Origin of the sequence: Zoogloea sp., assembly GCF_041914405.1 — a bacterium.
Lineage (GTDB): Bacteria > Pseudomonadota > Gammaproteobacteria > Burkholderiales > Rhodocyclaceae > Zoogloea.
The window spans coordinates 1-90,883 of record NZ_JAYSDK010000023.1 but is presented as its reverse complement, the minus strand read 5'-3'; the positions used below and the strand labels follow the sequence as shown (position 1 = coordinate 90,883).

The window sequence follows — 90,883 nt, the reverse complement described above, 5'->3', positions numbered from 1 at the left end:
GGCGGCTGGTGGTTCTGGGACCCGGTGGAAAACGCCTCCTTCATGCCCTGGCTGGTCGGCACCGCGCTGATCCACTCGCTGGCGGTCACCGAGAAGCGCGGCAGCTTCAAGAACTGGACCGTGCTGCTGGCCATCGGCGCCTTCTCCCTGTCCCTGCTCGGCACCTTCCTGGTCCGCTCCGGCGTGCTGAGTTCGGTGCATGCCTTCGCGTCCGACCCCAAGCGCGGCATCTTCATCCTGCTGTTCCTGGCCGTCGTCGTCGGCTCGTCGCTGACCCTGTTCGCCTGGCGCGCACCGAAGGTCAGCCTCGGCGGCGCCTTCGCGCTGGTGTCGCGGGAGACCTTCCTGCTGGTCAACAACGTGCTGCTGCTATCCGCCGCCGGTGCGGTGCTGCTGGGCACCCTGTACCCGCTGGTGATCGACGCCCTCAACCTGGGCAAGCTGTCGGTCGGCCCCCCGTACTTCAACGCAGTGTTCGCGCCGCTGATGGTTCCGGTACTGTTCCTGATGGCGGTCGGCCCTGTGGCGCGCTGGAAGCAGGCCGACCTGGCCGACATCGCGCGGCCGCTGCGCTGGGCCTTCACCGTCGCCGTAGTGGCGGGCGTCGGCGTGCCCTTCCTGGCCGGCGCCTGGTCGGCCGGCGTGGCGCTGGGCATCGGCCTGGCGATCTGGATCATCGGCGCGTCGGTGGTGCAGATCCTCGCCCGCCGCAAGTCCGGCACCCCGCCGCGGGCCTTCTGGGGCATGCACCTGGCCCATGTGGGCATCGCCGTGACGGTGATCGGCATCGTGATGGTGAAGCACTACGAGACTGAGCGCGACGTGCGCATGGCGCCCGGCGACACCGTGAAGATCGGCGGCTACGAGATCCGCTTCCAGGGCGTCAATAACGTACCCGGTCCCAACTACATGGCCGCCCGCGGCGACCTGGAGCTGCTGAAGGACGGCCAGGTGGTGATGCCACTGCACCCCGAGAAGCGTAAATACTTCTCCTCCACCATGCCGATGACCGAGGCCTTCATCGATCCGGGCCTGACCCGTGACGTCTACGTCTCCCTCGGCGATCCGCTGGAAGGCGGCGACGGCGCCTGGAGCGTCCGCGTCTATCACAAGCCCTTCGTCGACTGGATCTGGGCCGGCGCCGTGTGCATGGCCCTCGGCGGCCTGCTCGCCGCCAGCGACCGTCGTTACCGCATCACTTCCAAGGCGGCCAAGGCCGCTCGCCTGGCCGCCGAAGGAGCCGCATCTTGAAACGTTTCCTGATTCCCCTTGGACTGTTCCTGGTCCTCGTCGTCTTCCTGGCCATTGGCCTCAACCGGGATCCGCACGAAGTCCCGTCGCCGCTGGTCGGCAAGCTGGCCCCCGACTTCAAGCTGGCGCAACTCGCCGAGCCGGGCAAGACCTTCTCACCGGCCGACATGCGCGGCCAGGTCTGGCTGCTCAACGTGTGGGCGTCCTGGTGCGTGTCCTGCCGCGCCGAGCACCCACTGCTGGTGGCCTTCGCCCGTCAGGGCGGCCTGCCCATCGTCGGCCTCAACTACAAGGAAGTGCGCGGCGACGGCGAGACCGACGTGAAGAAGCTGGCCGCCGACGAAGAAAGCACGCTGACCCGCCAACGCGCGTCGGCCTGGCTGTCCCAGCACGGCAACCCCTACGTGCTGTCGGCCCTCGACATGGACGGCCGGGTCGGCATCGACTACGGCGTGTACGGCGTGCCGGAGACCTACCTGATCGACAAGAAGGGCGTCATCCGCTACAAGCAGATCGGCCCGATCACCCCCGAAGCGCTGGAGAAGAAGATCCTGCCGCTGGCCAAGCAACTGGCCGGGGAGTCCTGAGATGAAACTTCGTCTAGCCACCCTGGCCACCGCCGTGCTGCTCGGCCTGGCTCCCGTCGCCCATGCCGGCGAAGCCGCGCCGCTGGCCGCCGACCCGGCGGTCGAGGCGCGCATGATTTCCATCTCAGAGGAACTGCGCTGCCTGGTGTGCCAGAACGAGAGCCTGGCCGCCTCCCACGCCGAACTGGCCGAAGACCTGCGCCGGGAAGTGCGCAGCCTGATCCGCGACGGCAAGAGCGACGCCGAGATCCGCGACTACTTGGTCAGCCGTTACGGCGATTTCGTGCTGTACCGTCCGCCGGTTAAGCCGACCACCTGGCTGCTGTGGTTCGGTCCCTTCCTGATCCTCGCCGGCGCCGTCATCGGCCTGATCGCCTACCTGCGCCGCCGCGCCGGCCAGATCACCCCGCCGACGCTGTCCGCCGCTGACCGCGCCGCCGCCGAAGCCCTGCTCGCCGGCGACCCGAAACCCACCCAACCGAAAGACCAGGCATGACCGCCTTCTGGATTGCCGCCGGGCTGCTCACCGCCCTCGTCCTCGCCCTGATCAGCCGCCCGCTGCTGCGCCAGCGCCAGGCCAACCACGCCTCCCGCAAGGCCCTCAATACCGCCATCTACCGCGACCAGATGGCCGAACTGGAGCGCGACCTGGCCAGCGGCGCGCTGTCCGCCGCGGACCACGCTACCGCCCGCGACGAACTGGAGCGGCGCATCCTCGAAGATCTGGCCGACGACGGCGCCGAAGCCGTCGCGGAGCCGCGCCGCCTGCCGCGCACCGCCATCGCCCTCGGCCTGGCGCTGCCCGCCGCCGCCGTCCTCCTCTACCTCGTGCTCGGCACACCGGCCGCCCTCGACCCGGCAGCCGTACAGGCCAGCAATAACGAGCAGCCGACCCAGGCCGAAGTCGAGAAGATGGTCGCATCCCTGGCCGCCAAGCTCGAGAAGGAGCCGGACAATCCCAAGGGCTGGGTGATGCTCGGCCGCAGCTACAAGGTCATGGGCCGTCTCGACGAAGCCGCCCACGCCTTCGAGAAGGCCGGCCCAGTGATGGAAACTGAACCGGAACTGATGCTGGAAATGGCCGAACTGTCCGCTGCGCGGAATGAAGGTAAGGTGGAAGGCAAGGGCCTGGAGCTCCTCAAGCGCGTGCTGGCCGACCAGCCGGACAACCCGCAGGCCCTGGTGCTGGCCGGTACCGACGCGTACTTCCGCAAGAACTACGCGGAGGCCGCCCGCTACTGGGAAAAGGTGCTGACCCAGGTGCCCCCGGACTCCGAAGATGCCCGCAACCTGTCCGCCGGCATCGAGAAAGTCCGCCAGCTGATGGGCGACAACGCAGGGGCCAAGCCGGCGCCGCGGGAGTCTGCCCAGAAAGCCGTTGCCACCGCTGGCGCCACCTCGGTCAGCGGCCGGGTCAGCCTGGCGCCGGCCCTGAAGGACAAGGCCAGCCCCGACGACACCCTGTTCATCTTCGCTCGCCACGCCAATGGCCCGCGCATGCCGCTGGCCATCCTGCGCCTCAAGGCTGCGGAACTGCCCAAGGAGTTCACCCTCGACGACAGCATGGCGATGAGCCCAGAGATGAAGCTGTCTTCCGCCGCCGAGCTGCGCATCGAAGCGCGCATCTCCAAGTCCGGCGACGCGATCCCCAAATCCGGTGACCTGGCCGGCGAACTCACGCCAATCAAGCCCGGCGCCAAGGGCCTCAAGCTGGTCATCGACAAAGTCGTGCCCTAAGCCCCTCGGGGCCGGGCATCCGTCCGGCCCCACTCAAACGTCCTCACCCCACCTTCAGCGGCACCGGCAGGCGCCGCGGCTCGAAGAAGCACACCGCATTGCGGCCGGCCGCCTTGGCTCGGTACATTGCGATGTCGGCCCGCTTGATCAGCTCATCCCGGCTCTCCTCATGACCGAGGAACATGCACACGCCGATGCTGGCCGTGCATCGGTGGATCACGCTATCGCTGCCGCCTGGCACGCTGAGGTGGTACGGGCGGGCCAACTCCTCGCGCAGCTTCTCAGCGACCCGCCCGGCGTGGGACTCGGCATCCCGCTCTTCCTCATCAAGGTTTTCGAGGATCACCACGAACTCGTCGCCGCCGAGGCGCGCCACGGTGTCCGACTCACGCAGGCTGGCAACCAGGCGATGGGCCACCTCCACCAGCAGCGCATCCCCCATCACGTGGCCGTGGGTGTCATTGAGTCCCTTGAAACCGTCCAGATCGAGGAACAGCAGCGCCCCGCTGTGGCGACTGCGGGCGCTCGCCGCGAGGGCCTGGTCGAGCCGGTCGTGGAACAGGCGGCGGTTCGGCAACTGGGTCAGCGGATCGTAGAAGGCCAACTGGTGGACCTGCTCCTCGGCCTTCTTGTGCTCGGTAATATCGGAGAAGGCCGCCACGTAGTGGGTGATTTTGCCGGCATCGTCGCGGACAGCCGAGATCGTCGCCCATTCAACGAACACCTCGCCGCTCTTGCGGCGATTCCAGATCTCGCCCTGCCAGAAGCCATCCCGCTCGAGACCCGCATAGAGGTGCCGGTAGAACTCCTGACCGTGGCGCCCGGAGCGCAGCAGGCTGGGCCGCTGGCCGATGGCCTCCCGCGCCGAGTAGCCGGTCATCGCGGTGAAGGCTTGGTTCACGCGCACGATGCGGGTCTCCGCATCGGTGATGAAGATGCCCTCCTGGCTTTCGAAGGTGGCCGCGGCGATGCGCAGCTTGATCTCGGTTTCCTTGGCCTCGGTGATGTCGGTGACAAAGCCCTGCCAGGTCACGCAGCCGCCGTCCGCCGCTTCAGGCAAGGCATCAATGCGCATCCAGCGCACTCCGCGCGTTGGATGGTCGATACGGAACTCCCGGTGCAGCCGGCCCTGGCTACGGGCAGACTCATCGATCGCCGCAAGCAGTGCCGGCAGATCCTCCGGCTGCACCCGCTCATGCAAGGGAGCCGCGGACACCAGCACGCTATCCGGCTCAAGGCCGAACAGTTCGCGTAGCGCATCGCTGGCAAAAGGCAGGCTGTGCTGACCAGCCGCATCCACCCGGTACTGGAAGACCAGACCAGGGATCTGCGCGACGATGCCGCGCAGGCGTTGGTTGAGGGCGTGTTCGGCCGCCCGCGCCTCGCCTTCCTGGATGGTCGCCAGCAGGCCGTTGAAAGCCCCGGTCAGCGCGCCGATCTCGTCGTCCCGCCGCACCGGCAAGGGCTGACGAGGAAGCAGACCGTCACGCATGAGGCCCAACTGCTCGGCCGCTTCACCGAGGGGCCGCAGTTGCCGACGCAGCCACCACCAGGTAAGCACACTGGCCAGCACGGTGAGGGCGGCGGCCGAAACGAGCAGGCGCCACTGCATCGCGTACAGCGGCGCGAAGGCTTCTTCGACCGGCAGCACCGACTGCATCAGCCAGCCGGTACTCTTCACCCGGCGGCTCGACGACAGCTCAACCACGCCGCGGGAGCTGCGCGCCAACCCGGAACCATCATGCCCGGCCAGATAATGGTCGTAGACCGGATTGAGCCCCGGCGGCGGCCCCGGCGTCATCACCCGGCTCCGGTCGGTAGCCGCGATGAACAGGCGCTGCCCCGGATCGGTGATCAGATAGCCCCCCTTGCGGCCGAAACGGTTGGCACTGATCTCGTCGAGGAAATTGGCGATCGCCAGATTGGTGAGGCCGATTACCGACCCCAGCACTTCGCCGTTGGGAGCGCGGATCGGCGCGATCATCGGCACCACCGGCTGATGGGTCGTCTTGCCGATCAGCGCCGACCCGACCTGCGCCTGGCCACTCTCCAGCGTCCGGCGGACAGCCAGCACATCCATGTAATTGACGCCCCCTCGGCCGAGCTCGTCTGGCAGGCTGACCAACGTGGTGCCCTCGCGGTCGGTGACCAGTACGCCCCAGTTGAACAGGGTCAGCAACACGTGCTGGTCGCGCAACTCCTTCTCCAGCGCGGCGGGCGTCGCCAGCTTGGCGGCATCGAATTCGTCGGCCACGGCCTGCAGAGCGCGCATGCGCTCCGACACGGAGCGGTCGATTTCGTCCGCCAGCAGCGTCACCACAGAAAACTGCTGGGCCGCCAGCGTAGCCTGCATTTCCTGGCGCAGCACGTAACCCACCAGCAAGGTGGTACCCCACAGGGCCAGGAGCAGGCCCAGCAGTACCCCTGCGGCAATACGCGTCCGCAAGGAGCGAAGTAGTGATCCCCACTGGCCCAGCCTGATCATGCGCCGGCCCTCCCGCACGTGTTCGGCAAACTGCCGCCGTCTTTTACATTGTTCTAATATGAATACAAGCTTAAGCCTGTCTCCATCACTCGCCTAGCCTGCCGATCAATCGAAATGCAAAGCTGCGTGACGTGATAGGCAATCACTATTCAACCGATTTCCACATTCAATTAGCTGCATCGTCTCAAGCGGCGTAGCATGCAAGGCAATACAGGTCGGCGAGCAGCCGACCCTCCCACCAGTTAAACGGCGCGCCGGGGCACACAAGACCCCCAATACCCCAACAGAGATTTCTTCCCGGCGTCGCCCTTTTATTCGCGCCACCTCGTCCGTTCGCCTGCTCCTGAGCAGCGGACGCACGCTGGGGCATACTGGCAAGCCTGTTTTATCCGGAACTTGCCTGCATGCGCCCGCGCAACCTGCTCGAGAATCTCCCCGCCCCCGGCCCTGACGAAGCCTTCGAAACCCTGTTCGAAGGCCGTGGCGCGCGCGTCGAACGCATCGTTTCCCACGGTCATGCCAGCCCACCTGGCTTCTGGTACGACCAGACTGGCGACGAATGGGTAATGCTCGTCCAGGGCAGCGCGGAGCTGGAATTCGACGATGGTCGCCACGAATCGCTTGTGCAAGGCGACTGGCTGGTCATCCCCGCCGGCTGCCGCCACCGGGTCGCAGCCACTGGCCCGGACACCGTTTGGCTGGCCGTTCATACCATGGACGCGTGATCCGGATTATCCTTTTGTCCTTTTCAGCCTCCGGAGATGCACCCATGATCCGTCGCAGTCTCAGCGCACTCGCCTTTGCCATCAGCGCAAGCCTACTGCCCGTCGCACCAGCCTGCGCCGAAGCCCCGGCCATCAAGACCCAGGTGCCCGGCTACTACCGCCTGAACGTTGGCGATTACGAGATCACCGCCCTCTACGACGGCTACGTGGACCTGGATGCCAAGCTGCTGACGAACGCCAGCCAGGCCGAGATCCAGCACCTGCTGGCGCGCCTGTTCATCGCCGGCGAGAAGGTGCAGACCGCGGTCAATACCTACCTGGTCAACGCTGGCGGCAAGCTGATCCTCGTCGATACCGGCACCGCCAAGGTCTTCGGCCCAACCCTCGGCTACGTCGCCGAGCACATCCGCGCCGCCGGCTACAAGCCGGAACAGGTGGATCTGGTGCTGTTGACCCACCTGCATCCCGACCACGTTGCCGGCCTTCTCGACGCCGAAGGCAAGCCGCTGTTCCCCAACGCCGAAATCCGCGTCAATCAGACGGAAAGCGATTTCTGGCTGTCCGAGGACAACGCCGCCAAGGCCCCGAAGGACAGACAAGGAATGTTCGCGATCGCCCGCAAGGCCGCTACCCCTTACCAGGCAGCCGGCAAATGGAAGCCGTTCAGCGGTGAGGCCGAACTGGCGCCGGGCATCAAGCCGGTGCCGGCTGTCGGCCATACGCCGGGCCACAGCGCCTACCTGGTCGAATCCAAGGGCCAGCGCCTGCTGATCCTCGGCGACTCGGTGCACAGCTACGCGGTACAGTTCGCGCGTCCCGAGGTCGCCATCGAGTTCGACAGCGACAAGAAGCAGGCCGTCGCCACCCGCAAGAAGCTGTTCTCGTGGGCCGCCAAGGAGAAGATGACCGTCGCCGGCATGCACCTGCCCTTCCCCGGCCTCGGCCACATCCGCGCCGACGGCAAGGCCTTCGGCTGGGTGCCGGTGGAATACAGCCCGCTGCGCAGCAAGTAAGGACGCGGTCGGCCGGCAGCGCAGGCCCTCCTGGCCAGGTACAGCCTGGAGGAAACTTCACCTGTGGGGGCGAATTCATTCGCCCCCACAGTACCCCACAGGAAATTGCATGGGCATGAAGCAGAAAGGGCGCCCCGCGGGGCGCCCTTTCTGCGATCAACAGCTAGGAATTACAGACCGGCAGCGGCGCGCAGTGCGGCGGCCTTGTCGGTGTTTTCCCACGTGAAATCCGCCTCGTCGCGGCCGAAATGGCCGTAGGCGGCGGTGCGCGAGTAGATCGGGCGCAGCAGGTCGAGGGCAGCGATGATGCCCTTCGGACGCAGGTCGAAGTGGGCCTGGATCAGTTCGACGATCTTCTCGTCGGCGATCTTGCCGGTGCCGAAGGTTTCCACCATCAGGCTCACCGGCTTGGCGACGCCGATCGCGTAGGCGACCTGCACCTCGCAGCGGTCGGCCAGACCGGCGGCGACCACGTTCTTGGCCACATAGCGGCCGGCATAGGCGCCGGAACGGTCCACCTTGGACGGGTCCTTGCCGGAGAACGCACCACCGCCGTGATGGGCCGCGCCACCGTACGTATCGACGATGATCTTGCGGCCGGTCAGGCCGCAGTCGCCGTTCGGACCACCGATGACGAAACGGCCGGTGGGGTTGATCAGGTAACGGGTGTTGCCGCTCAGGAATTCCTTCGGCAACACCGGCTTGATGACTTCCTCGATGACCGCCTCGGTAAGGTCGGCGTGGGAGATGTCCGGATGATGCTGGGTGGACACCACCACGGTGTCGATCGCCACCGGCTTGCCGTCCACGTACTTGACGGTAAGCTGGCTCTTGGCGTCCGGGCGCAGCCACGGCAGGCGGCCATCCTTACGCACTTCCGCCTGGCGCTGCATGATGCGGTGGGCGTAGTAGATCGGGAAGGGCATCAGGCTCGGCGTTTCGTTGGTCGCGTAGCCGAACATCAGGCCCTGGTCGCCGGCGCCCTGGTCGAGGTCGAGGCCCTCGCCTTCGTTCACGCCCTGGGCGATGTCGGAGGACTGACGGTTGATGGCGGTGAGCACCGCGCAGCTCTTGTAATCGAAACCGATCTCGGAATCGTCGTAACCGATGCGCTTGACGGTGTTACGGGCGATGTCCATATAGTTGATGTCAGCCTTCGTCGTGATCTCGCCGGAGATCACCACCAGACCGGTGGACACCAGGGTTTCGCAGGCGACGCGACCGTGCGGGTCCTGTGCGAGGATCGCGTCGAGGACGGCGTCGGAAATCTGGTCGGCGACCTTGTCGGGATGGCCTTCGGAGACGGATTCCGAAGTAAAAAGGTATTCTCTGGCCATGGAGGCGCTCCTGAAAAACAAAAATCCCCGTAACTGACGGCGTTGCCGTCTCGGGGGATTCTCGGAGCGGCGACGCTTTAGCAGTATTTTTGCCGGCACATCCGCAGCTGATCTGCGAACCGCCACCGCCCTGCAAGTTGTCGGATTAACTCGGCGGAATCACAATTATAGCTTTGCCTTCCGGGCCGTCAATTCGGCCACCCCACAGCCCCTGATGGCGTCACTCATTTTTTCCCTTCTCGCCCGCCTGCCCCTCGGGCTCCTGCAGCGTCTCGGCTGCGTTGCCGGATGGCTGACCTACGCCGGCTCGCCCACCTACCGGCGGCGCCTGCGCGACAATCTGGCCCAAGCTCTCGGACCGGAGGAAGCCGCCCGGACCTGGCGCCGCGCGGTCGGCGAAACCGGCAAGCAGGCGCTGGAACTGCCGTGGCTGCTGCTGCGCCCGCAGGCCGAGATCGTCACCAAGGTCGTCCGCGTCAGCGGCTGGGAACACGTCGAAGCCGCCGAGGCCAGTGGTGGCGGCATCCTCTTCATCACGCCGCACCTCGGTTGCTTCGAAATCACCGCCCAGTATTTTTCCACCCACAAACCGATCACGGTGCTCTACCGGGCACCGCGCAAGGCGGTGCTGCAGCCGGTCATCAACGCCGGGCGCAGCCGCGGCAACATGCGCCTGGCCCCCGCCGACGTAGGCGGCGTGCGGCGCCTGATCAAGGCCCTGCGCGCTGGCGAGGCGGTCGGCATGCTGCCGGACCAGGTACCGGGCGCGGGTGAAGGTGCCTGGCTGCCCTTCTTCGGCCGCCCGGCCTACACGATGACGCTGGCCGCCCGCCTGTCCGAGGTGTCCGGCGTCAGCACGATCTTCGCGTGGGCCGAACGCCTGCCCGGCGGCGCCGGCTTCCACCTGCGCCTGCGACCGGCCCTCGAAGCACTCGCCGGCGATACCGAAACCCGCGCCGCCGCCATCAATCGCGAGATGGAAGCCCTGATCCGCGAGAACCCGTCCCAGTACCTGTGGGGCTACAACCGCTACAAGCGCCCCCGCGGCGGCGCACCCACCTCATCTCCCACACCTCCCGCCTCCCGAGAAAACCAACAATGAGCCGTATCGTCGTCGCCCTGCTGTGGCTGCTCCACTGGCTGCCCCTGTCCATGCAGGCCCCCATCGGCCGCGGCCTCGGCCTGCTGCTGTACTGGATCATCGCGCCGCGGCGCAAGGTGGTGCTCACAAACCTGCGCCTGTGCTTTCCCGATCAATCCGAAGCCGAACGCCGCGCCCTGGCCAAGGAACACTTTGCGCTGGCCGGCCGCAGCCTGCTTGAACGCGGCATTGCATGGTTCGCGTCGGAAGAACGGATGCGCCGCATCGTCCGCGTACAGGGCGAGGAGATGCTCGCCAAGCTGATAGAAGACCGCCAGCCGGTGATCCTGCTGACCCCGCACTTCCTCGGCCTCGACCTGGGCGGCACGCGCCTGGCCTCCAGCTTCGACTGCGTCAGTATCTACGCCCGCCAGAAGGACCCGGTCATCGACCGCTGGCTGTATCACGGACGCAGCCGCTTCGGCAGCCAGGTGCTGCTGCGCCGGGACGAGAGCGTGCGGGCGTCGATCAAGGCGATGAAGGAGATCCGGCCCTTCTACTACCTTCCGGACATGGACAACGGCCCCGAAGACTCGGTCTTCGTGCCCTTCTTCGGCGTACAGGCCGCTACCCTGTCGGCGCTACCGCGCCTGGCCAAGCTGGGTGGCGCGGTGGTGGTGCCCTGCGTGACGCGGATGCAGCCCGGCGGAGAAGGCTATGTGGTGGAACTGGGCGAGCCTTGGACGGATTTCCCGACTAACGACGTGGAAGCCGATACCCGCCGCATGAACGCCTGCATCGAAGATATGGTGCGCACCATGCCAGCCCAGTACTACTGGGTGCACCGCCGCTTCAAGACCCGCCCGCCCGGCGAGCCGAAGATCTACTGAACTTCGTCCTTCGCCGCCAATTCCGCCAGCACCAGCGGAAAGGCGGCACTGCCGACCAAGGCCACGCCGGACACCAGCAACACCAACCCGGCACCCGACTCCTGCAGCAGCGGATGCAGATCGGCGCCGAAGCCGGCCAGCAACAGCGCGCCGACAAGCAGGCACAGCAGGCCGGGGATGCCCATCAGCCAGGCGCCGGCGGGCAGTCGCTTGAGGGCCATCTCAGACCCGCTTGAAGACCACGTCCCACACACCGTGGCCGAGCTTGATACCACGGTTCTCGAACTTGGTCAGCGGCCGGTAATCCGGCTTCGGCGCGAAACCGTCGGCGGTGTTGGCGAGCAGCGGCTCGGCGGACAGCACCTCCAACATCTGGTGGGCGTATTCCTCCCAGTCGGTGGCGCAGTGCAGGTAGCCGCCGGGCGCCAGCCGCGAGGCGATCAGCTTCACGAAAGGCCCCTGCACCAGGCGGCGCTTGTGGTGACGCTTCTTGGGCCAAGGGTCGGGGAAGTAGATATGCACACCAGCCAGCGAGCCTTCCGGGATCATGTCGCGCAGCACTTCCACCGCATCGTGCTGGACGATACGCAGGTTGGTCAGGCCGCCCTCATCGATCAGCTTGCACAGGCCGCCGACGCCCGGCGCGTGCACCTCGATGCCGACGAAGTCGTCGCCCGGACGCACCCGGGCGATCTCGGCGGTAGCCTGGCCCATGCCGAAACCGATCTCGACGATGTGCGGCGCCTTGCGCCCAAAGACCGCGTCGAGATCCACCGGCTCCGGCCGGTACTGCAAGCCGACCTTGGGCATCATCTCGTCCAGGAAACGATGCTGGGCTTCCGACATGCGCCCCTGGCGGAGCACGAAGCTGCGGATGGACTGGGACGTGAGACGGCCACCCGGCGAGGACGGCTGTTCGTCGGATTCGTCGGACGGCGGGGTTTGCTGTTCTTCGCTCATGGCGGATTCCGGAATTCAGAACATGTAGGGGCGAATTCATTCGCCCACCGCGGCATCCATGCACCGCGGGCGAATGAATTCGCCCCCACCAAAATACAAGAAACTCAGCTGCCGATCAGGCCGCTGGTCGGCGAGCTCGGGCTGGCGGTGTAGTACTTCTTGGGCATGCGGCCGGCCAGGAAAGCCTCGCGGCCAGCCTCGACACCCTTCTTCATGGCACCGGCCATCTTCACCGGGTCTTTGGCCAACGCGATGGCGGTGTTCATCAGCACCCCGTCACAGCCCAGTTCCATCGCGATGGCCGCGTCGGACGCAGTCCCGACACCGGCATCCACCAGCACCGGCACCTTCACCGCGTCACGCACCAGCTGCACGTTCCACGGGTTGAGGATGCCCATGCCGGAACCGATCAACGAGGCCAGCGGCATCACCGCCACACAGCCGATGTCTTCGAGCATCCTGGCCTGGATCGGATCGTCGGCGCAGTAGACCATCACCTCGAAGCCCTCCTTCACCAGCACCTCGGCGGCTTTCAGGGTTTCGGGCATGTTGGGGAACAGGGTGTGCGGATCACCGAGCACTTCCAGCTTGACCAGCTTGTGGTCGTCCAACAGCTCGCGGGCCAGGCGCAGCGTGCGCACCGCGTCCTCGGCGGTGTAGCAGCCAGCCGTGTTGGGCAGGTAGGTGAATTCGGACGGCGGCAGCGCATCCAGCAGGCTCGGTGCCTTCGGGTCCTGGCCGATGTTGGTGCGGCGGATCGCCACGGTGACGATCTGCGCGCCACTGGCCACGATGGCCTCGCGGGTCTCGGTGAAATCCTTGTACTTGCCGGTTCCCACCAGCAGCCGGGAGGAATAGCTCTTGCCAGCAATCGTCAGCAAATCATCCATAGGGAAGCCAACCTGAAAAATGAGTTGAACGTAGGGAGCGGAAACGGCACGCGGCCAGACAGGAACGCTGCGTCGCGGCTCAGCCGCCGCCAACAGCGACGACGATTTCTAGCCGGTCACCATCGACCAGCTGAGCCTCGGCATGCCGGCCCTTTGGCACGATCTCGCCATTGCGCTCCACCGCCACGCGCTTGCCGGTCAGGCCCATGCCATCGAGCAGGGCCGCCACGCTGAGGGGCGCCTCGAAGCTGCGTGCCTCGCCGTTGACGGTCAGAACCAGGGAGGTAGAAGAGACTTGGGAAGACATGGACGCAGTTTACCACGCCTCGCCGGTTGCCCTCCGCCCTCACCATAAGTACAATCACGGTCCTTCGAGCGGGCGTCGTATAATGGTAATACCTCAGCTTCCCAAGCTGATGCCGTGGGTTCGATTCCCATCGCCCGCTCCATCGAATTCAAGCGAAAAGGCCAATCCTTACGGATTGGCCTTTTCGCTTTCCAACGCAGGCACATCGGGCACAAGCCAACAAGTCACGCCATCCGGCTTATCACCAGGTCAACAAAACCCTGCGCCGGTAGCGACAGGGAGGCCTCGCCACGCATGATCAGCAACAGGCCACGATTCGTACGCATGCCAGACAGCCGCGCAATACGCAGGTCCAGCGCCTTGATCTGCGGGGCAATGCTGGCGCGGGGCAGAACGCCGATACCGAGACCGGCGGCGATCATGCGGCACACCTCGTCGAAGCCACGCACCTGCACGCGGATCTTGAGGGCTTTGCCGACCATGTCCGCCGCCGCAGAAACGTGGCGCATCAGCGAGGTGGCACGGTTGAGTCCGACGATATCGTAATCCAGCATCTCGTCGATGCTGACCACCGCCTTGCCCGTCAGCGGATGGCCGGGGGGCATCACCAGCACCAGCTCGTCGGAGTCACACTGCAGGCTTTTCAGCCCGTCGACCGGGATATTGTCGGCAACGATGCCCAGTTCGGCATTGCCGCGCGCGACTGCGCGCACCACTTCTTCCGATAGCGCATCTTCCAGATCCAGCATCACCGACGGATAGGTCGACGAGTACCGGGCCAGCAAGGCCGGCAGGAACCCCGTGAAAGCCGAAGTATTGGCCCACAGACGCAGATGGCCGCCGGCACCGCGGTGGAAATCGGCCATCACCACCGACAGGTTCTCCAGCCCGGCCACGATCTCGATCGCGTGGCGCATCAGCGTCTGACCGGCCGGGGTCGGCGCAACACCCCGCTTGCAGCGCTCAAGAAGTATGGAGCCGATGTGGGCTTCCAGCTCGGAGATGCGCTTGCTGGCCGCCGGCAAACTCATGCTGCAACGCTCGGCACCGACGGTCAGGCTGCCGCCCTCCACGGTCGCCACAAATAGGCGCAGGGAGATCAGGTCGAGGCGGTTCAGATTGATCGGGGAGGGCATGGGCCTATCCTTAACCATTGGTTAAGGATGAGTCAACGACATCCGAATCCACCGCCCCGGCCGCCAACTAGACTTCACTTGAACCCCGTCCGTAAACGCATTCATAGCGTCGGCGGGGGCAGGGGACGGCAACCGCCCCCGGACAATCATAATGAAGGAGACAAGATGAGTTCCATCGCAGTATCGGAGGGCGCGCGCGACCTTCCCTGGCACGCCGGCCTCAATTCCAAGCACTGGCGTGTGCTCACCGCCAGCTGGCTGGGCTGGGTGTTCGACGGCTACGAAGCCTACGCCCTCTTCATCGTGATGCCCTTCATCCTGAAGGCCATGCTGCTGCCGACTCAGATGGCCGACAAAGCGGTCTTCGCCGGCATCGCCATCGGCATCACCCTACTCGGCTGGGGCATCGGCGGCCTGGCTGGCGGCATCATGGCCGACTACATCGGCCGCAAGCGGATGATGCTCTACTCGGTGTTCTTCTACGCGTTGTTCACCGGCCTCACCGCCTTCGCCAACGATTTCTGGACCTTCTGCTTCCTGCGCTTCATCACCGGCTTTGCAATGGGCAGCGAATGGAGCACCGGCGTCGCCCTGCTCGCCGAAACCTGGCCGAACCGTGCCCGCCCGAAGGGCGCCGGCTTCCTGCAATCGGGCTTCGGCTTCGGCACCCTGCTCGCCGCGCTGGTCTGGCTGGTGCTCTCGCAGACCATGCCGATGGGCGAGGACACCTGGCGTCTGGTTTTCATCGTCGGCGCCCTGCCCGCCTTCTTCTGCCTGTACATCCGCCGCGCGGTGGATGAGTCCGAGAAGTGGGTCGAGGCCGTCCGCGCCCAGCGCTGGGCCGCCACCGAAGCCGCCGCCGGCACTGGCGCACCGGCCGCCAAGCGCCCCTTCACGCTGACCGAGATCTTCCGCGAACCGGAAAGCCGCAAGCGCACACTGCTCGCCTTCCTGCTGTCCCTGACCACTACCGTCGGCTGGTGGGCCATCTCCGCACTGCTGCCCGAATACGCGGTATCCATGGCCAAGGCGGTCGGCGAAGCGACGCCCGGCGTGTGGGGCCTGCGCGCCGCGCTGCTCTACACCGGCGGTGCCGTGGTGGCCTACCTGCTATCCGGTTTCCTCGCCGACGGCCTCGGACGGCGCCTGTTCCTGACCTTCACCTACGCCGGTGCGCTGCTCACCACCGCCATCACCTACCTCTGGACCCACTCCATCGAGGGCCTGATGGTGGCCGCTTTCATCAACGGCTTCTTCACCCTTGGCTGCGCCTACTCCTGGATGGCCATCTACCCGGCCGAGCTGTTCACCTCCAGCGTACGCGCCACGGCGGCCTCCTTCATCTTCAACGCGGCACGCCTGATCGCCTGGCTGTTCCCGATCCTCGCCGGCTCCATCGTCAAGACCTTCGGCAGCATTCCGCAGGCGGCAATGAGCATCGGGCTGATCTACCTGCTCGGCCTGGTCGTGCCCTGGTTCATGCCTGAAACACGCGGCAAAGCGCTGCCCGAGTAAGCCCTCCCCTCACCCCAATCCACTGTATCGGCCGGGCGGCCCGAGGACCGCGCTCGCCCGGCGATTCCCCAAGGAAACGACATGAACACCAAGGAAAACGGCGCCGACCAGCCCCTACCCCTTGCCGGGGTGAAGGTGATCGAGCTCGGCACGCTGATCGCCGGCCCCTACGCGGCCAGCCTGCTTGCCCAGTTCGGTGCCGAGGTCATCAAGATCGAGTCACCGGGCGACGGCGACCCCCTGCGCAACTGGCGCAAGCTCCACGAAGGCACCTCCCTGTGGTGGTACTCCCAGAGCCGCAACAAGAAGTCGATCACCGTCAATCTGAAGGACGCCCGCGGCCAGGAGATCGTGCGCGAGCTGGTCAAAGAGGCTGACATCATCATCGAGAACTTCCGCCCCGGTACGCTGGAGCGCTGGGGGCTCGGCTGGAGTGACCTGAGCGCCCTCAACCCCGGGCTGATCATGGTCCGCGTCTCCGGCTTCGGCCAGAGCGGTCCCTACAAGGACCGCCCCGGCTTCGCCGCAATCGCCGAATCCATGGGTGGCCTGCGCTACCTGGCTGGCTACCCGGACCGGCCGCCGGTGCGGGTCGGCGTCAGCATCGGCGACACGCTGGCCTCCCTGTACGGCGTGATCGGCGCGCTGCTGGCCATGCATCACCACAAGGTGAATGGCGGCACTGGTCAGTTCATCGACGTGGCCCTGTACGAAGCGGTGTTCGGCGTAATGGAAAGCCTGATCCCCGAATACTCGGCCTTCGAACACATCCGCGAGCGCTCCGGCGCCTCGCTGCCGGGCATCGCCCCGTCCAACACCTATCCGTGCAAGGACGGCCGCTACGTGATCATCGCCGGCAACTCCGACAGCATCTACAAGCGCCTGATGAACGCCATCGGCCGCAATGATCTGGCCGACGACCCGCGCCTGGCCCGTAACGACGGCCGGGTGCAGTTCACTGACCTGCTCGACGGCGCCATCGCCGGATGGACCACCCAGCACGACCTGGACTACGTACTCGCCGTGCTGGAAGAGGCCGCGGTGCCCAGCGGCCGCATCTACACCGCTGCCGACATCCACGCCGACCCCCACTACCAGGCCCGCGGGATGATCGAGGCCCACGGCCTGCCCAACGGCGACCAGGTGGACTTCCCCGGCATCGTTCCCAAGCTGTCCGCCACCCCGGGCCGGACCCGCTGGCTGGGGCCGCGCCTCGGCGAGCACACCGACGAAGTGCTGGCCAGCCTCGGCTACGACGCAGACGCCCGCGCCGGCATGCACGAGCAAGGCATCGTCTGAGCCGCTACGCGAGGAACACGCCCATGAAACACGCCCACGGCCAACGCCTTTACATCCACGACGTCGCAGTCCGCGACGGCTTCCAGATCGAGCCGCGCTTCATCCCCACCGCCGACAAGATCGCCCTGATCGACCGCCTGTCCGCCAGCGGGCTGGCCAAGATCGAGGTCACCTCCTTCACCTCGCCGAAGGCCATCCCAGCCCTCGCCGACGCCGAAACGGTGATGCGCGGCATCACCCGCCAGCCCGGCGTGGAATATGCGGCGCTGGTGCCCAACCTGCGTGGCGCCGAACGTGCCCTGGGCTGCGCCGTCGATGAGCTCAACGTGGTGATGTCCGCCAGCGAAAGCCACAACCGCGCCAATCTGCGCATGGGCTGTGAGGACTCCCTCGCCCAGTTCGCCCCGATCGCCGCCCTCGCCCACGGCAGCGCCGCCGTCAATGTGTCCCTGTCCACGGCCTTCGGCTGCCCCTTCGAAGGCACGGTCAGCGACGCCCGCGTGCTGACGCTGGTGGAGCGCATCGCCAATCTGGGCATCCTGCGCGTCACCCTGTGCGACACCACCGGCATGGCCAACCCGGCCCAGGTGGAGCGCCTGTGCAGCCGGGTCCTGCGCGAGCTGCCGGACATCACGCTGACCGCCCACTTCCACGACACCCGTGGCATGGGCCTCGCCAATGCGCTGGCCGCACTGGATTCCGGCGTGGTCCGCTTCGACGCGTCCCTCGGCGGCCTCGGCGGCTGCCCCTTCGCCCCCGGCGCCAGCGGCAACGTCTGCACCGAAGACCTGGTGCACATGCTCGACGCGATGGGCTACGACACCGGCGTCGACCTGTCCGCACTGGTGGACGCCGCCCTCACGCTGCCCGAGCTGGTCGGCCATGCCATCCCTGGCCAGGTGATGAAGGCCGGCCCGTCCACCCGCCGCTACCCGCTGCCCGGTGGCGACACCCAGCAGCGCCTGGCCGGAACCACTCCGTGCACGCCCGGCGTGCCCCCAGCCCTCACCACCGAAGGGAGCCACTGAGATGACCGCCCGCACCCTCTTCGAAAAACTCTGGCAGCGCCATGTGGTCTCCGAGCCGCCCGCCGGCCAGGACGGCCCGACCCTGCTCTACGTCGACCGCCACCTGGTCTATGAAGTGACCAGCCCGCAGGCCTTCGAGGGACTGCGCCTGAGCGGGCGCAAGCCCTGGCGGCCCGAGACGGTGATCGCCACCGCCGACCACAACGTGCCCACCACCGCCCGCGACCAGGGCATCGCCGATCCCTTCTCGCGCATCCAGGTGGAGCAGCTCGACCGCAACTGCGCCGAGTTCGGCATCACCGAGTTCGGCCTCGGCGATCGTCGCCAGGGCATCATCCACGTGATCGGCCCCGAACAGGGCGCCACCCTGCCCGGCATGACGGTGGTGGCCGGTGACTCCCACACCAGCACCCACGGCGCTTTCGGCGCGCTGGCCTTCGGCGTCGGCACCTCGGAGGTGGAGCACGTGCTGGCCACCCAGTGCCTGGCGGTGCGCAAGATGAAGACCATGCTGGTGAAGGTGGACGGCGCCTTGCCGGCTGGCGTCACCGCCAAGGACCTGATCCTCGACATCATCGGCCGGATCGGGACTGCCGGCGGCACCGGCTACGCCATCGAATTCGGCGGCAGCGCGATCCGTGGGCTGAGCATGGAAGGCCGCATGACCCTCTGCAACATGGCCATCGAGGCCGGCGCCCGGGTCGGCCTGATCGGAGTCGACGACACCACCATCGACTATCTGCGCGGTCGCCCCTTCGCCTCGTGCGGCGAGCATTGGGACGCCGCTACCGACTACTGGCGCACGCTGGTCAGCGACGCGGATGCCCGCTTCGATGCCGTGATGGCAATCGACGCCGCCGGGCTGCGCCCGATGGTGACGTGGGGTACGTCCCCGGAGATGGTCATCCCGTTAGACGGCCAGGTGCCCAACCCCGCCGATGAACGTGATCCGGTGAAGGCCGCCGGCATGGCCCGCGCCCTCGCCTACATGGGCCTCGAGGCCGGCACCGCGCTCACCCACCTGCCCCTCGACAAGATATTCATCGGCTCGTGCACCAACGCCCGCATCGAAGACCTGCGTGCCGCCGCTGCGGTGCTGAAGGGCAAGCGCATCGCCCCCGGCATCAAGCTCGCGCTGGCTGTGCCCGGCTCCGGCCTGGTCAAGGCCCAGGGCGAAGCGGAAGGCCTGGACCGCATCTTCCGCGATGCCGGCTTCGAATGGCGTGAACCCGGCTGCTCGATGTGCCTCGGCATGAACGAGGACCGCCTGGCGCCGGGCGAACGTTGCGCCTCCACTTCCAATCGCAACTTCGAGGGTCGCCAAGGCGCCGGCGGACGCAGTCACCTCGTCAGCCCGGTGATGGCCGCCGCCGCCGCGATTGCCGGCCATTTCGTCGCACCTGACAGCCTGGGAGCCCACTGATGCAAGCCTTCACCACCCTCAGCAGCCTGGTCGCCCCACTCGACCGGGCCAACGTGGACACCGACGCGCTGATCCCCAAGCAGTTCATCAAATCGATCAGCCGCAGCGGCTTCGGCCCCAACCTGTTCGACGAATGGCGTTACCTGGACCACGGCGAACCCGGCCAGGACCCGGCGTCACGCCGCCCCAACCCGGACTTCGTACTCAACCAGCCGCGCTACGCGGGCGCGCAGATCCTCCTCGCCCGTGAGAACTTCGGCTGCGGCTCGAGCCGCGAGCACGCCGTGTGGGCCCTGGAGGACTACGGCTTCCGCGCTGTGCTGGGACCCAGTTTCGCCGACATTTTCTTCGGCAACTGCTTCAAGAACGGCATACTACCGGTGGTACTCGACGCCACGCTGATCGACCGTCTGTTTGCCGAAGTCAGCGCCACGCCGGGCTACCGCCTCGCCATCGACCTGCCGGCACAGACCGTGCAACTGCCGGACGGCAGCGCGATCCCCTTCGCGGTGGACGCCTTCCGTAAGCACTGTCTGGTGAATGGTCTCGACGACATCGGCCTGACCCTGGCCCAGTCCGACGCCATCCGCACCTACGAGGCTCAGCGCCGCCGTCAGGAACCGTGGCTGTTTGCGTGATCCGCCGAAGGAGTTCGCCATGACTGACATGTTGTGCCTGTACGCTTCCGAATCCGAATTCCCCAACCCCGAGCACCTGCAGCTGCGCCTCTTCATTCATGAAAAAGGGATCGCCGCGCACGTCGAGGAGGTGATCTACGACGCGCCCCAGGGCGGCGAGCTGCACCGCTGCCCCTACGCCGCGGCCACGCCGTGGGGCGAAGCGCCAAGCCTTGCGCTGGAAGACGGCAGCTACCTGACCAATGCGGGCGCCATCGCCCGTTATCTCGACCAGCGCTTTCCAGGGCGCAAGGTGCTCGGCAAGAGCGATCTGGAACAAGGCCAGGACGCCATGTGGGAACGGCGCATCTTCCTGCACATGCTCGACCGCCTGATGATGGCGATCAACATCGTCCATGGCGACCCCGAACTGCAGTTCACGCCCCCGCCGGACGCCCAGTGGAGCGCGTATTACTGGCGGGAGGCGCTGTACCACGCGGCGGTGATGGACCGGCAGTTCGCCGACGGCCGGGCCTGGCTGCTCGGCGGCGCGAAACCGACCTTCGCGGACATCGCCCTTTATTCGGCCATCGCGGTGTCCCGGCTGGCCGCCGACCAGACCTCGCTGGATGCGCGCTTCGAATACCTGGGTGCATTCAGGCAGCGCTGGCAGGAACGTCCATCCTTCCAGGCCGCATTTGGCGAAGATCATCAGTGCCAGACAGAACGCATCCACCTGGTCGCCTGATCACACCAGGCACCCACTTTTCATGGAGACCCAATGAGTCAACTTTTCTCGCCTTTCCGCATCGGGCAACTGGAACTGCCCAACCGCATCGTAATTCCCCCCATGTGCCAGTACTCCGCCGAGGACGGCTGCGCATCCGACTGGCACACCATCCACCTGGGCCAGCTGGCCCTGTCGGGGGCCGGCCTGCTGATCGTCGAAGCCACGGCGGTCACCCCTGAAGGGCGCATCACCGCCAACGACCTGGGCCTGTGGTCCGACGAAACCGAGGCCGCCATCAGCCAGGTGCTGCGCAGCGCGCGCAAGTACTCGCAGATCCCGATCGGCGTTCAGCTCGCCCACGCCGGGCGCAAGGCCTCCAGCGCCGTGCCCTGGGAAGGTGGCGCGCTACTGCCGCCTGAGCAAGGTTGGGTTCCGGTCGCCCCGTCGGCCATTCCCCACGGCCCTGGCGAAGCCGCGCCGGAGGCACTGGACGAGGCTGGCCTCGCCCGCATCCTCGCCGGCTTCGTCGAAGCGGCGCAGCGCGCCGTGCGCGCCGGCTACGACCTGATCGAGCTGCACGGCGCCCACGGCTACCTGTTGCACGAGTTCCTGTCGCCCCTGTCCAACCAGCGTACCGACGCCTATGGCGGCGACCTGGAAAACCGCATGCGCTTCCCGCTGCAAGTGTTCGACGCAGTGCGTGCCGTCGTTCCGGCCCACATTCCGGTCGGCGTGCGCCTGTCCGCCACCGACTGGGTGGAGGGTGGCTGGGACCTGCCACAGAGCGTGAGCTTCTGCCAGACCCTGGAAGCGCATGGCTGCAGCTTCCTGCACGTCTCCAGCGGCGGCCTGTCGAGCCAGCAGAAGATCAGCATCGGCCCCGGCTACCAGCTTTCCTTCGCCGCCGAGATCAAGCGCCAGACCAAGCTGCCGGTCATCGCTGTGGGACTTCTCACCGAAGCGGAGCAGGCGGAAGCGGTGGTCGCCGACGACCAGGCCGACCTGGTCGCCATCGGTCGCGGCATGCTCTACAACCCCCGCTGGCCGTGGCACGCCGCCGCCAAGCTGGGTGCCCAGGTGAGCGCACCGCCCCAGTACTGGCGCTCCCAGCCCTCCGACCAGAAGCTGCTGTTCGGCAACATCCGGCTCGGCCAGCGCTAACCCGTCCGGGCTGAAAACCGATGCCGTTCCGGGCCCCACGAGGGCCGGAACGGCATCGACCGTTTACACCTTCGGCATTTCGCCCAGCAGGAACGCGACGGACGCGGAGAAGCTGATGAACGCGAACGCCGTCGTGACCAGCACCACTTGGGCCACCCGGCCGGTATCCGCGCCATAGCGCTCGGACAACATCGGGATGCTACTGGCGCTGGGCAGCGCCGCCACCAGGGCCAGGACGGTCAGCGCCGACGCGCTCAGGGGCAATCCCAGGAACATCGCCAGCTTGCCGACCAGCAGGACCAGGCAGGGATGCAGGACCAGCTTGAAGAGCACCATCCGTGGCACATCCCGACTCCCCGCCGACTTTCCGCCCGCCGCCGCGTGCAGTTGCGAGCGGGCCAGCACCGCCCCGATCGTGAACAGCGCCGCCGGCGAGCCGGCATTGGCCATCATCTCCACCATGCGCGCCAGCGGTCCGTACAGGGACACGTCCGCATACGACGACAGCCCGCCGAGCAGGATCGCCCACGGCAGCGGATTGACCAGCACGCCCTTCAGCACCTTGCGGGCGACCGCCGGGTCCTTGCTGTCACCCGCCGCGTTCAGGCGCGAAAGACCGATGCACAGCGACGTGGTGACGACCATGTCCACCGCCAGCGACACCACGGCCGGTGCCAGGCCGCGCCCGCCGAGCAGGGATGCCAGCAGCGGCATGCCCATGAAGCCGGTATTGGGAAAGGCGACCACCAGTGCGCCGAAGGAGGCGTCGTTCCAGCCGATCTTGCGCCAACGGGTCGCCACGATGGTGATCGCCACCATTGCCAGCGCACACACCAGATAAGTCAGGAAAGCGCTCGTATCGAGCAGGCGCTCGATGGGCGTGTTGGCGGCAAAGCGGAACAGCATGCACGGCAGCGCGAAGAACAGCACGAACACGTTCAGTCCCGGAATGGCGTCGAGCGGCAGCAGACGACAGCGCGCCGCCGCATAGCCACACAGGACCAGCGCAAAGAAAGGAAAGGTCAGGTTCAGTACTTGCTGCATCCCAGCACCCCCAAAAGACATGCGGCAAGTCCTCGGACTTGCCGCAGCGGGCCCTGGCGCCGCCGGCGGATCACGATCCGCGGCATATCAGGGCGTTTTTGCGTGTCAAAGCCGCTCAGGCGGCGATCGCGGACTCCGACGCCACCATGCGCTGGCGCAGGTGGCGGTGCAGGATCTTGCCGGTGGCCGTGCGCGGCATGTCGCGGTCGGCAATGAACAGCACCGAGCGCGGGCACTTGAAGCCGGCCAGGCGCTGGCGGCACCACTCCTCAATCTCCTCGACGGCGATCTGCTGGCCGTCATGGGGCACAATCACCGCCTGGACGGTTTCGCCCCATTTCTCGTGGGGGATGCCGATCACCGCCACGTCCTTCACCTTCGGATGGCTGCCGATGACGCCCTCGACCTCGGAGGGATAGATGTTCTCGCCGCCGCTGATGATCATGTTGCTCTTGCGGTCCACCAGCCAGATGTAACCGTCCGCGTCGCGGCGGGCCATATCGCCCACCGAACACCACTCGCCGCGGAAGGCTTCGCGGGTCTTGGCATCGTTCTTCCAGTAGCCGTCGAAGACGTAGGTCGTGCGGGAGAACAGTTCGCCCACCTCACCGTCCGGCACTTCGCAGCCGTCCACATCGAGCAGACGGATGGCGCCGCTGCCGGCCCATTCGCGCCCCACCGACCCCAGCTTGACCAGTTGTTCGTCCGGACGCAGCAGGGTCACCCAGCCGGCTTCCGTAGAACCATACAACTCGTAGAGCTTGCCGTTGCGGAAGTACTCCATGATGGCCAGCTTGGTGTCCTTGCGCGCCGGCGCGGAGGAGATCATCAGCTTGCCGACGCTGCCCATGTCGTAGCGGGCCTTCACCTCCTCCGGCAGCGCCAGGACCATGATGTAGTGGGTCGGCACCAGGGAAGTGAAAGTGATCCGGTCCTTGGCCAGGGTGGCCAGCAGGGCTTCGGGGCTGAAGCTGCGGCGGTCGTCGACGACCACGGTGGCGCCCATGTGCATGAAGGTCGTGCCGAAATACAGAGAGTTGGCGTGGCACATGGGCATCACCAGCAGGGCGTTGTCATCCCGCGTGAAGCCCATCTCCAGTGCCGTCGCCAGCGCAATCAGGGTGCTGCCGGCGTGGTTGCGGATCGCCCCCTTGGGGCGTCCGGTGGTCCCGGACGTGTACATCAGTGCGCACATGTCCTCCGGCCGGACCGCCTCGAATTCGAGGTCGGCACGGCCGCGGGCGACGAGGCTTTCGTAGCCGGTCCACGCCTCGACACCGTCGCCGATGACGACACAGCGCCCCTGCAGCAGCGGCAGCCCGGTGCGGATTCCATTGACGGTGTCGACGAACTCGGCGCCGCAGATCAGCGCAGCGGCTTCGGCATCCTCGAGGATGTAGGCGATCTCCGGCGCCGTCAGGCGGAAATTCAGCGGCACGGCGACCAGGCCGGCTCGCGCCAGGCCGACGTAGATCTCCATCCATTCGATGCAGTTGTAGGCGAGGACGGCGACGCGGTCACCCTTCTTCAAACCGAGATCCATCAAGCCAGCCGCCAGCCGGCTGGCGCGCTCATCCCACTGGGCGTAGGTCAGTTCCCGGCTGGAATCCCGGGTGCCGAGCTTGTTCGGCGTGAGCCGGGCGTGGGTGGCGATTGCGTCGGAAATGGTGAGTAGGTGGCTCATGTCTAGGGTCTCCTCAGATTGGTTTTACGTGCCTGCTACCTGTCGGCCGTCGAAGAAATTATGGACTTCTGAATTCAGAATACGATAGGATCGCCAGTGTAGCAACTCGATTCGCACAACACCCTTGAGCCATGGTCCGGGACGGACGGCGGGCCCTCTGCCGCGCGGATTTCGAGTCCAGGCCTTCATCGAAGAACAGGAGACATCGTGGCCATTCAACCGATTTCGGAACACTCTGCAGCAGCGGTCATCGCCCGCTTTCTGAAACAACGCGGCGTAGAGCGCGTTTATGCCCTGTGCGGCGGGCACATCATGCCGCTGTGGATGCGCCTGGACGCCGAAGGCATCCGCATCGTCGATGTGCGGGACGAACGCGCCGCGGTCTACATGGCTCACGCCGAGGCCCAGCTCACTGGCAAGATCGGCGTCGCCCTGGTCACCGCCGGCCCCGGCGTCACCAATGCCATGACCGGTATCGCCAACGCCCATGTGGCACGGACGCCGGTGCTGGTGCTGTCCGGTACGCCGCCGCAGGCCCAGGAAAACCGCGGCGCGCTGCAGGACATGGTGCACACCGACCTGGTCCGCTCCATCGTCCGCTACGCGCGCACCGTGCGGCAGCCCGCCCTGGTTCTGCAGGAACTCGATGAGGCCGTCGCCCGCGCCCAAGGCCACGGCGGCGACACGCCGGGTCCGGTGTACCTGGATTTCCCGGTGGATACGCTGCGCGCCGAAGTGCCCCTCGCCGTCCAGATGCCCGAGCACTTCGCCCAGAAGACGCTGCCCGAAGCGCTGCCGGACCCGGCATCGGTGCGCGCCGCGGTGGATCTGCTGTGGTCGGCCAAGCGCCCTCTGTTCATCTCCGGACGCGGTGCCCAAGGCGCCGGGCCCGAGCTGTGTGCGCTGCTGGAACGGCTGCAGGCGCCCTATCTCGACACCGGCGAGAGCCGCGGCCTCGTTCCCGACGAGCATCCCTCGGTCGTCGCTGCGATGCGCGGCGCGGTGATGGGCCAGGCCGACCTGGTGGTGACGGTTGGCCGCCGACTCGACTTCCAGCTCGCCTACGGCTCACCCGCCGTCTTCGGCAACACACAATTCCTGCGGATCGCCGACTGCGCGGCCGAACTGCGCGACAACCGGCGTGGCGCCGTCGAGCTGCTGGCCAGCCCGCGCCTGACGCTGGAGGCCATCCTGAAGGAAGCCGGCGACCGCCAGCCGGCCACCGACACGGACTGGAGCCGCACCCTGCGCGCCAAGCACGAGGAACGCTCGGCGAAGCTGGCCGTCAGCATGCGCGAAGCGCCGGCAGGCCCGGACGGTCTGATGCACCCCAACCGCGTGCTGGCTGCCCTGCGGGATGCCCTGCCGAATGACGCCGTGGTCGTGGCTGATGGCGGTGACTTCCTGAGCTTCGCGCGGGTCGGCCTGCCGGCTTCCACCTACCTCGATCCCGGCTCCCTCGGCTGCATCGGCGTCGGCACGCCCTTCGGCGTCGCCGCCAGCCTGGCCTGCCCCGACCGTACCGTGGTTGTCGCCACCGGCGACGGCGCCTTCGGCTTCAACGCCATGGAGATCGACACCGCGGTGCGCCACAAGGCGCCGCTGCTGGTCGTCGTCGCCAACAACGGCTCGTGGGCCATCGAGGTGCGCGACCAGCGGGAAACCCACGGCAAGGTCTGCGGCACCCATCTTCAATTCTCGGATTACGCCGGCATGGCCCGCTCCTTCGGCATGCACGCCGAGCGGGTAAGCAAGCCCGAAGACCTCCCGGCGGCCATCGAACGCGCCATGGCCAACCGCCCGGCGCTGCTGGATGTGCTGGTCACCCCCGACGCCGCGTCGTCCGACGCCAAGTCCGGGCTGGCCTGGGTGCCCGACCTGCAGGCACTGGCATCCTGGGACGAAGCTGAACGCCGCTGGAGAAATGAAAGCAACTTGGGGGAAAATGCGGTCTAACTGCATTAGGCCGCCAAACGACGGAAACGCCATGAGAACCATCGAAGCACAACCAAAACTGGTCGAACAAGTTACCAAAGCCATCCTCGAGGAGATCTCGGGTGGCCGGCTGCGGCCGGGCACCCGCATCATCCAGGAACAGATCGCCAAGGAACTCGGCGTTTCCCGTCAGCCCATCCAGCAGGCGCTGCTGCTGCTGCGCAACCAGGGCATTCTCCAGGATGCGCCTGGGCGCGGCCTCCTCGTCGCGCCGCTGGACCTCACCTACGTGCGCAACATGTACGACATGCGCGCCGTCATCGAGGGGCTGGCCTGCCGGCGGGCCGCCGAACTGAACGCCAAGACCGCCAAGAGCAAGGGCCCGGCGCTGATCCGCGCCGGCCGCAAGGCCGTCGCCAACAACGACGTGCCGGCGATGGTCGCGGCCGACATGGCCTTCCATGCCTTCATCTACGAGCTGTCGGAAAACCCGCTGATCGCCCCGACGATGGAAACCCACTGGACGAGCACCCAGCGCGTGATGGGCGAAGTGCTGATGCGCGACGAGCAGCCACGCAACATCTGGGACCAGCACGACACCATGCTGCAGGCCATTAGCACCGGCGACGGGGAAACGGCCGAGGCCCTTGGCCGCCGGCATATCTCTGAAGCCGCCGACTTCATGATCCAGCGCCTGCGTGAAGTGAATGGCGCCGGCGCCTCGCAGAGCGACGAAGTGGCGGCCACCAGCCGCGCCTGAAATCGCCCCCAACGCCGCCACTAACGTGGCGGTGACTGCGAGTTTGGCCAGATCAACACGCTCAAACTGCAAAACATTAGCCCCCGATGCCAACTTGGCTCCGGGGGCTTCTTTCTTTCCGTCTGGCGGGCAACCGGTGCGACACCGGCAGCCCGCACGAGCCGTGTGATTTACTTCGGCAAGGCCTTGGGATTGCTCTCCCGCAGACGCTGCAGGCCCACCCGGCGCAGGTGGCCGAACAGCGCCTCGCGCGCGGGCTGGCCGGGGTCGCCCTTGCCTTCACGCAGCAGGCGGCTCAGGCGGCGCGCGCCTTCGGCGGCATCTACACGGGAGTCGTCGAGCAGATTGCGCAGGGCGGCCAGTTCCTCGGCCTCCGGGCCGTCACCGTACTGCAGTTGCCGCTCGGCGATGGACAGCGCATTCATCACCATCAGCAGCGCATGCTTCCGATCCGCCGCGAGCGTCGGCAGGATCTCCTCGCGCAGGACCTGGCGGGCGCAGGCCAGCAGCGCGTCTCCCTTGGGTTGTTCGCGCATCAGTCGTTCTCCGTCATGTTGAGGATTTCCCACTCCAGCTCGGGCACGATGTGCCCCGTCAGGGCCAGCAGCAGGGAGTTCTCGCGCCCCGAGCAATGGCGCTCGGCCTGCTGGATGGCGATCATTGCCCAGTTCATGTGGGCCATCACCTCCCAGTAGCGCACCGCCTCGCGGTCGAGGGCGCGCCCGGACTCCTGCTCGTAGCCGCGGTAGAAGTCCTCCCGCGCGCCAACGCCGCCGGCTTCCGCGTCCAGCTTGCCAAAGCGCCAGCACTTGGCGCAGAACCAGCCGATATCCTCGAGGGGATCACTCCAGCCAGCGAACTCCCAGTCGAGGATGCCGGTCAGGCCCTGCTCATCGACCATGTAGTTGCCGGTACGGAAATCCCGATGGCACAGGGCCATCCGGTCCCGCGGCGGGGCATGGCGCTCAAGCCAGCGCAGGCCCCATTCGAGGGCCGGATAGGCGGTGTGATGGGCGTCCAGGTAGTCTCGGTGCAGACGGATGCTGTGCAGCGCCGGCGCGTCCTCGTACCACGGCAGGAAATCCAGCGCAGCCTGGGGCGGCTGCACCGAGTGGATGCGCGCCAGCTCGCGGCCGAGGCGTTCGGCCAGCTGCACCCGATCGCCGCCAAAGCGGGCGTCCTTGACGAGGACATGCCCCGCCGCGGTGCCGCCGATGCGCCGCATCAGGAAGAACGGGCGGCCGATCACCGCCGGGTCATCGCACAGCCACAGGGGCTCGGGAACCGTAACGCCGGCCTCGAAGACCGTGCGCAGCAGCGCGAACTCCTGCGCACGCCCGTGGCTGATGGCCACCCCGGCGGTCGGCGAGTCGCAGCGCAGCACGCAATCCAGACGCCCGGACAGCGCGCCGCCGCTCAGCGCGATCTCGAGCAACCAGTTCTCCTGCACCGCGCCACCGGACAACAGCTTGGCGCTGGCGATGTCCGCAGCCGATGCGCCGGCGGCCTGGGCGACGAAACCGGCCAGCGCCTTCTTGGAAATATCATCCATGCTCTTCTTACCTCACAGGCCGCTGACCAGATGCGCGCCGTCCACCGCCACGCAGGCCCCCGACATCGCCTTGCCGGCATCCGACGCCAGCAGCAGCAGGGTGCCGTTCAGATCGTCGAGTTCGGAGAAACGCCGGCTCGGGATGCGCATGCGCAGCTTCTCGCCGGCTTCGCTGAGCAGGAAGTCCCGGTTCAGGTCGGTGATGACGTAGCCAGGCAGCACCGCATTGACGCGGATGCCATGGCGGGCCAGTTCGAGAGCCATCGCCTTGGTCGCCTGCAGCACGCCGGCCTTGGAGATCGCGTACGGCGCCACACCACCGCCAACCCGCTCGCCGAGGATCGAGGCGATGTTCACGATGCTGCCGGGTTTGCCGGCCGCAACCATGCGCCGTGCGCCTTCCGTGGCGACCAGCCAGCACCCCTTCAGGTTGGGATCAATGACCTGGTTCCAGTCTTCCTCGGTCTGCTGGAGCAGCGGCTTGGTGACGGTCTGGCCGGCGTTATTGACGATGATGTCCGGCACGTCGGCCACGCTGGCGGCACGGTCGAAGGCGGCCACGATGGAGGCGCCGTCAGTCACGTCGATCTCAACCGCATGAGCCCGCCCGCCGAGGGCAGCGATCTCATTGACGGTGTCGACGAGCTTGTCGGCACGCCGGGCGGTGACGATCACCTCGGCGCCGGCACGGGCCAGGACCTTGGCGAAATGCCGCCCGAGGCCACTTGATGCGCCGGTCACCAGCGCGACCCGGCCTTCCAGGCTGAACATCTGTTGCAGAAAGCTCTTGTCCATCATGCCTCCCCACCCTGGCGAACCGACGCGTTACTGCGTCCACTGAGAATCTTCTTGCCGAGGCTGAAACGGTGCACCTCGCTCGGACCATCGTAGATGCGGAAAGCCCGCATGTCGGCGAAGATGCGCGCGACGATGGTTTCGTGGGTCACGCCCTGGCCGCCCAGGATCTGCACGCTGCGGTCGACGACGCGCCATTCCGCCTCGGAGCAGACCACCTTGGCCCGACTCGATTCGAAGTTGCAGCGCTCGCCCTGATCAAGCAGCCATGCGGTGTGCCAGATGTGCAGGCGGGCGGTCTGCAGGTCCATCTCGTTGTCGGCGAGCATGAAGCCGACGCCCTCGTGATCCCCGAGGGTGCGCCCGAAAGCCTGCCGCGTGCGGGCGTGCTGCAGCGCCGCGTCATGGGCCCGGCGCGCCTGGCCGAGCCAGCGCATGCAGTGGGTGAGACGGGCCGGTGCCAGGCGGACCTGGGCGTAGCGGAAGCCCTTGCCGATCTCGCCCAGCACGTCCGACGCCGGCACGCGCAGGTTGTTAAAGCGCAGCACGCCGTGCCCACCGGTGAAGCAGGAGTCGAGGGCATCCATCGTGCGGACCAGCTCGATGCCGGGCTGGTCCATGTCGGCCAGGAACATCGTGGCGGTGCCGTCTTCCATCCGCGCCATGATGATGGCGAAGGACGCGCCCTCGGCGCCGGTGATGAACCACTTGGTGCCGTTGATGAGGTAGTCGTCGCCGTCCTTCACCGCCGTCGTGGCCAGCATGGACGGATCGGCACCGGCACCCGGGGGGGGCTCGGTCATCGCGAAGCAGGAGCGTGTCCGCCCTTCGACCATCGGCTTCAGCCAGCGCAGCTTCTGGGCCGGCGACGCGACGGCTTCCAGCAGGTGGATGTTGCCCTCGTCCGGCGCGTGGATGTTCAGCGCGGTCGGCCCCAGTGTCGAATAGCCCGCCTCTTCGAAGACGACGGCCTTCTCCACGTGGGACAGGCCGAGGCCGCCGAACTCACGCCCGGCATGCGGGGTCAGCAGCCCTGCCCGACGCGCCCGGTCGACCAGCTCGGTACGCAGTTCCTCCGTGGGGCCATGCGGCGTCTGGCGCGGATCGCGCTCCAGCGGAATGACTTCATCGGCGATGAAGCGCCGCACGTGCTCCTGCAACTCCTTCAGTTTGGGAGACAGTGAAAAATCCATGGTTTTACCCTTTTCGATTGTTCTGACAACTCGGGCCCGCGAGCCCGTTCATTTCACAGCAGCCCGGTCGACAGCCACGGCACGGCGGCAACGACGACCAGGCCAACGAGCAAGGCGAACACGTACAGGAGGATCGGCCTCACCCCCTCCTCCGGGCGGACCCGCCCGATTGCACAAGCCGCGTAGTAGCCGACCCCGAAAGGCGGCGCGAACAGCCCGACCCCCATGGAGAGCACGACGACCATCGCGTAATGCACTTCATGCACCCCGACCTCCCGCGCAATGGGGAACAGCAGCGGGCCAAACAGCACGATGGCCGGAATCCCTTCGAGCACCGAACCGAGGATCACGAAGGCCACGATGGAGACAGCGAGGAACATGGCGCGGCCACCGGGCAGCGACACCATGAAGTCCGCCAGGCTGGCGGAAAAACCGGACTGGGTCAGGGACCAGGCCATGCCGGTGGCCGTGCCGATGATGAGCAGGATCGCGCCCGACAAGGCCGCCGTCTCGACGAGCATCGGATATAGCCGCGACCACTGTGTACCGCGGTAGATCAGCAGACCGACCAGCAGCGCATAGGCGATGCCGAGGGTGGACACCTCGGTGGCAGTCGCCACGCCCTGCACCACTGCGGCGCGGATCACGAAGGGCAACGCCAGGGCCGGCAGGGCAACCACAAAGGCCCGCCCGATGTCCGCACGGCTGGCCTTGCGCACCCCGTCCAGCGACTCGTTGCGATAGCGCCACCAGACCACTGCGCACAGGGTCAGTCCGAGCACCACGCCGGGCAGCATGCCGCCGGTGAACAAGGCGGCGATCGACACCCCCGTGACCGAGCCGATGGTGATCAGCACCAAGCTGGGCGGAATGGTCTCGGTCTGCGCCCCGGTGGCAGCCAGCAGCGCGACCAGGTCGCCGGACTTGGCGCCACGCTGGCGCATCTCCGGAAACAGCACCGGGGCAACCGCCGCCATGTCGGCCACCTTCGAGCCGGAGATGCCGGACACCAGGTACATGGCGCCGAGCAGCACGTAGTGCAACCCGCCCTTCACATGCCCGAGCAGGCTGGCCAGGAAGGCCACCATCGCCCGCGCCATGCCGGTCATCTCGATCAACAGGCCGAGGAACACGAACAGGGGGACCGACAGCAGGATCAGGTGCGACATGCCTTCGTCCATGCGCCCCACCAGCACGCTCACCGGCATGGAGGTGGTCAACGCGAGGAAGCCGAAGGTCGCCAGGCCAAAGGACACGGCGATCGGCACACCGATCAGCACCGTTGTCGCCGTCACGCCGACGAAGAAGACGATCAGGTTGAAGTTGCCCAGTTCCTTCAACAGCGGTCCGGCCAGCCAGAACCCGCCGCACGCAGCCAGCGTCGTCGCCACCGCCGTCAGCACCAGCCCCCAGTGGGCCGTACGCAGCAGGCGGATGAAGGCCATCAGCGCCATCAGCGCCAGCCCGACCGGCAGGGCCGCGGCACGCCAGGCATTGGACAACTCGAGCGCCGGCGTCGTGACGAAGACTTCGTCCGCCGCGTACTCGTAGGCCGGCCCGAGGATCAGCAGCAGGAAGGCCACCGCCGCCGCGATGGCAACGGTATCGAGGAAGGCCCGCCGGTGCGGCGACATCTTGCTGACCAGGGCCGTCATCCGCATGTGCTCACCGCGCCGGAAGGCGACCACCGCCCCCATGCTGGCCAGCCACAGGAACAGGATGGAAGCCAGCTCGTCGGTCCACACCAGCGGCGCGCTCAGGACGTAACGGGACAGCACGCCGGCGAACAGCACGCCGATCTCCGCAACGATGAGCAGCGCGGCGACGGCCTCGATCGCCCCCGCCAACAGGCGCTCAGCCCACAAGGCCCCTTTCGCCCAGCCTCGGGGCGACGCCCCATCGGCCGGCGCCAGGGATTGCACCAGGGTGTTCATGATGGTCTCCCTGGCTCAAGCGAGGTCGCCCGCGTACTGCTTGAGCAAGCCCCAGGCCTCCGGCCCGAACTTGTCCCGCGCCTGGGCGTAGAAGCCGCGGGCGCTCAGGGCCTTGCGGAAAGCCGTCGTGTCCACATCGTTGAAGATCAGGCCACGCCCTTCGAGCACCTTGCGCAGTTCGTTGCCAGCCCGCGCCATGTCCTCGCGCTGGCGCCGCGCACCGGCGTTGATGTGCTTGGCGATAACCTGCTGGACGTCCGCCGGCAGGGATTTCCAGACGCGGCCGTTGGCGACGAACCAGAACTCGCTCCACGCGTGGTTGCTGAGGGAGCAGTATTTCTGCACTTCGTAGAACTTGGCCGACTCGATCAGCGCCAGCGCGTTTTCCTGGCCATCGGCAACCTTGGTCTGCAGCGCCTGGTAGGCCTCGCTGAGCGGCAGGCTGACCGGTGCGGCATCGACGGCCTTGAACATCGACACCCACAGCGGCACCACCGGCACGCGGATCTTGAAGTTGCGCAGGTCGTCCGGCGTGCGGATGGGGCGCGTGCTGCTGGTGATCTGGCGGAAGCCGTTGTCCCAGACGGTATCGAAGGGAACCAGGTTGACCTTCTCGATCCCCTGGCGGATGTGCTTGCCCAGCGCGCCGTCCATCGCCGCCCAGACCTTGTCGTAGCCGGAGAAGGCGAAACCGACGCCGGTGATCGCGGTGACCGGGATCAGCGTGGACATCACGGTGCCCGGGAAGGTGGCCATTTCGAGCGCGCCGGAGCGGATCTGCGACATCATGTCCGAATCGCTGCCCAGCTGGTTGTTGGGAAACAGCTGGATGACCACGCGCCCGTTGGTCTCGGCAGCGATGGCATCGATGGCTTCCTTCAGACGGACGTTCACCGAATGCGTCATCGGGAGATCGGTACCGAGTTTCAGCTTGAACTCGGGCGCCTTGCCGGCGTGCGCCAGCACCGGGCGGCTCAAGGCCGCGGCGCCGGCGGCAACGGTTGCGGCGGCCAGAAACTGCCTGCGGGTGAAAGTGGCCATGTCTTGTCTCCTCGTATAGTATTTTTCGCGCCGTGGTCCGTGCGCGGACTTTCCGGGATCTAGCCTGGATCGGATGACCGACTTCCCCGGGCAAAATTCTGAATTCAGAATTCCTAAAGACATGGTCAGTGTATTTTGAATTCAGAGTTTGTCAATATCTGTTTTGCCCATCGTGCGCCCAGACTCTGGCCAAGTTCCGGCAATGCGCCGCAGCAGCGGAAATGGCGCTCAAATGCACGATGCCGCCGGCCCGCTCATCGTGAGCGAACCGGCGGCATCGACCTCCAGCCGGGAAGAACAGGCGGGCGACAGACGCCCTGCCCTTACTGTGCGAGCAACTTGATCTGCTGGATCATCTCGGCCACCGCCTGCTGGGCGGAACCATAGAGCAGGCGCGTGTTGTCGCCGTAGAACAAGGCGTTGTCGATACCGGAATAACCCGTCCCCTTGCCCCGCTTCACGACGATGACGTTGCGCGCGTGGTCGGCGTTGAGGATGGGCATGCCGTAGATCGGGCTGGACTTGTCGGTTCGTGCCGACGGATTGACCACGTCGTTGGCACCGATCACCAGCGCCACGTCGGCCTGGGCGAAATCGCCGTTGACCTCTTCGAGATCGAGGATCTTCTCGTAGGGCACACCCGCCTCGGCCAGCAACACGTTCATGTGCCCCGGCATGCGGCCCGCCACCGGGTGGATGGCGAACACCACCTCGACTCCGGCCTCTTCCAGCAGCTCCGACATCTCCCACACCTTGTGCTGGGCGCCGGCCACCGCCATGCCGTAGCCCGGCACGATGATGACTTTCTGCGCGTAGCTCATCAGGGAGGCCGCATCCATTGCGGAAACCGGCTTCTGCTCACCACTGACGGCCTCACCGCCACCGCCCGCCACCGGCACGAACAGCACATTGGCGAGAGGACGGTTCATTGCCTTGGCCATCAGCTGGGTCAGCAGGGTGCCAGCGGCACCGACAACGATGCCGGCGACGATCAGCGCCGGATTGCCTAGCACATAACCTTCGAAGCCCACCGCCAGGCCGGTGAAGGCGTTGAACAAGGAGATCACCACCGGCATGTCCGCCCCGCCGATGGGCAGCGTGACGACGACGCCGAGAAGCAGCGCCACCAGGAAGAAGCTCATCACCAGAACGGGCCGGAGCTCCGGGTAGAGCATGATGGAGACGCCGAAACCCGCGGCAAGCACAGCCAGGCCGACATTGATGCCGTTCTGTCCCGGCAGCCGGATCGCGCTGCTCAGGCTCCCGCGCAGCTTGGCCCAGGCCACGACGGAGCCCGAGAAGGACACCGCGCCGATCAAGGCACCGAAGGTCGCCAGCAGCGTCACCGAGGGCGCACTGAGCCCGCCGCGATAGAACTCCAGCAGCGCAATAGCTGCCGCCGCGCCACCGCCGAGGCCGTTGTAGATGGCCACCATCTGCGGCATGTCGGTCATCGCCACCTTCTTGCCGGAGATCCATGCCGAGCTGCCCCCCAGCGCAATGGCCAGGATGATCAACCCATAGTTCGACATGCCCGGCCACAGGAAGGTGGCGAGCGTCGCCAGCAGCATGCCGGCGCCGGCCCAGACGATGCCGCGCCGGGCCCGAACGGGGGAGCTCATCCCCTTGAGGCCCAGGATGAACAGCACCGTCGATACGAAATAGCTCGCCTCGATCAAGGGCAGCGTGCTCATGAGCGCTCTCCCTTGCCCTTGAACATCCCCAGCATGCGCTCGGTCACCACGTAACCGCCGGCGGCATTCGCGGCACCAAGCAGCACGGCAATGAAGCCAATGGCCTGCTCCAGCGGCCCGTCGGCTTCACCCAACGCGATCATGCCGCCGACCAGCACCACACCGTGCACGAAGTTGGAGCCGGACATCAGCGGAGTATGCAGAATCACCGGTACCTTGGAGATGACCTCATAACCGGTGAATGCCGCCAACATGAATAAATAAACTGCAATCAAGCCTTCCAAGACAACGCTCCCATATCAAAGGCAAAGGCCATGCGCCCGCCGTACTCCTTCATGACGGATCTCGCCGTCATGGGTCAGGCAGGTCCCCGCGACCACTTCGTCATTCCAGTCGAGCACCAGCTCACCATCCTTGATCAGCGGGGACAGGAAATTGAACAGGTTGCGCGCATACATTTCAGATGCATGCACCGGCATGCGACTGGCAATGTCCGTCGGGCCGATGAGCAGCACCTCGCCGACCCGGATCTTTTCACCCGGCTGCGTGCCGGCCACGTTGCCGCCGCTTTCCGCCGCCAGGTCGACGACCACCGCACCGGGACGCATGGCGCGCAGCATGTCGGCATCGACGATCAGCGGCGCCCGCTTGCCGGGCACGGCAGCGGTAGTGATCAACGCATCACAATCGGCAATCGCCTTGGTGAGCCTTTCTCGCTGCAGGCGCACTTCGTCTGCTGACAACTCCCGCGCATAGCCGCCAGCGCCGCTGGCGGTAACGCCGGCGTCCACGAAGCGGGCACCCAGGGATTCGATCTGCTCGCGGGTCTCCGGCCGTACGTCGTAGCCCGACACCATCGCGCCGAGACGGCGGGCGGTCGCCATGGCCTGCAGGCCGGCGACGCCGGCGCCGATGACCAGCACCTTGGCCGGACGGATCGTCCCGGCCGCATAGGTCAGCATCGGAAAGAACTTCGGGCAGTGGTCGGCTGCAATCAGCGCACACTCGTAGCCAGCCACCGCGGCCTGGCTGGACAGCACGTCCATGCTCTGGGCGCGGCTGATACGCGGCAGCAGCTCCATCGCGAAGCTCGTCAGGCCCAGCTGCGCCAACGCGCCTACACGCGGGGCATCGCTCCAGGGTTGCAGGCTGCCGACCAGCACGCCAGCCGGCTTCATCGTCTGCAGCACTTCAACGGCGGGCGGCTGGATGGACAGCACGATGTCCGATTCCGCAAACAATTGCGCTGCGGTGTCGACCAGATCGACGCCGACAAAGGCCTCATCGGCAAAATGAGCCGCCTGTCCGGCTCCGCGCTGCATGAGCACCCTGGCGCCCAACTGCCGATACTTGCCTGCTACTTCCGGGGTCAGCGGGAGGCGGCATTCCCCTGCACGGAACGTCTTTGGAACGCCGATCGTTATGCTCGTCTTGCTGGTCATCGCTACTCGAATAAGAAAAGGGAAGGCGCCCGCTCCGGTGGAAGAAGGGAGGTTTCCGGAGAAGCAGGATCACCAGGCGTTCATGACGCCTTCCCAGGAAATCGGGGTCCGCGGGACTCCAGGAGGAGCCCCGCGGAATGGGCGGGTCAGGAGAGACGACCGGCCCGGCTGAAACAATCGATCAGAAGACGTAAGCGAACTTCACGTTGAGGTTGTTGGAAACCGGAGCGTTGGAGCCCTCGATGCCCTTGGAGTAATGCACGGCGATGGAGGAATGGTCGTAGGTGTGGAACATGACCCCAAACACAGCGGCGGTTTCATGGCCGCCCGGATTGCCATTGACGGACTGGTTGTTCTGGTAGTCCAGGCCGATGTACGGCTCGAGCAGGCCAGTGGCGCGGTAGCCCAGGCGGTTGTTCAGGTGCCAGTAATCGGCCGGACGCGAACCGGTCACCGAATCGCCATTGAAGTGGTAACCGAAGTTGCCGACGTAGTTGACCTTGTCGAACTGGGCATCCCAGAAGATGGAACCCAGCACATCCCAGCGATCACCGCCGCCGACGGCCTTGTCACCCACCGGCACGGACACGAACAGGTCGGTACCCAGGGTCCAGTTGTCCGCCGGCTTGTACCAGGCGGCGAAACCGGTAATCGGGTCGCCCATGCCACCGGTGGAGGTACGCGCAGTCTTGTCGCGGACACCCACTTCAGGAACGATCACTTCCCAGGCCAGGCCCACCTTGGAGCTGAATTCCGGGGTCCACAGGCGGACATACTTGGTCAGGCCGACCATGGTGTCGGAGCTGTTGGCGGAACGATTCTTGTGGCTACCGGAATCCCACACATCGCGCGTGTTTTGCAGCGTCGCGTACTGCACGAAGATGTTGAACGGCTTGAAGTCCACCGGCAGGGCGTACTCGTGGGGGCTGATGAAGCGACGATCGACCTGCGCGTTGGCGGCGGTGCCGATGGCGGCCAGGGCGACCAGTACGGCGCCCTTCAGCAGGGCCTTCGACTTGCGCTGCTTGTTGTTGATGTGATTTGCCATTTCTTGTGTCTCCTCTGTGGTTCTCTGCCAAAAATTTGGGACAACACCGCCCTGACGGGCGATCGGCATGCGATCGCCCGGGCTGGCTGGTGCTGGATACGGCTTTGGAATTGCTGCGCTGGGACCTGGCAGCAATGCGGATCAGTGGGTCTGCAGATAGACCACGTGGGTTTCGGTGAACTCGTACAGACCGTGCTTGCCGTCGGCCCCGCCGATACCGGACTTGCGGCGGCCGGCGTGGAAGCCCTGCATGGCCTCGAAGTGCTCGCGATTGATGTAGGTCTCGCCGAAGCGCAGCTCCGCAGTGGCCTTCATCGCGGCGTTCAGGTCCCGGGTGAAGATGGAGGAGGTCAGGCCGTACTCGGAGTCGTTGGCCAGTGCCAGGGCCTCGTCCAGATCCTCGATGATCTGGATCGGCAGGACCGGTCCGAAGATCTCCTTCCTCATCACGTCCATGCTGGAAGTGCAGCCGACGAGCACGGTCGGCTCGAAATGGAAACCGGTACGGTCGGCCATCTTGCCGCCGGTCAGCACTTCGGCGCCCTGCTCGCGGGCGCTTTCGACGAGGGCCGCGATCTTGTCCAGGCCGATGCGGTTGACCAGCGGGCCCATGTGCAGGTCGGTCTCGGTCATCGGGTTGCCGTAGCGGGTCGCGGCCATCAGCGCCGTAACCTTCTCGGCCAGCGCCTGGGCAACGCCACGCTGCACATAGACGCGCTCGGCGGCATTGCAGACCTGCCCGGTGTTGAGCACGCGGGAGGCATGCAGGGCGCGGGCGGTCAGGTCCAGGTCTGCATCGTTCAGCACGATGGCCGGCGCCTTGCCGCCCAGTTCCAGATTGACGCGGGTCAGGTTGCGCGCGGCGGCTTCCATGATGCGGATGCCGGTATCGACGCTGCCGGTAAAGGTGACCAGGCCGACATCCTTGTGTGAAGACAGCATCGCGCCGGTCTTGCCGCCACCGCTCACCAGGTTGAACACGCCGGCGGGCAGATCGCACTCGGCCACGAGTTGGGCGAACTCATAGGCGTTCAGCGGGGTTTCCTCGCTGGACTTGATCACGATGGTGTTGCCGGTGACGAGCGCCGGCGCCAGCTTGCGGGCGATCAGGAAGAACGGGAAGTTCCACGGCAGGATGCCGGCCACCACGCCGATGGGCTTGCGATGCACGAAGATGGTCTCGCCCGGACGATCGCTCTGCACGATCTCGCCTTCGATGCGGCGCGCCCATTCGGCCATGTAGTCGATGTAGTTGGCGGTGAAGTCCACCTCGACGCGGGCCAGGTCGAGGATCTTGCCCTGCTCCAGGGTAATGGTCTGGGCCAGGCGCTCCTTGTTGTCGCGGATCTTGTTGGCGATCTTGCGCAGGTGGGTGGCACGCTGGATCGCAGGCAGCCTTTCCCAAGCCGGCTGGGCGCGGCGGGCCGCCTCGACGGCGCGATCGACATCTTCCTGGGTGGAATCGGGAACGCTGCCCAGGACTTCATGGGTAGCCGGGTTGCGGACTTCGATCTGGCCGCCACCAAGCGCGCCGACGAACTGATTGTCGATGTAATTGAGACAGACTTTGTTCATTTTGGATTACCTCTGGGCGTAACGACACCTGGGCACTGGGCCCATGAAAACGATCCAGGATGGCCCGGCGTAACGCCGGGCCGACGGAGTTAGAGGCTTACTTCGAGAGCTTGTAGACCATCACGGTGCCGCCCTGCGGAACGTTGGTCTTCTCGCCCAGCAGGCGATCGATACCGCCCTGCATGCGCTGGGAATCCACGCCCCAGCCGGACTGCACGGCGACGTACTGCTCGCCATCCACCTCAAAGGTGGTCGGCACGCCAGTGACACCCGACGGCGTGGCGGCTTCCCACAGCTTCTCGCCAGTCTTGGCATTGAAGGCGCGGAACATGCGGTCGTTGGTACCGCCAGCGAAGAGGAGATTGCCACCGGTGGTCAGCAGCGGGCCCCAGTTGAAGGTCGGGAACTTATGTGTCCACACCTGCTTGCCGGTCTTCAGGTCCCAGGCCTGGATCTCGCCGATGGTCTTGGGTGCCGTGTCGCTACCCTTGGCCCAACGCAGGCCGGTCAGGATCGCCTCGATCGGGTAGCCGATGTAAAGGTCACCCTTCTTGTACTTGGTGGGCTCCGGCTCGGGCAGCTCGGCACACAGGTTGTTGTTGGCCGGCACGTAGAGCAGGCCGGTCTGCGGGTTGTAGGCCTCCGGCGTCCAGTCCTTGCCGCCCCACAGGGACGGGCAGAAATGCACATCGCCCTTGCCCACGCCCGGACGACGATTCTCGAAATAGGTCGACCGGCCGGTTTTCGGATCGATGGACTTGATCGTGTTGTTGTTCACGAACGGGTAGGCATCGACGAAGTTCAGCTTCTGGCCATTGCGCTCGAGCACCCACAGGTAGCCGTTGCGACCGGCATGTACTGCCAGCTGGCGCTTCTTGCCCTTGACTTCCTGGTCGATCAGCAGCGGAGCGGAAACTTCATCCCAGTCCCACGCATCGTTCGGGTTGTACTGGAAGTAGCCCTGCAGCTTGCCGGTATCCACATCGAGCACAATGGTCGAGCCGGTGTAGAGGTTGTCGCCCTTGCGGCCTTCGGTCGGCCACGGCGCCGGGTTGCCGGTGCCCCAGTAGGCCAGGTTGGTCTTGGGATCGTAGGAGCCGGTCACCCAGATGCTGCCGCCGCCGTTCTTGTAGGCGCCTTCCGGCCAGGTATCGCCACCCGGCTCGCCCGGGGCCGCCGTCGTGTAGGTACGCCAGGCTTCCGTACCGGTCTCCGCATCGTAGGCGGCCACGAAGCCACGGACGCCGGTTTCGCCACCCGAGGAGCCGATCATGATCTTGCCCTTGGCGGCCAGCGGCGCCAGGGTGACGTAGTTGAGCGCCTTCCAGTCGCCCACCGCCTTCTTCCATACTTCCTTGCCGGTCTTGGCGTCCAGCGCCACCAGATAGGCATCGACAGTGGCGACATAGACCTTGTCACCGTACAGGGCCACGCCCCGGTTGGTCGGATGCAGTTGCAGCAGCTCGGCCGGCAGCTCCTTCTTGTAACGCCAGATCTCCTTGCCCGACTTGGCGTCGAGCGCGATCACCTGGGCACCCGGCGTCGTGACGAACATGTAGCCGTTATTGACGATCGGGGGCGACTGATGGCCCTCGGTCTGGCCGGTGGCGAAAGCCCAGGCCAGGGTCAGCTTGCCGACGTTGGCGTCGGTGATCGACGCGAGGGGGCTGTAACCCCAACCCGCATAGTTGCCGCGATACTGCAGCCAGTTGGCCGGCTCCGGGTTGCTCAGCCGGGCATCCGTCACTGGCCGGTAATCGCCAAGGGCCGCCATCGCCAATGCCGATGACATAACACAGGCCGTACCGACAGCCAGGCGCGTCACGATTCGCTTCATTTGTTTGTCTCCAGTTGTGATTAGAGCGGCTTCTTGGTGGCCGCCAGTGCGAAAAATCTGAGGGTGTCAGGCCGGCGCGTAACCGGGAGGCGCGGTGAAATCGCCAGCAATGACGAGGGTGTCGCCCTTGAGGGCGAGGGGAAGCAGAGGCAAGGGCCGCGGCGCGGGGCCGCCCATCACGGCGCCAGCCTGGGTCGGAGCGAACTTGGAACCGTGGCAGAAGCAGGCAAGCACTTGCTCCTTGGCCATCCAGGTCTTCACGTCACAACCGTTGTGGGTGCACACGGAGGAAAAGGCCAGCACCCCGCCTGCGGAAACGGCCTTCAGCCTGGCATCCAGTTCAGACTCGGCGAAGCGGATCAGCACTACCTTGTTCAATCGCGTCTCGGAGCGGGGTTGCTTCTTGGCGGCGTCGAAAGGGAAGGCCAGCAGCGGCTTGCCCGGCTTGAGATCCGCCAACTTGAGCGGCGTCGGCTCGCCGTCGGCATCGTCTTCCACCAGCAGGTCGCCGGGCACTACCCGGGCCACTGGGGCGGCCGCCTGGGCGCTCCTCCCGGCCAGCGTCAAGCCGGCCACCAATCCGCCCGCAGCCAGACGAAGGACCTTGCGGCGATCCTCATTTCCCAAGGCCTGGCTCGAGCAGGCGCAACTGCAATCTTTCGCGTTCATTCCGATGTCTCCATGTCGAACCCTGGCGCCACCCATGGCGTCGGGCTGTTCTCCTTTTCGGTACGGCCGTTTTTTTAGTGACTATACAAACTCTGAATTCAGAGTGCAACAAGAGTACAAAATTTTTTGAACACTGAATTCAAAAAATTTTGAAAAAGGCCGGAATGTCGTCGAGCGGATATGAGGACGTACAATCAATGGAGACGACTGGCCGGCACCGAAGCGCCGCCATGGCCACGAGCCCAGGCAATCCGCCAGGCCAGGCAACCTGAATCACAGAACAGACAAGGACCCACGCCGATGCGCACCAACCTTCGAGTACCGTTTGCCGAAAAAGACGAGGCCAAGCGCCTGGGCGCCCGCTGGGACCCGGGGCGGCGGCTGTGGTATGTGCAGAACGCTGCAGACCTCTCGGCTTTCAGCCGATGGCTGCCGGACACCGCGGAGGATGGCGCGGCGGAACCACTAAAGCCCGCCGGCACGCGCAAGCCGGCAACGTCCGCAGCGCTGGTGAAGGTCGGGGCACACTACTTCGAACTCGACTGCGAATGCCTGCCCTGGGAAGGCTGCGCAAAGTGCCAGGCGATCGTCGTGGCAAAGGGCTGGCGGACCGGCGCTGACTGAATGGTCAGCAGCGAGTTGACGCGCCGAACTGTCCATTTTTGATACAAATCCACGCCCTTATGGATTTATATCCATGTATCCTCACCGGACACACCAAAACAAAACAGAACAGAAGAGGGGACGCACACAATGGAGATCGTCAGCCCCGGATTGAGCACCGGAAACAAGATCATCGACGACCAGCATCAGGAGATACTGACCCTCGCCAGGGAAGCCATGAGCCGCTTCGACGAGAGCCGTGGCGGTAACTCCAGCGAGTTCCACACACTGCTGAACACCCTGGCCACGCTGGCGGCCAGGCACTTTCATACCGAAGAAACCCTGCTCCGCCAGAACGCCTGCCCGACACTCAAGGAGCATCAGGAGGAACACGCCGCCTACAGCGAACGGATCCTCGACCTACTGATGAAAGCCATGGCAGGAAACCTCGACCGCAGCGGGCTGTTGAGCGTCATGGAGGACTGGACGACGCATCATCTGCTCGTCTGGGACGCAGGCTGCGTCCACTACCTGCAGGAGGGCAGCCAAGTGGAGACGCACAGCAGCCTCCCCCTGCCCTCCCCCCCGACGGAGCACTGACGCATGCCGGGCCGCCCGGCCCGGCATGCAGCTCACATCAGGGACGGCTCGATACGCTCGGTGTTCGGCTCAAGGCGGGCCGCCACCTGGGCCTTTGATGGAGCGGGCTTCTTGCCAGCCGGTTTCGGCTCGTCGGCAGCCTTCATGCCCCGCCCCAAACGCGCACCGAAAAAGCCGAACAAGCCACCGAACACGCTGGCCACCAGCGAACCCATGATGGGTACCGGCGAGGCCGGCGGGGTCACCGGCACAGGCGGCGTGGCGTGGGCCCTCTTCAGCTCGGTGTGGGCCTGGCTCAAGCCGCTAAGCTGACGGCCCAAGTCTTCAACACGATTTTCCAGCTGCCGGTTTGAGTTCTCCAGCTCGCTCATCCGCCTGACGAACTCCGGTGGAATCGCGGGCGCGGGAGGCTGCACCGCGACTGCCTTGCGGGCAACGGGCAGCGCGACCTTCTCCTTGTGAGGTGCGGGCTTCACGGCCGTCTTCTTTGGCGCCGCCTTGCTTGTCTTGGTAGCCGACGCATTCTTGGCGGCGGGCACCGGATGATGGCTGCTTTCATGGGGAGCCGCCTGAGCGCCAAGGGAAACGGCCAGCGCCAGGCCCGGGAGGATGTGACGATAAAGCATGGACTTCGTGAGCAATCGTTAGGAGCGGCTTGTCGGAACAGCCAGGAACAGGCGGCCGGCCGCAGGTGTGGCGTCCATTCCCGCAGCAAACACGGGCGAACACCGGAAGACTTGTTGCGAAGCCGGGATTTTAAGCCTAAGCCTGATCATCGGAAACCGGCTTCACCAGATCACCGACGTGCAGTTCGCCCTGCGGTCTGGAAACCACCCGGCTATGTTCATCGACACCGGAGGTAATCTCGATCCAGTCGTCCTTGGTCCGGCCAAGGCCAACTTCGACCATCTGGATCCGGTTATCCCCATCGACGACGAGCACGCGCGCATTGCCCTTCTGGCGCAGCACAGCGGCGACCGGCAGCGCGAGCACCTTGCGCCGGCCGAGCAGGATGCTGCCGGAGACGTTCAGGCCAGCCTTGAGATCGGTGTCCGCCGGCAGATCCACATAGACCAGGCCATTGCGGCTCGTCAGGTCGATGGTCGGCGACACCAGGCGGATGCGCCCCTTCACGTCAGGCCCGAGGGGGCTGTCGACGGTGACGTCCTGCCCGCGCGCCAGCTTGCCGAGCAGCTCACCCTTCACTTCGGCGCGCCATTCCAGGCGTCCCTGGCGGATCAGACGGAACAGCTCACTGCCGGCCTGCACGATGGTGCCTTCGGCGGCGAAGCTGGCCGAAATCAAGCCGTCATCCGGCGCCACCAGCGTTGCGTACTGCATGCGCAGCTGCTGGCGCCGTTCCTGCGCCCTCGCGGCATTCACGCGGGCTTCGGCAGTGTGCTTCTGGGTTTCGTAGAGCGTCAGCTCCTGCTGGCTGACGCCGCCCGACGGCGCCAGCCGCTTACCGCGCTCCAGCGTAGCCACCGCCTGGGCCAACGTCGCCTCGGCCTCGGCCACCTGGGCCTTGGCCGCGTCGATGTCGGTTTCCACCGTCGCGGTATCCAGGCGGGCCAGCACCTGCCCCTTCTTGACCTGGTCGCCGACGTTCACCAGCACGCTGGACAGGCGCAGGCCGCCCACTTCGGCGCCGACGCGCGTCTCCTGCCAGGGCATCACGTTGCCGCTGGCCCGGATCAGGTCGGGCCACACGGCCGACTTGGGGTGCAGCCAGGACACCGAACGCGGCACCGGCGCTGGCGGCGGTGATGGCGGCACAACCACGGCCGGCGCGGCGGATGCCTTGGCCGGCTGAGCGGAGCCTGCAGGCTGGGGCGTAGCCCCCTGCTCCGCACTGGAAAACGACGCCGAGCCGAGCAGCAGGGCCAGCGGCGTGGCCAGCGGCGTGGCCAGAGCCAGCGCCGAGACGGTGCATTTCTTCAAGAAGGGTTGATTAGCGAAAGACAAGATTGAAACCTCAATTCGGTGCCGGCGTATCGACCGCCGCGCTGCGATGGGCCGTGTCGGCAGGGGACGCATAGTGCGCCCCGCCGCCGGTCGCCCGATTCAGCGCAATCCAGGCCTGCAGGCGCTCCTGCTGAACGCTTAGATAGGTTTGCTGGGCATTGAGCATGGAGCGCCGGGCATCCTCCAGCTCGAGCAAATTACTGGCCCCCTCGCGGAAACGGACTTCGACGGACTCGAAGAAGCGCTGGTACTCGCTGCCGGATATACGTGCATTCTCTGCCCTTTCGTGGGCCGCTGCATACCGGGTAAGGCCATCTTCCATCTCCTGGATGGCGAGGCGGATCCGCGCCTTGTAGTCGGCCAGCGCCTCGTCGTAGCGGGACTTGGCCAGTTCCACCGCTGCCTTGCGCCGTCCGCCGTCGAAGATCGGCAGGCTCACCGATGGCCCGAAGGACCAGGATCCAAAAGACACGCTGCCGGAGCCGCCGCCCTTGTTCGTCGTGAAGCCGAAGTCCCCGTTGAGGGTAAGGCGCGGATAACGATCCGCCTCGGCCAGGCCGATGTCCGCCGACGCCGCCGCCAGGCTGCGCTCGGCGGAGCGGATGTCCGGCCGCTGCATCAACGCATCGCGGGGAATCGAAATATCGAAATGCTTGGGCACTGGCAGGCGCTCCAGCCCGGTCGGTTTGTCGGCCATCGCCAGCATCAGCTCCGGCCGCGGAATGCCGGTCAGGCGCGTCAGCTGGTTTTCCAGGCGCTCGCACTGGGCCCGGGTCGCCGCCAGCTGGGTGCGCGCCTCGGCCACCGATGCGGTGCTGCGGATGGCCTGGTAGGGCGCGGTGAAGCCTTCCTTCACGCTGGCCTCGGTCAGCCGTGCGGTGGCCTCCCGCGAGGCCACGTCCTGCTCGCTGAGCGCCGCGTAGGACTGGCAAGCCCGGTAACTCAGGTAGGCGTCTGCCACGTCCGCGGCGAGGCTTACCCGCGCGTCGGCCAGCGTCGCCGCCTGTGCAGCTTCGCGCGCCAGCGCACCCTCCCGGCCGCGGCGCACCGCGCCGAAGAGGTCGATTTCCCAAGAGGAATTCATCGACAGCCAGGACTGGGTGAAGCTCCTGCTGTTCGACGCGCCGGAGGCCTGTACGCCGCTGGAGCCATCCACCGTTGGCCCCGCCGCCGCATTGGCCTGCCCGGTCAGCGACCGGGACTGGTTGAGCTTGGCCATCGCCGCTTCCAGCGTCGGGCTACTCGCGAAAGCCTTCTCGACCATGTGGTCGAGCACCGGATCGGACAGCTCGGTCCACCAGCTAACCGGCGTCTCCTTGACCCCCGCGCCCTTGACGGACACGGGCGCCGGGACGTCCGAGCGGGACGTCCATTTGTTCGGCACGTCCGCTGACGACAGCTCGGGGGATTTGTAATTGGGCCCCACCGCTGTACATCCGCTGAGCACGCACAGGCAGGCCAGCGAGGTCCAGCGAATGTCCTTCAGGGCTTGAAACAGCATGTTCTTGAACTTCTTACCTTCGACTGCGCCGGGCACGCGGCCCGCTCGCCAATGCACGGGAAATGCCCCCGCGCCAGACCGGCGAGAGTGCTAGCCCCCCCTCCCTGCTTCAAGTGAACTTTTGAAACAGCATGTGTCGGACCAGCGGGCGGGACATGGGTTCAAAACGGCACCGCGCTCTCGAAACCCAGCGGTACGCGCCGTTGCGGGTGGATCAAGGTGATGGCGGCGGCGTGGAGATGCAGGCGGCGGTAGCGTGCCGCGCTATCTGGCGGCGCGTAGAGCGGGTCGCCGAGGATTGGATGGCCAAGGGACTGGAGATGCACGCGCAACTGGTGGGTGCGCCCGGTGACGGGCTTCAACTCGACGCGGGTGACCGCATCCGCCCCAGCACCATGGCGTTCGACGACCCGGTAGCGGGTCAGCGCACGGCGGCCGTGCTGCCGATCCACGATCTGGTAAGGATTGCGCTCCGGATCGGCAGCCAGCGGCAAGTCGATCTCGCCGGCGTCCGCCCCGATGTGACCATGCACCAGCGCTTCGTAGCGCTTGCCGACGATACGCTGCTCGAAGGCGAGGTTCAGGCGCCGCTGCATCTCGGCACCGCGGGCCAGCAGGATCAGGCCGGAGGTGGCCATGTCGAGGCGATGTACCGGCAGCGCGTCGGCGAACTGCACCTGCACGCGGGCCACCAGGCAATCCTGCCGGTCTTCGCCGCGGGCCGGCATGGAGAGCAGGCCGGACGGCTTGTCGGCGACGATCAGCGCGTCGTCTGTGTGCACGATGACGACGCCCGGCGGCACGGCCAGGCCCGCTGCGTTCAGCTCCATTGACCGCTGGCCAGCTGGTGGCGGCCGCGCAGCACCGCCTTGTCGATGCGCATCGCCTTCACGTAGCGACTGACCCGCTCGGCCGCCTCCGGCACGTAGAGGTGCAGTTCGTCGCGGGCGCGGGTAGCCGCCACATAGAAGCGGTTGCTCTCCTCCCCGGCGTCGCTGCCGGCCAGCGGGAACACCCCTTCTTCCAGGAAGGGCAACAGCACCACATCGAATTCCTGGCCCTTGGCCGCCTCGACGGAGCACAGCAGCACGGTGTCGGACTTGCGCAGGCGCTCCGCCTTGCTCTCCGCCTTGCGCAGCCAGTGGGCAAAGTCGCGCAGCGACAGGTTCTGGCGACGGGCCACGTCGATGAAACCATCGATGGAGCGGGCCACCAATGCCGCCGTGGCTGGCGCCAGGAACAAGCGGCGGGCCACGCCCTTCAGATCGAGCAGTGCCACAGCCTGTTCGAGGAGCGCCGCGGCCGGCGTATCGGATGGCGCCGCGCGCAAGGAAGCCAGCGTGCGGCCGAGGCGTTCACGAGCGCTTCGCTGGGCCGGGCTTTCATCGACGCTCGTGGCTTCCGCCTCGCGCAAGTGCTGCAGCGCATTGGCCTCATGGTGTTGGCCACTCTGGCGTAGAGCCTTCAGCTTGTCGAGAAAGCGGAATTCCTCCTGCAACTGCGCCTCGCCGGACTGGCCGGCGGCGCGCTTGTCGGCGCGGGTCTGGGGCTTCAGCAGCGTGCCCTCCAGGAATGCCTCGAACAACGAGGGCTGGGCCGCGGCGGTCTTCAGCGCCGCGTCGTCGAGGCGCTCGCCGCCCCATTCGAACTGCTGCCATTGCAGCAAGGCCTGCAGCACCTGCAGGCGCTTGTCGACGCCGGGGATCGACTCGTAGTCCTGCAGCGCGAAGGCGATGACGCCGCGCAGCATCAGCACCTCGGAGCGCAGCAGATAGCTCGCCAGGCCCTCCATGCGCCAGCCGATACCGGCCTCCAGCAAGGCGTTCTCGATCGGAATCGACTGATAGGGCGCACGCAGGATCACCGCGCAAGCGGCCGGGCGGCCCCCATGCTGTTTCCAGGCGGCCAGGTCCGCCGCCACCTGTGCGGCAACAGCCCGCGGATCGGCGCAGGGCTGCACGCGCAGCACGGTTTCGTGCTCGCGCCCGGAATCCACCACCTTGTTCTTCAAGGCTGCGGTAGCCGCCGCCAGCGGCGGGCCGTAGCGGTAGCTGCAAGTCAGCGGCAAGCGCACGACACCGGGCCACCCCTTGCCGAAGCTGGTGTGCAGGAAATCGGTACCGGCTCCGGCCCAGCGGTGGATGACCTGGTCGAAGTCACCGGCGCCGGTGAAGAAGGCCTTGCCGCGCATCAGCAGGGCTTCCAGCACCGCGTAGCTGGCCGGGTTCATGTCCTGAAGTTCGTCCACCACGACAATGCGGTAGTTCGGCAGATCGATGGGACGGTCTGGATCGCTCAGGCGGCGGGCCAGGTCGTAGGTCGCGTCGAACTCGGCGCGCCAGCGCGGCACATCCTCAAGGCCTGAGCGCAGGGCTTCCAGCGCACCGTGCAGCAGCAGGGCGGCGAGTGGGACATCAAAGCGTTCGGCGCAGTCCTCGACGCTCTCATCGTCGTCGCCGCCGGGCGGCACCAGGCGCGCCTTGAGGCGACGCGACAGCTCGAGGAACTCGAAGATCGGCTCGTTGTGTTCGGGCAGCCACAGCTCCCGCGGGTGGCGCCGCGCCGCGTTTTCGGTCTGCAGGCGCGCGGCCGCGATGCGCACCTGGGGCGCCAGGGCTTCCGGTGTGTCGAGCCACGGCGCCTCCGCCCCTTCCGCCTGCAACAGCACTTGGCGGGCGAACGCGTCGAAGCTCAGGCATTTGACGCGGCGGGCGGTGCGTTCATCCACGCCGATGTCCACCAAGCGTGCCTGCAACACCCGCGCCGCCTCTTCGGAAAACGTCAGCGCCAGGATGCTCTCCGGCCACACGCCGCGGGTGATCGACTCGGCAATGCGCAGCGCCAGCGTGGTGGTCTTGGCCGCCCCGGCATTGGCCATGGCGATCACGTAGCGGGCACGGCAGGTCTGGATCTCGCGCTGCTCATCGGTCGGCACGATGCCGATGGGGGCGAACTGAGGCGCGGAAGGCGGGCTCGGCGAAGTCGGAGTACGGGTCATGGCGAATCGTCGGCAAGGCCGCGGCGGAGACGGAACCGGACTGTAACGGGGAGCGTGTGCGGGGGGAAGCAGCGGGAAAATATTGGTGCGTCCTGACGGAGTCGAACCGCCGACCTCCACGATGTCAACGTGGCGCTCTAACCAACTGAGCTAAGGACGCATACCCGGGGAATGACTGCCTGTGCTTGGCGCTGATGGCTTTGCACTGGGGAAGGGCGCGCATTATAGCCGCCAAACGCCGCTTTGCAAGCATTCCGCTGCAAATTTTTAGCGACTGAAACCACTATCCTGGTGGCGGAGGGCAATTTGCTCGAACTGGTCAGCGATCCGCATGAAGGCATCCACCATGTCCGGATCGAACTGCCTGCCGCGCTCGGCGGCAATGATTCCGACGACCTTGACGTGCGGGAAGGCCGGCTTGTAGACCCGCCTGGAGATCAGCGCGTCATACACGTCGGCCACCGCCATAAGGCGTGCCGACAGCGGGATTTCCGTCCCCCTGAGGCCTTGCGGATAGCCTTCGCCGTCCCAGCGCTCGTGGTGGCTATAGGCGATTTCCAGGGCGTAATCGAGGTAGGAACGATTGTCGGCAGTGGCACCGGCGATCGCCTTGGCGATGGCGTCGCGCCCGTAGGCACAATGGCTCTGGATGATCAGACGTTCCTCGGCATCCAGGCGCCCGGGCTTGAGCAGCACCGCATCGGGAATCGCGACCTTGCCAACATCATGGAGCGCCGCCGACTTGGTGATCAATGCAATCGCTTCGTCGTCGAGGAAGGGTGCGAAATCCGGATGCCCCTGCAGCGCCCGCGCCAGCACGCCGACGTAGGCCTGGGTGCGCAGAATGTGGTTGCCGGTCTCGTTGTCGCGCACCTCGGCCAGGGTACACAGCGCGGTGATGATCGCGTCCTGCGCATTGATCAGCTGCTGGCCGCGGCGCACGACTTCGCGGGTCCGTTCGGCAACCAGCTCTTCCAGTTCCTCGTTGCGCCGCTGCAGTTGCCGGCTGGCATCCGCCAGGGCCAGGTGGTTGCGCACCCGCGCCAGCACCACCGGCGGCGAGAAGGGTTTGTGGATGAAATCCTCGGCACCGAGGGACAGGCCATAGGCCTCGTCGGTGTCGCTCTCCAGGCTGGACAGGAACAGGATCGGGATGTCGCGGGTGTCCGCGTCGGCCTTCAGCTGGCGGCAGACCTCGAAACCATCCACCTCGGGCATCATCACGTCGGTCAGCACCAGGTCGGCACGCCCGCCGGCCTTCACGTAGTCGAGCAGGCCACGGCCGTCGGCAAAGGCATGTACCTCGAAGCGCTCCTCAAGCATTTCTTCGAGCACCAGCAGGATGGCGGGCTGGTCATCGGCGATCAGGATGTGGCGCTTGTAGGGCATCACCGATTCTCGCAAGGCACGGAAACTGTCAGTTCTGGGGTTCAAGTATACGCCCGGCGCAGGTCCGCTCAGACCGGCGCCGGGCTACTTTCAACGCCACAGCGTGACAGATGTGCGGTAATCGCAAGGGCCAGCTGCTGCAGGCTGTCCGCCAGCGCAAGAGCCAGCGCCAGCGCCTCCGGATTGCCATCGCGGGCCGCCAGCTCCGTCGCTCTGGCCTGCTTGACGAGCTCATCCTGCAGGATGCTGCCAGCCATACCTTTGAGGCCATGAGCGGCCTTGGCCAGCGCAGCCAGATCCCGCGAATCGACACACTCGCGCAGCCGGACCGCATCGCCAGGCAACTCCTCCAGCACGGTACCGAGCAGCCTGACGACGAAGGCAGGCTTGGCTTGGTAGCGGGCCTCCAGCTTGCCGAAATCTGCCTTGTCGGCCGCCTCTCCGGCTGGCGGCGTGGCGACAGGGACCGGCACGGACGGGGTCGGGGTGGCGATGGGCAGCCAGGTGGTCAGGATCTGGTACAGCCGGTCCGGCTCCACCGGCTTCGGCACATGGCCGTTCATACCGGCAGCAAGGCACTGCTCCCTGTCCTCCGCAAAGGCGTTAGCGGTCATCGCAAGGATCGGCAGACTTCGCCCTGCCTCCAGCCGGCGGATGCGCCGGGTGGCCTCCAGCCCGTCCATCACTGGCATCTGGATGTCCATCAGGATCAGGTCGAAATGGGCGCCGCTGGCCATGCGCTCGACGGCTAGGGCACCGTTGTCAGCCACCTCCACCTGGAGGCCGACCTCTTCCAGCAGATCCCTCGCGACCTGCTGGTTCACCACGTTGTCTTCCACGAGCAGGATGCGCGCCCCGGCCTTGGCGGCATCGAAGCCCGCGTCGGCAGCCGATCCCCCTGCCCCGCCATCTGCGCCCAAAGCCCGCGCCAGCGCCTCGGTCAGCTGCAGGCGCTGCACGGGTTTGGCGAGGACGCCGTCGAAATGCACCGCCGAGGCTTCGGCAGGCGGCAGTTCGGCACCGTAGGCGGTCACCATCAGGATCAGTACGGGCGCGCCCAGCGGCAGGCCTCGGATCCGCCCAGCCACCTCGTAGCCGTCCATACCGGGCATGCGCCAATCGAGCAGGACCACGCGGTACGGCACATCGGCGCTGTCGGCAGCGGCGATCAGCTCGAGGGCCTCGGGCCCCGAAGCGGCCGTATCGACCTGCAGGCCCAGGCTTTCGAGCAGCACCTGCAGCATCTCGCGGGCATCGGGCAGGTCGTCCACCACCAGCACGCGCTCGCCGGCAAAGTGCGCCGGCCTCACGATGGCCTTGCCGTCACCCTGCTGCAGATGGATCACGCACCAGAAGGTACTGCCTTCGCCCGGCGTGCTGTCCACGCCGACCTCGCCGCCCATCAGCACGGCCAGGCGCTTGACGATGGCCAGCCCCAGACCGCTGCCACCGTAGCGGCGGGTCGTCCCGCTGCTGGCCTGCTCGAAGGCCTGGAACAAGCGCGGGCGCAGCTCCGCCGGCACGCCGACACCGCTGTCCTGTACCTCCAGCCGCAGGCCCAGCAGCTCACCACGCCGGGACTGCAGACGGGCGCGCAGCGCGATGCTGCCATGCTCAGTAAACTTGACCGCGTTGTTGGCGAAATTCAGCAGGATCTGCGCCACCCGCAGCGCGTCGCCGCGCAGCACCCGTGGAATCGCCGGATCCAACTGGGTGACCACCTCGACGCCCTTTTCCGCCGCACGGGCACCGATCAGCGCGGCGGTGTTCTCGAAGATCGCCTCCAACTCGAAGTCCGTCGACTCCAGCTCGATCTTGCCGGCCTCGATCTTCGAGAAATCGAGGATGTCGTTGAGGATGCCGAGCAGGTTCTGCGCGGAGTCTGCGATGGTGGCCAGCTGTTGCAGCTGGCGCGGCTCCCGCACATGACGCTGCAGTAGATGGGTCAGTCCAACGATGGCGTTCATCGGCGTGCGGATCTCATGGCTCATCGTGGCCAGGAACACGCTCTTGGCGCGGCTCGCCGACTCGGCCGTTTCCTTGGCCGCAACCAGTTCGGCAGTCCGTTCGGCGACCTGCTCTTCCAGATGCTGGCGATGCTCGCGCAAGGCCTGCTCGACCCTCTCCCGCTCGCCGATTTCACCGAGCAGTTCCTCGTGGTACGCCTGGAGCTCCTCGCGCATCATCGCGAAGCTACCCACCAGATCACCCACTTCATCACGCCCAGCTGGGGGCAGCGCCACATCCACACGACGCTGGGCCAGCGCCTTGGCAGCGCGGGACAGGCGCAGCAGCGGGCGCAGCACGATGCCCTCCACCATCACGCTCCACACCAGACCCAGCAGCGCCACACAACCGGCCAGCATCAGGCTCAGCTGGCCATGCTGGACGTGGCGCTTGGCCAGCCAGCGGCTCAGATCGATCTGTACCCGCAGGTGACCGGCGGGCACACCCAGGTAGGCGATCTCCTTGTCGATCACCTGCATGGCCGGATGGGGCGCGATCGCCGCCGGTGTGCCAACCATCGGCGGGTAGATCTGCCGGCCACGCGCGTCGCTGAGGCGGATCTCGTGCCAATCCCGGTTCTTCTTCTGCAGTTCCCCCAGGTTCTCGGTGATGATGTCGAGCTGGTTGGCCAGCATCAGCGGGATCAGGCCCTCGATGACGCTATCCAGGTGATGATTGACCTCTTCCAGGTATTCGGCGCGCTGGTCTTCCAGATAGCGCGGCGTCCACACGAAATTGAGAGCGGCCAAGATCAACGCGCTGCCGAGCAGCAGCGGCAACAGCAGCTTCCAGCGCAAGGAACGGCTCACTGCGGCCACCTATTTGCGATCCACGATCCAGTATCTTTCCAGGCCCCACTGGCGCATGGGCAGATAGTCATCGAGGGAGGTCACCACCGGCCGTGGCATCGGAATGTCCTCGAGCAGCACCTTGCCGGCCGGGCTGGCACCGATGGCCAGCAGAGCCTGGCGCAGGGCGTCTCGCACCGTTGGAGGAACACGCGGGTGGGCGGCAACAGGATGGGACGGCATGTCCCGGGTCGTGTACAGCACCCGCAACTGGGCCTGGATCGCCTGGGCCTGTTCTGCAAAGGTCTTCTGCACACCGCCGCCGGCCTCGGTGAGTCCATTGAGCACATGCAGATAGACAGAGCTGTGAGTCTTCACGTTGAGCATCTGCAAGCGTACCCCGTGCAGGCGCTCCAGCTCGGCACGCACCAGCAGGCTGGCGCCCACCGCATTCGGCGACGGCACCGCAAGGGTTTTGCCGTCCAGATCCTTCACGCTTTTCAGCGGGCTGTCCTTGCGCACCACGATGATGCCGCGCAGGGGCTCTTCGTCGCGCACCAGCGGGATGTAGCCCTGGGAATCGCGTACTTTCAGGATGTGATAAGGGTTGGCGTAGACGAAATCAAAGCTGCCCGCCTCCACCGCAGCCTCGAACTCCGGCACCGACAGGGTCACCTCCAGCTTGAGGTCCAGGCCAGTGCGACGCACCAACTCGTCGACGAGTGGCTTCCAGATGGCGAACAGCTTGCGCTGCTCGAATTGCGGCACGACGCCAAAGGTGTAGGTACCCGCCGCGACTGACGGCAACGGCACCGCCATGCCGGCAACCAACGCCGCCAGCACGTTCAAACAGCGGCGCCGGCCGGGCCGATGAGTGTAGTCATGCAACAGACTCATGCCGAACCCCCTGAATTCGGCCATGGCGTCGGCAAGGCAGGCTCTGCTGGGCAAGGCGCCATAGGCCACGTGTTCTTTTTATCGCATGCCTGTGCTGCATGATGGCACTTCGCGTCGTCCACGTACAGGCATATGCCCAAAGTGACCGCCCCCTCCGACGCCGGCAGTCAGTCCGTGCCAGCCAGCAAATCGAGCAACAACCGGTGGGGCACCGGACGGCTGAACAGATAGCCCTGACCGCCGCCACAGCCGAGTCCGAGCAGCATCGTTGCCTGTTCGCGGCGCTCGATGCCCTCGACGATGATCTCCATGCCGAGGGAGCCGGCGAGGGCCACGATGGCTTCAATGATGGCCATGCCTTCACGCCTCTCCGGCAGGTGAATGATGAAGGAGCGGTCGATCTTGATGCGATCGATCGGCAGGTCGCGCAGCACGCTGAGGGAGGAATAGCCGGTGCCGAAGTCATCGATGCTCACCGCGATCCCGTGCTGCTTGAGGGCAGCCAGGATCTCCATGCTGCGCTCGATGGTCTGCAGGGTGCTCTCGGTAATCTCCAGCTCCAGCGCAGAGGCCGGGAAACCGGTCTGGGCCAGCGTGGCCAACACGCTGACAACGAAGTCCTCGCGCATGAACTCCCGCGCCGACACATTGACGGCCAACCGCAGCTGCTCGCCGTTGCGCTGACAGAGGCCGGCCACCTCGCGGCAGGCGCGCTCAAGCACCCAACGCCCGAGGCTGTCGATGACGCCGCTCTCCTCGGCCACCGGGATGAAACGCACCGGCGGGATCATGCCGTGCTGTGGATGATTCCAGCGCACCAGCGCCTCGACGCCGACGATGGCCCCGTCGGCAAGGTTCACCTGCGGCTGGTAGTGGAGCAGCAACTGGTCCTCGTCGATGGCGCGGCGCAGGCCCTGCTCCAGGTTCAGGCGCTCGTTGCTGCGCTCCGCCATCTCCGGGGAATAGAACTGGTAGCGGTTGCGCCCCGCGGCCTTGGCCGAATACATGGCGATGTCGGCGGCCCGCATCAGCGCGTGGCGGTCGCCGCCATCCTCGGGATAAACCGCGATGCCGATGCTCCCCGAGACGGTGATGCCCTCCCGGCCGAGGCGGATCGGCGCGCTGACGGTCTGCAGGATCTTGCCGGCCAATTCAGCCGCGTATTCCGGGCTGCTGCTGCCGGTGAGCACCACGAACTCGTCGCCTCCCAGGCGGGCAATGGTGTCAGTGGCGCGGAGGGTGCCACGCAGACGGCCGGCAACGACGCGCAACAGCTCGTCGCCGACCACATGCCCCAGGGTGTCGTTCACCACCTTGAAGCTGTCCAGGTCGAGGAACAGCAGCAGGCAGTGCTGCTGGCCCCGTCGCGCCTGCTCGATGGCCTGCTCGATGCGATCGTCGAACAGCAGGCGGTTCGGCAGGCCGGTGAGCGGGTCGTGATGAGCCAGGTGATGCAGCTTCTCCTCGACGACGTGCATCTCGCTGACGTCGGAAAAGGCGATCACGTAGTTGCCGACCAGGCCCCTGGCGTCATGCACTGCACTGAGGCTCTGCCAGGCCGGAAAAGCCTCGCCGCCGCGCCGCCGGCAGATCACCTCGCCCTGCCAGTAGCCCTCCGGATTGACCGCCAGCTCGGCAAAAAAGGCGGCGCTGCCCCGCTCTCCGCGCTGGATGCGCAGCAGCACGTCCACGTCGAAGCCGCGCGCCTCGGCCTCGCCGTAGCCGGTGATCCGCGTGAAGGCGGGATTCACCGCACAGACCCGCCGCTCGCCATCGGCGATCAGGATCGCCTCGGCGGCGGTATGGAAAACCACGCTCGACTGGCGCAGGCGCTCCTCCGTCTTGTGCTTCTCGGTCACATCCTGCAGCACACCGACCACCCGCCGCGCCGGCCGGGATGCGTGGGCCTTCACGTGGGCCTCGATGTAGTGGGCCTCGCCATTGTCCCTGTCGGTGCGGAACTCGATGCGCCGCGCGTCTTCGCTGAGCAGGGCAGCCTGCAGACCGGCGGCGACCCGCTCGCGGTCGTCAGGATTGACGCGGGCCAGGAAGGACGCCTCCCGGTCACCGTCAGCCACCAGGCAACCTTCTCCGAACAGGGCATTGGGGCAGCCATCCCCCTGGATCCGGTGCTGCCCGGGTTGCCACTCGAAGACGCCCAGCGCCGCCGCGTCCAGGGCCAGCTTGAGGCGCAGCTCACTGCGCTCCACCGCCACCTCGACCTCCCGGCGAGCAAGGGCCATCTGGATCGAGGCATGCAACTCGCGCACATCCCAGGGCTTCACCAGATAGCCGAAGGGCCGGCTGTCGAGGGCCCGGCGCAGGGTGTCATCCTCGGCGAAGGCGGTCAGGTAGATCACCGGGATCTGGTGGCGGGCCTGGATCTCGGTGGCGGCCTCGACCCCGTCCATGTCCCCTTCCAGGTGGATGTCCATCAGTACCAGGTCGGGCGCCACCTCGGCAACCTGGCGCACCGCCTGCTCGCCACTCCCCACCATCGCGCCAACGCGGTAGCCGAGGGACTGCAGCTGGTTCTTGAGGTCGAAGGCGACGACGCGTTCGTCCTCGACGAGCATCAGATTGATCCGCTTGTCGGCAATCATCGGAGTCTCCGGGTCGGCAGGGCCAGCGGGAAGCGTAGCGCGAAACGGGCCCCCTCGCCGCTCGCCACGGTGAACCGGCCACGCAGCTGGTCCGCCAGCAGCGGCACCAGCTGGAGACCGAGAGAGGTGACGTCGGCCAGGTCGAAACCCGCCGGCAAACCGATACCGTCGTCGGTCACCGTCAGATCGAGCTCCCCGTCCACCGCCTGCAGCCCAATCTGCACGGCTCCGCCGCGACCGGCCGGGAAGGCATGCTTGAAGGCATTGGTGACCAGCTCATTGACGATCAGGCCGCAGGGCACGGCGCGCTCCAGGTCGAGGAACTGCGGCTCGCCCGGCAGCACGCAGCGCAGCGCGATGCGGGCGCTGTCCTCCCGGTAGCTGCTGAGCAGCAACTGGGTGAGCCGGTCGAGGTATTCGCCAAGGTCGATCCGCGAGAAGTCCTTGCGCTCGTACAGCAGCTGGTGGGTCAGGGCCATCGCCCGCACGCGGCTCTGGCTCTCCGCCAGGATGTTGCGCAGGCGCGGATCGCTGGCGTGGGTCGCCTGCAGGTTGAGCAGGCTCGAGATGACCTGCAGGTTGTTCTTGACCCGGTGGTGCACCTCGTTGAGCAGTACGGTCTTTTCCTGCAGCGCACTCTCCAGCGTCTGCTGGACGCGCCGCCGCTCGGTGATGTCCACGATGGAGGCCAGCACCATCGGCCCTTCGTCGGTGTCGATCGGGTTGAGGCCGATTTCCACTGGAAACTCGCTGCCATCGGCGCGCCGCGCGAACAGGTCGCGGCCGACGCCCATCGGCCGGGCCAGCGGCGCGTGGAAGAAGCCGTTGCGGAACTGCTGGTGCTCGGCGCGCAGGCGTTCGGGCACCAGCATCTCGACGGTCTCGCCGATCAGCGCCTCGCGGGAATAGCCGAACAACTGCTCAGTCTGGGCATTGACCAGCACCATGCGGCCGCTGCGATCCACCATCACCATCGCGCTCGGGGCGAACTCAACGACACGCCGGAAACGCTCCTCCTGGCGCTTGCGCTCGGTGATATCCACCACTGCCGCCAGCACCATGAAGCGGCCACCGGCCTCGATCGGGGTCAGGCCGATCTCCACCGGAAACTCGCTGCCGTCCCGCCGCCGCGCAAACAGGTCGCGCCCGCTGCCCATCGGCCGCGGATGGGGATCGGCAAAGAAGCCGGCCCGGTAGGCCGGGTGATGCCCGGCCAGTCGTGAGGGCACCAGGCGGTCCACGGACTCCCCGAGCAACTCGTCGCGGCCATAGCCGAACAGGCGCTCCGCCTGGGCATTGACCAGCACGATGCAGCCTTCGCCATCCACCATCACCATGGCGGTCGGCGCCCACTCGACGACCCGGCGGAATGACGCGTCGCCGGCGGGAAAGGGCTCGTTACGGGACTGATCGGTCATGCACGCATCTCCGATGGGCTGCCCTGCAAGTATTGGATCGTGACCGAAGGGCACGGTTCCTGCTGCGAGGGGTTACTCTGAATCCAAATCTGCACCCCTCATCGTCGACCATGCCCGAACTCAAGACCCTGGCCCTTTTCATCCTCACCGCGCTGGCCGAGATCCTCGGCTGTTACCTGCCCTGGCTGTGGCTGCGGGAAGCCCGCAGTGCCTGGCTGCTGCTGCCCGCGGCGCTGAGCCTGGCCGCTTTTGCCTGGCTGCTGACCCTCCACCCCAGCGCCGCCGGCCGCACTTACGCGGCCTACGGCGGGGTCTATATCGGCGTCGCGCTGCTGTGGCTGTGGGCGGTGGACGGCATCCGCCCGACCCTGTGGGACGCCGTCGGCGGCAGCGTAGCCCTGGCCGGCATGGCGATCATCATGTTCGCGCCGCGATCCTGATCTCCCCGCATGATCAGCCCCCACACAGTCAAGTCCATCCCTGGCAAGTGAATTCGCCCCACCGTCCCTTCACCCTTTCTCCGGCACGGCAAGGCCCCGGCGGCGGGCGTGCTTGAGGATCACCCGAACCAACAGCTCCGGATCCACCGGCTTGGCGATGTGGGCCACCATGCCGGCTTCCAGGCAATGCGCCTTTTCTTCCTCGAAGGCGTGGGCGGTCTGCCCGATGACGGGCAGGGTGGGGGCCAGCAGATGAATCTCGCGGGTCGCCGTGTAGCCATCCATCAGCGGCATCTGGACGTCCATCAGCACCAGATCAAAGTCCTCGCCACCGCTTTCGCGGATCCGCTCGACCGCTTCCTGGCCGTTGCCGACCAGGACCACCCGGGCGCCGTCCTCCTGCAGCAGGGCTTCCAGCACCATCTGGTTGACCTCGTTGTCCTCCGCCACCAGCACCTGCAGGCCGGCCAACCGGGTACCAGGCAGCACGTCGTCGGCCAGTTGCGGCAGCACCGGAGACGCATCGCCCTGCAGCGACTGGCATGGCATCCGCACCTCAAAGGTGCTGCCGTTGCCCGGCCGGCTGTCCACGTGCAGCACGCCGCCCATCAGCTCGACCAGCCGGTACGTGATCGCCAGCCCCAGTCCGGTACCGCCGAAACGGCGGGTCGTGGAATTGTCGGCCTGCTCGAAGGGCGCGAAGACCTTGGCGATCTCCTCCGCGCTCATGCCGATGCCGGTATCGCTGACCCGCAGGATCAGTTCCCCATCGGCAAATTCGGCACTCAGGGTGACGCTGCCGTGCTCGGTGAACTTGATCGCGTTGGACAACAGATTGAGCAGGATCTGCCCGATCCGCAACGGATCGGTGATGCAGCGCTCCGGCAGCGGCGTACCCCGGCGGAAGCGCAATACCAGTCCCTTGGCCTGCGCGCGCCCTTCCATCAGTGCCAGGCTCTCGCCGATCACGCTGGACAGCTCGACCGGAATCGCCTCGATACGCAGCTTGCCTGCCTCGATCTTCGAGAAGTCGAGGATGTCGTTGATGATGCCCAGCAGCAGCTGGCCCGACGCGATGATGCGGGCGAAGGTGTCCCTCGCCCGGTCGCGTCCGCGGCTCTCCCGGTAGCCCACGTGGGCCAGGCCGAGCACCCCGTTGAGGGGCGTGCGGATCTCGTGGCTCATGTTGGCCAGGAACTCGCTCTTCGCCCGGGCCAGGCGCTCGGCCTCGGCCCGCGCCGCCACCAGGTCGGCCGTGCGCGCCTCGACGAGCTCCTCGAGATGGTCACGGTAACGCGCCAGTTCCTGGTCCTTCAGCACCCGCTCGGTGATGTCCTGCAGGATCGCAATGCCACCGACCAGGCCGCCGGCCCGGTCGCGCAGCGGCGAGCAGTGCATCGCGATGTTCAACTCCTTGTCGGCAAAGGTCGTCCGGTAAGGCCCCTCGTACTCGCCGAGGCGCCCTTCGAGCGGCGCCCGCAGCGCCGGCTGTACGCGCTGGTCGCTGAGCTTGCTGCAGTCCACATGCGCCATGTAGTCGTAGGGCACCTGCATGATCTCGGCGAACTGGGCGTTGCAGTAGCTCACCTTCAGATCAAGGTCGTACTGCAGGATGCCCACCGGCGAGAACTGCAGCAGCAGGCGATAGCGCGCCTCGCTGTCACGCAAGGCCAGTTCCGCACGCTTGCGGTCGGTGACGTCGGTCTGCACGCCCTCCCACAGGATCTCGCCGTCGGGTAGCCGCGTCGGGCGGGACTGGATGGAGATCCAGCGAGCCTCGCCGTGCACATCCACGCGCCCCTCCCATTCAAAGGGCCCGGGCCGCTCGCGAACCGCCCGGCAGCGCGCCGCATAGCCGGGATAGTCATCGGGATGGATATGCCTCGTGACGACGCGCGGGTCGGCGAGAATCCTCGCCTCGTCGATGCCGACCTGCTCGCAGAAGCGCGGGCTGACGTAATCGAAGCTGAAGCTGCCGTCGGCGTGCACCCGCTGCTTGAACAGCCCGGCGGGCATGCGCTCCACCAGCTTCTGGTACTCGCCGAGGGCGTCCTGCAGCGAAGCCTGGACCTGCTTGCGCTCGGTGATGTCCAGGGATACCCCATGCACGCTGACCGGCCGGTCCTCCACGTCCAGGTCCACGCCGCCAATCCCGTGGATCCAGCGTATCGCGCCATCCGGCAGGACGATCCGGTACTCCTCGTCAAAAGGTTCGCCCCGCTGCATCAGTCCCTCGCGGAAGCGGGACACGACCCGCGCCTGATCGTCAGGGTGGATGCGTTCGGCCCAGATATCCACCGTCAGCGGCTCGTCGGCCCGCCCGCCCAGGATCCGGCGCAACTGGGCCGAGCTGTAGGCCTCGCCACTGTGCAAATCGATGGAGAACACACCGAGACCCGCCACCTGCTCGGTGGCATTGAGCACCCGGTCGCGGTTGCTCAAATCGGCCAGGGTGCCCTCCAGGCGAGCATGGCTCTCCCGCAGCCGCTCGGCGCTCTCGAACTGTCGGCGGTACAGCCGCCCGATCAGCACCGCCGAGCCCATCGAGACCAGCAGGAAGACCCCGAGCAAGACACCGGTATGGCGGACCGCCTCCCGCCACTCGGCCAGATAATCGGCGGTCGCCATGCCGACCACCAGCACGAAGGGCAGACCCTCCACGCGACGGAAGGTGTTGAGACGCTCTATACCGTCCGAAGCGGTCACCGTCCGGTAGCTCGCCTCTGGGCGACCACTGGCGACCAGGGTGCGCAATTCGTCGGACACCTTGGTGCTGCCGATCATGCCGGCCGGCCCGGAAACCGGCGGAACCCGCACGATCAGCCCCAGGTCCTCATAACGCAGCGTGGCCCCGCCCTGGGGCCCGAGTTGCTGGCGGGGCAGCAAGCGGTTGAAGTGTTCAAGCGGCACCACCGCCGTGACGATGCCGGCGAAGCGGCCATCCGCGCCGCGCAGCGCGCGCGCGAAGCTGATCACCCACCCGCCGGTCACCCGGCTCAGCACCGGGCGGGCCACGAACAAGCCACGTGCGGGATCGTCCCGCAGGACCCTGAAATAGTCCCGGTCGGACACGTCGATACCCGCCGCCGAGCCAGCCTGGCTGATCCACCAGCGCGGCCTGCCATTGCTATCGTAAACCCGGAAGCCATCCGTCTCCGGCAGCCAGCCTTTGTAGCGGGCCAGCAGGCCGAACAGTTCCGCATGGGACAGGTAGCCGCTCCCGCGCCGCTCCGCGCGTTCGATCTCGTCCGCCAGGGTCTGCAAGGTCACGTCGATGGTACGGCTGGTGCTGGCCAGGCTGTGCTCGAGGGCCTCGACCAGGTTGCGGGTCGTCAGCGTCGCCAGCACCTCGGCCTTGTCGCGGCTCTGGTTCAGATTGAAGGCCGCCAACGCGATCGCTGCCACGTTGGTCAGCACCACCGCCATCAACAGCAGGCGCTGGAACCGACCCGGAACAGAAGCAGGAAAGAACGCGAACAACGGCAATTTCATGAACGGGCCCAAAAAGCGCCGCGACTGAAAAACGTCAAGGACGGCGTAACAGGCGCTAACGGCAGGTAGCTGCCAGTCTGAAGGCAGATGTCACGGCATTGACACCCCGATTCCACGCTTTCGTCACAGGCAGCGTGCACATTGTCACGGATGGACATCCCACCCCCACGCCCCGCCCGCCGGCGGTTCGCCACACATGCGCTGCTGTGGCTGCCCGCCCTGCTGCTGACCAGTGCCGACGCGCTGGCCTGGGGGCTGTACACCCATGTCTATTTCGCCCAGCTGCTGCTGTGGGCGATCCCCCTCGCCGACCCGGCGCTGCGCCGCCTGGCACGCCGCCACCCGAAGCTGGTGATGGCCGGCGCCTGCCTGCCCGACGTAGCCCTCACCGCCCGCAGCGCCGGCGCCGAGGCGCTGGCCACCAGCCACCGCTGGCCCCAGCTGCACGCCCTGATGGACGCCGCCCGCGGCGACGCCGAACAGGCCGCGGTACTCGGCTATGCCAGCCACCTGATGGCCGACATCATCGCCCACAACCACTTCGTGCCGGCCCATGAGCGGCTGTGGTTCGAGTCGGAACTGGCCACCCACGTAGCAGTGGAATGGGCCATGGACCGCCACGTAGCGCCCCAGCTGTTTGCCCGCCCGGCAGACCTGATGCGCAGCGAGCGGGACGTCCTGGCGCCGCTGATGGGGCGCGCCTTCCACTGCCATCCGGACAAGGTCGGCCAGGCCCTCGCCACCCTCACCAAGGGCGAGAGCTGGCTGCGCAACAGCGGCCTGCACGCTGGCCTGTACCACGCGGCGCGCTTCATCGACCGCCGCGTGCAACGCCGCTTCAACCTCTACCTCGGCCACACCGGCCGCCGCCTCGGCCAGCTCGGCCGCCTGCTGGAGGGCGAGCAGCCCGGCTGGCTGGCCGAAGTGGAGCCGGTCGAAGCCCGCGCCAAGCTGATCACCGCGCCGCGCCGCCTGCTGCGCGCCTGCCTGCCGCTGCCGGAGGATTTCTTCGTCGCCCAGGGCCACGTCGCCTACAAACCGACCATCGCCTCCGGGCGCACCCACCCGTCGAACTCCTCCGCCGTCACGTAGCCGAGGGCCAGCGCCGCCTCCCGCAGCGTGGTACCGCGATAGTGAGCCAGCTTGGCGATCTCGCTGGCCCGGTCATAACCGATGTGCGGACTCAGGGCTGTCACCAGCATCAGCGAACGGCCGACCAGCTCAGCGATGCGCGGGCGGTTCACGTCGATGCCCCGTGCGCAGTGCGTGTCGAAGCTGGCCATGCCATCCGCCAGCAGGCGCGCGCTGCCAAGGAAATTGTGGGCGATCAGCGGCTTGAAGACGTTCAGCTCGAAGTTGCCGGAGGCGCCGCCGAGGGTCAGCGCCACGTCGTTGCCGAAGACCTGGCAGCACAGCATCGTCAACGCCTCACACTGGGTCGGATTGACCTTGCCGGGCATGATCGAGCTGCCCGGCTCGTTCTCCGGAATCAGCAGTTCGCCGAGGCCGGAGCGGGGCCCCGAAGCCAGCCAGCGCACGTCGTTGGCGATCTTCATCAGCGCCGTGGCGAGCTGCTTCAGGGCGCCGTGAGCGCCAACCAGCGCGTCGTGGCCAGCCAGCGCGGCGAACTTGTCGGGTGCGCTGCGGAAGGCCAGCCCGGTGCGCCCGGCCAGCTCGGCGGCGACCCGATCACCGAAGCCCGGCGGCGCGTTGAGCCCGGTGCCCACCGCGGTGCCACCGATGGCCAGCGCCTGCACGGCCGGCAGGCTAGCGACGATGGCTGCCTCCGCCAAGTCGAGCTGGGCCACCCAGCCGCCCATCTCCTGGCCAACGGTGAGCGGCGTGGCGTCCTGCAGGTGGGTACGGCCGATCTTGACGATGTCGGCGAACTCCGCGGCCTTCGCCGCCAGCGTCGCCGACAGGGCCCGCAGCGCCGGGAGCACGCCGTCGGCCAGCACCTGCATGGCGGCCACGTGCATCGCCGTCGGGAAGACGTCGTTGGACGACTGGCCGAGGTTCACGTGATCGTTGGGATGCACCCGCCGCCCCATGCCACGCTCGCCGCCAAGCAGCTCGGAGGCCCGGTTGGCGAGCACCTCGTTCATGTTCATGTTGGTCTGGGTGCCGGAGCCCGTCTGCCATACCGATAGCGGGAAGGCCTCCGCGTGATCGCCGACCAGCACCTCGTCGGCCGCCGCGACGATGGCCGCCGCCTTGTCGGTGGCCAGCACGCCGAGTTCCCCATTGACCACCGCGCAGGCGCGCTTGACCTCGGCCAGCGCGGCGATCAGGGCGGCCGGCATGCGTTCGGTGGAAATCGCGAAGTGGTGCAGGGAGCGCTGGGTCTGGGCGCCCCATAGGGCGCTGGCTGGAACCTCGATGGGGCCGAAGGCATCCCTCTCGGTGCGGTTTGGGGGGCTCATGGACATCTCCTGACAGCCGGCGATGCTTTCAGTCTAGTCCCCCGGCAGCGACCCGCCCGGATGCCGCACCCGGCTTACAGCAGGGTGATCACGCCGTAGGCCAGCGTGGCGCCGATCGCGCCGCCAGCCAGCACATCACTGGGGTAGTGCAGGCCGAGTACCGGACGGGACACGGCCACCAGCGCCGCGAAGCCGAACACGGCCGGCGCCAGCGGCGGGAAGTGCTGGGCCAGCACCAGGGAGAAGCTCACCGCGTGCAGCGTGTGGCCGGACGGAAAGCTGAACTTGTCGAGGGGCGAGCCGGCGCACACCACGTCGCTGACCACCTCGAAGGGGCGCGGGCGCAGCGTGCGGATCTTGAGGATCTTGTAGATGATTACCCCGAGCACGCCGGCAACCAGCATCTGGCGCAAGGCCGGCAAGGCCTCGGCACCGAACAGCGCGAACAGGCAGGCCGCCAGCGTGTACCACGCCACGCCGTCACCAAGCCGACTCACCGCGCGCATCAGGTCACGCAGCCCGCGGTGGCGGGACAGGCGGTTGGAGCGGACCGCCAGGCGGTCGTCGAGCAGTTGCAGGCGGGCGGGCAGCACGAACATGGGTTTACCTCCGGGAGGCGACGGGGGAACTCAGAATGACCTGGCGCTGCACGGCCACCAGGCGCTCGACGATGGCGTGCCAGGCCAGGCTGGTCACCCGCTCCCGCGCAGCGAGACGCTGGCGGGCGCGCAATTCGGGGGCTTCGGCGAGGGCCACGGCACCTTCCACGAAGGCCGCCTCGTCGCCGGGTGCGGCCAGCCAGCCATGGACCTGATGACTGACCAGTTCCTGGGCGGCGGCGTCCCGATAGGCGACCACAGGCAGGCCGCTGGCCAGGGCCTCGGCGACCACATTGCCGTAGGTTTCGGTGAGGCTCGGAAAGAGGAACAGGTCGCCGCTGGCGTAGTGCTCGGCCAGCGCCTCGCCGGTCTGCGGGCCGGTGAAGATGGCCCGCGGCTGGCGTCCGCGCATGGCCGCCATCGCCGGGCCGCTGCCGACCATGACCAGGCGGGCCCGCGGCTGGCGGGCCTGGATCGCCTCGAAGGCCTTTTCCAGCAGGGCCAGGTTCTTTTCCGGAGCGATCCGGCCGACATACACCACGGCCAGGTCGTCCGGCGCCAGGCCCCAGCTGTGACGCAGGATGCCGCTGCGGCGGACGGGATCGAAAAGCTGGGTATCCACGCCGCGCGACACCACATCCACGCGCGGAATGCCCTGCCCGGCAAGCTCATGGCACAGGGCGCGGGTCGGCACCAGGGTCAGGTCGGCCCGGTTGTGGAACTTGCGCAGGTAGGCGGCGATCGGGCGCTTCAGCCAGCCGACGCCGTAGTGGCCGCTGTAGCGATGGAAATTGGTATGGAACTCGCTGATCACCGGCAGGTTCAGCTTGCGCGCGGCGGTCAGCGCCGACCAGCCCAGCGGGCCTTCGGTCACCACCTGCACCACGTCCGGGCGCTGGTGCGACCAGCGCCGCAGCAGCACCTTGCGGGCTGGCAGGCCAAGCTGCAGGTTGGCATAGCGCGGCAGCGGAATGCCGCGGGACAGCATCTCCTCGACGCCGTCGGCACCACCGTCGATAGCGCCCCCCTCGTGGGCCTGGCGCGGGCGAATCAGGTCCACCCGGTGGCCAGCGGCGACCAGGCCATCAACCATGCGCCCGGTCGTCATCGCCACGCCGTTGATTTCGGGTGGATAAGTCTCGGTCACCACCGCCACCCGAAGGGCGGTCTGGTGGCTTGTGAGTTCTTGGCAGATAAGTCCGGAGCGGTCCATTGCGCCAGTGTCACGGCGCGATGCTGCACAGGTGTTACGGCGAAGTGATGGGAGCGTGACGAGGGAAACCGCACTTCCCGCCACCTCGGATTTGCCGCATGCTTGCGACACACTTGCTCGAAACGAACGCCCGTGGGGGCGGATGAATTCGCCCCCTATTTCCATGGACTCGTCTCCCCACCTCGGCGCCGAATGGCAGATCTGGTTCGACGGCTCGGCTTACCCCAATCCGGGTCGGCTGGGGCTGGGGGCGGTGCTGCGCGGGCCGGACGGACAGTACATCGAGTTAAGCACCATCGGCCCAGGCAACGGCTGCAACAACGAGGCCGAGCTGCTGGCCCTCGAACAGGCCCTGCGCCTGGCCGGGGAGGCTGGAGCCGCCCACCTGCGGGTGCGTGGCGACAGCGATTTCGTGGTCCGTCATCTGAACGGCGAGGCGCACACCGACATCGCCCGCCTGCACGGCATCATCGAGCGGCTGCGGACCGAGCTGGACACGTTCACGTCGGTTCGCCTGGAGTGGGTGCCACGCCATCGCAATCCGGACGCCGACCGCCTGTCGCGGGCCGCCCTGGGCCTGCCGGACAAGCCGGCAAGCCGGCCTATTTCACGACGTCGGCGGCGCTGACGCCACTTTCCGCGAGCTCGTCACCGAGCAGGCGGGCGGCGATCAGGCCGTTGGCGAGGCCAAATACCGTCGCCGCCAGCGCGAAGATGGGCACCAGGTAGAACACCCCGTCGTGGGGCACCAGCCATACCCGTGCGACCAGCACCTGGCCGCCGATATGGGCAAAGGCGGCCAGCACGCTCTGGCTGACCGGCCCGAACCAGCGCTTCGGCAGATGCATCGCAAGGCCCAGCACCAGCAGGCTCATCACGCCGCCGGTCAGGCTCAGGAAGAAGCCGGGCGCCAGGAACTGGCCGAGCAACAGGCTGCCGACCAGCACCCGCAGCAGCGCCACCCAGGCCGCTTCGCGCCAGCCCCAGCGGGCCAGCACAACCAGCGTAATGATGTTGGCGAGGCCCGGCTTGATGCCCGGCAGCGGCAGCGGGATGGCCGCCTCGGCGACGGTCAGCACGATGGCCGCCGCTGCGTGGCGGGCCACCCGGTGGTCGTCCGCCGTCGGGATGAGTTCGATCTCAGTAGTTGAGGGAGTCATAGTCGGCATTGCGCCCGGACAGGGACAGGCTGACCTCGTTGGGGGCGCAGATCGCCACTGCGCCAGCCGTGTTCAGCCAGCCCTGGCGCACACAGTACTGGCGCGGACCGGGATCGGCGGCGACACGGGCACGGCCCGGCTGCACCTCGATGCGGGTGGTGCCAAGCGGGCCGGGCACCTCGACGATGCGCGGCGCATTGAGATCCACCTCGGCAAACACGCGCCCACCGGCGCGGATGACGGCCTTGTCCGGATGCCCGCCCTGCCACAGGGTCAGCGCCGACAGCACGCATACCGCCAGTGCTGCGCCAAGTACCAGGAAGTCGCCTGCCCGCAGGTAGGCCGCCCAGGCGGCCAGCCAGTTGCGCAGCGCGACCACCCGCTTCATTTGAAGGAGCGATGGCGCACCTGGACCCGCGCATTGTCCTGGAAGCGGGCTGCCAGTTGCTCGGCCACGTACACCGAGCGGTGCTGGCCGCCGGTACAGCCGATGGCGATGGTCAGGTAGCTGCGGTTGTCATTGACGTAGGACGGCAGCCAGGAGGCCACGAAGGCGTAGATGTCATTGACCATCTGCGCCACTTCCGGCACCCGCTCGAGGAAGTCGATGACGGGCTGGTCACGCCCGGTGAGCGGCCGCAGCAAGGGGTCGTAGTGGGGGTTGGGCAGGCAGCGCACGTCGAACACCAGGTCGGCATCCACCGGGATACCGTGCTTGAAGCCGAAGGACTGGAACAGCACGGCGATCTGGCTACCCGCCTCCAGATTCATGAAACTCTTGATCCAGTTACGCAGCGTGTTGGCGGCCAGGTCGCTGGTGTCGATGCGTTGGCCCAGTTCGGCGATCAGCGCCAGCTCTTCGCGCTCGCGGGCAATGGCCTCGCCGAGGGTGTTGAACGCATCGCCGAGGGGATGGCGGCGGCGGGTCTCGGAAAAACGCGCGATCAGCACGTCGTCGCGGGCATCAAGGAACAGGAAGCGCAGGTCGTCCACCATGCCACGCAGGGCCTCGACCTGTTTCGGCAGGGAGGCGATGCCGGCCCCCGAGCGCACGTCGACGGCCACCGCGATGCGCTGGTAACCGGCGCCACGCAGATGGGAGACCAGTTGCGGCAGCAGCGCCGAGGGCAGATTGTCCACCACGTAGTGGCCGCAGTCTTCCATGACATTGAGCGCAACGCTCTTGCCGGAGCCGGACAAACCACTGATCAGTACGAGTTGCATGACTTCAGACGATCCTGTTTCGAGACGACGGGTGCCACGGAGTGCAGCCTGACACAATTAAAAGACGATAAGTAAGCGGGTACAGAAATAGCATAAACAATTTCCTCACCCAAAACCAATTTGCCTTTATTGAACTTATCGTTTTTATCAAATCAACAGGCTTTCAGGATGCGACCATCACACGCTGCGACGCCCGCCCGCTGGAGTTCCCGCAGCAACCATTCGGCCAGTTCCTCGAAGCTTAGACCGAGAAAGCGCGTATTGGCTTCCCGATAGAGGGGTACGGCGGCCAGATAGTCAGGCAGGCCGTCGATCTCCAGGCTCCGCCGCTCCAGCAGCGTGAACGTGAAGCACGCCCTGATCGCGTTCCGGGCCATCCGCGCGCCATCGTCTTCGAAGGCGCGCAGGCGCGCGAAGGCAGCCTCCAGCGCCTCCTCCACCTCGACGAAGGGCGCGCCGTGGCCGGGGATCACCCTCTCCACCGGCAGCCGGGCAATAGCCTCCAGCGTGGCCCGGGCACCTTCCAGCCCGCCGCCTTCACCTATCACCTCGGCGAACAGGATGCCGAAGCCGTCCCGCCACAGGGCGTCGCCGGAGATCAGCAGGCGTGCATCGGGCGCGTGGAAGACCAGCGCATCCATGTCGTGGCCGGGCGCCGCCAGGGCCTGCCATTCGAGGCCACCCATCTGCAGGCGCTCACCGGGCGCGATGACGTGATCGTGCCGGAAAGCCTCGCCCTGCTGCGCGGCAGTGCTGAGCAGCAGGGCCGCCTCGTCCCACGCATGGACGGCCTCGGCAATGCCCGCCGGCACGCCGATTGTGCAGCCGAAAGCGCGTTGCACCGCCGCGTTGCCGCCGATGTGGTCGGAATGGGAATGGGTGTTGAGGAGACGGCCCAGACGCCGTCCGTCCAGGGCCTCACGCAGCAACGCGACTGTCTGGTCGGCGTGGGTCACGTAGCCGCTATCCACCAGCGTCACCGTGTCGCCGTCGAACAGCAGCACGTTGTTGGCAGACAGCCAGCCTCGCTCCAGCACCCGGATGCCGGGTGGCAGCACACAAGCTGACATGGTCGCGCCTCAGTCGGACTCTTCAGCCGGCTGGCCGGCGATGGGTTTCAGGCTGTCGGTCGCGCTTTCCTGCCCGCCGGCGGAGGAATCGGTGTCGCCGAAGATCTCATCGGCGCTGCGGCCACAGCCGATGCAGTAACCGCTCTCGTCGATCTGGCAGATGCCGACGCAGGGATTGTCGTCGCTCATCAGACGTCCTCAGGCCGGCTGCGCGCCAGCCGCCGGACCATCGAAGAGTACGGCCTGGCGCTCGGCGATCAGATCGAGGATGGCCTGCTTGCGCGCCTCGCTGGCGCGGCTCCATTCGGTGATCTCGGGAATGGTACGGAAACAGCCCGCGCAGTAGCCGGCAGCTTCATCCATGCTGCAGACATTGATACAGGGGGACGGAATACTCATGGGACGCTCTCTGGGTAAAGACATGCCCGCCGCTGCGTGGCGACGGGTCGTGGTTGAAACCTTCCGGGCCGTAACGCCAGGGCTGGGCCTGTGGGGGCGAATTCATTCGCCCCCACAGGAAGATCTGAGAATCTGAGAAAAACCGGAGAAAGCTCGGCTCACAGCTGCTTCTCATCGCGGATACGCTTGCCGACGGCCGGTGGGTGGTGCTGCCCCATGGCCCGCAGCAGCGCCGCGACGTTGTCCTCGATCTGCAGCAGGCCACGGTTCTCGGCCTTCATGAAACCTTCACCGATACCGCGGTCGAGCATCTGGATCAGTGGCGAGTAATAGCTTTCCACATTGAGCAGGCCGACCGGCTTGGCGTGGAAACCGAGCTGGGCCCAGGTCAGAATCTCGAAGAGTTCCTCGAAGGTGCCGAGCCCACCAGGCAGTGCGATGAAGCCGTCGGCCAGCTCGGCCATGCGCGCCTTGCGGGTATGCATGGAATCCACCACTTCCAGGCGGGTCAGGCCTTCGTGGCCGACCTCCCATTCCAGCAGCGCTCGCGGAATCACCCCCACCACCTTGCCACCGGCCGCCAGGCAGGCGTCGGCGACGGCCCCCATCAGGCCGACGTTGCCGCCGCCATAGACCAGCTCGACGCCCTTCTCGGCCAGCGTTTGCCCGAGCTTCTCCGCCACTTCCCGGTACACCGGCCGCACGCCCATGCGGGAGCCGCAGAATACGCAGATACGCCGCATCGCCCGCTCCTCAGTACGGCCCCTTGGCCAGCCAGCGCTCCAGCTGGGGTAGGCGGTCGTTCCCCCAGAACCCCTCGCCTTCGACGATGAAGAAGGGTGAGCCGAACACGCCACGCGCCTCGGCCAGGTCGATCTCGGCCTTCAGGCGGGCCTTGGTACCAGCGTCAGAGAAGGCCGCCGAGATGTCGTCCCGGTCGAGGCCCAGCGCTTCGGTGATCTCCAGCAGCACGGCAGTCTCGGCGATGTTGCGGCCATCGACGAAATAGGCGCGGTAGACCGCGTGGGCGAAAGCCCGTGCCTCGTCCGGGTTGCGGTCACTGAGCCATTGGAAGGCGCGGGCCGCATGCTCGGTGTGCAACGGATAGGGGCTGGGCTCCTTGAAGGGGATCTCGAAGAAGGCCGCCGAGCGCTCCACGTCGCGGCGCACGTACTCGGAACGCATCAGCGCGGACGGGATGCGCATGCCGCCCTGGGGCTGGAAATGAGCGTCGAGCACGATGGCGTGCCACATCACGTTACGGCCATGCTTTTCCGCGATGGCGTCGATCTGCTCGGAGGCCAGGTAACCGTAGGGCGAGGAAAAGTCGAAGTAAAAATCGATCGGGGCGGACATCCAGGTCTCCGGGTCGGGGGGCAGTGTTCAATGCCCCGCATTATCCATGGCAGGCGCTTCGCGATGGGCAACAGACCCGTGGCACAAGTTCCTTACGTAATCAGAAGCCGCCTTCGGCCAACCACTTCTCGACCTGCGACAGGCGGTCGGCCCCCCAGAAAGCCTCGCCGTCCACGAAGATGAAGGGCGAGCCGAACACACCGCGGGCCAGCGCCAGCTCGCTCTCGGCGATCAGGCGGGTCTTGATCTCGGCGCTGCCGAGGACGGCGGACAATTCGTCCCTGTCCAGGCGCAAACCGGCAGCCACGTCGAGCACCACCGCCAGGTCGGAGATATTCTGGTCGTCGACGAAATAGGCACGGTAGATCGCCAGGCCGAACTGGCGGGCCAGCGCCGGATCCCGGTCATTGATCCACAGGAAGGCGCGGGCCGCGTGCTGGGTGGGCAAGGGGAAGCTGCTCGGCTGGCGGTAGGGCAGACCGAAGTAGCGCGCCGAACGCTGGATGTCGTGCAGGGAATAAGCCCCCTTCAGCGGGATGCTGGGCAGCGGACCAAGGCCGGTGACCTTGAAGGTCGCGCCGAGCAGGAAGGGGTGCCACAGCACGCTGCGCCCATAGCGGGCAGCCAGCTCGTCGATCTTCTCGGCGGCGAAGTAGCCGTACGGGGACGAGAAGTCGAAGTAGAAATCCAGCGGCGCGGCGGAACGTTGGGGGGTGTTCATGGCGGCGATCTCCCGTTCAGGCGGCCTTCGGCCATAAAATCATCTGGGTACAGCGGAACAACGCCAGGCGGCGGTCGCTGCCACCACTGCGCACTTCGGCGTCCCACACGTGGGTGTTGCGCCCCAGATGCACCGCCGTCGCATCGCACAGCAGCACGCCCTCGGTCTGGGTGCCGAGGAAGTTGCTCTTCAGCTCGATGGTGGTGAAGCTCTGGGCGCCCTCGGGCAGGTGGGCGATGGTGGCATAGCCGGCCGAGGTATCGGCCAGCGCGATGATCGTCGCGGCGTGCAGGAAACCGTTGGGGGCCAGCATCTCCGGGCGGATCAACATGCGCGAGGACAGCTTGCCGGGCTCCAGTGCGACCGCCTCGAAACCGAACCAGCCCGGTAGATGCCCGGTGCCACGGGCGTTGAGGAATTCCAGGCTGACGCCGTCGCGCAGTTTGAAGTCGGCCATTGCCGCATGCCTCCTGTTATGTGTCGCCGGTTATACGGCTTGTTGTCGGTTTCTCGTATCCCCGGGGCTTGCATTCCGGCCACCCCGTTGCGGCGCCTATACCCCCCACCTTGTGGGGGCGAATTCATTCGCCCTGCACGCATCGATCGACCGCCGCGGGCGAATGAATTCGCCCCTACGGGAAGGGTTCTGTGTGCCCCAAGCCCTGCCCGGCGGGGAGCAGGGCCTCCTGCCGATCAGGCTTCCAGCGCCTCCAGCGCCGACAGGTAGCGCGGCGTGAGGTCTTCCGGCCGGCTGACGTTGATGCCCAGATCGCGGATCAGGCCATCTTTCAGGCCGTAGGCCCAGCCATGCACGGTGAGGGACTGGCCACGACGCCAGGCGTCCTGCACGACGATGGTCTGGCAGACATTGACCACCTGCTCCAGCGCATTGAGCTCGCACAGGCGATCCTGGCGCAGCTCCGGGGGCAGCGCATCGACGCGCCGGGCGTGCTTCACATGCACGTCCTGCACGTGGCGCAGCCACAGGTCCACCAGGCCGACACGCTCGCGGCGCAGGGCGGCACCGACGCCACCGCAGCCGTAGTGGCCGACCACCATGATGTGCTTGACCTTCAGTACCTCGACGGCGAACTGGATCACCGACAGGCAGTTGAGGTCGGTGTGCACCACCACGTTGGCGACGTTGCGATGGACGAAAACCTCGCCCGGCAGCAGGCCGATGATCTCGTTGGCCGGCACGCGGGAGTCGGAACAGCCGATCCACAGGTATTCAGGCGCCTGCAGCGTGGACAGCTTCTCGAAAAACTGCGGGTCCACCTGGCGCATGCGCTTGGCCCAGGCCAGGTTGTAGTCGAAGAGGTGGAACAGGTTCTCGTTCTTGACCTCGGCCTCGTTCCAGTTCTCGAGGTCGAGGGCCAGGAACATGGTGCCTTCGAGCGGGGCCGGATAATAGGCCGGGGCTTCGGTGAAGCCCAGCTCGCGGTAAAGCTTGACGGCGATGCGCATCGCCGGTTGGGTATCCAGCAGGATCCGACGGTAACCCAGGCTCTTGGCCGACTTGATGGCCGCCAGGGCCAGTTCGCGGCCGACGCCATTGCCGCGGAGCTCGGGCTCCACGTACAGGCGCTTCATCTCGCAGACACCTTCGGTGAAAGGACGAATGCCGACGCAGCCGGCCGGCTGGCCGTCGAATTCGGCAAAAAACAGGCGGCCGGCCGGTGCAGAATAGGCACCCGGCAAGCTGGCCATCTCGTCACCGAAATTCTGGAACGCCAGATCGACCCCCAGCCATCCAGCATAATTTCGGAAAAACTGGCGGACGTGTTCGAGTTCGGCGGTGTTGTCGGAGCCAAGGACGCGGAGTGTTACTGCCATCGATCTTCTCTTCCTGTGAAAACGGAACAGGCCAATACGATACCCGTCCTCTCCCCCCGTTACACCCCCGCCGACCGCCGGGAGATTCGCCGCCAAGCCCGGCCCAACCAATCGTAAAAGTCCTGCGGGGCCCACCGGGCAAGGATTCTGACACAACAAATTACGCTTACGTTAACGTAATTTTCCTGCTAAAAATTTATGGTGCGTCGCGCAAACGGGCGACCAATTCTGCCCGGGCTTCGGCCGCGCCGGCCGGATTCTCGGCCAGCAACTCGGTGCATTGCTTCTCGAGCATGGCGATTTCCGTCAGCACGGCTTCGATGTCCTCGCGCTGCTGTTCGATGGCCCTGCGCCGCTCGGCCAACACGCCGAGGAAGCGCTTCAGCTGGGGCGAGGAATTGCGCACGCCGTCGTACATGCCGAGCAGTTCGCCGATCTCGGCCAGCGACAGGCCGAGGCGCTTGCCGCGCAGGATCAGGCGCAGCCGGGTACGGTCGCGCCGCACGTAAATGCGGTTGCGGCCGGCGCGGGTCGGCGCGAGCAGGCCTTCGTCCTCGTAGAAACGGATCGCCCGCGGGGTAATCCCGAACTCGCGGGCGAGATCGGTGATGGTGTAGGTTTGTTCCTGGCTCATGAGTCGAGTCGGACGCGGCATACGGCGTCAGGGCACGGAATGGCGCGCAGTAGATCAGATTTCAACTGCGCGGGCAACGCGAAAACTGCCCGAAAAACACAACAATACCCAACTAGGAGAACGGCATATGAGTGAGACGCTGGAATACCCCTTCGAGACGCTTCCAGCCGAAGGTGCGACGCTGGAGGTGGCGCCCGGAGTGCATTGGATACGGATGCCGCTGCCCTTCGCCCTCAACCACATCAACCTGTGGCTGATTGAGGACGGCGCAGGGGTAGCGATCGTCGATACCGGCTTTGGCCTGGACGCCACCCGGGACGCCTGGCAGCGCATCCTGGCGGAAGTCGGCAAGCCGGTGACACGGATCATCGTGACCCATTTTCACCCGGATCACCTCGGCCTGGCCCAATGGCTGTCGGAACTCACCGGCGCCGACATCACCATGACTCACGGGGAATACCTCAGCGGCCACGCGGTATGGCACCAGCTGGGCGGCTACGGTACCGCACCGATGGTCGCGCAGTTCCGCCGCAACGGCCTCGACGAGGAACGCTGCGAGGCCCTCGCCCAACGCGGCAACGCCTACGAGCGTGGCGTGCCCTCATTGCCGACCCGCTACCACCGCGTGATGGACGGCGAACGCCTGCGCATCGGCGGCCGCGACTGGGAGGTCATCGTCGGCTACGGCCATTCACCGGAGCACATGTCGCTGCACTGCGCAGATGCCGGCATCCTCATTTCCGGCGACATGCTGCTGCCACGGATCTCCACCAACGTCAGCGTTTTCGCAGTCACGCCCGAGGATGATCCCCTCGGCCGCTTCCTCGATTCGATCCGCAAGTTCAAGCGATTGCCGGTAACAACGCTCGTGCTACCATCACACGGGAGTCCTTTCCGCAATATCGGTTTGCGCGTGGATCAGCTCATCGAGCACCACGACGCCCGCTGCGCGGAACTGCTCGCGGCCTGTGAGGTGCCGCGCTGTGCCGGGGAATTGCTGACAACGCTGTTCCCGCGGCCGCTCGACACCCATCAGGTCATGTTTGCCATGGGGGAAGCCATCGCCCACCTGAACCATCTCGAGCGCAAAAGGGAGGTGTGCCGGTCGGTGGATAGCGATGGGATAGTCCGTTTCGTCAAAAGCCAATAACCAGGAGAGCCCACGAATGGCTGCGCCAGAAAAAGAAACCGTCAAGTCCGAACTGCCGGACCCCAAAGAAGTCGCCAAGACCTACGCCGAAGTCGCGCAACGGGCCTCCAAACTGCTCGCCGACCATATCCAGAAGCAGGTCAAGAAGGGGCTCAACACCCCGTCCGACGAACTGGGCATCGCCCAAGCCTTCATGGACATGATGGGCAAGCTGCTCGCCAATCCCTACCGGCTGGCCCAGGCCCAGATGAACCTTGTCTGGGACTATTTCTCCCTGTGGCAACACTCCGTCATGCGCTTCACCGGCATGGGTGGCAGCCCGGTGGTCTCTCCGGCCAAGGATGACAAGCGCTTCAAGGACGAAGAGTGGCAGGAACACTTCCTGTTCGACTTCATGAAGCAGTCCTACCTGATCGCCGCCCGTCACATCCATGACACAGTCAGCAGCGTGGACGGCCTCGACGACCAGAGCCAGAAGAAGGTCAACTTCTACACCCGCCAGTACATCGACGCCCTGTCCCCGTCCAACTTCGCGATGACCAATCCGGAAGTCTTCCGCGAAACCGTCAAGAGCCACGGCCAGAACCTCATCAAGGGCCTGAACAACCTGCTGCGCGACGTCGAGGACGGTGGCGGCAACCTGCGCGTCAAGATGACCGACACCACGGCCTTCGAGCTGGGCAAGAACGTCGCCACCACGCCGGGCAAGGTCGTCTTCCAGACCGACATGATGCAGTTGCTGCAGTACACGCCCAGCACCGACAAGGCGTACAAGCGCCCGATGCTGATCGTGCCGCCGTGGATCAACAAGTTCTACATCCTCGACCTGCGCGAGAAGAACTCGTACATCAAGTGGTGCGTGGACCAGGGCCACACCGTGTTCGTGATCTCCTGGGTCAACCCGGACGAGCGCCTGGCCGAGAAGAGCTTCGACTCCTACCTGCTGGAAGGCACGCTGGCTGCCGTGGATGCCATCGTCGAGCAGACCGGCGCCAAGGAAATCAACGCCGCCGGCTACTGCCTGGGCGGCACCCTGCTGGCCACCACGCTGGCCTACATGGCCGGCAAGCGGGACAAGCGGATCGCCTCGGGCACCTTCTTCACGACCATGACCGACTTTGCCGATCCGGGCGAGCTGGGCGTGTTCATCGATGAAGGTCAGGTCTCCAGCCTCGAGAAGAAGATGTTCGAGCGCGGCTACCTGGAAGGCTCCGAGATGGCTGGCACCTTCAACATGCTGCGTGCCAATGACCTGATCTGGTCCTTCGTGGTCAACAACTACCTGATGGGCAAGGACCCCTTCCCCTTCGATCTCCTGTACTGGAACTCCGATTCCACGCGCATGCCGGCGAAGATGCACAGCTTCTACCTGCGCAACATGTACATGAAGAACCTGCTGAAGGAGCCGGGTGGTATCGAAGTCGGTGGTGTGCCCATCGACCTCGGCAAGATCAAGGTCCCGACCTACTTCATCTCCACCATCGAAGACCACATCGCCCCGTGGAAGAGCACCTACTCCGGCGCCCGCAACTTCGGCGGCGCGGTGCGCTTTGTGCTGGGCGGCTCCGGCCACATTGCTGGCATCGTCAACCCGCCGGCAGCCAACAAGTATGGCTTCTGGACCCACACCGGAGCCAAGCTGCCCGACACCGCCGACGAGTTCTTCACCAGCGCCGAGCAGCATCCGGGTTCCTGGTGGACCGACTGGCAGGCCTGGCTGGAAGGCCAGGACGCCAGCAAGGTGCCGGCCCGCGACCCTGTCAAGGGCAACCTCAAGGTACTTGAGGACGCACCGGGCTCCTACGTCAAGACCCGTCTCGACGCCAAGAAGGCCGCATGAGCGGACGCCTGACGCCGTAACAAGCGGAAAGGGGGCTACGGCCCCCTTTCTGTTTTGCTCCCTGCCCCTAACCTCACTCTTGCCGTGGCTACCTATCCCCTCGCAGCGCCCCTGCCCCACGGCCTGCCCGTGGTGCTCGACACCAACGTGGTGTTGTCCCTGTGGATGTTCGAAGACCCCAGCCTGATTCCGCTGCGGACCGCCGTCGAGAGCGGCGCGCTGCGCCCGGTCAGCCGCGCGGACTGCCTCGACGAACTGGTCCGGGTGCTCGCCTACCCACAGTTCAAACAGACGCCGGAGCGCCAGGCTGAAATCGCCGCGACCTACCGGGCGCGCTGCATCCTCGTCGAACCCGCCGATCCGCCGGCCTGCGAGCTCCCCAACTGCCTCGACCGGGACGACCAGAAATTTCTCGAGCTCGCCCGCGACAGTGGCGCCCAAGCCCTGCTGTCCCGCGACAAGCTGGTCCTCAAGCTCGGCCGCCGCCCGGTGATCGCCTCCCGCTTTGCGATCCTCCCCCCGGAAAAACTGCAAAGCCTGCTGCCCGGCCCCGGGAACGCGCCACAAGAAATTAACGCGGCATGAGCGCGACTGCCATGTTGGGCGACTAGACTGGGTTTACACCTGCTCATCATGGAGAATCGCCATGGCTCTCGACAGTGGTTTCGACCCCGCCACCCTGCTCACCGCCTACCTCATCCCCCTTGGCTGGAAACTCGCCGGTGCGGTTGCCCTGTGGATCATCGGAGGCTGGCTGATCAATGCCATCAGCACCCTGTCGAGCCGTGGCATGACCCGCCAGAAGGTCGAGCCAACCCTGGTGCGCTACGTGGAAGCCACCCTGCGGGTGATCATGCGCATCGTGCTGGTGATCGTCATCCTGTCGGTGTTCGGCATCGAGACGACCAGCTTCGCGGCCCTGATCGCCGCTGCCGGCGTAGCCATCGGCGTGGCCTGGAGCGGCCTGCTGTCCAACTTCGCGGCCGGCGCCTTCCTGATCATCCTGCGTCCGTTCAAGGTCGGCGACTTCATCAGCGGCGCCGGCATCACCGGCACCGTTAAGGAAATTGGCCTGTTCGCCACCACCATCGACCAGCCCGACGACGTGCGCACCACCGTCGGCAACAACAAGCTGTTTTCCGACAACATCGTGAACTACACCGCCAACCCGTCCCGCCGCGTCGAACTGTTCGCCCAGCTAGCCCACAGCGTCGCGCCGCAACAGGCGATGGAGCTGATCCGCAACCGCGTCGCGCAAATCCCCAATGTGCTGGCGACGCCCGCGCCGGACGTGGAGATCCTCGAGTTCAACGCTGCCGGTACCCGGCTCGTGGTGCGCCCCCATTGCCACAACGACCACTACTGGCAGGTGTACTTCGACACCAACAAGATGCTCGCCGAGATCAGCAGCGCCAACGGCTGGCCGGTGCCAGCGCCGCACCAGGTGCTACGCCAGCAGGTCTGACGCGCAGCCGCAGTCAGTCCGCCAGTTCCCGCCGCAAGGCCGCCAGGTAACGCAGCCCGGCGGCAGCCCGGCTGCCATACCAGGACGTCATCTCCCCGTCGATCAGCCGGGCTGGCCGGCCAGCCAATCCGGCCACTTCAGTTACATGTACATCGCGGAAGCGATAGGGCTCCGACGACAGGAAGACCCGGTCCACCGCCTCCAGCCACTGCGCCCCCCACTCGAAAGCAGGATAACGGACGCCATCGCCGAGCGCCGGCCAGCTGTCCCAGCCGACCAGAGCCAGGCTCGCGGAAATGTAGGTATCCGACGCCACCGTCATCCACGGCTCGCGCCAGATCAGGTACAGGACCTTCTCCCGCGGCAGCTCGCGGCCCGCCGCCTGCGCCACGGCAATCGCCTCAGTCAGCTCGCCGACCAGCCACTCCGCCTTGTCCTTGCAGCCGAACACCCCGCCGAACAGACGGTACAACGGCAGGTTGTCCGCCGGCTGGCACGGGTGGGTGACGATGACATTCGGCACGAAGCGGGCAATCTCATCCACGCAATCCTTGCGGTTCTCGTCGATATTGACGATCACGTGGGTCGGCGCCAGTTCGCGCAGGCGGGCCAGGTTCACGTCCTTCGTCCCGCCAACCTTGGGAATGGTCTTGAGGGTCGCCCGTGGATGGATGCAAAAGCCGGTACGCCCAACCAATTGGTCCGCCAAACCAAGTTCGCACACCAATTCGGTCAGCGACGGCACCAGCGACACGATGCGCGCGGGCCCGTCCCACGGACGGTGGCGCTGCCCGGCCGCGTCCACCAGGAAATCGACATCATTCTCGTTCATCATCCGCGCAGTATCTCAAGACCCGCATCCTTATTGGAAGCCGGCGCAAGTCGCGGTAATCTCGGGCGCTAAGCTGCAGCCGCACCATAAAACGGAGAAAATCATGAAAGTCGGCGTCCCAAGGGAAACCAAGAATCACGAATACCGGGTCGGCCTGACCCCCGCCTCGGTCCGCGAACTCGTCGCCCACGGGCATGAGGTCTTCGTCGAGTCGGGCGCCGGCCATGGCATCGGCGCCAGCGACAACGACTACGAGCGGGCCGGCGCCAAGGTCACCCTGAGTGCCGACGACGTCTTCGGGGAAGCCACACTGATCATCAAGGTCAAGGAGCCGCTGGCTGAAGAGCGCGCCCGCCTCAAACCCCACCACGTGCTGTTCACCTACCTGCACCTGGCACCGGACCCTGGCCAGGCAGAGGACCTGATCGCCAGCGGCGTCACCGCCATCGCCTACGAAACCGTCACGGCCCCCGGCGGTGGCCTGCCGCTGCTCGCCCCGATGTCGGAAGTGGCCGGGCGCATGAGCATCCAGGCCGGTGCCGCAGCCCTCGAAAAATCCCACGGCGGCCGCGGCGTACTGCTCGGTGGGGTGCCGGGCGTCGAGCCGGGCCGCGTGGTCATCCTCGGCGGCGGCACGGTGGGCAACAACGCTGCACATACGGCGGTCGGCATCGGCGCCGACGTGACTATCCTCGACAAGTCCCTGCCAGTGCTGCGCCACCTGGACGAAGTGTATGGCGGCCGCGTCAAGACGCTTTACGCGACCCGCGACGCCATCGAGCGCCAGGTACTGCAGGCCGACCTGGTGATCGGTGCGGTGCTGATCCCCGGTGCCACGGCCCCCAAGCTGGTCACCCGCACGATGCTCGCCGCGATGAAACCCGGCGCAGTGATCGTGGACGTGGCCATCGACCAGGGTGGCTGTTTCGAGACCTCCCGGCCGACCACCCACGCCGACCCCACCTACCTGGTGGATGGCATCGTCCACTACTGCGTGTCGAACATGCCCGGCGCCGTGGCACGCACCGCGACTTACGCGCTCAATGCCGCCACCCTGCCCTTCGTGCTGGCCATCGCCGACAAAGGCTGGAAGGAAGCCTTGAAGGACGACGCCGGCCTGCGCGCCGGCCTCAACGTCTGTGCCGGCAACGTAACCCACCCGCAGGTCGCCGAAGCCCTCGGCAAGAAGTACCTGCCGGCCATCACCCAGCTGGCCTGATCTCCCCTCGCTCCGTCACGGCATTCGGCCACCTGCCGTGTCGGAGCGTTGTTGACACCGGGAGAGAAAAGGCGAATTATCTGCCTATGCAGTTATTGCCTTGGCCGTAAATGTCCGATACCAACAAGCCCCCTCCGCCTTACACCGTCGAGAACTACCAGCAGGAAGAGAGTCTCGGCTTCCTGCTGCACCAGGCCAAGCTCCGCCTCACCCAGACCCTCGATGAGCGCGTCGGCGATCTGGACATCACCACCGCCCAATGGACGGTGCTCAAGCAGATCGCCCTGCGCAACGGCGAAACCGCCAGCACGCTGTGCAAATGCAGCGGCTGCGACACCGGCTCGATGACGCGCATGCTCGACCGCCTGGAAGAAAAAGGCCTGATCCGCCGGGAACGCAGCACCACCGACCGGCGGGTGGTATTGCTGCACGTCACCGACACAGGCAAGGCACTGCTACCGCTGATCGTGCCGCGCGTCGTAGATGTCCTCAATCAGGCGCTGACGGACTTCACCCCCGACGAGATCGCTCAGGCCAAGCAATTGATCGGCCGCATCGTCGCCAACCTGGACAAACGCAGCACCTGAGACGGGAAGCAATCACCGGACATGCGGCGGAGCGCGCCGCTTTTTTTGAAGCAAATACCTGCCTTGGCAGATACCGCACAGACAGTTTCAGCCCAATACAGGGAATCCTTATGAAACGACCGCTCGCCCTCCTGCTCCCGTTGCTCGGCCTGCTGGCCGCCTGCGCCAACCCCGGTGGGCTGGCGCCCCGCACCGAAGCCCTGGCCCCGGAACAACTCGCCAGCACCCGCAGCCTGGCCGACGCCCCGGCTGGCGCCTGGCCGGCCGACAGCTGGTGGACCGCCTACGGCGACCCGCAGCTCGACCGCCTGATGGCTGACGCGCTGCGGGACAGCCCCAGCCTGAGCCTCGCCCAAGCCCGCCTCGACCAGGCCCGCGCCATGGCCGGCCTGGCCGCGGCGGCCAACGGCGTGCAGGTCGGCGCCAACGCCGACGGCACCCAGCAACGTCTGTCCGAGAACTACATCTTCCCGCCCAGCCTCGGCGGGCGTTACACCAGCCTCAACCGGGCCGCGCTGGATTTCAGCTTCGACCTGGATTTCTGGGGCCGTAATCGCGCCGCGCTGGACGCCGCCGTCGGCCAGGCCCGCGCCGCCGAGGCCGAGGCTGCCGGCGCCCGCCTGATCCTGAGCAGCGCGGTAACCCGCACCTACCTGCAGTTCGACCGCCTGCACCAGTTGCACGCCATCGCCGACTCAACGGTGACCCAACGCGAAAAACTGCAGGAGCTGGTCCGCCTGCGCCTGAAGGCTGGCCTCGAAAACCAGGCCGACCTGAGCCAGGCCGATGCCGGCATCTCCGCCGCCCGCGCCGAGCGCAGCGCCCTCGACGTGCAGCTGGCGCTGGTCCGCAACCAGCTGGCCGCCCTTACTGGCCACGGCCCCGACGCCACCCTCGACCTCACTCCGCCAGCCTTGCGCGACGTCGCAGCGACCTTGCCGAGCCAGCTGCCGGCCGACCTCCTCGGCCGCCGGCCCGATGTGAACGCCCAGCGCTGGCGCGTCGAAGCCAGCCGCCGCGAGACCGACGCGGCCCGCGCCGACTTCTACCCGAACGTCAATCTCAACGCCTTCGTCGGCTTGCAGTCCATCGGGCTGTCGAACCTCTTCGAGGGCGGCAGCCGCATGCTCGGCGTCGGCCCGGCGATCCACCTGCCGGTGTTCGACAGCGGCCGCCTGCGCAGCCGCCTGGCCGCACGCAATGCCGAGCAGGACGCGGCCATCGCCCAGTACAACGCCGCCCTCATCGATGCCTTGCGCGACGTGGCCGATCAGCTGGCCAGCTGGCGCGGCGCAGACACCGAAGGGCGCGACCAGCAGGCCGCGCTGGCCCGCTACGAGGACGCCTGGCGACTCACCGAGATCCGCTACAAGGCTGGCCTCACCAGCTACACGGCTGTTCTCGCCGCAGAAACCCCCTTGCTCGCCCAGCGCCGCCTCAGCGCGGAACTGCGCACCCGCCGCCTCGACGCCAGCGCCGGGCTCGCCCGCGCCCTCGGCGGCGGCTACCTGCCCACCGACACGTCCCACTGATCCCGCCAAGAAGGAACCGGACCATGACCACCCCCAACAGCACCACAACCGCCAGCGTACCCAACGGCAAGCGCAGGCGCAGCCTCCTCACCATCGCCGTCGCCTGTGCGCTGGCCGGCGCCGCCTGGGGCGGCTGGTGGATGACCCACGGCCGCTACCTGGAACACACCGACGACGCCTACGTGGCCGGCAACGTCGTGCAGATCACCCCACAGGTAGCCGGTACCGTGGTCGCCATCGAGGCCGACGACACCCAGCTGGTGAAGGCCGGCCAGCCGCTGGTGCGCCTCGACGACGCCGACGCCCGCGTCGCGCTGCAGCAGGCCGAAGCCCAGCTCGGCCAGACGGTGCGGGAAGTACGCGCGCTCTACGCCGGCGGCGGCGCCCTCGAAGCGGCCGTGAAGCAGAAGGAGGCCGACCTCGCCAAGGCCAGGGACGACCTGACCCGCCGCCAACAGGTGGCCGGCACCGGCGCCGTCGCCGCCGAGGAGATCGAGCACGCCCGCGCTGCGCTGCGCGCCGCCGAAACCGCCGTGCAGACGGCCCGCGAACAGCTCGCCACCAACCGCGTGCAGACCAGCGGCACCCGCGTCGACAGCCACCCCAACGTGCTGCGGGCCGCCGCCAAGGTCGAGGAAACCTACCTGGCCTTCGCGCGCAGCGTGGTGCCCGCTCCGGTCGGGGGCCTCATCGCCCGCCGCGCGGTGCAGATCGGCCAGCGCGTGGCGGCCGGCGCACCGCTGATGGCCGTCGTGCCGCTGGAACAGGTGTGGGTGGACGCCAACTTCAAAGAGAGCCAACTCGGCCGCATGCGCATCGGCCAGCCGGTAACCCTGAGCGCCGACGTGTATGGCTCCAAGGTGGAATACCACGGCAAGGTCGCTGGCCTGGCCGCCGGAACCGGCGCCGCCTTCGCACTGCTGCCGGCCCAGAATGCCAGCGGCAACTGGATCAAGGTGGTGCAGCGGGTGCCAGTGCGGATCAACCTCGACCCACAGGAGCTTGCCGCCCACCCGCTGCGCATCGGCCTGTCGATGCAGGTGGAAGTAGACCTCCATGACGGCGGCGAGGCCCCGCTGGGCGCCGCGCCCCCCACTCCGGTAGCCCAGACCGATGTCTTCGCCGAGCTGGGCAAGGCCGCCCACGAACGCATCCGCGCCATCATCTCGGCCAACAACGGCGGACAGGCCGCCGAACTGCAACAGCCCGAGCTCACGCTGCCGAGCATCCCACCGGCGGCTGCCCTGGCCACCCCACGCCGCACGCGGGCCTGAACCATGAGCGCCACCCCCGCTCCGCTGCCGCCCCTCGAACCGGGGGCGCGCCGACTGGCCACCGTGGCCCTGTCGCTGGCGACCTTCATGAACGTGCTGGACACCACCATCGCCAACGTGTCCCTGCCCAACATCGCCGGCGACCTGGGGGTCAGCCCGACCCAGGGCACCTGGGTCATCACCTCATTCGGTGTCGCCAACGCCATCGCCGTGCCGCTGACCGGCTGGCTCAGCCAGCGCGTCGGGCAGGTGCGCCTGTTCGTCGCCTCGGTGGTGCTGTTCGTCATTGCCTCGCTGTTGTGCGGCCTGGCTGGCAGCCTGGAGATGCTGATCGCCGCACGGGTACTGCAGGGTGCCGTCGCCGGGCCGATGATCCCGCTGTCCCAGGCCCTGTTGCTACAGGCCTATCCGCGAGACAAGTCCGGCATGGCGCTGGCGATGTGGTCGATGACAACCCTCGTCGCGCCGGTGATGGGGCCTATCCTCGGCGGCTGGCTGTCGGACAACTTGTCCTGGCCGTGGATCTTCTACATCAACGTGCCGGTCGGCATCGGCGCAGCCTGGATGAGCTGGCAGTTGCTGAAACACCGCGAGACACCGACCCGCCAGTTGCCCATCGACAAAGTCGGCCTGGCGCTATTGGTGATTTGGGTCGGTGCGCTGCAGATCCTGCTCGACAAGGGCAAGGAGCTGGACTGGTTCGAATCCGGCGAAATCATCGCGCTGGCGGTGGTAACCGTGGTCGGCTTCGCGCTGTTCGTCGCCTGGGAGCTGACCGAGGAGCACCCGGTGGTGGACCTGACCCTGTTCGCCCGCCCCAACTTCCTGTTCGGCGTCATCGCCCTGGCCACCGCCTACGGGGTGTTCTTCGGCAATGTAGTGGTGCTGCCCCTGTGGCTGCAGCAATACATGGGCTACACGGCCACCTGGGCCGGAATCGTGACAGCCCCCATTGGCATCCTCGCACTCGTGTTGTCACCGGTAATCGGCAAGATCCTGCCGCGCACCGACCCACGCCGCCTGGCCACCGTGGCCTTCCTGGTGTTCGCGCTGGTGTCCTTCATGCGCTCGGGCCTCTCCACCGACATTGCACCGGGCAGCATCGTGATCCCGCAGCTGATCCAGGGTATCGCGATGGCCTGCTTCTTCATCCCGCTGGTGTCCATCACGCTATCTGGGCTACCGATGGAGCGCGTACCGTCGGCGTCGGGGGTGTCGAACTTCGTGCGGATCACCTGCGGCGCCTTCGGCGCATCGCTGATGACCACCCTGTGGGAACGCCGCGCCGCGCTGCACCACGAGCAACTGGCAGCCCAGGTCAGCGCCTACAACCCGGTTGCCAGCGATACGCTGAGCCAGTTGCAGGCCCAGGGCTTTGATCTGGCGCGCGGCCTCGGCGTGCTGGAGCGCCAGGTCAGCGTGCAGGCCTTCTCGCTGGCCGCTAATGATGTGTTCTGGATGTCGGGCTGCCTGTTCCTGCTGCTGCTCGTCAGCGTGTGGCTGACCCACCCGACCCACGGACGTCCGGCTGCGGGCGGTGGTGACGCTGCTCACTGAAACAGCCTGCGCAGGCTACAGCGGCAAACCCCGCGGCTTGCGTCCGGCCCGAGCGAACAGACGGTCGAACAGCGGATTAGGCAGCAGGCGCAGCAGCTTGGCGACCACGCCCATCCGCCACGGGATGACGGTGTAGCCTACGCCCGCCTCGATGGCCCGCGCAAAACGCCGCGCTGCCTCGTCGGCGGGCAGCAGGAAAGGCATCGGATACGGGTTGATGGCGGTCATCGGCGTATCGATGTAGCCCGGCGCGATGGTCACGACCTTTACGCCGCTGCCGCGCAGTTCCACCCGCAGGCTCTCGAGATAGGCGATTGCCGCCGCCTTCGACGCGCTGTAGGCCCCCGCGCCAGGCAGGCCGCGGATGCCAGCCACCGACGCGATGCCGACCAGGCGCCCGCAACCGCGACCCCGCAAGGGCGTAACGAAAGGCTGGAAAGTGGCGACCATGCCCAGCACGTTGGTGCGCATCACCCGCTCGAAGGCCGACAGGTCGTCGGCCTCCTCGGTTAGCGTGCCCACCGACACGCCAGCGTTGGCAATGACCACGTCGGGCACGCCGAAGCGGGCCATGAAGTCCGTAGCGGCATCCGCGAGCGCGCCCGGCTCCGCCACGTCGACGCGATACACCGCATGCGTGCCGGGCAGGCTGGCGACCAGCTCGGTCAGTGCGTCGAGACGCCGCCCGACCAAGCCCAGGCTGGCCCCGGAAGCGGCGTAATGGCGTGCCAGCGCGGCGCCGATGCCGCTGGAGGCGCCGGTGATGAAGACGCGGAGAGCCACGGAAAAGGGAAAAAGAAAGGGGAAAAAGACTGAGGCCGCGGCGCGATCGCACCGCGGCCCGAACGGAAGGCGCTTACTTGCGGCCCTGTTCGCCGCGGGCGCGGACGATCAGCTGGTCGGCCACCTTCAGGGATGCCTCGTGGGAACCCGCGATGGAGGCAGAGGTGAAATACTTGCCGTCGATCGCGAGGGTCGGCACGCCCTGGATCTTGTAGTCGCGGCCGAGCTTCTCGACACGCTGCAGACCAACCTGCACGCCGAAGGAGCGGTAGGCGTCGAGGAACTTCTTGCTGTCGATCCCCTTCTTGGCCGCCCATTCCTGCGCACCAGCCTCGGTGTGCAGCGGCTGCTTGTCGGTCTGCACCGCCTCGAAGACCTGCCCGTGCAGGCGGGCCAGGTCGCCGGTGGCCGCCAGCGTGAGATGCAGGCGGGCCAGGCCGGTCAGCTGGGGATTGCCCCACGTCACCGGGACGCGATGGAAATACACGTCGGCGGGCAGCTTCTTGACCCATTGCTCAAGCAGCGGATCGAAGGCGCGGCAGTGGGGGCAGCCGTAATGGAAGAACTCGATCACCTCAACCTTGCCCTTGGCCTCGGTCGGCTGCGGCGGCGAAACCAGTTCGAAGCCACCACTGCCCTGGGCCAGGACGGGCCGCCCGAGGAGGCCGATGGCCATCGCGGCGGAAAGCTGTTTGAGGACATCACGACGCTGCATTACGGTTTCTCCTTGAATCGGCAAAGCACTCATTGAGCAGTGCCGGCCGGCTTTGGTTCCTTGGGCTTGATCCGGACGATGGCGGCATTGATGCCGCTGGATGCCAGCTGCTGCTTGGCCTTGTTCATTTCATCGGCGCCGAGGTAGGGACCGGTTCGAACGCGGTGCACGGTGCCCTTGTCAGGCACATCCACCTTCTGCACGCTGGCCTCCACCCCCATCAACGCAAGACGCGCCTTCAGGTTGTCCGCCTCGGACGGATCCTCGAAGGAGCCCGCCTGCAGGTAGAACTTCTCGGGCGTCAGCGGCTTGTCGAGCAGCGCCGCCTCGGCCTTGGCACGCTCGGCGTCGGCCTTGGCCTTGTCCTTGTCACCCTTCGGCTGCTCGGCCGTCTTGGCGCCGGGTTTGTCGGTCTTCTCGGGCTTGGCCGGCCGGATATCCTCGGTGGTTTCCTCAGGCTTGCCCGGCGCCGGAAGCGCGTCGGTGCCCTTCGGCAGCACGTTGTAGAAGTCGAAGCGGGGCTTCTCCACCGGCTTGTCGCCGGCCTTGCCGGGCAGCGCGATGGGCTCGCTGCTCTGCGGCTTGGGCGGCGGCGGCGGAGCCACCGGCTTATCTTCCTGCTTCGGCTTCTGGAACGGCGACGCCGACGTAAAGTACAGTGCAATCCCCGCCGCGACCAAGGCGCCGAGGATCAGGCCGACGAAGATACCGACCAGGGTGCTGCCCCGGCTGCCCGATTTCGGTTTGTTGGTCTGCAGACGGGGTTTGAGGTCACGGCTCATGAACGACGGGTCCGGCGATTACATGGATTCGGGGGCGGAAACACCAAGCAGGCGCAGGCCGTTGCGGATCACCTCGCGCACCGCGGCAGCCAGGGCCAGGCGGGCGAGCTTGAGGCCTTCGTCATCCACCAGCATGCGCTCGGCATTGTAATAACTGTGGAATTCTCCGGCCAGGTCCTTCAGGTAGAAGGCGATCTGGTGCGGGGCGTAGTCGGCGGCGGCGCTGCGGACGACCTCCGGGAAGGCCGTCAGGCGCGCACACAGGGCCAGCTCACGCTCGTTGTCGAGACGGCCCAGGTCGGCCTCGAGCAGGTCGGCCGGCGTACCGCTCCACTGGTTGAGCACCGAGCACAGACGGGCGTGGGCGTACTGGATGTAATACACCGGGTTCTCGTTGCTCTGGCTCTTGGCCAGGTCAAGGTCGAAGTCCAGGTGCTGGTCCGCCTTGCGCAGCACATAGAAGAAGCGGCAGGCGTCGTTGCCAACCTCCTTGCGCAGCTCGCGTAGGGTGACGAACTCGCCGGAACGGGTGGACATCGCCGCCTTCTGGCCGTCACGGTACAGCACCGCGAACTGCACCAGCGCCACGTCGAGCTTCTCGGGCGGCAGGCCGAGGGCCTGCAGGGCGCCCTTCACACGCGGGATGTAGCCGTGGTGGTCGGCACCCCAGATGTCGATGATACGGTCGAAGCCGCGCTCGTACTTGTTGGCGTGGTAGGCGATGTCGGACGCGAAGTAGGTGTACAGGCCGTTCTCGCGCTGCACGACGCGGTCCTTCTCGTCGCCGAAGGCGGTGGAGCGGAACCACTTGGCGCCGTCCTGCTCGTACAGGTGGCCGCCGGCTTCCAGTGCAGTGACGGCCTTTTCTACCAGGCCGGTGTCGAACAAGGAGCGCTCGGAGAACCACTTGTCGAAGGTCACACCGAACTCGGCCAGATCCTCCCGGCCGTCGCCGAGCTGCTCGGTGAGCGCAAAACCATGCACCCAGGCGTAATCGGAGCCGAGCAGGTTCTTGGCGTTGGCGATCAGCGCATCCAGATGGCCTTCCTTGTCAGCCTCGACGGACGGCGCACCGGCCAGCACGTCGGCGGCGGACACCTTGGCGAAGCGGTCGGCGTGGGACTCCTTGATCTGCGCCGCCATGTCCTTCACGTAATCACCCTGATAGGCATTGGGCGGGAAGGCCACGCTGATGCCGAACAGATCGAGGTAACGCAGCCAGGTGGACAGCGCCAGGATGTCCATCTGCCGGCCGGCGTCGTTGATGTAGTACTCCCGGGTGACCTCGAAACCGGCGAAGTCGAGCACGTCGGCCAGGGACGCGCCATAGGCCGCGCCGCGGCCGTGGCCGACGTGCAGCGGGCCGGTCGGGTTGGCGGAGACGAACTCCACCTGCACCTTGACGCCCTTGGCGGCGCCGCGGCCGTAGTCGGCGC

At 66.6% G+C, this 90,883-nt stretch carries 84 protein-coding genes and 2 tRNA genes; 32 read left to right on the top strand and 54 right to left on the bottom strand.

Annotated features, from left to right (window positions below; all coding sequences use genetic code 11):
• From ACE3RX_RS14755 to ccmI, 4 genes are all read left to right on the top strand, one after another.
• A partial coding sequence (locus ACE3RX_RS14755) for a heme lyase CcmF/NrfE family subunit (protein WP_374485217.1) occupies positions 1-1,251 on the top strand: 1,251 nt, incomplete at its 5' end.
• A complete protein-coding gene (locus ACE3RX_RS14750; RefSeq protein WP_374485215.1) occupies positions 1,248-1,838 on the top strand; it encodes a DsbE family thiol:disulfide interchange protein in 591 nt (196 codons plus the stop codon). The genes ACE3RX_RS14755 and ACE3RX_RS14750, both read left to right, overlap by 4 nt.
• Position 1,839: 1 nt before the next feature.
• On the top strand, positions 1,840-2,334 hold the full coding sequence (locus tag ACE3RX_RS14745; protein WP_374485213.1) for a cytochrome c-type biogenesis protein: 495 nt from the start codon (positions 1,840-1,842) through the stop codon (positions 2,332-2,334).
• The gene (ccmI, locus tag ACE3RX_RS14740) at positions 2,331-3,575 is read left to right on the top strand and encodes a c-type cytochrome biogenesis protein CcmI (protein ID WP_374485211.1); all 1,245 of its coding nucleotides are present in this window, start codon (positions 2,331-2,333) and stop codon (positions 3,573-3,575) included. The genes ACE3RX_RS14745 and ccmI overlap by 4 nt, the downstream gene beginning before the upstream one ends.
• 43 nt (positions 3,576-3,618) lie before the next feature.
• On the opposite strand, the gene ACE3RX_RS14735 is transcribed toward ccmI, so the two are convergent.
• Positions 3,619-6,021: a diguanylate cyclase domain-containing protein gene (locus ACE3RX_RS14735; RefSeq protein WP_374485209.1), complete on the bottom strand. Its 2,403-nt coding sequence runs from the start codon at positions 6,019-6,021 to the stop codon at positions 3,619-3,621.
• Between the two features lie 443 nt (positions 6,022-6,464).
• Between ACE3RX_RS14735 and ACE3RX_RS14730 the strand changes: the two genes are divergently transcribed.
• Both ACE3RX_RS14730 and ACE3RX_RS14725 read left to right on the top strand, forming a co-directional pair.
• A complete protein-coding gene (locus tag ACE3RX_RS14730) occupies positions 6,465-6,785 on the top strand; it encodes a cupin domain-containing protein (RefSeq protein WP_374485207.1) in 321 nt (106 codons plus the stop codon).
• A gap of 44 nt (positions 6,786-6,829) precedes the next feature.
• Entirely contained in the window at positions 6,830-7,798 is a 969-nt protein-coding gene (locus tag ACE3RX_RS14725; protein ID WP_374485205.1) for an MBL fold metallo-hydrolase, read from the top strand.
• Between the two features lie 170 nt (positions 7,799-7,968).
• On the opposite strand, the gene metK is transcribed toward ACE3RX_RS14725, so the two are convergent.
• Entirely contained in the window at positions 7,969-9,135 is a 1,167-nt protein-coding gene (gene metK, locus ACE3RX_RS14720; protein WP_374485202.1) for a methionine adenosyltransferase, read from the bottom strand.
• Positions 9,136-9,349: 214 nt separating this feature from the next.
• Between metK and ACE3RX_RS14715 the strand changes: the two genes are divergently transcribed.
• Positions 9,350-10,237 carry a lysophospholipid acyltransferase family protein gene (locus ACE3RX_RS14715; protein WP_374485200.1) on the top strand — a complete coding sequence of 296 codons (888 nt, stop codon included), beginning with the start codon at positions 9,350-9,352 and terminating at the stop codon, positions 10,235-10,237.
• A complete protein-coding gene (locus ACE3RX_RS14710; protein ID WP_374485198.1) occupies positions 10,234-11,106 on the top strand; it encodes a lipid A biosynthesis acyltransferase in 873 nt (290 codons plus the stop codon). The genes ACE3RX_RS14715 and ACE3RX_RS14710 overlap by 4 nt, the downstream gene beginning before the upstream one ends.
• Here the strand turns inward: ACE3RX_RS14710 and ACE3RX_RS14705 are convergent.
• From ACE3RX_RS14705 to thiS, 4 genes are all read right to left on the bottom strand, one after another.
• Positions 11,100-11,327 (bottom strand): hypothetical protein, encoded by a 228-nt coding sequence (locus tag ACE3RX_RS14705; protein WP_374485196.1) that lies wholly within the window; start codon positions 11,325-11,327, stop codon positions 11,100-11,102. The genes ACE3RX_RS14710 and ACE3RX_RS14705 overlap by 7 nt on opposite strands.
• Before the next feature lies 1 nt (position 11,328).
• Entirely contained in the window at positions 11,329-12,066 is a 738-nt protein-coding gene (trmB, locus tag ACE3RX_RS14700; RefSeq protein ID WP_374485194.1) for a tRNA (guanosine(46)-N7)-methyltransferase TrmB, read from the bottom strand.
• 104 nt (positions 12,067-12,170) lie between these two features.
• Entirely contained in the window at positions 12,171-12,956 is a 786-nt protein-coding gene (locus ACE3RX_RS14695; RefSeq protein WP_374485191.1) for a thiazole synthase, read from the bottom strand.
• Positions 12,957-13,035: 79 nt separating this feature from the next.
• Positions 13,036-13,263: a sulfur carrier protein ThiS gene (gene thiS / locus ACE3RX_RS14690; RefSeq protein WP_374485189.1), complete on the bottom strand. Its 228-nt coding sequence runs from the start codon at positions 13,261-13,263 to the stop codon at positions 13,036-13,038.
• 68 nt (positions 13,264-13,331) lie between these two features.
• On the opposite strand from thiS, the gene ACE3RX_RS14685 reads away from it, so the two are divergent.
• A tRNA-Gly gene (locus ACE3RX_RS14685) sits at positions 13,332-13,405 on the top strand.
• Positions 13,406-13,487: 82 nt separating this feature from the next.
• Here the strand turns inward: ACE3RX_RS14685 and ACE3RX_RS14680 are convergent.
• Entirely contained in the window at positions 13,488-14,399 is a 912-nt protein-coding gene (locus ACE3RX_RS14680) for a LysR family transcriptional regulator (RefSeq protein WP_374485187.1), read from the bottom strand.
• A 165-nt stretch (positions 14,400-14,564) separates the two neighbouring features.
• On the opposite strand from ACE3RX_RS14680, the gene ACE3RX_RS14675 reads away from it, so the two are divergent.
• The 7 genes from ACE3RX_RS14675 (at position 14,565) to ACE3RX_RS14645 (ending at position 22,172) form a co-directional block, all read left to right on the top strand.
• Positions 14,565-15,914, top strand: a complete 1,350-nt coding sequence (locus tag ACE3RX_RS14675; RefSeq protein WP_374485183.1) for an MFS transporter — start codon at positions 14,565-14,567, stop codon at positions 15,912-15,914.
• A gap of 81 nt (positions 15,915-15,995) precedes the next feature.
• Positions 15,996-17,213 carry a CaiB/BaiF CoA transferase family protein gene (locus tag ACE3RX_RS14670; RefSeq protein WP_374485181.1) on the top strand — a complete coding sequence of 406 codons (1,218 nt, stop codon included), beginning with the start codon at positions 15,996-15,998 and terminating at the stop codon, positions 17,211-17,213.
• 23 nt (positions 17,214-17,236) lie between these two features.
• Positions 17,237-18,241, top strand: a complete 1,005-nt coding sequence (locus tag ACE3RX_RS14665; RefSeq protein WP_374485177.1) for a hydroxymethylglutaryl-CoA lyase — start codon at positions 17,237-17,239, stop codon at positions 18,239-18,241.
• A gap of 1 nt (position 18,242) precedes the next feature.
• Complete coding sequence (gene leuC / locus ACE3RX_RS14660) at positions 18,243-19,664, top strand: 3-isopropylmalate dehydratase large subunit (RefSeq protein ID WP_374485174.1); 1,422 nt, start codon at positions 18,243-18,245, stop codon at positions 19,662-19,664.
• Positions 19,664-20,302, top strand: a complete 639-nt coding sequence (gene leuD, locus ACE3RX_RS14655) for a 3-isopropylmalate dehydratase small subunit (protein ID WP_374485172.1) — start codon at positions 19,664-19,666, stop codon at positions 20,300-20,302. Before leuC ends, leuD begins: the two co-directional genes overlap by 1 nt.
• A 19-nt stretch (positions 20,303-20,321) precedes the next feature.
• Positions 20,322-21,029, top strand: coding sequence for a glutathione S-transferase family protein (locus tag ACE3RX_RS14650; RefSeq protein WP_374485168.1), 708 nt, complete (start codon positions 20,322-20,324; stop codon positions 21,027-21,029).
• Between the two features lie 33 nt (positions 21,030-21,062).
• Positions 21,063-22,172: an NADH:flavin oxidoreductase/NADH oxidase gene (locus ACE3RX_RS14645; protein WP_374485164.1), complete on the top strand. Its 1,110-nt coding sequence runs from the start codon at positions 21,063-21,065 to the stop codon at positions 22,170-22,172.
• Between the two features lie 63 nt (positions 22,173-22,235).
• Here the strand turns inward: ACE3RX_RS14645 and ACE3RX_RS14640 are convergent, their stop codons facing one another.
• Together ACE3RX_RS14640 and ACE3RX_RS14635 are read right to left on the bottom strand one after the other, a co-directional pair.
• Positions 22,236-23,216, bottom strand: a complete 981-nt coding sequence (locus ACE3RX_RS14640; RefSeq protein WP_374485162.1) for an AEC family transporter — start codon at positions 23,214-23,216, stop codon at positions 22,236-22,238.
• 115 nt (positions 23,217-23,331) lie between these two features.
• Positions 23,332-24,900, bottom strand: a complete 1,569-nt coding sequence (locus tag ACE3RX_RS14635; protein WP_374485160.1) for a class I adenylate-forming enzyme family protein — start codon at positions 24,898-24,900, stop codon at positions 23,332-23,334.
• A 207-nt stretch (positions 24,901-25,107) separates the two neighbouring features.
• Between ACE3RX_RS14635 and ACE3RX_RS14630 the strand changes: the two genes are divergently transcribed.
• Together ACE3RX_RS14630 and ACE3RX_RS14625 are read left to right on the top strand one after the other, a co-directional pair.
• Positions 25,108-26,856 carry a thiamine pyrophosphate-binding protein gene (locus ACE3RX_RS14630; RefSeq protein WP_374485158.1) on the top strand — a complete coding sequence of 583 codons (1,749 nt, stop codon included), beginning with the start codon at positions 25,108-25,110 and terminating at the stop codon, positions 26,854-26,856.
• A 31-nt stretch (positions 26,857-26,887) separates the two neighbouring features.
• Complete coding sequence (locus ACE3RX_RS14625; RefSeq protein WP_374485156.1) at positions 26,888-27,595, top strand: GntR family transcriptional regulator; 708 nt, start codon at positions 26,888-26,890, stop codon at positions 27,593-27,595.
• A gap of 170 nt (positions 27,596-27,765) precedes the next feature.
• Here the strand turns inward: ACE3RX_RS14625 and ACE3RX_RS14620 are convergent, their stop codons facing one another.
• From ACE3RX_RS14620 to ACE3RX_RS14560, 13 genes are all read right to left on the bottom strand, one after another.
• Positions 27,766-28,131, bottom strand: coding sequence for a DUF6285 domain-containing protein (locus tag ACE3RX_RS14620; protein WP_374485154.1), 366 nt, complete (start codon positions 28,129-28,131; stop codon positions 27,766-27,768).
• Positions 28,131-29,147, bottom strand: a complete 1,017-nt coding sequence (locus ACE3RX_RS14615) for a phosphotransferase family protein (RefSeq protein WP_374485152.1) — start codon at positions 29,145-29,147, stop codon at positions 28,131-28,133. The genes ACE3RX_RS14620 and ACE3RX_RS14615 overlap by 1 nt, the downstream gene beginning before the upstream one ends.
• A 12-nt stretch (positions 29,148-29,159) precedes the next feature.
• Positions 29,160-29,942 carry an SDR family NAD(P)-dependent oxidoreductase gene (locus tag ACE3RX_RS14610; RefSeq protein ID WP_374485148.1) on the bottom strand — a complete coding sequence of 261 codons (783 nt, stop codon included), beginning with the start codon at positions 29,940-29,942 and terminating at the stop codon, positions 29,160-29,162.
• Positions 29,942-31,135 carry an acyl-CoA dehydrogenase family protein gene (locus ACE3RX_RS14605; RefSeq protein ID WP_374485144.1) on the bottom strand — a complete coding sequence of 398 codons (1,194 nt, stop codon included), beginning with the start codon at positions 31,133-31,135 and terminating at the stop codon, positions 29,942-29,944. Before ACE3RX_RS14605 ends, ACE3RX_RS14610 begins: the two co-directional genes overlap by 1 nt.
• 53 nt (positions 31,136-31,188) lie before the next feature.
• A complete protein-coding gene (locus ACE3RX_RS14600; RefSeq protein ID WP_374485141.1) occupies positions 31,189-33,069 on the bottom strand; it encodes a TRAP transporter large permease subunit in 1,881 nt (626 codons plus the stop codon).
• A gap of 15 nt (positions 33,070-33,084) precedes the next feature.
• Entirely contained in the window at positions 33,085-34,110 is a 1,026-nt protein-coding gene (locus ACE3RX_RS14595) for a TRAP transporter substrate-binding protein (RefSeq protein ID WP_374485137.1), read from the bottom strand.
• Positions 34,111-34,433: 323 nt separating this feature from the next.
• Complete coding sequence (locus ACE3RX_RS14590; RefSeq protein ID WP_374485133.1) at positions 34,434-35,804, bottom strand: NAD(P)(+) transhydrogenase (Re/Si-specific) subunit beta; 1,371 nt, start codon at positions 35,802-35,804, stop codon at positions 34,434-34,436.
• Positions 35,801-36,088 carry an NAD(P) transhydrogenase subunit alpha gene (locus ACE3RX_RS14585; RefSeq protein ID WP_374485130.1) on the bottom strand — a complete coding sequence of 96 codons (288 nt, stop codon included), beginning with the start codon at positions 36,086-36,088 and terminating at the stop codon, positions 35,801-35,803. The genes ACE3RX_RS14590 and ACE3RX_RS14585 overlap by 4 nt, the downstream gene beginning before the upstream one ends.
• Before the next feature lie 15 nt (positions 36,089-36,103).
• Positions 36,104-37,246 carry an NAD(P) transhydrogenase subunit alpha gene (locus ACE3RX_RS14580; RefSeq protein WP_374485126.1) on the bottom strand — a complete coding sequence of 381 codons (1,143 nt, stop codon included), beginning with the start codon at positions 37,244-37,246 and terminating at the stop codon, positions 36,104-36,106.
• Positions 37,247-37,427: 181 nt separating this feature from the next.
• Complete coding sequence (locus ACE3RX_RS14575; RefSeq protein WP_374485122.1) at positions 37,428-38,294, bottom strand: transporter; 867 nt, start codon at positions 38,292-38,294, stop codon at positions 37,428-37,430.
• A 141-nt stretch (positions 38,295-38,435) separates the two neighbouring features.
• The gene (gene aldA, locus ACE3RX_RS14570; protein WP_374485118.1) at positions 38,436-39,869 is read right to left on the bottom strand and encodes an aldehyde dehydrogenase; all 1,434 of its coding nucleotides are present in this window, start codon (positions 39,867-39,869) and stop codon (positions 38,436-38,438) included.
• 97 nt (positions 39,870-39,966) lie between these two features.
• Positions 39,967-41,706, bottom strand: a complete 1,740-nt coding sequence (locus tag ACE3RX_RS14565; RefSeq protein ID WP_374485114.1) for a PQQ-dependent dehydrogenase, methanol/ethanol family — start codon at positions 41,704-41,706, stop codon at positions 39,967-39,969.
• 66 nt (positions 41,707-41,772) lie between these two features.
• Positions 41,773-42,375, bottom strand: coding sequence for a ubiquinol-cytochrome c reductase iron-sulfur subunit (locus ACE3RX_RS14560; RefSeq protein WP_374485111.1), 603 nt, complete (start codon positions 42,373-42,375; stop codon positions 41,773-41,775).
• A gap of 300 nt (positions 42,376-42,675) precedes the next feature.
• On the opposite strand from ACE3RX_RS14560, the gene ACE3RX_RS14555 reads away from it, so the two are divergent.
• Positions 42,676-42,999, top strand: a complete 324-nt coding sequence (locus ACE3RX_RS14555) for a DUF5710 domain-containing protein (protein WP_374485106.1) — start codon at positions 42,676-42,678, stop codon at positions 42,997-42,999.
• A gap of 129 nt (positions 43,000-43,128) precedes the next feature.
• Complete coding sequence (locus ACE3RX_RS14550; protein ID WP_374485103.1) at positions 43,129-43,578, top strand: bacteriohemerythrin; 450 nt, start codon at positions 43,129-43,131, stop codon at positions 43,576-43,578.
• 32 nt (positions 43,579-43,610) lie between these two features.
• On the opposite strand, the gene ACE3RX_RS14545 is transcribed toward ACE3RX_RS14550, so the two are convergent.
• From ACE3RX_RS14545 to ACE3RX_RS14495, 11 genes are all read right to left on the bottom strand, one after another.
• Positions 43,611-44,204: a hypothetical protein gene (locus tag ACE3RX_RS14545; protein WP_374485099.1), complete on the bottom strand. Its 594-nt coding sequence runs from the start codon at positions 44,202-44,204 to the stop codon at positions 43,611-43,613.
• A 136-nt stretch (positions 44,205-44,340) separates the two neighbouring features.
• Positions 44,341-45,519, bottom strand: coding sequence for an efflux RND transporter periplasmic adaptor subunit (locus ACE3RX_RS14540; protein ID WP_374485095.1), 1,179 nt, complete (start codon positions 45,517-45,519; stop codon positions 44,341-44,343).
• Positions 45,520-45,553: 34 nt separating this feature from the next.
• Positions 45,554-47,044 carry an efflux transporter outer membrane subunit gene (locus ACE3RX_RS14535; protein ID WP_374485093.1) on the bottom strand — a complete coding sequence of 497 codons (1,491 nt, stop codon included), beginning with the start codon at positions 47,042-47,044 and terminating at the stop codon, positions 45,554-45,556.
• Between the two features lie 161 nt (positions 47,045-47,205).
• On the bottom strand, positions 47,206-47,874 hold the full coding sequence (locus ACE3RX_RS14530) for an RluA family pseudouridine synthase (protein ID WP_374485088.1): 669 nt from the start codon (positions 47,872-47,874) through the stop codon (positions 47,206-47,208).
• The gene (locus ACE3RX_RS14525) at positions 47,865-50,042 is read right to left on the bottom strand and encodes a UvrD-helicase domain-containing protein (RefSeq protein ID WP_374485084.1); all 2,178 of its coding nucleotides are present in this window, start codon (positions 50,040-50,042) and stop codon (positions 47,865-47,867) included. Before ACE3RX_RS14525 ends, ACE3RX_RS14530 begins: the two co-directional genes overlap by 10 nt.
• A gap of 83 nt (positions 50,043-50,125) precedes the next feature.
• Positions 50,126-50,202: transfer RNA gene (locus tag ACE3RX_RS14520), tRNA-Val, on the bottom strand.
• Between the two features lie 107 nt (positions 50,203-50,309).
• Positions 50,310-51,431, bottom strand: a complete 1,122-nt coding sequence (locus ACE3RX_RS14515) for an HD domain-containing phosphohydrolase (RefSeq protein ID WP_374485080.1) — start codon at positions 51,429-51,431, stop codon at positions 50,310-50,312.
• A gap of 68 nt (positions 51,432-51,499) precedes the next feature.
• On the bottom strand, positions 51,500-54,247 hold the full coding sequence (locus ACE3RX_RS14510) for a response regulator (protein WP_374485078.1): 2,748 nt from the start codon (positions 54,245-54,247) through the stop codon (positions 51,500-51,502).
• Positions 54,248-54,256: 9 nt separating this feature from the next.
• Entirely contained in the window at positions 54,257-55,123 is an 867-nt protein-coding gene (locus tag ACE3RX_RS14505; RefSeq protein ID WP_374485076.1) for a phosphate/phosphite/phosphonate ABC transporter substrate-binding protein, read from the bottom strand.
• 167 nt (positions 55,124-55,290) lie between these two features.
• Positions 55,291-57,726: an EAL domain-containing protein gene (locus tag ACE3RX_RS14500; RefSeq protein ID WP_374485074.1), complete on the bottom strand. Its 2,436-nt coding sequence runs from the start codon at positions 57,724-57,726 to the stop codon at positions 55,291-55,293.
• Positions 57,723-59,144, bottom strand: coding sequence for a sensor histidine kinase (locus ACE3RX_RS14495; RefSeq protein ID WP_374485072.1), 1,422 nt, complete (start codon positions 59,142-59,144; stop codon positions 57,723-57,725). Before ACE3RX_RS14495 ends, ACE3RX_RS14500 begins: the two co-directional genes overlap by 4 nt.
• 110 nt (positions 59,145-59,254) lie before the next feature.
• Between ACE3RX_RS14495 and ACE3RX_RS14490 the strand changes: the two genes are divergently transcribed.
• A complete protein-coding gene (locus tag ACE3RX_RS14490; RefSeq protein ID WP_374485070.1) occupies positions 59,255-59,584 on the top strand; it encodes a YnfA family protein in 330 nt (109 codons plus the stop codon).
• A 69-nt stretch (positions 59,585-59,653) separates the two neighbouring features.
• Here ACE3RX_RS14490 and ACE3RX_RS14485 read toward each other — a convergent pair whose 3' ends face one another.
• Positions 59,654-63,076, bottom strand: coding sequence for an ATP-binding protein (locus ACE3RX_RS14485; RefSeq protein ID WP_374485068.1), 3,423 nt, complete (start codon positions 63,074-63,076; stop codon positions 59,654-59,656).
• A gap of 150 nt (positions 63,077-63,226) precedes the next feature.
• On the opposite strand from ACE3RX_RS14485, the gene ACE3RX_RS14480 reads away from it, so the two are divergent.
• Positions 63,227-64,168 (top strand): zinc dependent phospholipase C family protein, encoded by a 942-nt coding sequence (locus ACE3RX_RS14480; protein ID WP_374485066.1) that lies wholly within the window; start codon positions 63,227-63,229, stop codon positions 64,166-64,168.
• On the opposite strand, the gene fumC is transcribed toward ACE3RX_RS14480, so the two are convergent.
• The 3 genes from fumC to ACE3RX_RS14465 form a co-directional block, all read right to left on the bottom strand.
• Positions 64,108-65,499 carry a class II fumarate hydratase gene (gene fumC / locus ACE3RX_RS14475; RefSeq protein WP_374485064.1) on the bottom strand — a complete coding sequence of 464 codons (1,392 nt, stop codon included), beginning with the start codon at positions 65,497-65,499 and terminating at the stop codon, positions 64,108-64,110. The two genes, ACE3RX_RS14480 and fumC, sit on opposite strands and share 61 nt — an antisense overlap.
• Positions 65,500-65,573: 74 nt before the next feature.
• Entirely contained in the window at positions 65,574-66,098 is a 525-nt protein-coding gene (locus tag ACE3RX_RS14470; RefSeq protein WP_374485060.1) for a phosphatase PAP2 family protein, read from the bottom strand.
• A 4-nt stretch (positions 66,099-66,102) separates the two neighbouring features.
• Complete coding sequence (locus tag ACE3RX_RS14465; protein WP_374485055.1) at positions 66,103-67,245, bottom strand: glycosyltransferase family 4 protein; 1,143 nt, start codon at positions 67,243-67,245, stop codon at positions 66,103-66,105.
• Positions 67,246-67,474: 229 nt separating this feature from the next.
• Between ACE3RX_RS14465 and ACE3RX_RS14460 the strand changes: the two genes are divergently transcribed.
• On the top strand, positions 67,475-67,939 hold the full coding sequence (locus ACE3RX_RS14460) for a ribonuclease HI family protein (protein ID WP_374485053.1): 465 nt from the start codon (positions 67,475-67,477) through the stop codon (positions 67,937-67,939).
• On the opposite strand, the gene ACE3RX_RS14455 is transcribed toward ACE3RX_RS14460, so the two are convergent.
• From ACE3RX_RS14455 to ACE3RX_RS14400, 12 genes are all read right to left on the bottom strand, one after another.
• Positions 67,914-68,471 carry a Gx transporter family protein gene (locus ACE3RX_RS14455; RefSeq protein ID WP_374485051.1) on the bottom strand — a complete coding sequence of 186 codons (558 nt, stop codon included), beginning with the start codon at positions 68,469-68,471 and terminating at the stop codon, positions 67,914-67,916. The two genes, ACE3RX_RS14460 and ACE3RX_RS14455, sit on opposite strands and share 26 nt — an antisense overlap.
• Entirely contained in the window at positions 68,452-68,859 is a 408-nt protein-coding gene (locus tag ACE3RX_RS14450) for a NusG domain II-containing protein (protein ID WP_374485047.1), read from the bottom strand. The genes ACE3RX_RS14455 and ACE3RX_RS14450 overlap by 20 nt, the downstream gene beginning before the upstream one ends.
• The gene (rapZ, locus tag ACE3RX_RS14445; RefSeq protein WP_374485045.1) at positions 68,856-69,695 is read right to left on the bottom strand and encodes an RNase adapter RapZ; all 840 of its coding nucleotides are present in this window, start codon (positions 69,693-69,695) and stop codon (positions 68,856-68,858) included. The genes ACE3RX_RS14450 and rapZ overlap by 4 nt, the downstream gene beginning before the upstream one ends.
• Positions 69,696-69,847: 152 nt before the next feature.
• Positions 69,848-70,765, bottom strand: coding sequence for an MBL fold metallo-hydrolase (locus tag ACE3RX_RS14440; RefSeq protein WP_374485042.1), 918 nt, complete (start codon positions 70,763-70,765; stop codon positions 69,848-69,850).
• Positions 70,766-70,774: 9 nt separating this feature from the next.
• A complete protein-coding gene (locus ACE3RX_RS14435) occupies positions 70,775-70,954 on the bottom strand; it encodes a DUF1289 domain-containing protein (protein ID WP_374485040.1) in 180 nt (59 codons plus the stop codon).
• 9 nt (positions 70,955-70,963) lie between these two features.
• The gene (locus ACE3RX_RS14430) at positions 70,964-71,164 is read right to left on the bottom strand and encodes a DUF1289 domain-containing protein (RefSeq protein ID WP_374485038.1); all 201 of its coding nucleotides are present in this window, start codon (positions 71,162-71,164) and stop codon (positions 70,964-70,966) included.
• Positions 71,165-71,322: 158 nt separating this feature from the next.
• Positions 71,323-71,907, bottom strand: a complete 585-nt coding sequence (locus ACE3RX_RS14425; RefSeq protein ID WP_374485036.1) for a TIGR00730 family Rossman fold protein — start codon at positions 71,905-71,907, stop codon at positions 71,323-71,325.
• 10 nt (positions 71,908-71,917) lie between these two features.
• A complete protein-coding gene (locus tag ACE3RX_RS14420; RefSeq protein ID WP_374485033.1) occupies positions 71,918-72,520 on the bottom strand; it encodes a 2-hydroxychromene-2-carboxylate isomerase in 603 nt (200 codons plus the stop codon).
• A 100-nt stretch (positions 72,521-72,620) separates the two neighbouring features.
• Positions 72,621-73,241, bottom strand: coding sequence for a 2-hydroxychromene-2-carboxylate isomerase (locus ACE3RX_RS14415; RefSeq protein ID WP_374485030.1), 621 nt, complete (start codon positions 73,239-73,241; stop codon positions 72,621-72,623).
• A 16-nt stretch (positions 73,242-73,257) separates the two neighbouring features.
• Positions 73,258-73,698, bottom strand: a complete 441-nt coding sequence (locus ACE3RX_RS14410; RefSeq protein ID WP_374485028.1) for a PaaI family thioesterase — start codon at positions 73,696-73,698, stop codon at positions 73,258-73,260.
• 236 nt (positions 73,699-73,934) lie between these two features.
• Complete coding sequence (gene can, locus ACE3RX_RS14405; protein ID WP_374485024.1) at positions 73,935-75,077, bottom strand: carbonate dehydratase; 1,143 nt, start codon at positions 75,075-75,077, stop codon at positions 73,935-73,937.
• 196 nt (positions 75,078-75,273) lie between these two features.
• Positions 75,274-75,711, bottom strand: a complete 438-nt coding sequence (locus tag ACE3RX_RS14400; protein ID WP_374485021.1) for a MerR family DNA-binding transcriptional regulator — start codon at positions 75,709-75,711, stop codon at positions 75,274-75,276.
• A 127-nt stretch (positions 75,712-75,838) separates the two neighbouring features.
• On the opposite strand from ACE3RX_RS14400, the gene ACE3RX_RS14395 reads away from it, so the two are divergent.
• From ACE3RX_RS14395 to ACE3RX_RS14380, 4 genes are all read left to right on the top strand, one after another.
• Entirely contained in the window at positions 75,839-76,861 is a 1,023-nt protein-coding gene (locus tag ACE3RX_RS14395) for an MBL fold metallo-hydrolase (RefSeq protein ID WP_374485018.1), read from the top strand.
• 16 nt (positions 76,862-76,877) lie between these two features.
• A complete protein-coding gene (locus tag ACE3RX_RS14390; protein WP_374485015.1) occupies positions 76,878-78,701 on the top strand; it encodes a PHA/PHB synthase family protein in 1,824 nt (607 codons plus the stop codon).
• 84 nt (positions 78,702-78,785) lie between these two features.
• Positions 78,786-79,286, top strand: coding sequence for a putative toxin-antitoxin system toxin component, PIN family (locus ACE3RX_RS14385; RefSeq protein ID WP_374485013.1), 501 nt, complete (start codon positions 78,786-78,788; stop codon positions 79,284-79,286).
• 61 nt (positions 79,287-79,347) lie between these two features.
• A complete protein-coding gene (locus ACE3RX_RS14380) occupies positions 79,348-80,166 on the top strand; it encodes a mechanosensitive ion channel family protein (protein ID WP_374485011.1) in 819 nt (272 codons plus the stop codon).
• A gap of 13 nt (positions 80,167-80,179) precedes the next feature.
• Here ACE3RX_RS14380 and ACE3RX_RS14375 read toward each other — a convergent pair whose 3' ends face one another.
• Positions 80,180-80,998 (bottom strand): helical backbone metal receptor, encoded by an 819-nt coding sequence (locus tag ACE3RX_RS14375; protein ID WP_374485009.1) that lies wholly within the window; start codon positions 80,996-80,998, stop codon positions 80,180-80,182.
• A gap of 103 nt (positions 80,999-81,101) precedes the next feature.
• On the opposite strand from ACE3RX_RS14375, the gene ald reads away from it, so the two are divergent.
• The 5 genes from ald to ACE3RX_RS14350 all read left to right on the top strand — a co-directional run bounded on the left by ald (position 81,102) and on the right by ACE3RX_RS14350 (position 87,167).
• Complete coding sequence (gene ald / locus ACE3RX_RS14370) at positions 81,102-82,217, top strand: alanine dehydrogenase (RefSeq protein WP_374485006.1); 1,116 nt, start codon at positions 81,102-81,104, stop codon at positions 82,215-82,217.
• Positions 82,218-82,327: 110 nt separating this feature from the next.
• Positions 82,328-82,804: a MarR family winged helix-turn-helix transcriptional regulator gene (locus ACE3RX_RS14365; protein WP_374485003.1), complete on the top strand. Its 477-nt coding sequence runs from the start codon at positions 82,328-82,330 to the stop codon at positions 82,802-82,804.
• Positions 82,805-82,914: 110 nt separating this feature from the next.
• The gene (locus ACE3RX_RS14360; RefSeq protein ID WP_374485000.1) at positions 82,915-84,336 is read left to right on the top strand and encodes an efflux transporter outer membrane subunit; all 1,422 of its coding nucleotides are present in this window, start codon (positions 82,915-82,917) and stop codon (positions 84,334-84,336) included.
• A 23-nt stretch (positions 84,337-84,359) separates the two neighbouring features.
• The gene (locus ACE3RX_RS14355) at positions 84,360-85,610 is read left to right on the top strand and encodes an HlyD family efflux transporter periplasmic adaptor subunit (RefSeq protein ID WP_374484998.1); all 1,251 of its coding nucleotides are present in this window, start codon (positions 84,360-84,362) and stop codon (positions 85,608-85,610) included.
• 3 nt (positions 85,611-85,613) lie between these two features.
• Positions 85,614-87,167 (top strand): DHA2 family efflux MFS transporter permease subunit, encoded by a 1,554-nt coding sequence (locus ACE3RX_RS14350; RefSeq protein WP_374484996.1) that lies wholly within the window; start codon positions 85,614-85,616, stop codon positions 87,165-87,167.
• A gap of 15 nt (positions 87,168-87,182) precedes the next feature.
• On the opposite strand, the gene ACE3RX_RS14345 is transcribed toward ACE3RX_RS14350, so the two are convergent.
• The 4 genes from ACE3RX_RS14345 to argS form a co-directional block, all read right to left on the bottom strand.
• Complete coding sequence (locus ACE3RX_RS14345) at positions 87,183-87,950, bottom strand: SDR family oxidoreductase (RefSeq protein ID WP_374484994.1); 768 nt, start codon at positions 87,948-87,950, stop codon at positions 87,183-87,185.
• A gap of 73 nt (positions 87,951-88,023) precedes the next feature.
• Complete coding sequence (locus ACE3RX_RS14340) at positions 88,024-88,665, bottom strand: thiol:disulfide interchange protein DsbA/DsbL (protein WP_374484991.1); 642 nt, start codon at positions 88,663-88,665, stop codon at positions 88,024-88,026.
• A gap of 29 nt (positions 88,666-88,694) precedes the next feature.
• A complete protein-coding gene (locus tag ACE3RX_RS14335; protein WP_374484987.1) occupies positions 88,695-89,447 on the bottom strand; it encodes an SPOR domain-containing protein in 753 nt (250 codons plus the stop codon).
• 18 nt (positions 89,448-89,465) lie between these two features.
• Positions 89,466-90,883: arginine--tRNA ligase (gene argS / locus ACE3RX_RS14330; RefSeq protein WP_374484983.1), on the bottom strand; the 1,418-nt coding region annotated here is incomplete at its 5' end.

Bases quoted from the DNA above. Each gene is read 5' to 3' on its own strand.
- ACE3RX_RS14745 (WP_374485213.1), top strand. From the start codon at position 1,840: ATGAAACTTCGTCTAGCCACCCTGGCCACCGCCGTGCTGCTCGGCCTG.
- ccmI (WP_374485211.1), top strand. From the start codon at position 2,331: ATGACCGCCTTCTGGATTGCCGCCGGGCTGCTCACCGCCCTCGTCCTC.
- ACE3RX_RS14730 (WP_374485207.1), top strand. From the start codon at position 6,465: ATGCGCCCGCGCAACCTGCTCGAGAATCTCCCCGCCCCCGGCCCTGAC.
- ACE3RX_RS14725 (WP_374485205.1), top strand. From the start codon at position 6,830: ATGATCCGTCGCAGTCTCAGCGCACTCGCCTTTGCCATCAGCGCAAGC.
- metK (WP_374485202.1), bottom strand. From the start codon at position 9,135: ATGGCCAGAGAATACCTTTTTACTTCGGAATCCGTCTCCGAAGGCCAT.
- ACE3RX_RS14715 (WP_374485200.1), top strand. From the start codon at position 9,350: ATGGCGTCACTCATTTTTTCCCTTCTCGCCCGCCTGCCCCTCGGGCTC.
- ACE3RX_RS14710 (WP_374485198.1), top strand. From the start codon at position 10,234: ATGAGCCGTATCGTCGTCGCCCTGCTGTGGCTGCTCCACTGGCTGCCC.
- ACE3RX_RS14705 (WP_374485196.1), bottom strand. From the start codon at position 11,327: ATGGCCCTCAAGCGACTGCCCGCCGGCGCCTGGCTGATGGGCATCCCC.
- trmB (WP_374485194.1), bottom strand. From the start codon at position 12,066: ATGAGCGAAGAACAGCAAACCCCGCCGTCCGACGAATCCGACGAACAG.
- ACE3RX_RS14695 (WP_374485191.1), bottom strand. From the start codon at position 12,956: ATGGATGATTTGCTGACGATTGCTGGCAAGAGCTATTCCTCCCGGCTG.
- thiS (WP_374485189.1), bottom strand. From the start codon at position 13,263: ATGTCTTCCCAAGTCTCTTCTACCTCCCTGGTTCTGACCGTCAACGGC.
- ACE3RX_RS14680 (WP_374485187.1), bottom strand. From the start codon at position 14,399: ATGCCCTCCCCGATCAATCTGAACCGCCTCGACCTGATCTCCCTGCGC.
- ACE3RX_RS14675 (WP_374485183.1), top strand. From the start codon at position 14,565: ATGAGTTCCATCGCAGTATCGGAGGGCGCGCGCGACCTTCCCTGGCAC.
- ACE3RX_RS14670 (WP_374485181.1), top strand. From the start codon at position 15,996: ATGAACACCAAGGAAAACGGCGCCGACCAGCCCCTACCCCTTGCCGGG.
- ACE3RX_RS14665 (WP_374485177.1), top strand. From the start codon at position 17,237: ATGAAACACGCCCACGGCCAACGCCTTTACATCCACGACGTCGCAGTC.
- leuC (WP_374485174.1), top strand. From the start codon at position 18,243: ATGACCGCCCGCACCCTCTTCGAAAAACTCTGGCAGCGCCATGTGGTC.
- leuD (WP_374485172.1), top strand. From the start codon at position 19,664: ATGCAAGCCTTCACCACCCTCAGCAGCCTGGTCGCCCCACTCGACCGG.
- ACE3RX_RS14650 (WP_374485168.1), top strand. From the start codon at position 20,322: ATGACTGACATGTTGTGCCTGTACGCTTCCGAATCCGAATTCCCCAAC.
- ACE3RX_RS14645 (WP_374485164.1), top strand. From the start codon at position 21,063: ATGAGTCAACTTTTCTCGCCTTTCCGCATCGGGCAACTGGAACTGCCC.
- ACE3RX_RS14640 (WP_374485162.1), bottom strand. From the start codon at position 23,216: ATGCAGCAAGTACTGAACCTGACCTTTCCTTTCTTTGCGCTGGTCCTG.
- ACE3RX_RS14635 (WP_374485160.1), bottom strand. From the start codon at position 24,900: ATGAGCCACCTACTCACCATTTCCGACGCAATCGCCACCCACGCCCGG.
- ACE3RX_RS14625 (WP_374485156.1), top strand. From the start codon at position 26,888: ATGAGAACCATCGAAGCACAACCAAAACTGGTCGAACAAGTTACCAAA.
- ACE3RX_RS14620 (WP_374485154.1), bottom strand. From the start codon at position 28,131: ATGCGCGAACAACCCAAGGGAGACGCGCTGCTGGCCTGCGCCCGCCAG.
- ACE3RX_RS14615 (WP_374485152.1), bottom strand. From the start codon at position 29,147: ATGGATGATATTTCCAAGAAGGCGCTGGCCGGTTTCGTCGCCCAGGCC.
- ACE3RX_RS14610 (WP_374485148.1), bottom strand. From the start codon at position 29,942: ATGGACAAGAGCTTTCTGCAACAGATGTTCAGCCTGGAAGGCCGGGTC.
- ACE3RX_RS14605 (WP_374485144.1), bottom strand. From the start codon at position 31,135: ATGGATTTTTCACTGTCTCCCAAACTGAAGGAGTTGCAGGAGCACGTG.
- ACE3RX_RS14600 (WP_374485141.1), bottom strand. From the start codon at position 33,069: ATGAACACCCTGGTGCAATCCCTGGCGCCGGCCGATGGGGCGTCGCCC.
- ACE3RX_RS14595 (WP_374485137.1), bottom strand. From the start codon at position 34,110: ATGGCCACTTTCACCCGCAGGCAGTTTCTGGCCGCCGCAACCGTTGCC.
- ACE3RX_RS14590 (WP_374485133.1), bottom strand. From the start codon at position 35,804: ATGAGCACGCTGCCCTTGATCGAGGCGAGCTATTTCGTATCGACGGTG.
- ACE3RX_RS14580 (WP_374485126.1), bottom strand. From the start codon at position 37,246: ATGACCAGCAAGACGAGCATAACGATCGGCGTTCCAAAGACGTTCCGT.
- ACE3RX_RS14575 (WP_374485122.1), bottom strand. From the start codon at position 38,294: ATGGCAAATCACATCAACAACAAGCAGCGCAAGTCGAAGGCCCTGCTG.
- aldA (WP_374485118.1), bottom strand. From the start codon at position 39,869: ATGAACAAAGTCTGTCTCAATTACATCGACAATCAGTTCGTCGGCGCG.
- ACE3RX_RS14565 (WP_374485114.1), bottom strand. From the start codon at position 41,706: ATGAAGCGAATCGTGACGCGCCTGGCTGTCGGTACGGCCTGTGTTATG.
- ACE3RX_RS14560 (WP_374485111.1), bottom strand. From the start codon at position 42,375: ATGAACGCGAAAGATTGCAGTTGCGCCTGCTCGAGCCAGGCCTTGGGA.
- ACE3RX_RS14555 (WP_374485106.1), top strand. From the start codon at position 42,676: ATGCGCACCAACCTTCGAGTACCGTTTGCCGAAAAAGACGAGGCCAAG.
- ACE3RX_RS14550 (WP_374485103.1), top strand. From the start codon at position 43,129: ATGGAGATCGTCAGCCCCGGATTGAGCACCGGAAACAAGATCATCGAC.
- ACE3RX_RS14545 (WP_374485099.1), bottom strand. From the start codon at position 44,204: ATGCTTTATCGTCACATCCTCCCGGGCCTGGCGCTGGCCGTTTCCCTT.
- ACE3RX_RS14535 (WP_374485093.1), bottom strand. From the start codon at position 47,044: ATGCTGTTTCAAGCCCTGAAGGACATTCGCTGGACCTCGCTGGCCTGC.
- ACE3RX_RS14530 (WP_374485088.1), bottom strand. From the start codon at position 47,874: ATGGAGCTGAACGCAGCGGGCCTGGCCGTGCCGCCGGGCGTCGTCATC.
- ACE3RX_RS14525 (WP_374485084.1), bottom strand. From the start codon at position 50,042: ATGACCCGTACTCCGACTTCGCCGAGCCCGCCTTCCGCGCCTCAGTTC.
- ACE3RX_RS14515 (WP_374485080.1), bottom strand. From the start codon at position 51,431: ATGCCCTACAAGCGCCACATCCTGATCGCCGATGACCAGCCCGCCATC.
- ACE3RX_RS14505 (WP_374485076.1), bottom strand. From the start codon at position 55,123: ATGAGTCTGTTGCATGACTACACTCATCGGCCCGGCCGGCGCCGCTGT.
- ACE3RX_RS14500 (WP_374485074.1), bottom strand. From the start codon at position 57,726: ATGATTGCCGACAAGCGGATCAATCTGATGCTCGTCGAGGACGAACGC.
- ACE3RX_RS14495 (WP_374485072.1), bottom strand. From the start codon at position 59,144: ATGACCGATCAGTCCCGTAACGAGCCCTTTCCCGCCGGCGACGCGTCA.
- ACE3RX_RS14490 (WP_374485070.1), top strand. From the start codon at position 59,255: ATGCCCGAACTCAAGACCCTGGCCCTTTTCATCCTCACCGCGCTGGCC.
- ACE3RX_RS14485 (WP_374485068.1), bottom strand. From the start codon at position 63,076: ATGAAATTGCCGTTGTTCGCGTTCTTTCCTGCTTCTGTTCCGGGTCGG.
- ACE3RX_RS14480 (WP_374485066.1), top strand. From the start codon at position 63,227: ATGGACATCCCACCCCCACGCCCCGCCCGCCGGCGGTTCGCCACACAT.
- fumC (WP_374485064.1), bottom strand. From the start codon at position 65,499: ATGAGCCCCCCAAACCGCACCGAGAGGGATGCCTTCGGCCCCATCGAG.
- ACE3RX_RS14470 (WP_374485060.1), bottom strand. From the start codon at position 66,098: ATGTTCGTGCTGCCCGCCCGCCTGCAACTGCTCGACGACCGCCTGGCG.
- ACE3RX_RS14460 (WP_374485053.1), top strand. From the start codon at position 67,475: ATGGACTCGTCTCCCCACCTCGGCGCCGAATGGCAGATCTGGTTCGAC.
- ACE3RX_RS14455 (WP_374485051.1), bottom strand. From the start codon at position 68,471: ATGACTCCCTCAACTACTGAGATCGAACTCATCCCGACGGCGGACGAC.
- ACE3RX_RS14450 (WP_374485047.1), bottom strand. From the start codon at position 68,859: ATGAAGCGGGTGGTCGCGCTGCGCAACTGGCTGGCCGCCTGGGCGGCC.
- rapZ (WP_374485045.1), bottom strand. From the start codon at position 69,695: ATGCAACTCGTACTGATCAGTGGTTTGTCCGGCTCCGGCAAGAGCGTT.
- ACE3RX_RS14440 (WP_374485042.1), bottom strand. From the start codon at position 70,765: ATGTCAGCTTGTGTGCTGCCACCCGGCATCCGGGTGCTGGAGCGAGGC.
- ACE3RX_RS14435 (WP_374485040.1), bottom strand. From the start codon at position 70,954: ATGAGCGACGACAATCCCTGCGTCGGCATCTGCCAGATCGACGAGAGC.
- ACE3RX_RS14430 (WP_374485038.1), bottom strand. From the start codon at position 71,164: ATGAGTATTCCGTCCCCCTGTATCAATGTCTGCAGCATGGATGAAGCT.
- ACE3RX_RS14425 (WP_374485036.1), bottom strand. From the start codon at position 71,907: ATGCGGCGTATCTGCGTATTCTGCGGCTCCCGCATGGGCGTGCGGCCG.
- ACE3RX_RS14420 (WP_374485033.1), bottom strand. From the start codon at position 72,520: ATGTCCGCCCCGATCGATTTTTACTTCGACTTTTCCTCGCCCTACGGT.
- ACE3RX_RS14415 (WP_374485030.1), bottom strand. From the start codon at position 73,241: ATGAACACCCCCCAACGTTCCGCCGCGCCGCTGGATTTCTACTTCGAC.
- ACE3RX_RS14410 (WP_374485028.1), bottom strand. From the start codon at position 73,698: ATGGCCGACTTCAAACTGCGCGACGGCGTCAGCCTGGAATTCCTCAAC.
- can (WP_374485024.1), bottom strand. From the start codon at position 75,077: ATGGCAGTAACACTCCGCGTCCTTGGCTCCGACAACACCGCCGAACTC.
- ACE3RX_RS14400 (WP_374485021.1), bottom strand. From the start codon at position 75,711: ATGAGCCAGGAACAAACCTACACCATCACCGATCTCGCCCGCGAGTTC.
- ACE3RX_RS14395 (WP_374485018.1), top strand. From the start codon at position 75,839: ATGAGTGAGACGCTGGAATACCCCTTCGAGACGCTTCCAGCCGAAGGT.
- ACE3RX_RS14390 (WP_374485015.1), top strand. From the start codon at position 76,878: ATGGCTGCGCCAGAAAAAGAAACCGTCAAGTCCGAACTGCCGGACCCC.
- ACE3RX_RS14380 (WP_374485011.1), top strand. From the start codon at position 79,348: ATGGCTCTCGACAGTGGTTTCGACCCCGCCACCCTGCTCACCGCCTAC.
- ACE3RX_RS14375 (WP_374485009.1), bottom strand. From the start codon at position 80,998: ATGAACGAGAATGATGTCGATTTCCTGGTGGACGCGGCCGGGCAGCGC.
- ald (WP_374485006.1), top strand. From the start codon at position 81,102: ATGAAAGTCGGCGTCCCAAGGGAAACCAAGAATCACGAATACCGGGTC.
- ACE3RX_RS14365 (WP_374485003.1), top strand. From the start codon at position 82,328: ATGTCCGATACCAACAAGCCCCCTCCGCCTTACACCGTCGAGAACTAC.
- ACE3RX_RS14360 (WP_374485000.1), top strand. From the start codon at position 82,915: ATGAAACGACCGCTCGCCCTCCTGCTCCCGTTGCTCGGCCTGCTGGCC.
- ACE3RX_RS14355 (WP_374484998.1), top strand. From the start codon at position 84,360: ATGACCACCCCCAACAGCACCACAACCGCCAGCGTACCCAACGGCAAG.
- ACE3RX_RS14350 (WP_374484996.1), top strand. From the start codon at position 85,614: ATGAGCGCCACCCCCGCTCCGCTGCCGCCCCTCGAACCGGGGGCGCGC.
- ACE3RX_RS14340 (WP_374484991.1), bottom strand. From the start codon at position 88,665: ATGCAGCGTCGTGATGTCCTCAAACAGCTTTCCGCCGCGATGGCCATC.
- ACE3RX_RS14335 (WP_374484987.1), bottom strand. From the start codon at position 89,447: ATGAGCCGTGACCTCAAACCCCGTCTGCAGACCAACAAACCGAAATCG.